This window comes from Solirubrobacter deserti, from assembly GCF_027587175.1.
GTDB lineage: Bacteria > Actinomycetota > Thermoleophilia > Solirubrobacterales > Solirubrobacteraceae > Solirubrobacter > Solirubrobacter deserti.
The window spans coordinates 1-109,558 of record NZ_JAPCID010000006.1 but is presented as its reverse complement, the minus strand read 5'-3'; the positions used below and the strand labels follow the sequence as shown (position 1 = coordinate 109,558).

117 protein-coding genes, 1 pseudogene and 2 riboswitches (1 of these 120 cut by a window edge) are annotated in these 109,558 nt (G+C 72.7%); of the genes and pseudogenes, 51 read left to right on the top strand and 67 right to left on the bottom strand.

Translation table 11 applies throughout. From position 1 onward, the window contains the following. Nucleotides 1-2,493, bottom strand: partial view of a LuxR C-terminal-related transcriptional regulator gene (locus OJ962_RS04860; protein WP_270006215.1) — the 5' portion only. The gene continues 81 nt to the left of window position 1, outside the view; only the first 2,493 of its 2,574 coding nucleotides appear in the window; it begins with the start codon at nucleotides 2,491-2,493; the stop codon falls past the left edge of the window. Between the two features lie 202 nt (nucleotides 2,494-2,695). After that, nucleotides 2,696-2,902, bottom strand: a complete 207-nt coding sequence (locus OJ962_RS04855) for a hypothetical protein (RefSeq protein ID WP_202953687.1) — start codon at nucleotides 2,900-2,902, stop codon at nucleotides 2,696-2,698. Nucleotides 2,903-3,229: 327 nt separating this feature from the next. Between OJ962_RS04855 and OJ962_RS04850 the strand changes: the two genes are divergently transcribed. The 3 genes from OJ962_RS04850 to OJ962_RS04840 are packed head-to-tail and all read left to right on the top strand — an operon-like array spanning nucleotide 3,230 to nucleotide 4,669. After that, nucleotides 3,230-4,093 carry a universal stress protein gene (locus OJ962_RS04850; RefSeq protein ID WP_202953685.1) on the top strand — a complete coding sequence of 288 codons (864 nt, stop codon included), beginning with the start codon at nucleotides 3,230-3,232 and terminating at the stop codon, nucleotides 4,091-4,093. 11 nt (nucleotides 4,094-4,104) lie between these two features. Continuing rightward, nucleotides 4,105-4,338 carry a DUF308 domain-containing protein gene (locus tag OJ962_RS04845; protein ID WP_202953684.1) on the top strand — a complete coding sequence of 78 codons (234 nt, stop codon included), beginning with the start codon at nucleotides 4,105-4,107 and terminating at the stop codon, nucleotides 4,336-4,338. Nucleotides 4,339-4,393: 55 nt separating this feature from the next. Then, the gene (locus tag OJ962_RS04840; protein ID WP_202953683.1) at nucleotides 4,394-4,669 is read left to right on the top strand and encodes a DUF308 domain-containing protein; all 276 of its coding nucleotides are present in this window, start codon (nucleotides 4,394-4,396) and stop codon (nucleotides 4,667-4,669) included. On the opposite strand, the gene OJ962_RS04835 is transcribed toward OJ962_RS04840, so the two are convergent. Further along, entirely contained in the window at nucleotides 4,666-4,857 is a 192-nt protein-coding gene (locus OJ962_RS04835) for a DUF6458 family protein (RefSeq protein ID WP_202953682.1), read from the bottom strand. The genes OJ962_RS04840 and OJ962_RS04835 overlap by 4 nt on opposite strands. After that, nucleotides 4,854-5,048 carry a hypothetical protein gene (locus OJ962_RS04830; protein ID WP_270006214.1) on the bottom strand — a complete coding sequence of 65 codons (195 nt, stop codon included), beginning with the start codon at nucleotides 5,046-5,048 and terminating at the stop codon, nucleotides 4,854-4,856. The genes OJ962_RS04835 and OJ962_RS04830 overlap by 4 nt, the downstream gene beginning before the upstream one ends. A gap of 190 nt (nucleotides 5,049-5,238) precedes the next feature. Here OJ962_RS04830 and OJ962_RS04825 point away from each other — a divergent pair, with 190 nt between their 5' ends. Beyond that, nucleotides 5,239-5,985: a hypothetical protein gene (locus OJ962_RS04825; RefSeq protein WP_202953680.1), complete on the top strand. Its 747-nt coding sequence runs from the start codon at nucleotides 5,239-5,241 to the stop codon at nucleotides 5,983-5,985. Nucleotides 5,986-6,022: 37 nt separating this feature from the next. Beyond that, a complete protein-coding gene (locus OJ962_RS04820; RefSeq protein ID WP_202953679.1) occupies nucleotides 6,023-6,751 on the top strand; it encodes an MBL fold metallo-hydrolase in 729 nt (242 codons plus the stop codon). Between the two features lie 209 nt (nucleotides 6,752-6,960). Here the strand turns inward: OJ962_RS04820 and xylA are convergent, their stop codons facing one another. Further along, nucleotides 6,961-8,148 (bottom strand): xylose isomerase, encoded by a 1,188-nt coding sequence (gene xylA / locus OJ962_RS04815; protein ID WP_238931339.1) that lies wholly within the window; start codon nucleotides 8,146-8,148, stop codon nucleotides 6,961-6,963. A gap of 46 nt (nucleotides 8,149-8,194) precedes the next feature. Then, nucleotides 8,195-9,673 carry a CoA-acylating methylmalonate-semialdehyde dehydrogenase gene (locus tag OJ962_RS04810; RefSeq protein WP_202954289.1) on the bottom strand — a complete coding sequence of 493 codons (1,479 nt, stop codon included), beginning with the start codon at nucleotides 9,671-9,673 and terminating at the stop codon, nucleotides 8,195-8,197. Nucleotides 9,674-9,763: 90 nt separating this feature from the next. On the opposite strand from OJ962_RS04810, the gene OJ962_RS04805 reads away from it, so the two are divergent. Continuing rightward, nucleotides 9,764-10,981: an aminotransferase-like domain-containing protein gene (locus tag OJ962_RS04805; protein ID WP_202953677.1), complete on the top strand. Its 1,218-nt coding sequence runs from the start codon at nucleotides 9,764-9,766 to the stop codon at nucleotides 10,979-10,981. On the opposite strand, the gene OJ962_RS04800 is transcribed toward OJ962_RS04805, so the two are convergent. Genes OJ962_RS04800 through OJ962_RS04785 form a run of 4 tightly spaced genes read right to left on the bottom strand, consistent with a single transcriptional unit; the run spans nucleotide 10,944 to nucleotide 13,396 of the window. Next, a complete protein-coding gene (locus tag OJ962_RS04800) occupies nucleotides 10,944-11,378 on the bottom strand; it encodes a hypothetical protein (RefSeq protein ID WP_202953676.1) in 435 nt (144 codons plus the stop codon). The two genes, OJ962_RS04805 and OJ962_RS04800, sit on opposite strands and share 38 nt — an antisense overlap. 29 nt (nucleotides 11,379-11,407) lie before the next feature. Next, on the bottom strand, nucleotides 11,408-12,178 hold the full coding sequence (locus tag OJ962_RS04795) for an AAA family ATPase (protein WP_202953675.1): 771 nt from the start codon (nucleotides 12,176-12,178) through the stop codon (nucleotides 11,408-11,410). Then, nucleotides 12,171-12,539, bottom strand: a complete 369-nt coding sequence (locus OJ962_RS04790; RefSeq protein WP_202953674.1) for a hypothetical protein — start codon at nucleotides 12,537-12,539, stop codon at nucleotides 12,171-12,173. Before OJ962_RS04790 ends, OJ962_RS04795 begins: the two co-directional genes overlap by 8 nt. After that, nucleotides 12,536-13,396: a LysR family transcriptional regulator gene (locus tag OJ962_RS04785; RefSeq protein ID WP_202953673.1), complete on the bottom strand. Its 861-nt coding sequence runs from the start codon at nucleotides 13,394-13,396 to the stop codon at nucleotides 12,536-12,538. Before OJ962_RS04785 ends, OJ962_RS04790 begins: the two co-directional genes overlap by 4 nt. A 74-nt stretch (nucleotides 13,397-13,470) precedes the next feature. On the opposite strand from OJ962_RS04785, the gene OJ962_RS04780 reads away from it, so the two are divergent. Together OJ962_RS04780 and OJ962_RS04775 are read left to right on the top strand one after the other, a co-directional pair. Then, a complete protein-coding gene (locus tag OJ962_RS04780; protein WP_202953672.1) occupies nucleotides 13,471-14,307 on the top strand; it encodes a DMT family transporter in 837 nt (278 codons plus the stop codon). A gap of 11 nt (nucleotides 14,308-14,318) precedes the next feature. Continuing rightward, a complete protein-coding gene (locus OJ962_RS04775; protein WP_202953671.1) occupies nucleotides 14,319-16,769 on the top strand; it encodes a helix-turn-helix transcriptional regulator in 2,451 nt (816 codons plus the stop codon). On the opposite strand, the gene OJ962_RS04770 is transcribed toward OJ962_RS04775, so the two are convergent. From OJ962_RS04770 to OJ962_RS04755, 4 genes are read right to left on the bottom strand one after another with little or no spacing between them, the layout of a single operon-like run. Further along, nucleotides 16,749-17,564 (bottom strand): class I SAM-dependent methyltransferase, encoded by an 816-nt coding sequence (locus tag OJ962_RS04770; protein ID WP_202953670.1) that lies wholly within the window; start codon nucleotides 17,562-17,564, stop codon nucleotides 16,749-16,751. The two genes, OJ962_RS04775 and OJ962_RS04770, sit on opposite strands and share 21 nt — an antisense overlap. Before the next feature lie 48 nt (nucleotides 17,565-17,612). Continuing rightward, nucleotides 17,613-18,263, bottom strand: a complete 651-nt coding sequence (locus OJ962_RS04765; RefSeq protein WP_202953669.1) for an alpha/beta hydrolase — start codon at nucleotides 18,261-18,263, stop codon at nucleotides 17,613-17,615. Then, complete coding sequence (locus tag OJ962_RS04760; RefSeq protein WP_202953668.1) at nucleotides 18,260-19,141, bottom strand: VOC family protein; 882 nt, start codon at nucleotides 19,139-19,141, stop codon at nucleotides 18,260-18,262. Before OJ962_RS04760 ends, OJ962_RS04765 begins: the two co-directional genes overlap by 4 nt. A 36-nt stretch (nucleotides 19,142-19,177) precedes the next feature. Continuing rightward, nucleotides 19,178-19,993, bottom strand: a complete 816-nt coding sequence (locus OJ962_RS04755) for a PhzF family phenazine biosynthesis protein (RefSeq protein WP_202953667.1) — start codon at nucleotides 19,991-19,993, stop codon at nucleotides 19,178-19,180. A 21-nt stretch (nucleotides 19,994-20,014) separates the two neighbouring features. Between OJ962_RS04755 and OJ962_RS04750 the strand changes: the two genes are divergently transcribed. After that, nucleotides 20,015-20,326 carry an STAS domain-containing protein gene (locus OJ962_RS04750; RefSeq protein WP_202953666.1) on the top strand — a complete coding sequence of 104 codons (312 nt, stop codon included), beginning with the start codon at nucleotides 20,015-20,017 and terminating at the stop codon, nucleotides 20,324-20,326. A 3-nt stretch (nucleotides 20,327-20,329) separates the two neighbouring features. Here OJ962_RS04750 and OJ962_RS04745 read toward each other — a convergent pair whose 3' ends face one another. Genes OJ962_RS04745 through OJ962_RS04725 form a run of 5 tightly spaced genes read right to left on the bottom strand, consistent with a single transcriptional unit; the run spans nucleotide 20,330 to nucleotide 28,047 of the window. Beyond that, a complete protein-coding gene (locus tag OJ962_RS04745; RefSeq protein ID WP_202953665.1) occupies nucleotides 20,330-23,713 on the bottom strand; it encodes a family 78 glycoside hydrolase catalytic domain in 3,384 nt (1,127 codons plus the stop codon). A gap of 15 nt (nucleotides 23,714-23,728) precedes the next feature. After that, complete coding sequence (locus OJ962_RS04740) at nucleotides 23,729-24,091, bottom strand: STAS domain-containing protein (protein ID WP_202953664.1); 363 nt, start codon at nucleotides 24,089-24,091, stop codon at nucleotides 23,729-23,731. A gap of 36 nt (nucleotides 24,092-24,127) precedes the next feature. Next, nucleotides 24,128-26,362, bottom strand: a complete 2,235-nt coding sequence (locus OJ962_RS04735; RefSeq protein WP_202953663.1) for a CocE/NonD family hydrolase — start codon at nucleotides 26,360-26,362, stop codon at nucleotides 24,128-24,130. Nucleotides 26,363-26,404: 42 nt separating this feature from the next. Then, nucleotides 26,405-27,142 (bottom strand): SDR family oxidoreductase, encoded by a 738-nt coding sequence (locus OJ962_RS04730; protein ID WP_202953662.1) that lies wholly within the window; start codon nucleotides 27,140-27,142, stop codon nucleotides 26,405-26,407. After that, nucleotides 27,139-28,047: a zinc-binding dehydrogenase gene (locus OJ962_RS04725; protein WP_202953661.1), complete on the bottom strand. Its 909-nt coding sequence runs from the start codon at nucleotides 28,045-28,047 to the stop codon at nucleotides 27,139-27,141. The genes OJ962_RS04730 and OJ962_RS04725 overlap by 4 nt, the downstream gene beginning before the upstream one ends. A 66-nt stretch (nucleotides 28,048-28,113) precedes the next feature. Between OJ962_RS04725 and OJ962_RS04720 the strand changes: the two genes are divergently transcribed. After that, nucleotides 28,114-28,707, top strand: a complete 594-nt coding sequence (locus OJ962_RS04720; protein WP_202953660.1) for a TetR/AcrR family transcriptional regulator — start codon at nucleotides 28,114-28,116, stop codon at nucleotides 28,705-28,707. On the opposite strand, the gene OJ962_RS04715 is transcribed toward OJ962_RS04720, so the two are convergent. Next, a complete protein-coding gene (locus tag OJ962_RS04715; RefSeq protein WP_202953659.1) occupies nucleotides 28,688-28,924 on the bottom strand; it encodes a DUF4180 domain-containing protein in 237 nt (78 codons plus the stop codon). The two genes, OJ962_RS04720 and OJ962_RS04715, sit on opposite strands and share 20 nt — an antisense overlap. Beyond that, nucleotides 28,921-29,940: a nicotinate-nucleotide--dimethylbenzimidazole phosphoribosyltransferase gene (gene cobT / locus OJ962_RS04710; protein WP_202953658.1), complete on the bottom strand. Its 1,020-nt coding sequence runs from the start codon at nucleotides 29,938-29,940 to the stop codon at nucleotides 28,921-28,923. Before cobT ends, OJ962_RS04715 begins: the two co-directional genes overlap by 4 nt. 40 nt (nucleotides 29,941-29,980) lie before the next feature. Beyond that, nucleotides 29,981-30,052: riboswitch (cobalamin riboswitch) on the top strand. 60 nt (nucleotides 30,053-30,112) lie between these two features. On the opposite strand from cobT, the gene OJ962_RS04705 reads away from it, so the two are divergent. The 22 genes and pseudogenes from OJ962_RS04705 (at nucleotide 30,113) to OJ962_RS04605 (ending at nucleotide 51,443) form a co-directional block, all read left to right on the top strand. Continuing rightward, on the top strand, nucleotides 30,113-30,739 hold the full coding sequence (locus OJ962_RS04705) for a histidine phosphatase family protein (RefSeq protein WP_202953657.1): 627 nt from the start codon (nucleotides 30,113-30,115) through the stop codon (nucleotides 30,737-30,739). Then, the gene (cbiB, locus tag OJ962_RS04700; protein ID WP_202953656.1) at nucleotides 30,736-31,614 is read left to right on the top strand and encodes an adenosylcobinamide-phosphate synthase CbiB; all 879 of its coding nucleotides are present in this window, start codon (nucleotides 30,736-30,738) and stop codon (nucleotides 31,612-31,614) included. The genes OJ962_RS04705 and cbiB overlap by 4 nt, the downstream gene beginning before the upstream one ends. Continuing rightward, a complete protein-coding gene (locus OJ962_RS04695) occupies nucleotides 31,611-33,068 on the top strand; it encodes a cobyric acid synthase (protein WP_202953655.1) in 1,458 nt (485 codons plus the stop codon). Before cbiB ends, OJ962_RS04695 begins: the two co-directional genes overlap by 4 nt. Continuing rightward, nucleotides 33,053-36,397, top strand: a complete 3,345-nt coding sequence (locus OJ962_RS04690; RefSeq protein ID WP_202953654.1) for a cobaltochelatase subunit CobN — start codon at nucleotides 33,053-33,055, stop codon at nucleotides 36,395-36,397. The genes OJ962_RS04695 and OJ962_RS04690 overlap by 16 nt, the downstream gene beginning before the upstream one ends. Further along, on the top strand, nucleotides 36,394-38,136 hold the full coding sequence (locus tag OJ962_RS04685; RefSeq protein ID WP_202953653.1) for a VWA domain-containing protein: 1,743 nt from the start codon (nucleotides 36,394-36,396) through the stop codon (nucleotides 38,134-38,136). The genes OJ962_RS04690 and OJ962_RS04685 overlap by 4 nt, the downstream gene beginning before the upstream one ends. Next, the gene (gene cobO, locus OJ962_RS04680; protein WP_202953652.1) at nucleotides 38,133-38,723 is read left to right on the top strand and encodes a cob(I)yrinic acid a,c-diamide adenosyltransferase; all 591 of its coding nucleotides are present in this window, start codon (nucleotides 38,133-38,135) and stop codon (nucleotides 38,721-38,723) included. Before OJ962_RS04685 ends, cobO begins: the two co-directional genes overlap by 4 nt. Continuing rightward, a complete protein-coding gene (locus OJ962_RS04675; RefSeq protein ID WP_238931337.1) occupies nucleotides 38,717-40,000 on the top strand; it encodes a cobyrinate a,c-diamide synthase in 1,284 nt (427 codons plus the stop codon). The genes cobO and OJ962_RS04675 overlap by 7 nt, the downstream gene beginning before the upstream one ends. After that, nucleotides 39,991-40,653, top strand: a complete 663-nt coding sequence (gene cobI / locus OJ962_RS04670) for a precorrin-2 C(20)-methyltransferase (protein WP_202953650.1) — start codon at nucleotides 39,991-39,993, stop codon at nucleotides 40,651-40,653. Before OJ962_RS04675 ends, cobI begins: the two co-directional genes overlap by 10 nt. Beyond that, nucleotides 40,650-41,375, top strand: coding sequence for an energy-coupling factor transporter transmembrane component T family protein (locus tag OJ962_RS04665; protein ID WP_202953649.1), 726 nt, complete (start codon nucleotides 40,650-40,652; stop codon nucleotides 41,373-41,375). The genes cobI and OJ962_RS04665 overlap by 4 nt, the downstream gene beginning before the upstream one ends. Before the next feature lie 26 nt (nucleotides 41,376-41,401). Continuing rightward, nucleotides 41,402-42,088, top strand: a pseudogene (locus OJ962_RS34315) (sirohydrochlorin chelatase); the annotation flags it as partial. 246 nt (nucleotides 42,089-42,334) lie between these two features. After that, nucleotides 42,335-43,054, top strand: a complete 720-nt coding sequence (locus OJ962_RS34310) for an energy-coupling factor ABC transporter ATP-binding protein (RefSeq protein ID WP_407697492.1) — start codon at nucleotides 42,335-42,337, stop codon at nucleotides 43,052-43,054. Beyond that, nucleotides 43,051-43,839, top strand: a complete 789-nt coding sequence (locus OJ962_RS04655) for a precorrin-3B C(17)-methyltransferase (RefSeq protein WP_202953647.1) — start codon at nucleotides 43,051-43,053, stop codon at nucleotides 43,837-43,839. Before OJ962_RS34310 ends, OJ962_RS04655 begins: the two co-directional genes overlap by 4 nt. Further along, nucleotides 43,836-44,558, top strand: a complete 723-nt coding sequence (gene cobA, locus OJ962_RS04650) for a uroporphyrinogen-III C-methyltransferase (protein ID WP_202953646.1) — start codon at nucleotides 43,836-43,838, stop codon at nucleotides 44,556-44,558. Before OJ962_RS04655 ends, cobA begins: the two co-directional genes overlap by 4 nt. Next, a complete protein-coding gene (locus OJ962_RS04645) occupies nucleotides 44,534-45,175 on the top strand; it encodes an energy-coupling factor ABC transporter permease (protein WP_202953645.1) in 642 nt (213 codons plus the stop codon). The genes cobA and OJ962_RS04645 overlap by 25 nt, the downstream gene beginning before the upstream one ends. Then, nucleotides 45,172-45,960: a precorrin-4 C(11)-methyltransferase gene (gene cobM, locus OJ962_RS04640; RefSeq protein ID WP_202953644.1), complete on the top strand. Its 789-nt coding sequence runs from the start codon at nucleotides 45,172-45,174 to the stop codon at nucleotides 45,958-45,960. Before OJ962_RS04645 ends, cobM begins: the two co-directional genes overlap by 4 nt. Then, entirely contained in the window at nucleotides 45,953-47,074 is a 1,122-nt protein-coding gene (gene cbiE, locus OJ962_RS04635) for a precorrin-6y C5,15-methyltransferase (decarboxylating) subunit CbiE (protein WP_202953643.1), read from the top strand. The genes cobM and cbiE overlap by 8 nt, the downstream gene beginning before the upstream one ends. Continuing rightward, nucleotides 47,071-47,436, top strand: a complete 366-nt coding sequence (locus tag OJ962_RS04630) for a cobalamin biosynthesis protein (RefSeq protein WP_202953642.1) — start codon at nucleotides 47,071-47,073, stop codon at nucleotides 47,434-47,436. Before cbiE ends, OJ962_RS04630 begins: the two co-directional genes overlap by 4 nt. After that, nucleotides 47,424-48,002, top strand: a complete 579-nt coding sequence (locus tag OJ962_RS04625) for a precorrin-8X methylmutase (protein WP_202953641.1) — start codon at nucleotides 47,424-47,426, stop codon at nucleotides 48,000-48,002. The genes OJ962_RS04630 and OJ962_RS04625 overlap by 13 nt, the downstream gene beginning before the upstream one ends. Continuing rightward, nucleotides 47,999-49,579 carry a bifunctional adenosylcobinamide kinase/adenosylcobinamide-phosphate guanylyltransferase gene (locus tag OJ962_RS04620; protein WP_202953640.1) on the top strand — a complete coding sequence of 527 codons (1,581 nt, stop codon included), beginning with the start codon at nucleotides 47,999-48,001 and terminating at the stop codon, nucleotides 49,577-49,579. The genes OJ962_RS04625 and OJ962_RS04620 overlap by 4 nt, the downstream gene beginning before the upstream one ends. After that, nucleotides 49,576-50,277, top strand: a complete 702-nt coding sequence (gene cobS, locus OJ962_RS04615) for an adenosylcobinamide-GDP ribazoletransferase (protein ID WP_202953639.1) — start codon at nucleotides 49,576-49,578, stop codon at nucleotides 50,275-50,277. The genes OJ962_RS04620 and cobS overlap by 4 nt, the downstream gene beginning before the upstream one ends. Further along, nucleotides 50,278-50,401, top strand: a riboswitch (cobalamin riboswitch). A 39-nt stretch (nucleotides 50,402-50,440) separates the two neighbouring features. Beyond that, nucleotides 50,441-50,659: a CbtB domain-containing protein gene (locus OJ962_RS04610; RefSeq protein ID WP_270006212.1), complete on the top strand. Its 219-nt coding sequence runs from the start codon at nucleotides 50,441-50,443 to the stop codon at nucleotides 50,657-50,659. A gap of 22 nt (nucleotides 50,660-50,681) precedes the next feature. Continuing rightward, a complete protein-coding gene (locus tag OJ962_RS04605; protein ID WP_407697491.1) occupies nucleotides 50,682-51,443 on the top strand; it encodes a CbtA family protein in 762 nt (253 codons plus the stop codon). Here OJ962_RS04605 and cobF read toward each other — a convergent pair. After that, on the bottom strand, nucleotides 51,370-52,089 hold the full coding sequence (gene cobF / locus OJ962_RS04600; RefSeq protein WP_202953637.1) for a precorrin-6A synthase (deacetylating): 720 nt from the start codon (nucleotides 52,087-52,089) through the stop codon (nucleotides 51,370-51,372). The genes OJ962_RS04605 and cobF overlap by 74 nt on opposite strands. Here cobF and OJ962_RS04595 point away from each other — a divergent pair. From OJ962_RS04595 to OJ962_RS04585, 3 genes are read left to right on the top strand one after another with little or no spacing between them, the layout of a single operon-like run. Further along, complete coding sequence (locus OJ962_RS04595; protein WP_270006211.1) at nucleotides 52,088-52,729, top strand: precorrin-6A/cobalt-precorrin-6A reductase; 642 nt, start codon at nucleotides 52,088-52,090, stop codon at nucleotides 52,727-52,729. The genes cobF and OJ962_RS04595 overlap by 2 nt on opposite strands. Then, nucleotides 52,710-53,423: a response regulator transcription factor gene (locus OJ962_RS04590; protein ID WP_202953635.1), complete on the top strand. Its 714-nt coding sequence runs from the start codon at nucleotides 52,710-52,712 to the stop codon at nucleotides 53,421-53,423. The genes OJ962_RS04595 and OJ962_RS04590 overlap by 20 nt, the downstream gene beginning before the upstream one ends. Further along, nucleotides 53,420-53,734 carry an Hpt domain-containing protein gene (locus OJ962_RS04585; protein WP_202953634.1) on the top strand — a complete coding sequence of 105 codons (315 nt, stop codon included), beginning with the start codon at nucleotides 53,420-53,422 and terminating at the stop codon, nucleotides 53,732-53,734. The genes OJ962_RS04590 and OJ962_RS04585 overlap by 4 nt, the downstream gene beginning before the upstream one ends. On the opposite strand, the gene OJ962_RS04580 is transcribed toward OJ962_RS04585, so the two are convergent. The 8 genes from OJ962_RS04580 to OJ962_RS04545 all read right to left on the bottom strand — a co-directional run bounded on the left by OJ962_RS04580 (nucleotide 53,688) and on the right by OJ962_RS04545 (nucleotide 61,199). Beyond that, the gene (locus OJ962_RS04580) at nucleotides 53,688-54,047 is read right to left on the bottom strand and encodes a response regulator (protein WP_202953633.1); all 360 of its coding nucleotides are present in this window, start codon (nucleotides 54,045-54,047) and stop codon (nucleotides 53,688-53,690) included. The genes OJ962_RS04585 and OJ962_RS04580 overlap by 47 nt on opposite strands. 1 nt (nucleotide 54,048) lies before the next feature. Beyond that, entirely contained in the window at nucleotides 54,049-54,561 is a 513-nt protein-coding gene (locus OJ962_RS04575) for a chemotaxis protein CheD (RefSeq protein WP_202953632.1), read from the bottom strand. Beyond that, nucleotides 54,561-55,151: a chemotaxis protein CheC gene (locus tag OJ962_RS04570; protein WP_202953631.1), complete on the bottom strand. Its 591-nt coding sequence runs from the start codon at nucleotides 55,149-55,151 to the stop codon at nucleotides 54,561-54,563. Before OJ962_RS04570 ends, OJ962_RS04575 begins: the two co-directional genes overlap by 1 nt. Further along, a complete protein-coding gene (locus OJ962_RS04565) occupies nucleotides 55,148-57,124 on the bottom strand; it encodes a chemotaxis protein CheA (RefSeq protein WP_202953630.1) in 1,977 nt (658 codons plus the stop codon). The genes OJ962_RS04570 and OJ962_RS04565 overlap by 4 nt, the downstream gene beginning before the upstream one ends. Nucleotides 57,125-57,182: 58 nt before the next feature. Then, a complete protein-coding gene (locus tag OJ962_RS04560) occupies nucleotides 57,183-57,851 on the bottom strand; it encodes a response regulator transcription factor (protein ID WP_202953629.1) in 669 nt (222 codons plus the stop codon). Nucleotides 57,852-58,077: 226 nt separating this feature from the next. After that, complete coding sequence (locus OJ962_RS04555; protein WP_202953628.1) at nucleotides 58,078-58,884, bottom strand: lytic transglycosylase domain-containing protein; 807 nt, start codon at nucleotides 58,882-58,884, stop codon at nucleotides 58,078-58,080. Between the two features lie 78 nt (nucleotides 58,885-58,962). After that, the gene (gene ligD / locus OJ962_RS04550) at nucleotides 58,963-59,862 is read right to left on the bottom strand and encodes a non-homologous end-joining DNA ligase (RefSeq protein WP_202953627.1); all 900 of its coding nucleotides are present in this window, start codon (nucleotides 59,860-59,862) and stop codon (nucleotides 58,963-58,965) included. Between the two features lie 161 nt (nucleotides 59,863-60,023). Further along, complete coding sequence (locus tag OJ962_RS04545) at nucleotides 60,024-61,199, bottom strand: glucose-1-phosphate adenylyltransferase family protein (RefSeq protein ID WP_202953626.1); 1,176 nt, start codon at nucleotides 61,197-61,199, stop codon at nucleotides 60,024-60,026. Between the two features lie 68 nt (nucleotides 61,200-61,267). On the opposite strand from OJ962_RS04545, the gene OJ962_RS04540 reads away from it, so the two are divergent. From OJ962_RS04540 to OJ962_RS04530, 3 genes are all read left to right on the top strand, one after another. Further along, on the top strand, nucleotides 61,268-61,828 hold the full coding sequence (locus tag OJ962_RS04540; protein WP_202953625.1) for a tetratricopeptide repeat protein: 561 nt from the start codon (nucleotides 61,268-61,270) through the stop codon (nucleotides 61,826-61,828). Nucleotides 61,829-61,838: 10 nt separating this feature from the next. Further along, nucleotides 61,839-63,017, top strand: coding sequence for a low temperature requirement protein A (locus OJ962_RS04535; RefSeq protein ID WP_202953624.1), 1,179 nt, complete (start codon nucleotides 61,839-61,841; stop codon nucleotides 63,015-63,017). An 87-nt stretch (nucleotides 63,018-63,104) separates the two neighbouring features. Continuing rightward, entirely contained in the window at nucleotides 63,105-63,260 is a 156-nt protein-coding gene (locus OJ962_RS04530) for a hypothetical protein (RefSeq protein WP_202953623.1), read from the top strand. Here OJ962_RS04530 and OJ962_RS04525 read toward each other — a convergent pair. Beyond that, nucleotides 63,255-63,461 carry a hypothetical protein gene (locus OJ962_RS04525; RefSeq protein ID WP_202953622.1) on the bottom strand — a complete coding sequence of 69 codons (207 nt, stop codon included), beginning with the start codon at nucleotides 63,459-63,461 and terminating at the stop codon, nucleotides 63,255-63,257. The two genes, OJ962_RS04530 and OJ962_RS04525, sit on opposite strands and share 6 nt — an antisense overlap. Nucleotides 63,462-63,500: 39 nt before the next feature. After that, nucleotides 63,501-64,445 (bottom strand): helix-turn-helix transcriptional regulator, encoded by a 945-nt coding sequence (locus OJ962_RS04520; RefSeq protein ID WP_270006210.1) that lies wholly within the window; start codon nucleotides 64,443-64,445, stop codon nucleotides 63,501-63,503. On the opposite strand from OJ962_RS04520, the gene OJ962_RS04515 reads away from it, so the two are divergent. After that, nucleotides 64,402-65,253, top strand: a complete 852-nt coding sequence (locus OJ962_RS04515; RefSeq protein WP_202953620.1) for a VOC family protein — start codon at nucleotides 64,402-64,404, stop codon at nucleotides 65,251-65,253. The genes OJ962_RS04520 and OJ962_RS04515 overlap by 44 nt on opposite strands. A gap of 307 nt (nucleotides 65,254-65,560) precedes the next feature. Here OJ962_RS04515 and OJ962_RS04510 read toward each other — a convergent pair whose 3' ends face one another. Continuing rightward, on the bottom strand, nucleotides 65,561-66,388 hold the full coding sequence (locus OJ962_RS04510) for a glycosyltransferase family 2 protein (protein WP_202953619.1): 828 nt from the start codon (nucleotides 66,386-66,388) through the stop codon (nucleotides 65,561-65,563). Beyond that, a complete protein-coding gene (ypfJ, locus tag OJ962_RS04505) occupies nucleotides 66,378-67,235 on the bottom strand; it encodes a KPN_02809 family neutral zinc metallopeptidase (RefSeq protein WP_202954287.1) in 858 nt (285 codons plus the stop codon). Before ypfJ ends, OJ962_RS04510 begins: the two co-directional genes overlap by 11 nt. Nucleotides 67,236-67,334: 99 nt before the next feature. Here ypfJ and OJ962_RS04500 point away from each other — a divergent pair, with 99 nt between their 5' ends. Then, complete coding sequence (locus tag OJ962_RS04500) at nucleotides 67,335-67,973, top strand: HemK2/MTQ2 family protein methyltransferase (RefSeq protein ID WP_202953618.1); 639 nt, start codon at nucleotides 67,335-67,337, stop codon at nucleotides 67,971-67,973. Then, a complete protein-coding gene (locus OJ962_RS04495; RefSeq protein ID WP_270006209.1) occupies nucleotides 67,970-68,188 on the top strand; it encodes a CDGSH iron-sulfur domain-containing protein in 219 nt (72 codons plus the stop codon). The genes OJ962_RS04500 and OJ962_RS04495 overlap by 4 nt, the downstream gene beginning before the upstream one ends. Here the strand turns inward: OJ962_RS04495 and OJ962_RS04490 are convergent. The 4 genes from OJ962_RS04490 to OJ962_RS04475 form a co-directional block, all read right to left on the bottom strand. Next, nucleotides 68,142-69,212 carry a carboxylate-amine ligase gene (locus OJ962_RS04490; RefSeq protein WP_202953617.1) on the bottom strand — a complete coding sequence of 357 codons (1,071 nt, stop codon included), beginning with the start codon at nucleotides 69,210-69,212 and terminating at the stop codon, nucleotides 68,142-68,144. The genes OJ962_RS04495 and OJ962_RS04490 overlap by 47 nt on opposite strands. Beyond that, the gene (locus tag OJ962_RS04485) at nucleotides 69,209-70,204 is read right to left on the bottom strand and encodes an iron-containing redox enzyme family protein (RefSeq protein ID WP_202953616.1); all 996 of its coding nucleotides are present in this window, start codon (nucleotides 70,202-70,204) and stop codon (nucleotides 69,209-69,211) included. Before OJ962_RS04485 ends, OJ962_RS04490 begins: the two co-directional genes overlap by 4 nt. Before the next feature lie 80 nt (nucleotides 70,205-70,284). Further along, a complete protein-coding gene (locus tag OJ962_RS04480) occupies nucleotides 70,285-70,785 on the bottom strand; it encodes a hypothetical protein (protein ID WP_202953615.1) in 501 nt (166 codons plus the stop codon). Between the two features lie 17 nt (nucleotides 70,786-70,802). Continuing rightward, a complete protein-coding gene (locus OJ962_RS04475) occupies nucleotides 70,803-71,822 on the bottom strand; it encodes an aldo/keto reductase (RefSeq protein WP_202953614.1) in 1,020 nt (339 codons plus the stop codon). A gap of 17 nt (nucleotides 71,823-71,839) precedes the next feature. On the opposite strand from OJ962_RS04475, the gene OJ962_RS04470 reads away from it, so the two are divergent. Further along, nucleotides 71,840-72,730 carry an SDR family oxidoreductase gene (locus tag OJ962_RS04470; RefSeq protein ID WP_202953613.1) on the top strand — a complete coding sequence of 297 codons (891 nt, stop codon included), beginning with the start codon at nucleotides 71,840-71,842 and terminating at the stop codon, nucleotides 72,728-72,730. An 82-nt stretch (nucleotides 72,731-72,812) separates the two neighbouring features. Next, nucleotides 72,813-73,289: a hypothetical protein gene (locus OJ962_RS04465; RefSeq protein WP_202953612.1), complete on the top strand. Its 477-nt coding sequence runs from the start codon at nucleotides 72,813-72,815 to the stop codon at nucleotides 73,287-73,289. 10 nt (nucleotides 73,290-73,299) lie between these two features. On the opposite strand, the gene OJ962_RS04460 is transcribed toward OJ962_RS04465, so the two are convergent. Then, on the bottom strand, nucleotides 73,300-73,473 hold the full coding sequence (locus OJ962_RS04460; protein ID WP_270006208.1) for a hypothetical protein: 174 nt from the start codon (nucleotides 73,471-73,473) through the stop codon (nucleotides 73,300-73,302). A 132-nt stretch (nucleotides 73,474-73,605) separates the two neighbouring features. On the opposite strand from OJ962_RS04460, the gene OJ962_RS04455 reads away from it, so the two are divergent. Further along, entirely contained in the window at nucleotides 73,606-74,163 is a 558-nt protein-coding gene (locus tag OJ962_RS04455; protein ID WP_202953611.1) for a putative glycolipid-binding domain-containing protein, read from the top strand. Here OJ962_RS04455 and OJ962_RS04450 read toward each other — a convergent pair. The 8 genes from OJ962_RS04450 to OJ962_RS04415 all read right to left on the bottom strand — a co-directional run bounded on the left by OJ962_RS04450 (nucleotide 74,147) and on the right by OJ962_RS04415 (nucleotide 81,191). Next, the gene (locus OJ962_RS04450) at nucleotides 74,147-75,142 is read right to left on the bottom strand and encodes an ABC transporter permease subunit (RefSeq protein ID WP_202953610.1); all 996 of its coding nucleotides are present in this window, start codon (nucleotides 75,140-75,142) and stop codon (nucleotides 74,147-74,149) included. The genes OJ962_RS04455 and OJ962_RS04450 overlap by 17 nt on opposite strands. After that, entirely contained in the window at nucleotides 75,139-76,005 is an 867-nt protein-coding gene (locus OJ962_RS04445) for an ABC transporter ATP-binding protein (protein WP_202953609.1), read from the bottom strand. Before OJ962_RS04445 ends, OJ962_RS04450 begins: the two co-directional genes overlap by 4 nt. Further along, nucleotides 76,002-76,391 carry a GntR family transcriptional regulator gene (locus OJ962_RS04440; protein ID WP_202953608.1) on the bottom strand — a complete coding sequence of 130 codons (390 nt, stop codon included), beginning with the start codon at nucleotides 76,389-76,391 and terminating at the stop codon, nucleotides 76,002-76,004. Before OJ962_RS04440 ends, OJ962_RS04445 begins: the two co-directional genes overlap by 4 nt. Nucleotides 76,392-76,484: 93 nt before the next feature. Further along, complete coding sequence (locus tag OJ962_RS04435) at nucleotides 76,485-76,835, bottom strand: hypothetical protein (protein ID WP_202953607.1); 351 nt, start codon at nucleotides 76,833-76,835, stop codon at nucleotides 76,485-76,487. Nucleotides 76,836-76,855: 20 nt separating this feature from the next. Further along, nucleotides 76,856-77,455, bottom strand: a complete 600-nt coding sequence (locus OJ962_RS04430) for an RNA polymerase sigma factor (RefSeq protein WP_202953606.1) — start codon at nucleotides 77,453-77,455, stop codon at nucleotides 76,856-76,858. Between the two features lie 60 nt (nucleotides 77,456-77,515). Next, complete coding sequence (locus tag OJ962_RS04425) at nucleotides 77,516-79,363, bottom strand: hypothetical protein (protein ID WP_202953605.1); 1,848 nt, start codon at nucleotides 79,361-79,363, stop codon at nucleotides 77,516-77,518. Continuing rightward, nucleotides 79,360-79,779 (bottom strand): hypothetical protein, encoded by a 420-nt coding sequence (locus tag OJ962_RS04420; protein WP_202953604.1) that lies wholly within the window; start codon nucleotides 79,777-79,779, stop codon nucleotides 79,360-79,362. The genes OJ962_RS04425 and OJ962_RS04420 overlap by 4 nt, the downstream gene beginning before the upstream one ends. Then, nucleotides 79,764-81,191 carry an MFS transporter gene (locus OJ962_RS04415; RefSeq protein ID WP_255525775.1) on the bottom strand — a complete coding sequence of 476 codons (1,428 nt, stop codon included), beginning with the start codon at nucleotides 81,189-81,191 and terminating at the stop codon, nucleotides 79,764-79,766. The genes OJ962_RS04420 and OJ962_RS04415 overlap by 16 nt, the downstream gene beginning before the upstream one ends. A gap of 21 nt (nucleotides 81,192-81,212) precedes the next feature. Between OJ962_RS04415 and OJ962_RS04410 the strand changes: the two genes are divergently transcribed. Further along, nucleotides 81,213-81,641: a winged helix-turn-helix transcriptional regulator gene (locus OJ962_RS04410; RefSeq protein ID WP_202953602.1), complete on the top strand. Its 429-nt coding sequence runs from the start codon at nucleotides 81,213-81,215 to the stop codon at nucleotides 81,639-81,641. Between the two features lie 41 nt (nucleotides 81,642-81,682). Here OJ962_RS04410 and OJ962_RS04405 read toward each other — a convergent pair whose 3' ends face one another. Genes OJ962_RS04405 through OJ962_RS04380 form a run of 6 tightly spaced genes read right to left on the bottom strand, consistent with a single transcriptional unit; the run spans nucleotide 81,683 to nucleotide 86,087 of the window. Then, the gene (locus OJ962_RS04405) at nucleotides 81,683-82,174 is read right to left on the bottom strand and encodes a hypothetical protein (protein WP_202953601.1); all 492 of its coding nucleotides are present in this window, start codon (nucleotides 82,172-82,174) and stop codon (nucleotides 81,683-81,685) included. Beyond that, nucleotides 82,171-82,710 (bottom strand): methylated-DNA--[protein]-cysteine S-methyltransferase, encoded by a 540-nt coding sequence (locus tag OJ962_RS04400; protein WP_202953600.1) that lies wholly within the window; start codon nucleotides 82,708-82,710, stop codon nucleotides 82,171-82,173. Before OJ962_RS04400 ends, OJ962_RS04405 begins: the two co-directional genes overlap by 4 nt. Before the next feature lie 13 nt (nucleotides 82,711-82,723). Continuing rightward, on the bottom strand, nucleotides 82,724-83,470 hold the full coding sequence (locus OJ962_RS04395; protein ID WP_202953599.1) for an MBL fold metallo-hydrolase: 747 nt from the start codon (nucleotides 83,468-83,470) through the stop codon (nucleotides 82,724-82,726). Then, nucleotides 83,467-84,636 (bottom strand): zinc-dependent alcohol dehydrogenase, encoded by a 1,170-nt coding sequence (locus tag OJ962_RS04390; protein ID WP_202953598.1) that lies wholly within the window; start codon nucleotides 84,634-84,636, stop codon nucleotides 83,467-83,469. Before OJ962_RS04390 ends, OJ962_RS04395 begins: the two co-directional genes overlap by 4 nt. Beyond that, nucleotides 84,633-84,989 carry a hypothetical protein gene (locus tag OJ962_RS04385; RefSeq protein WP_202953597.1) on the bottom strand — a complete coding sequence of 119 codons (357 nt, stop codon included), beginning with the start codon at nucleotides 84,987-84,989 and terminating at the stop codon, nucleotides 84,633-84,635. The genes OJ962_RS04390 and OJ962_RS04385 overlap by 4 nt, the downstream gene beginning before the upstream one ends. 9 nt (nucleotides 84,990-84,998) lie before the next feature. After that, nucleotides 84,999-86,087: a carboxylate-amine ligase gene (locus OJ962_RS04380; RefSeq protein WP_202953596.1), complete on the bottom strand. Its 1,089-nt coding sequence runs from the start codon at nucleotides 86,085-86,087 to the stop codon at nucleotides 84,999-85,001. Nucleotides 86,088-86,276: 189 nt separating this feature from the next. On the opposite strand from OJ962_RS04380, the gene OJ962_RS04375 reads away from it, so the two are divergent. Beyond that, nucleotides 86,277-86,567, top strand: coding sequence for a GlsB/YeaQ/YmgE family stress response membrane protein (locus tag OJ962_RS04375; protein ID WP_202953595.1), 291 nt, complete (start codon nucleotides 86,277-86,279; stop codon nucleotides 86,565-86,567). Between the two features lie 6 nt (nucleotides 86,568-86,573). After that, the gene (locus tag OJ962_RS04370) at nucleotides 86,574-87,713 is read left to right on the top strand and encodes an AI-2E family transporter (protein WP_202953594.1); all 1,140 of its coding nucleotides are present in this window, start codon (nucleotides 86,574-86,576) and stop codon (nucleotides 87,711-87,713) included. Here OJ962_RS04370 and OJ962_RS04365 read toward each other — a convergent pair. The 9 genes from OJ962_RS04365 to OJ962_RS04325 form a co-directional block, all read right to left on the bottom strand. Further along, on the bottom strand, nucleotides 87,599-88,774 hold the full coding sequence (locus tag OJ962_RS04365; protein WP_202953593.1) for an FAD-binding protein: 1,176 nt from the start codon (nucleotides 88,772-88,774) through the stop codon (nucleotides 87,599-87,601). The genes OJ962_RS04370 and OJ962_RS04365 overlap by 115 nt on opposite strands. Then, nucleotides 88,755-90,992 carry a glycoside hydrolase family 31 protein gene (locus tag OJ962_RS04360; RefSeq protein WP_202953592.1) on the bottom strand — a complete coding sequence of 746 codons (2,238 nt, stop codon included), beginning with the start codon at nucleotides 90,990-90,992 and terminating at the stop codon, nucleotides 88,755-88,757. The genes OJ962_RS04365 and OJ962_RS04360 overlap by 20 nt, the downstream gene beginning before the upstream one ends. Next, nucleotides 90,989-93,031: an NAD(+) synthase gene (locus tag OJ962_RS04355; protein ID WP_202953591.1), complete on the bottom strand. Its 2,043-nt coding sequence runs from the start codon at nucleotides 93,029-93,031 to the stop codon at nucleotides 90,989-90,991. Before OJ962_RS04355 ends, OJ962_RS04360 begins: the two co-directional genes overlap by 4 nt. 9 nt (nucleotides 93,032-93,040) lie before the next feature. Next, nucleotides 93,041-93,742, bottom strand: coding sequence for a haloacid dehalogenase type II (locus tag OJ962_RS04350; RefSeq protein WP_202953590.1), 702 nt, complete (start codon nucleotides 93,740-93,742; stop codon nucleotides 93,041-93,043). A gap of 55 nt (nucleotides 93,743-93,797) precedes the next feature. Continuing rightward, nucleotides 93,798-94,385: a class I SAM-dependent methyltransferase gene (locus OJ962_RS04345; protein ID WP_202953589.1), complete on the bottom strand. Its 588-nt coding sequence runs from the start codon at nucleotides 94,383-94,385 to the stop codon at nucleotides 93,798-93,800. Next, entirely contained in the window at nucleotides 94,382-95,260 is an 879-nt protein-coding gene (locus OJ962_RS04340) for a universal stress protein (RefSeq protein WP_202953588.1), read from the bottom strand. The genes OJ962_RS04345 and OJ962_RS04340 overlap by 4 nt, the downstream gene beginning before the upstream one ends. A 193-nt stretch (nucleotides 95,261-95,453) precedes the next feature. Further along, the gene (locus OJ962_RS04335; protein WP_202953587.1) at nucleotides 95,454-99,779 is read right to left on the bottom strand and encodes a ThuA domain-containing protein; all 4,326 of its coding nucleotides are present in this window, start codon (nucleotides 99,777-99,779) and stop codon (nucleotides 95,454-95,456) included. Nucleotides 99,780-99,942: 163 nt separating this feature from the next. Then, complete coding sequence (locus tag OJ962_RS04330; RefSeq protein ID WP_202953586.1) at nucleotides 99,943-103,659, bottom strand: SpoIIE family protein phosphatase; 3,717 nt, start codon at nucleotides 103,657-103,659, stop codon at nucleotides 99,943-99,945. Nucleotides 103,660-103,674: 15 nt separating this feature from the next. Then, nucleotides 103,675-104,022 (bottom strand): STAS domain-containing protein, encoded by a 348-nt coding sequence (locus tag OJ962_RS04325; RefSeq protein WP_202953585.1) that lies wholly within the window; start codon nucleotides 104,020-104,022, stop codon nucleotides 103,675-103,677. 88 nt (nucleotides 104,023-104,110) lie between these two features. On the opposite strand from OJ962_RS04325, the gene OJ962_RS04320 reads away from it, so the two are divergent. Continuing rightward, complete coding sequence (locus OJ962_RS04320) at nucleotides 104,111-104,716, top strand: type VI secretion system tube protein Hcp (RefSeq protein WP_202953584.1); 606 nt, start codon at nucleotides 104,111-104,113, stop codon at nucleotides 104,714-104,716. Nucleotides 104,717-104,719: 3 nt separating this feature from the next. On the opposite strand, the gene OJ962_RS04315 is transcribed toward OJ962_RS04320, so the two are convergent. Beyond that, a complete protein-coding gene (locus OJ962_RS04315) occupies nucleotides 104,720-105,556 on the bottom strand; it encodes an ornithine cyclodeaminase family protein (RefSeq protein WP_202953583.1) in 837 nt (278 codons plus the stop codon). 64 nt (nucleotides 105,557-105,620) lie between these two features. Here OJ962_RS04315 and OJ962_RS04310 point away from each other — a divergent pair, with 64 nt between their 5' ends. After that, complete coding sequence (locus OJ962_RS04310; protein WP_202953582.1) at nucleotides 105,621-105,869, top strand: hypothetical protein; 249 nt, start codon at nucleotides 105,621-105,623, stop codon at nucleotides 105,867-105,869. 4 nt (nucleotides 105,870-105,873) lie between these two features. On the opposite strand, the gene OJ962_RS04305 is transcribed toward OJ962_RS04310, so the two are convergent. Then, complete coding sequence (locus tag OJ962_RS04305; protein WP_202953581.1) at nucleotides 105,874-106,971, bottom strand: AI-2E family transporter; 1,098 nt, start codon at nucleotides 106,969-106,971, stop codon at nucleotides 105,874-105,876. Nucleotides 106,972-107,076: 105 nt separating this feature from the next. Here OJ962_RS04305 and OJ962_RS04300 point away from each other — a divergent pair, with 105 nt between their 5' ends. Beyond that, nucleotides 107,077-107,364: a PAAR domain-containing protein gene (locus OJ962_RS04300; RefSeq protein WP_202953580.1), complete on the top strand. Its 288-nt coding sequence runs from the start codon at nucleotides 107,077-107,079 to the stop codon at nucleotides 107,362-107,364. On the opposite strand, the gene OJ962_RS04295 is transcribed toward OJ962_RS04300, so the two are convergent. The 3 genes from OJ962_RS04295 to OJ962_RS04285 form a co-directional block, all read right to left on the bottom strand. Further along, the gene (locus tag OJ962_RS04295; RefSeq protein WP_202953579.1) at nucleotides 107,361-107,696 is read right to left on the bottom strand and encodes a J domain-containing protein; all 336 of its coding nucleotides are present in this window, start codon (nucleotides 107,694-107,696) and stop codon (nucleotides 107,361-107,363) included. The two genes, OJ962_RS04300 and OJ962_RS04295, sit on opposite strands and share 4 nt — an antisense overlap. 88 nt (nucleotides 107,697-107,784) lie before the next feature. Then, nucleotides 107,785-108,693, bottom strand: coding sequence for a DHH family phosphoesterase (locus tag OJ962_RS04290; RefSeq protein ID WP_202953578.1), 909 nt, complete (start codon nucleotides 108,691-108,693; stop codon nucleotides 107,785-107,787). 32 nt (nucleotides 108,694-108,725) lie between these two features. Further along, nucleotides 108,726-109,271, bottom strand: coding sequence for a dienelactone hydrolase family protein (locus OJ962_RS04285; RefSeq protein WP_202953577.1), 546 nt, complete (start codon nucleotides 109,269-109,271; stop codon nucleotides 108,726-108,728). A gap of 68 nt (nucleotides 109,272-109,339) precedes the next feature. On the opposite strand from OJ962_RS04285, the gene OJ962_RS04280 reads away from it, so the two are divergent. Further along, nucleotides 109,340-109,558 (top strand): hypothetical protein (locus OJ962_RS04280; RefSeq protein ID WP_270006207.1); only part of this gene is annotated, 219 nt, incomplete at its 3' end.

Genomic DNA, 109,558 nt, shown 5'->3' with positions numbered 1-109,558 from the left:
GATGCTGCGCAGGTGCGTCTTGACCGTGTTGGTGGTGACGAACAGCTCGGCTGCGATCTCACGGTTGGAGAGCGCGGTCGGCAGATACCGCAGGATCGCCTGCTCGCGCTCGGACAGCGGCTCCAGCAGCGGCGCGACGTGGCGCGCCACGGGCGCGCGGTCGGCGAACGTGTCCAGCAGTTCACCGACGATCGCGCGGTGCGCGGTACCTGCGCGGATCTGGCGTTTGAGCAGGTCCTCCATGCGCCGCCCGAGCTCGATGAACGGCCACCGATGGCGCGTGCGCTCGGCCAGCGCGAGTGCGTGCTCGAGCGCGCGCTGCGCCTTCTGCGGCTCGGCCGCCTCGTCGTGCGCGACCGCGAGCAGCGCGCCCGCCTCGACGCGGCTGACGGCGTGCGTCGCCGCGGCGTCGATGCTGCGCTCGAGCGCCTCGACGGCGTCCGCGCTCTCCCCGCGCGCGAGCGCCAGGCGCGCCGTGGCGGTGCCGACGACGACCCACGGCTCCTCCCGTACGGGCGCGAGCGTGGCGGTGGCGCCGTCAAGGTCGCCGGCCTGGATCTGCAGGCGCGCGCGCATCGCCGCGATCGACACCTGCTCGTGCGGGAGCGCGGCCCCGCGATGGCGGTGCAGCGCCTCGAAGTCCTCCAGCGTGCGGAGCCCTTCGCGCGGCACCCCCGCCGCGCCGCGCATACGCGCGTCGAGGTGGGCGATCACGAAGTCCAGCTGACGGCGGCGCAGCCGCGCGGCCGCGACGCGCGCGTGCTCGAGGTGGCGGGCGGCCTCGCACGGCTGCAGGTCGTAGAAGGCGATCAGCGCCAGGGCCGTGTGCGCGCACGCTGTCTGCGGGATGTCGGACCAGCCGCGGCGGGCCGCGAGCTCGATCGCCTCGGGGCCGTGGCCCTCCTCCTCGGCCGGGCCGTGCACCATCACGTCGAGCAGCGCGAGGTAGCTCAGCGCGGACACCGCGACGAAGTCGAGCCGGTGCGCGCGGGCGAGCGCGACAGCCTTGCGCAGTTCTTCGCCGGCGCGCTCCAGGTCGTGCGCCCACAGTGCCGTCTCCCCCAGCATCGCGCGCACGAGCGCCTCGCGGGTGCCGTCCTCGCCCGCGTGCGTGGCGGCTTCGGCCAGCAGCGCGTCGGCGGCCTGCAGCGCGGCCTCGAAGTCGCCCTTCAGCCGCGCCGTGCCCAGGTTCGCGAGCGCGAGCGTCTCCAGGTAGCGGCGCCGGCGCGCCTCGGGCGGGGGCGCGCTGTGTGCGTGCGCGAGGTGGAACTCGGCGGCGTCGGTGTCCCCCACGTCGAGCGCGGCGCACGCGAGCGCAGCGGCGAGCTCGGCGTCGCGCTCCAGCCGATCCGGCGGAAGCTTGCTCGCGAGCGCGCGCACGGCGGCGGCGTCGCCGCGGACGTAGAGCTCGAACCAGTGGCCTGCGACCACCTCGACGGCGAGATCCCACTCCTGGGCCTGAACCGCGTGCTCGAGCGCGTCGACCGCAGCCCCGCGCTCGGCGTACCAGCGGGCGGCGCGCGCGTGCAGCGCCGGCAACTCGCCGGCCAGCTCGCGCTCGGCACGCGTGCGCAGCAGCTTGGCGAACAGGCGGTGGTAGCGGAACCACTCGCGGTGGCCGTCCACGCCCAGCACGAACCCGTTGGTGCGCTCGAGGGTGGCGAGCGTGTCCGCGCCGTTACGTTCGCCGGTGAGCGCGTCGGCGAGGCCGCCGCACACGCGCTCGACGAGCGCGGTCCGCAGCAGGAACGCGCGCAGCCTCGGCGGCTGGCGGTCCAGCACCTCGGCGACGAGATAGTCGGCGATCACGCGGTCGTCACCGGCGAACTCGGCCACGAAGCGGTCCGGGTCCTCGCGGCCCTGCAGGCTGAGCGCCGCGAGCCGCAGGCCGGCGCCCCAGCCCTCGGTGCGCTGGTGCAAGGCTCGGACGAGCTCCGCGTCGAGCGTCAGGCCGTGGGCGGCGAGCAGCTCGCCGGCCTCGTTCTCGGTGAACGCCAGGTCGGTGGCGCGGACCTCGGCGAGCCGCCCGCGCACCCGCAGCACGTGCAGCGGCAGGGCGGGATCGCTGCGTGCGGTCAGCACCAGGCGCAGCGTGTCCGGCGCGTGCAGCAGCAGGAACGACAGCTGGCTCAGGCACTCGCGGCTGCGCAACACGTGCACGTCGTCGAGCACGAGCACGACGGGCTCGGGCAGCGTCGCGAGGGCGTTCACCAGGAGCGGCATGAAGCGGTCGCGGGACTCGCGGATCGGGGCGGCCAGCGCCGCGAGCGGGCTGTCGGCCGGGACGGCGCCGGCGAGGTCGAGCGCGGTCAGCACGGCGTCCCAGAAGGGGCCGGGCTCGTCGTCGGTCGGCTCCAGCGTGACCCACGCCGTGGTCAGCGGCGACCGCTGCACCTCGGCCGCCGTGAACGCGGTCTTCCCGCTGCCGGCGGGCGCGCACACGAGCGTGACGGGTTCCGCGAAGTGGAGCCGCAGCCGGTCCCGCTCGACCATCCCGAAAGGTGGCGGTGGCACTGCGAACTGCGTGACCAACGCGGGTGCGCGTCGGAGCGCGGACGACAACCGTAATCCCCCTGACCGTCGGACTTGCCCCCTGGCGGCTCGTCTCGGGGGACCCTACCGCCGCTGTGTGCGTTTTGTCGAGTCGACGATCGTCAACCAAAAAGGGGTCTTGAGCGCTCCGGTTGCCGGTCTTTCAGGGGCTTTGAGGAAGGCGCCGCACCTCGACCAGCTCGATCCCGAGCTCCTGCAGGCGGTCGAGGATGCCGTGCAGGTCCTCCTGGTCGGTCACCGGCCCGCGCAGGACGGTCTCGACCGGCTCCACCTCGGCGGCGAGGCCCAGCGCGTCGGCGAGGTGCTCACCGACCCGGCCCCGAACGCGGATCTCGTAGTTGAGGCTCATGCGCAGCGCCCGTCATGTTTCCGCCCGCGAGGGTGACGGCTCGTCGCTCCGCCGGGATGACTGCCGCCGCGGCGTGTCCGGCGCCGTCTCCTCCGTGGCCGAAGGCGCGCTCGCACGCCCGCGGCCGTCGATGACGGGAGGTCCGTGCGCGCGCGGGTGAGCCCGCCTCGCCCGGTCCGGGTGAACGCGCCGAGCGCACCCCACCAAGTGTTCGCTTGCCCACGCAGAGCGTGGGTATTCGAGCGCTCGCGTGGCGGTCGGTCCCGCGCAGCTTCATCCGCCCCGAACGACGGCGCTTCACCCACGCCGGCCATAGCTTCCAATCGTATGCAGCGAGTCGTGCTGGCGGCGTGCGACGAGGACCGGTCCCCGGTCGCGTTCGCGCGTTCGGTGGCGCCGCTGCTCGGCGCGCGGGTCGTGCCGGTCCGGGTGGGCTCCACAGGTGAGCTGGCCGGCGTCGAGCCGGACGCGGGCGGGCCCGCGATCGTCGGTGTGCGCGTGGAGCGCGCGGCGTCGGCGGCGGCGGGCCTGCAGCGGCTGATCGCCACGGACCGGCCGGTGCTCACCGTGCTGGGCTCCGCCCACGATGCGCCGCACGGGCGTGTGCGCGTGGGCGGGACGGTCGAGCGGGTGCTGCATGGCGCGTGCGGAGCGGTGGCGGTCGTCCCGCGCGGGTACGGCGAGCGTCCGCTGGCGGCGGTCGGCGTGGGCCTCCTCCCCACGACCGACTCGCGGCGGGCGCTGCGCGCAGCCAGCGCACTCGCTCGGGCGGCCGGCACGCCGCTGTCCGTCCTCACCGTGCTGCGGCGTTCTCCCGATCCCGCCGACGCCGCGCGGTTCGCCGCGTCGCTCGCTCCATTGAAGGCGCCATGGGAGCGTGGCGACGCGGCGAGCATCCTGCGCGCCGCGATCGAGGCCGCGGCACGGGAGGACGAGCCGGAGCTCGAGGTGGAGCCGCTCGTGCTCGTCGGGGACCCGACCGACACGCTGCTGCGGGCGTCGGCGCAGCTCGACGTGCTCGTGCTCGGCTCGCGCGCGTACGGGCCGCCCGGCGTGGTGCTTCCTGGCGGCGCGGCGCTCGGGACGCTGGCCGGCGCACGCTGCCCGGTGATGGTCGTGCCGCGCGCAGACGCCGGTGAGGACGTGCGTCATCCGCCCCGGATGAGGCGCCGTCATCCCGCCCGCGCCTAGCTTCGCGGGCCATGATCAGCGAAGTTCCCTCCGTCGCCCGCAACTGGTGGCTGTTCGTGGTGCTCGGCGCTGTCTGCGTCGCCACCGGCATCGCCACGATCGTGTGGCCGGGCATCACGCTCCTCGCTCTCGGCCTGCTGGCCGGGATCTACCTGCTGATGACGGCTTTCATGGAGATCCTCGACGCCATCACGGGCGACGCGAACAGCCGGGCCCTCAGCGCCATCATCGGCGTGACGCGCTGATCGCGGGCCTGATCTGCATCCGCCGCCCCGGCGAGAGCCTGCTCGGCTGGTCGTGGTGCTCGGCGTCTACCTGATCGCGGAGGGCGTCATCCGGATCATCCTCGCCATCGGCTCCGACGGGCGCCGCTGGTGGGGCGTCGCGCTCGGTGCGCTGGACGCCATCGTCGGCATCGTGATCATGGCCTGGCCGGAGATCGGGCTTGTCACGCTCGCCGTCTTCTTCGCGCTCACCATGCTGTTCCGCGGCGCCTTCGCCATCGTCACCGGCTTCAAGCTGCGGGGCCTTCGCAACGTCGAAGACGCCTCTGGGAAGCGCACCGCGTTCGCCTAGAGCGGGGGCGAGGCTCCACGGTCTCGCGCCTGGAAGTAGAGGAACATCGAGATCGCGAAGCCGATCACGCCGACGACGATGAGGATCGTGCCGACCACCTGCAGGTCGATGCCGGCCAGGTCGGCGGTGACGGCGAAGCGCAGGATCGCTCCGACCGCGACCAGGAACAGGGACGCGCCGAGGCTCATGACGGCAGCCTCCGCACCTCGAGCAGCTCCAGCCCGGCGGCCAGGATGCGCTCCAACGCGCCGTGCAGCGCCGGACGGTCGGCAACCGCCCCGCGCAGCACCGTCGCCACCGGCGCAATCTCGGCGCGCAGGCCGAGGCGCTCGACGTCTTCAAGTGCGACCGGCCCCCGCACGCGGATCTCGAGGATCACCGGTCCGCCCCGGCGCGCGCAGTGGTGACGATGCGGGTGCCCAGCCGCAACGAGGAGCGCGTGCGTGCGGCAGCGGGCGGTGGTTGGGTCTGAGTCGCCATGCGGGACACCCTCGCGCCCACCGGTGTGAACCAGCGTCATCCTGACGGGATGAGGCATCGTCGCTCCACCTGCGCGCACGATGCCCGCCGTGCTCCAGTTCTTGCGCGACTGGCTCCAGCGCTTCGTGGCCGTACAGGGGATCGACCGCGCGATGGCGATCGCCGCGCAGTCCTACTCGGCCTTCCTGCCGCTCGTGATCGTTTACTCCGCCACGCTGCCACGCGGCGAGAACCAGGAGTTCGCGGACGTGCTCGTCAACCGCTTCGAGCTCACCGGCACGACGGCGGCGAGCGTCCGGCAGGCGTTCGCCCCCTCCGGCGCCGTGGAGTCCAGCCTCACCGTGCTCGGGGTCGTGCTCCTGCTCGTGAGCACGCTCAGCTTCACGCGCGGCCTGCAGCGCATGTACGAGGGCGCGTTCGAGCTGCCGACGCTCGGCATGCGCAACACAGCGCGCGCGCTCGCCTGGCTGCTGGTGGTCGCTGTTGTGATCCCCCTGCGGCCGCTCGTGACCGCCCCGTTCGGCGGCTGGCCGTTGGTGGCGCTCACGCTCACGATCAGCACGCTGCTGTGGCTGATCACGCCCTACCTGCTGCTCGGGCGCCGGGTCCGTCCCGTCCGGCTGCTGCCGGCCGCCCTCCTGGCCGCGATCGGCATGGCCGGGATCGGGGTGTGGTCGGTGATCTTCATGCCGCAGGCGCTCGCGAGCTCCGCGGCGCAGTACGGCGTGATCGGGATCGGCTTCGCGATGCTGACGTGGTTCGTGGCGGTCGCCGCCGTGCTGGTCGTCGCGACCACCGGCGGCGCCACGTTCGCGGACCGCTGGATCAGGTCGTGAGCGCTCCGATGTCGACTCACACACCATGCGTGCGCGGGTGACGGAGCCTCATGCACGCCGGGTGACGTGGCTCGGCCACGCCACCGTCCTGATCGAGGTGGGTGCCACGCGCCTGCTCACCGACCCGGTGCTGCGCGACCGCGTGATGCACCTCACGCGCCGCGTCCCCACGCCCGCGCATCCCGGCCGGCTCGACGCGGTCCTCATCAGCCACGTCCACCGCGACCACCTCGACCAGCCGTCGCTGCGGGGGCTGAGCACGACCGCGGTGACGCCGGTCGGCGCCGGCAAGTACCTGGACGCGGGCTACCACGTGCACGAGCTGCGCGCGGGCGAGACGGTCGACGTGGGTGCGACCGTCGAAGCGGTCCCGGCCTGGCACGACGGACGCCGGCGCCCCGGGCCGGGCGCCGAGGTGCTCGACACGCTCGGCTACCTCGTCGACGGCGTCTACTTCGCCGGCGACACCGACTTCGGCCCGGAGATGGAGGCGCTGCACGGCCGCGTGGACTGCGCGCTGATCCCGATCTGGGGCTGGGGGCCTTCACTCGGCCCCGGGCACCTCGACCCCGCCGGGGCCGCGCGGGTGGTCGATCTGATCGCGCCGCGGATCGCCGTGCCCATTCACTGGGGCACCTTCCTTCCGTTCGGGCTCGGCGGCCGTCACCGGCGGCTGCTCGTCGACCCTCCGCGCGAGTTCGCGCGCGCCGTCACTGGCGACACCCGCGTCGACATCCTGGCGCCTGGCGGGTCCGTCGAGCTGTAGCCCAGCGCCGAAAGACGCGGTGGACGGCGTCGGCGCCGATCACCGGCTGCTCCGTCCGTTCCAGGTCGCCGGGCGAGCACGAACGGGTGCGCGCGACGCGCGCGGCGGCATTCGGCCCGTACGGGGCGAGCGGGTCTTCGGTGTTGCTGCACGACCGAGCGATACCGCGCCGCATCGCGCCGGAGGTCCCGGCGCGATGGGCGGAGCGATCAGCGCACGCCGAGGAGCACTTCGACCAGGATCTGGTCGAGCTTCTCGTTGTAGAAGCCGCGGGTGGCGAGCTGGTCGAGGTTCTCCCACGTCGCCTCGGCCTTGAGCGTGTCGGCGCTGTCGCCGCCGGCGCTGCTGACGGCCAGCTCGGGCTGGGACGCGCCCTCGAGCGCCTCCTGGACCTCGGGCAGCGAGTCGAAGTGCGCGGCCTTCTCGGCCAGGGCGCGGTAGGTCGCCATGCAGCCGGACGCGAAGTCCCACACGCCCTCGGCGTTCTCGTTGCGGTAGGAGTGCGCGTCGAAGTGCAGCGGGCCGCTGTAGCCCGCGCGCTCGAGCAGGCGCACGAGCAGGAACGTCTCCTTGAGGTCCTCGGCGCCGAAGCGGAAGTCCTGGTCGTAGCGGCCGATGCGCTGCGAGTTGAGGTCGATGTGGAAGAGCTTGTTCGCCCACAGCGCGTGGCCGATGGCGTGGTGGAAGCTCAGGCCGGCCATCGTCTCGTGCGCGAACTCCGGGTTCACGCCCACCATCTCCGGGTGGTCGAGTGTCTCGATGAAGTGCAGCGCGTGGCCGACGGTCGGCAGGAAGATGTCGCCGCGCGGCTCGTTGGGCTTGGGCTCCATCGCGAACCGCAGGTCGTAGCCCTGGTCCTTGACGTAGTGGCTGAGGAGGTTGATCGCCTCGCGGTAGCGCTCGAGCGCGTCGCGCGGGTCCTTGGCGACGCCGACCTCGGTGCCCTCGCGGCCGCCCCAGAAGACGTAGACCTCGGCGTTGAGCTGGGCGGCGACGTCGATGAAGCGCATCGCCTTGCCGATGGCGGCGCGGCGGATGCCGCGGTCGTTGGACGTGAACGCGCCGTCCTTGAACGCCGGGTGGCCGAACAGGTTCGTCGTGGCCATGCCGACGCCCATGCCGGTCTGATCGAGCGCGTCCTTGAAGCGCGCGACGATCTTCTCCTTCTCGGCGTCGGACGACCCCATCGGGATCAGGTCGTCGTCGTGCAGGGAGACGCCCCAGGCGCCGAGCTCCGCCAACTTGTGGACCGAGTCGACGGGGTCGACCTCGGCGCGCGTCGGGCCGCCGAACGGGTCGCGGCCGGGGTTCCCCACCGTCCACAGGCCGAACGTGAACCGGTGGCCGGTCTGGCCTTCCTGGACGTTGGCGCTGCGCGGCTCTTCGATGGTGGACAACCGGGGTTCCTCCTGCCTGGGCATTCGTCTGACGGCCGAACTAATATCAGGACGCGGTCGGGAAGTGAAGGTGCGTGGGGTCCGGCGCCTGGTCGGGCCAGCGCGTCGTGACCACCTTGCCACGCGTGTAGAAACGCACGCCCTCGGGCCCGTGGATGTGGTGGTCGCCGAACAGCGAGTCCTTCCACCCACCGAAGCTGTAGAACGCCATCGGCACCGGGATCGGCACGTTGACGCCGATCATCCCCACCTTGACGCGCCGCTGAAACTCACGCGCGGCTTGTCCGGACGATGTGAAGATCGCCACGCCGTTGGCGTAGTTGTTCTCGTTGATGAGCTCGATCGCCTCGTCGAGCGTGTCCACGCGCAGCACGGTGAGCACGGGGCCGAAGATCTCGTCGCGGTAGACGCTCATGTCCGTGGTGACGTTGTCGATCAGCGTCGGGCCGACGAAGAAGCCGTCGCCCTCGACCTTGAGCTCGCGCCCGTCGACGACCACTTGGCCCTCGCCGCGGCCGATGTAGTCCTTGACGCGGTCGCGCGCCTCCGGGGAGACGAGCGGGCCCATCTCGGAGGTCGGCTCCAGCCCGGGGCCGACGGTCACGTTGAGCGCCTTCTGGCGCAGCTTCTCCACCAGCTCGTCGGCCGCGTCGCCGACCGCGACCGTGACGGAGATCGCCATGCAGCGCTGGCCGGCGGAGCCGTAGCCCGCGGCGATCAGCTGGTCGGAGGCGAACTCGAGATCGGCGTCCGGCATCACGATCGCGTGATTTTTCGCACCGCCGAGCGCCTGCACGCGCTTGCCGTTCTTGGACGCCCGCTCGTGGATGTAGCGCGCGATCGGCGTGGAGCCGACGAACGAGACGCCGTCCACGTCCGGGTGGTCGAGCAGCGCGTCGACCGCGACCTTGTCGCCGTGCACGACGTTGAACACACCGTCCGGGAGGCCGGCCTCGGCGTACAGCTCGGCGACCCGGTTGGAGACGGACGGGTCGCGCTCGGACGGCTTGAGCACGAACGTGTTGCCCGTGGCGATCGCGATCGGGTGCATCCACAGCGGCACCATGATCGGGAAGTTGAACGGCGTGATCCCCGCGCACACGCCCAACGGCTGGCGGAAGGAATGCAGGTCGATCCCGGTCGACACCTGGTCGGAGAACTCGCCCTTGGTGAGCTGCGCGATCCCGCACGCGAACTCGACCACCTCCATCCCGCGCACGACCTCGCCCTTGGCGTCCTCGACCGTCTTGCCGTGCTCGGCCGCGATCATCCGTGCCAGCTCATCCGTGTGCTCGACGAGCAGCTCCCGGAACGCGAACATGACGCGCGCGCGGCGCACGACGGACGTGTCCGCCCAGCTCGCGAACGCGGCGCGCGCGGCGCCCACGGCGGCGTCCACGTCCTGCGGCTCGGCCAGCAGCACGTTGCGCTGCACCTGGCCCGTGGCCGGGTCGTAGACGGGGCTGGTGCGCGTGGACGCGCCGGCGGTCTGCGCACCGCCGATGACGTGGTTGATCGTCTCCAGTGCGGTGGTGCTCATCCGGACAGGGTGGCACGCTGGTTTGAGCGGGGAGGTCTCGGGGAGGGCGGCAGCCCTTCCCGGTACGTTTCCAGGATGGACGTGTCGCAGCTCTTCTCGCAGCGCGCGCGGGCGGGAGTCGATCCCGAGCTCGCGATCATCCTCGCCGGGCCGCCGCCCGGCACGCTCGGCATGACCGGCGGGTTCCCGAACGCGGATGCGTTCCCGCAAGAGGAGCTGACCGAGATCACGGCGCGGCTGGTGCGCGACGAACCCGGGCTCGCGTTGCAGTACACGGCCAGCGCGGGCATCCCGAGCTTCCGTGAGTACCTGGTCGAGCGCACCGCCCGCTTGCAGGGGCGCGAGCCGGCGTACGAGGAGCTGATGGTCACCAGCGGCGGCATGGAGTGCCTGGACCTGCTGTGCCGCTCGCTGCTCGACGGGGGCGATCCCGTGGCCGTCGAAGGCCCCACGTACCTCGGCGCGATCATGGCCTTCCGCGACTACGGCGCGCAGGTGCACGGCGTGCCGATGGACGGCGACGGGCTCGAGGTCGACTGGCTGCGTGAGCGGCTCGACCGCGGCTTCCGGCCCAAGTTCCTCTATACGATCCCGGAGTTCCAGAACCCGTCCGGGCGGACGTTGTCGCTGGAGCGCCGGCGTGCGTTGATCGAGCTGTGCCGCGCGTACGGCGTGCTGATCGTGGAGGACGTGGCCTACCGCGAGCTCTCCTTCGACGGCTCGTCGCTGCCGTCGCTGTGGTCGCTGGGCCCGGACGTGGTCGTGCAGGCGGGCACGTTCTCGAAGATCTTCTGCCCGGGCACGCGGCTCGGCTGGGCGATCGGGCCGGCCCCGCTGATCGCGCAGTTGAGCTCCGCCAAGGGCGGCACGGACCAGTGCGCGGGCGCGCTGGGGCAGCGCATGGTCGAGGAGTACGGGCGCGCCGGGCTGTTCGGCAAGCGGCTCCCCCACGCCCGCGCGCTGTATGAGTCGCACTGGGTGGCGCTGTCCGCGGCGCTTTGCCGTCACATGCCCGAGGGGGTCGCGTGGAGCGAGCCGACGGGCGGCATGTTCACCTGGCTGCGGATGCCGGAAGGGCTGGACGCGCGCTCGCTGCGGCCGGCAGCCACGGAGGCTGGCGTGGCGTACGTGCCCGGCGCGCCGTTCTACGTCGACGGCGGCGGCGCGAACGAGATGCGGCTGTCCTTCAGCTCGCTGGACGAGCGGTCACTCGCGGTCGCGGCGGAGCGGCTCGCGGGCGTGATCGAGGAGGCGCTCAGCTCGTCAGCGACAGCAGCGACAGCGCCGCGATAGGCGCCAGCATCGCGGAGAGCACGGCGAGCGCCAGCCACAAGCGGCGGTGCCAGCGCTGGTCCGGGTTCATCCACGGCAGCAGCGCGGCCCACAGGAGCAGGGCCGCAGCGGGCGCGTAGACGATGCCGCCGATGAAGAACGCGAGGACGCTCCAGAGCGCGTAGAGCAGCCCGAGCCCGCCCGCGAGTGAGCGGAACGCAAGCGGGTGCCGGCGCAGGGCGAGCAGGACCACGGGCGGGCAGCCGAGCACCAGCACGTACGCGAGGTCGCCGGCCGTCGCGCCCTCGGCGGCGACCAGCACGACCAGCGCAGCGTTGAGGGTCAGCGCCCCGATCGCGAGCGCGCGATTCGCGGGGCCGAGTTCGAGCCGGGCGCGGCAGGCGTGCGCGAGTCCCACGTTCGTGAGCGTACCCGCAGCGCTTCGCGCTATTCGCCGAGCGCGGCGCGCAGGTAACGCTCGGGCGCGTCGAGGAAGCCGCGCATCAGCCGCACGGCGTCGAGGTCGTCGTACTCGGTCTCGGCGAACTGATGGTCCTCGGAGAGCTCGTAGATCTTCGCGCCGGGCACGGCGAGCAGGATCGGCGAGTGCGTCGCGATGACGAACTGCGCGCCCGCGCGGGCCGCGTTCGCGATCACCGTGACGAGGGCGAGCGCGCCCGTGACCGACAGCGCCGCTTCCGGCTCGTCGAGAATGAATAGCCCCTCGCCGCCGAAGCGGTTGGACGCCAGCGCGAGGAACGACTGGCCGTGCGACTGCTGGTGCAGCGGGACGTCGCCGTACAGCGACAGGTCGGGCGAGTACTGGCCCTCGCGATCCACGAACTCGGCGACGTTGAAGAAGCTCTCGGCGCGCAGGAAGTACCCGATCCGCGGGCGTGACCAGCGATCCACGACCGGCTCGATGAACCCCTTGTAGATCGCGCTCGGCACGGCGGGCAGCTCCCCGAGCCGCTCGAGCTCGCCGCCCTGCTCGTCGAAGCCCATCGCGGCCGCGCACGCCTCGATCACCGTCGACTTGCCGCTGCCGTTGTCGCCCGCGAGCAGCGTGACGGGCTGCTCGAACGACATCTGGTCGACGTGCGCGAGCACCGTGTAGAGGTGCTCGTACTGCTCATAGCGCGGCTCGTTCGTCGTCTTGAGCGCGTGCAGGTACGGACCGGGCCCGAAACGCCGGATGTCGCGCCGCCTCCTAGTCATCGGTGTCGCGGCACTCGGAGGCCGCGACACGCGTGCCCTCGGGCTCGAGCGCGAACAGGACGAGCACCCAGACGCCGAACGCGAGCAGGCCGTAGCCGAGCCATTGCCAGCGGGTCCCGGTGTCCTGGCGGCCCTGCGCGGCGGTCGCCATCCCGCTCACCGCGGCCTTGCCCGAGATGTACAGACCGGGAAGTGCGACCAGCGCCTGCCCGCCGGCCCACAGCGGGCGGGCGGCGTAACACAGGCCGTCGGACTCGTACGGCTGCAGGCCGAACAGCAACAGCAGGAACGCGGCGGCCGACCACGGCAGCAGGCCGAAGAGCAGCAGCAACGAGAAGAGACCGAGCGCGGCGCGGTTCATGAGGCTGGAAGTTGATCACGAACGGCGGCGAGCAGGGCCCGGGTGCTCGGCCGGCGCTCGTCGGTGGTGCGGATGACGGCGTAGATCGTGCGGCTGAACGGGACGGGCGTGGCGGGCGTTCCCGGCGGCAGCACGAGGCGCGGGAGGAGCGTGACGGCGAGGCCGCGGGCGGCGAGCGCGAGCGCGACGTTGGCGTCGTTGGAGCGGTGGCGGATGTCGGGGTCGAAGCCGCCGTGCTCGCGGCAGACGCGGCGCAGGCTCTCCTCCCACGACATGCCCGGGTGACCCGCGGCCCAGTGCGCGTCGTAGAGCTCCTCGAGCGGGCGGTCGCTGCCGACCAGCATGAGCGGGTCGCGCAGCAGCGGATGGCGGGTGAGATTGTCCTGCAGGCGCCACGGGTGGTGGTCCCACTCGTCGCCGAGCACGACGTCGAGGTCGCCGAGGGCGAGCATCGGCAGCGCGTGCTCGGGCTCGGCCTCGATCAGCTCGCAGCGCAGACGGGGAGCGGTGGTGCGCAGCTCGGCGATCGCGGGCAGCGCGAGCTTGAAGGCGGCCGACTGGAAGGCGGCGATCCGGCCGCGACCGGCGATCTCGTTCGCGGCGGCCGCGAGGTCGGCCTCGGCGAGCGCGGCGCGTTCGAGCAGCGCGTCGGCGTGCTCGGCCAGCACGAGGCCAGGGTCGGTGAGCCGGACGCCGCGGCCCGCCTTCTCGATCAGCTTCACGCCCGCCTCGCGCTCGAGCATCGCCAGCTGCTGGGAGACCGCGGACGGCGTGAACTGCAGCGCGTCGGCGACGGCGGCGATCGTCCCGCGCTCGTGCAGCTCGCGCAGGAGGCGGAGGCGGCGCAGCTCCAGCATTCGGTAGCGACTCTACCGGTTCCCGTGAAGGAATCGGAGTCGATCCTTGCCGGTATGCGCGGGAGAGTGCAGCCATGTTCTTCTGCCTCGCTTCCGGCGCCACGTTCGGCGCGATGGCCGTGTTCGGCAAGCTCGCCTACGCCGAGGGCGCGACCGTGGGCACGCTGCTCGCGCTGCGCTTCCTGTTCGCGTCCGGCCTGTTCTGGGCGGGCGGCGCGGGCCGGTCGCTGCCCGCGCGACGGGACGTGCTGATCGCGCTCGGCCTGGGCGCCGGCGGCTACGCGCTCCAGGCCGGGCTGTACTTCACGGCGCTGCCGCGGATCGACGCGGGCGTGCTCTCGCTGCTCGTGTTCACGTTCCCGATCATCGTCGCGGTGGCGGCGGTCGCGCTGGGGCGCGAGCGGCTGACGCGACGGCGCGCGCTCGCGCTCGGCGCCTCCTCCGCCGGGTTGGTGCTCGTGGTGGGCGGCGCGGGCGCGCTGGATCCGGTCGGCGTGGCGCTCGGGCTCGGCGCGGCCGTTGTCTACAGCGGCTACATCCTCGTCAGCGAGAGCGTGGCGAAGCGCATGTCGCCGCTGACGCTCGCCGCGCTCGTGTGCACGGGCGCGGCGGGCGCGCTGACCGTCGGCACCGTGCTCGTCGGCCAGTTCCAGCCCGGCGAGTTGACGGTGGCGGGCTGGTGGTGGCTGCTGTGCCTGGCGGGCGTGTCGACGGTCGCCGCGATCGCGCTGTTCTTCGCCGGGCTGGCGCGCGTCGGCCCGACCCGCTCGGCGATCCTCGCGACGGTCGAGCCGCTGGTGACGGTGATCCTCGCCTTCGTCGTGTTCGGCGAGACGATCGGGCTCGCGGGCGTGCTCGGCGGCGGGCTCGTGCTGGCCGCGGTCTTGCTGGTGCAGACCGGCGACCGTTAGGCTCGCGCTCGTTGGAGCTGCTTGAGCGAGACGACGAGCGGGCGACGTTGGAGGCGGCGATCGCGTCCGGCGGCGTCGTCGTCGTGCTCGGCGAGGCGGGCATCGGCAAGACCGCGCTGGTCGCGTCCGTCGCCCACGGCCGCCACGCGCTGTGGGGCGCCTGCGACCCGCTCATCACCCCGCGCCCGCTCGGCCCGCTGCGTGACGTCGCCGGCCAGGTCGGCGGCGCGTTCGCGACCGCGGTCGCCGAGGGCTCGCGCGAGGACGTGCTCGCCGCCGCCCGCGCCGCCCTTGAGGACGCCGCGCTGCTGGTGATCGAGGACCTGCACTGGGCCGACGACGCCACGCTGGACGTGATCGCGCTGCTCGGCCGCCGCCTCACGCCCGGTGGCGCCGGGTGCCTCGTCCTCACCGCGCGGCCCGACGCCCGGCGCGAGGTCCGGCGCGTGTTGTCCTCGCTGCCCGCCGCCCGCATCGAGCCGCGCGCCCTCTCCCCCGCCGCCGTCGCGCGCCTCGCCGGCCGCGACGCGCCCGACCTGCACGCGGTCACCGGCGGCAACCCGTTCTTCGTCACCGAGGCGCTCGCGGCGGGCGGGGACGGCGTGCCCGCGAGCGTGCGGGACGCGGTCGAGCTGCGGGTCGGCGCGCTGTCGGACCGTGCGCGGGCGGTGGTCGAGCTGTGCGCGGTGGTGCCGGGCGCGACCGAGCTGTGGCTGATCGCCGAGCCGGCGGCCGCGATCGACGAGTGCATCGCCGCCGGCCTGCTGCAGATGCAGGGCGACGCGCTCGCGTTCCGGCACGACCTCGCGCGGCGGGCGGTCGAGGACAGCCTGCCGCCGATGGAGCGGCGCGTGCTCGACCGGCGCGTGCTGGCGGCGCTCGAGTTCGCCGGCCACGACGATCCCGCGCAGCTCGCGCACCACGCGCGGCGCACAGGCGACGCCGAGGCGATCCTGCGCCTCGCCCCGCCGGCCGCGCGGGCGGCGGGCGCGGCGCACCGGCAGGCGCTGGAGCAGTGGGAGGCGGCGGTCGCGGCGGGCGCGGGCGAGGAGGCGCTGGAGGGCGTCGCGGTCGAGGCGTACCTGAGCGGCTGGCCGGAGCGCGGGATCGAGGCGCGCCGGCGCCTGATCGAGCTCCACGCCGGAGATCCGTGCCGGCACGGCGACGACCTGCGCTGGCTCTCGCGCCTGCTGTGGTGGTCGGGGCGCGGCGAGGAGGCGGTCGCGGCGGGCGACGAGGCGATCGCGATCCTCGAGCCGCTCGGCGCCACGCGCGAGCTGGCGATGGCGCTCAGCGCGCAGTCGCAACTGGCGATGCTGCACGACGACCTCGAGCGCTCGATCGTCCTCGGCGAGCGCGCCGCCGCGATGGCGCGCGAGCTGGGTGACGTCGAGACGGTCGTGCACGCGCTCACCAACGTCGGAACGGCGTTGATCGGTGGGCCGGAGACCGAACGCGGCCGCGCGCTGCTCGCGGAGGCGATCGAGCTCACCCGCGACGACGACAACCGCTGCCGCGCGCTGATCAACCGCGCGACCGCGACGCTCTCCCGCCGCCGCGGGGATCCGCGCCTGATCGCCGACCTCGACGCCGCGCTCGCGTTCGCGCAGGAGCGCGAGCTCGACGGCTACGCGCAGTACGCGCTCGGCGTGCGCGCGGTGGTGCGGCTGTTCCTCGGCGACCCGCCCGCGGCCGAGGCGGACGCCCGCGCTTCGCTCGCGCTGGGCGAGCAACGCGGCGTGAGCCTCTGCCCCGCGCTGATCACGCTCGGCCGCATCCGCGCGCGCCGCGGCGATCCGGACGCCGGCACCACGCTCGAGGAGGCCTGGCGCGTCGCGACCGCGGCCGGCGAGCTGCAGCGCATCGCCCCGACGGTCGCCGCGCTCGCCGAGCACGCGTGGCTCGACGGCGCGCTGGAGGACCGCGTGCCGATGCTCGAGACCACGTACGCGCTCGCCGACGCGCGCGACCACCACTGGAGCCGCGCCGAGCTCGCCCACTGGCTGCGGCGCGCCGGGCGCGACATCCCGCCGCACCCGGACGACCCCGCGCCGTACGCGCTCGCGGCCGCCGGCGACTGGCGCGCGGCGGCCGCGGCGTGGGAGGAGATCGGGTACGTCTTCGACGCCGCCAACGCACTCGCCGAGGCGGGCGACGTCGAGGCGCTCGCGACCTACGACCGGCTCGGTGCCACGCGCGTCGCCGCGCACTTCCGGCGGGAGCTCCGAGCGCGCGGGGTGAAGAAGATCCCGCGCGGTCCGCGCGCGGCCGCCCGCGAGCACGCCGACGGGCTCACCCCGCGCGAGACCGAGGTGCTCGCGCAACTGCGTACCGGAGCGACGAACGCCGAGATCGCCGAAGCGCTCGTGATCTCGCCCAAGACCGTCGACCATCACGTGTCGTCCGTGCTCGGCAAGCTCGGCGTGTCGTCGCGCAGAGAGCTAGCCGCGCGTCCCGGTTGACAGCAGGTAGGCCATCTCGAAGCGGGCGGGCTCGCCGGGCTCGGCGAGGTTCCACTCGTCGCAGAAGGCGTCCAGCGCGGCGTCGAACTCGGCCTCGCGGCCCTCGCGGACGGCGTTGGCGCGGATCGAGATCGTCGGGCCGTAGCGGGCCTTGAACAGCGCGCCGTAGTCGCGCGCCTGCTCGAAGCAGGTGATCTCGAGCACCTCGCGGCGCATCGTCTTCCACTCGACGCGGTCGCCGAACAGCTTGCGCAGATGCCCTTCTCCACCCCACAGCGGCGGAGCGGAGGCGCCGGGCGGGGGCGGCGGCGCGTACGGGGCCATGGTGCGGAACAGCGCGCCGAGCATGCCGTCGGGCGCCCAGCTCAGCAGGCCGACGGTTCCGCCGACGCGCGTCACGCGCACGAGCTCGTCCGCGGCGTCCTGGTGGTGCGGCGCGAACATGACGCCGATCGCGGACATGACGACGTCGAAGGACTCGTCCTCGAACGGGAGCGCCTCGGCGTCGGCGGTCACCCACTCGATCGGCAGGTCCGTGCGGGCGGCGCCCGCGGCCAGCAGCTCCGGCGTGAGGTCGGAAGCGGTCACGTGCGCGCCGCGCTCGGCGGCCGGGATCGAGGCGTTGCCCGTGCCGGCGGCGACGTCCAGCACGCGGGCGCCGGGCTGAATGGCGATGGCGTCGACGAGCCGCGGGCCGAGCGGCGTCAGGAAGGTCTCGACCATCCCGGGGTAGTCGCCGCTGGCCCACATGGCGGCGTGCTTGGCCTTGAGCCCAGAGGAAGGAATCGTGGTCATGCCGCGAAGCTACGGCCGGAAGCTTCGCGGCACATCGGGAGCTGCTCCCTATCTTGCGTTCGAGGTCCCTACGAGGGTCCGTCCGACGAAGTCGACCGCGGCCGGGACGTGCGCCGGATCGATGTGGTGGGCGGCGTCGGACTCGTGGTACTCGACGTCCAGCCCGCCCGCGACCAGCAACTCGTTCGCCCGCCGCGCGAAGCCGACCTCCATCACCGGGTCCTGCCGCCCGTGCGCGATGAAGACGTGCGGCCGCTTGGCCAGGTCCGGCTGCCAGTCGTCGACGACCGGGATGAAGCCCGAGAAGGCCAGGATGCCGGCCGGCGCCGGGCGGTCGGCGCCCAGGCCGAGCGAGTACGACATCACCGAGCCCATCGAGAACCCGCCGAAGATCGTGCGCTCGGGCGCGATCCCGGTCCGCCTCCACAGCTCGTCGTGGAACTGCGACAGCTCCCGGTAGGCGTTGTGGAACGTGTCGTGGTCGGGGTAGCCGACCCGCGGCACCACGTACCAGTGGTAGCCCGGCCAGCCGCCCAGCGTCAGCGGCGCGCGCGGGGTGACCACGTGCAGCCGCCGCTCCGGGTCCAGCGTGTCGCCGAGGGAGAGCAGGTCGTGCTCGTCGGCACCGCGGCCGTGGTGGAGGATCAGCAGGCCCTCGGCCTCGCCGGCAGAAGGCCGCTCGTCATACAAAAGGCTCACACCAGCTCCTTCGAACGCGGGTTGACGACCGGGCGCAGGACCTTCTCCAGCTGCGGGCGCAGGTGCTCGTGCTGGGAGGGCAGCCGCAGCGCCTCACCCAGCGACTCGGGCGCTTCGTCGACCGCGAAGCCCGGCGAGAGGGTCGCGATCTCGAACAGGATGCCGCGCGGCTCGCCGAAGTAGATCGACTGGAAGTAGTCGCGGTCGCGGACGTCGCTCACGCCCAGGCCGGCCTCGGCCACCCTCGCCTGCCACGCCAGGTGGTCCTCGTCGCGCGAGGCCCACGCGATGTGGTGCACGGTGCCGGCGCCCATCAGCGCGCGCTCGGCCGGCGGCGCGTCGTAGGCCCACCGGAACCCCGGCAGGGTGAAGTCGTCGCCGTCGGTGCCGAAGCCCAGCAGCTCGGTGAGCACCGGGTGCGGCCCGGTCTGCCCGTAGGCTCGCGCGCCCACGATCCCCGTGATGGCGAACGCCTCGGGGATCTCCGGATGCACCGCGCGCCGCGGCTCGGCGTCGCTGATCACCAGCTCGAACCGCAGCGCGTCGTAGTCCTCGAAGCGCACCACATCGCCGGAGCGTTCCCCACCGAGCCGCGCGGCCCAGAACTCCAGCGCCTCACCGGAAGCCACACCCAGCTGGATCGTGTGGATCTGCCCGGCGCCCGCGCGGCCGCGGCGCGCGCCCGCGAACTCGAACCAGGTGAGGATCGTGCCGGGCGTCCCGGCCTCGTCGCCGAAGTACAGGTGGTAGGCGTCCGGCGCGTCGAAGTTGACCGTCTTCTTCACGAGCCGCAGCCCGAGCGTGTCGGCGTAGAAGTCGACGTTCTTCTGGGCGTCGCCGGTGATCATCGTGATGTGGTGCAGGCCCTGGAGTTCCATGCTCGCGTCCCCGTTCTCAAGTAGTTGCACGAACAACTATAGCGCCACCTCGCCAGAAATCAACGTCACCGCGCCGCCGCCGACCCACACGACACCCTCGTCGTCTCGGGACACGTGAATCCGCCCCGCGCGGCCGAGCGCGGTGCCCTGGCACGCGACGTAGGGCGCGCTTGCGCGGCCCGTCGCCAGCAGCCATTCCGCCACGGAGGCGTTGAGCGACCCCGTCACCGGGTCCTCGACCGTTGCGCCGTTGAGCGGGAAGAACGCGCGCAGCTCCCAGTCCTCCGCTCCGCCCGGGCCGACCACGCCCAGGTCGAAGTCGACGAACCCCGGCTCGAGCGCCAGCACCGCTTCGGCACTCGAGAGCAGCACCGCCATCCACCCCGGCCCGTTGTCGGCCCACTGCGCGTCCACGATGTCCTCCCGCGCGATCCGCAGCACGTCGGCCGCGTGCCGCACGTCCGCCTCCTCGACCGGGCCCGAGCGGATCAGCGGCGGCGCCGCGAACGCCAGGCGGCCTTCGTCGCGCCGCACCCGGACGAGCCCGGCCCCGCACTCCTGCAGCACGTCCTCACCCGCCGGCACGCCGCCCGCCTCCAACCACGCGTGGCAGGTGCCGAGCGTCGGATGGCCGGCGAACGGGAGCTCCTGCGTGGGCGTGAAGATCCGCACCCGGTAGTCGCCGCCCTCGGTCGGTGGGAGCACGAACGTCGTCTCGGAGAGGTTCGTCCACTGCGCGAAGCGCTGCATCGCCTCGGTGGACACGCCGTCGGCGTCGAGCACGACGGCGACCGGATTCCCGTAGTACGGCCGGGTGGTGAAGACATCCACTTGCTTGAACGCGCGAGCCATACCGGTAGCGTGCCGGGTCGTATGCCGCCGGGGCTTGACGTGCGCACGACGCACGAGGACAGGACCACCACGGTGGTGGTGGTCGGAGAGGTCGATCTGCTCACCTCGGTGCGGCTCAACCGCGAGCTCCAGATCGCGTTCGAGGCCGAGCCCGAGTGGCTGCGGATCGACCTCTCGGAGGTCGCCTTCATGGACACCACGGGCGTCGCGGTGCTGCTCAAGGCGCGCCGGCAGGCGCTGGAGGCGGGCTGCCGCTTCACGGTCAAAGCGGCTTCCCCCACCATCCAGCGCCTGCTCGAGATCACCGGGCTGGCGACGCTCCTCGGCGAGTAGCGCTCACGGCGTCGTCGTCGAGAGCGTGAACGTCAGCGTGCGGCTGTAGCGGCCGGTGCGCAGCGGCTCGCTCGCGCCGATCGCCTGCTTGAACGTCACGTCGATGTCTTCCTTGCCGACCGGCCCGGTCCACGCCGCCTTCCCGAGCTCCACGCGCAGCGGCTCGCGCAGCGCGTACGCACCGTTGGCCAGATGGCCGGGCTCGGAGACCGAGAGCGCGGCGTCACCCGCGGTGGAGGTGACCGTCGCGGTCGTGTTCGCCGTGTACTCGGCCGCCACGCCTGGGACGAACGGGGCGAAGGTCGCCGACCCGACCGCGAGCGACAGCACGGCCGGCACCTCGCCGCCTACGCCGACGTCGACCGGCGGCGCCTCGAACACGCAGCCCTGAGCCGTCGCCCACTCGCGCACGCTCTCGGCGGTCACGCCGCCGCGCGTGGACAGCAGGTGGCAGCCCGCGCCGACCTCGACCGGGAACCGGCCCGGCAGCGTGACCACCGCCGTGCTGTTGGCCGGCACCTTCACGGCGAGGTCGAGGCCGGACGGCAGCTGCTCGAACGCGGCGCCGACCTCGCCTCGCACCGTCGGCGTCGTGCCCGCCGCGCGCGTGAGCCCGCCCGGCTGTGGCTTGACGCTGAAACGCTTGTAGCCCGGCTCGAGCGCCTCGATCCCGAGCGCGCCGCGGTACACCAGGTACGCGGGCGAAGCCGACCACGGGTGCGAGAACGTCGTGTTGGACTTCAGCGCCGGGTCCCACGCCTCCATCGGCGAGCCCGCGCCCTGCTCGATGATGTGCAGCCACGAGCGCTGGCCGGTGCTGGTCATCAGGCGCACGGCGTCCTCGGCGCGGCCGCCGTCGTAGAGCGCGTCGATCAGGAAGTTCGCGCAGAAGACGCTGCACGCGATGCCGCGCTCGGCGATGTACTGCGTCGCCGGGCCGAGCTGCTCGGGACCGGCGACGCCCATCGCCACCGCGAACACGCTCGCGTGCACGGAGGCGTGGCTCGCGGTGAGCCCGTCCTTGTAGCGGCCGTTCTCGAACAGGTGCGTGTTGATGGCGGCCTTGAGCCGCGTCGCGGCCGCCGACCACGTCGCGGCGTCCTCGGTCTTGTCCAGCGCGGCGGCGATCTGCGCCATGTCCGCCAGCGCCTTGTACGACCAGGCGTTGATGACCGTGTTGACGTTGGAGAACACGTAGCCGTCGCGTTCGCCCTGCGGCCAGTCGACGAGGTCGCCGTTGGCCTGCGAGCTGTTGCCCGGCTCCTTCTGCACGAGGCCGTCGCTCGCGCGGATCCAGCGCATCGGCACGAACCCCTTCAGGTCCTCGTAGTAGTCGGCGACGGCCTTCAGATCGCCCGTGTTGCGCCAGTACTCGTGGGCGGAGAGGATGCTGGCCAGCCGCCATTCCGTCGGCCAGGTCTCATTCACGGCGAGCCACTGCAGCGTGTGCTTGGAGAGCGTCCAGTCGCCGTCGGTGTAGCCCTGGATGAGCATGTGGATGAGGTTGTCGCCCTCGTACGGGGCGCGCTCGCGGGACGGCGAGTCCAGGTGCAGGTCGAGGTTGAGCTCGCGCACGCCCTCGCGGTTGAAGTCGACGACCTTGTCCAGGTCGGCGTTGGATGACGACCACGACGACGCGTTCGGGTCGAACGGGTACACGAGCGACGCGGCCTGGATGTCCTCCGGCTCGGCCCCGATGATCTCGGCGTAGCGGAACACGCGGTAGCCCCACGGGCTGAGGGTCTGCGTGCCGGGGCGCAGCGTCCAGACGTCGCGGTAGGTGTTGCCGGTCCGCATCGTGTGGTCGACGGTGGTCGCGTCGGTGAGCTCCTCGCCGTAGCGCAGCTCGACCGTCCCGGGCCCGCTCAGCCTCAGCTGCATCCCGCCCACGACGGTCCGGCCGAAGTCCACGAAGTAGTGCTTGTCGGCCTTCTTGACCACGCGCACGGGCGCGCGCAGCCGCTGTTCGACGTTCGCCGCGGGCGTGCCCGTCAACCCTTGGATGGCGGTCTTCGCGGTAGCGTCGGCCCACGCCGCGTCGTCGAAGGCGGGCGTGTCGAACCCGCTCGGATAGGCGCGCGCGTCGATGTTCTCCACCGGCGCGGCGTAGTAGCTGGTGCCGACCGAGCCGGCCTGCGGGAGTGCGACCTCGCCCGAGAGCGCCTTCCAGCTCGTGTCCGAGTTGACCACCTCGCGCGTGCCGTCCGCGTAGGCGATCACGAGCTGGGCGATGAACTTCTTGTCGGTCGTCGTGTAGGCGAGCGCGCCGAGCGCGTTGTCGCCGGGCTGCAGGAACGGCGTGACGTCGTAGGCGTTGTACATCGTCTGCGTCGCGTTGTTGATCGCGCGCGTGGGCCCGACGCCGACCACCTTGCCGTTGAGCGAGAGCTTGAAGACGTACTGGCGGGCGGGCTCGGTCGAGCGCCCGGAGACGTACGCCGTGGCCCACGCGATCGGCTTGTCGGCGACGCGGAACGCCTTGCGCAGGAAGGCCCAGTTGTCGGTGACGCCGTAGGCGCAGTCGCGCGCGGTGCCGACCACGAGCTCGCCGTTGCTGACCGAGCCGCACGCGAAGTCCGTGCCGGCCGAGGTGAAGTCGTTGCTGTAGAGCACGCGGTCGCCGGTGACCTTGACGTTGTCGAAGCGCGCGGACTCGGTCATGCCGTGCCGGAAGCCGATCGACCCGGCCGGGTTGCGCGCGTCCACCGTCGTGTCCACGAGCACGTCGTCGATGTAGGTGCGGATGGTCGAGCCGGCGGCGTTGATGCGCAGCTTGTGCTTGGTGTTGAGCCCGATCGTCATCGGCAGCTTGACGGCCTTCAGCTGCGAGTAGGTGCCGTTGACCTGCACGTGGGGGCGCAGCTCGTTGGAGGCGTCGCCGCGGATCTGCCACATGAAGGCGTTGGGGCCGTTGACGCGGAACTTGACGCCGGCGGCGACGGTGGTGACGGTGAAGTCGAGCTCGACGTCGTAGTCGGAGCCGAGGACCGGCGCGGAGGACCAGATGGGCGTCGCGGTCCAGCTCGACTTGACCGCGGTCCCGAAGCTCGCCGGCGGCGCGTAGGCGGAGGCGCGGTCGCCGTCGAACGTGCGGACGGTCCAGTACAGGCGCGTGGCGGCGGGCAGCGGCGGGCCGCCGTAGGGCACGTTCACGGACTCGCTCGAGGTCACCTTCCCCGAGTCCCAGACGTCCCCCAGCCTCTGCGGGCTCGTGCCGACCTTGACCTGGTACGCGTCACCGGCGCCGTGCCATCCGAGCAGCGGCGCCGCGGCTTCAACCGCCAGCGGTTGTGTCTGGTGCTCGACCGTCAGGCCGGCCGGTGTCGCAGCCATCGCGCCGGCCGGGCAGGCCAAAACGATCACCGCAGCGATCAGAACTCTCCTCATTGAGGAGCTATTCGATCAGGAAAGACGCTTAAGCGCCAGGTCTCGCGAGGGCGCGACGCGCAGGAACTCCCCGAGCCCGCTCAGGTCGAGCAGCCGGGCGAGCTTGCCACCCGGCGGCGCGACGAGCGCGGCTCTGCCGCCGTTGATCTCGACCTCCCGCACCGCGCCGACGAGGGCCCGCAGCCCGGTCGAGTCGCAGAACGCCAGCTCCGACAGGTCCAGCACGACGCGCATGCGGCGCCGCACGCCGGCGACGGCTCCCACCGTCCGGCACAGACGTCCCGCGGTCGACAGGTCGAGCTCACCGCGAACCCGGATGACGGGCACGGGCCCGTCGAGGATCTCCGCGGTCAGCGGCGGGGTGGTTGGGGCGGCCACAGAGGTCTAGTACCCCGTCTGCGGCCGCCCGCATCGTCACGGGTTCGTCGTCGCGAGCGCGAAGGTGAGCGTCTGGGCGTAGGTGCCGGTGCGCAGCGGCTCGGTGCGGCCGATGCGCTGGCGGAACGTGACGTCGACGGCCTCGTTGCTCGTCGGCGCGGTCCAGCTCGTCTTGGCCAGCTCCACCCGCAGCGGGTCGGTGAGCGAGAACGCGCCGTTGGTCAGGTGGCCGGGATCGGAGACGCTGAGCGTCGCGTCGCCGGCGCTCGACGTGACGATGGCGGTCGTGGTCGCCGTGTAGTCCTGCTCGACGCCCGGCGTGAAGGCCGGGAACGCCGCACCGCCGACGCTGAGCGCGAGCGTGGCGGGGACGCTCCCGCCGACGGTCCCGGTCGCCGTGACGGGCGCGATCGCCCCGGCGCGGACCGCTGCCGCATGCCCGCCGACGATCGGCAGGTCGATCTTGCTCAGCTTCGTGTTGAGCGTGACCGTCGTGCCGGTGGTGCCGTTGCGCTGCAGCGCGTTGAGGTTGGCGATGATGACGACGCCGATCCGGTGGCCCTTCGGGAACGTGTAGTCCACCGGCATGATCGGGAAGCGGAAGCGGTACTCCGTGCCCGGCGTGTTGGTGACGTCGTAGTACAGCGACTCGCGGTTGGACGAGTCCAGGATGCCGCGCGAGACGCGCCAGCCCTGGGTCTCGGAGACCGTCACGGTGGGCTTGATCGGCTGCTGGTAGCAGGAGTCCCAGTCCATCACCTGGCCGTCCGGGCCGGTGCGCGTGGAGCTCGGGCCCCAGCAGTCGCTCGGCGCGTTCGCGGGCGTGGAGATGCCGTCACCCGAGCGTGTGATCTGGGTGGACGCGCCGTAGTCGACGAGCAGCGCGGTGAGGTTGGACTGCGGCTTGTCGAGGGAGGCGCGCAGGTCGATCACCGGCGAGCCGGAGACGCGCACGTCCTCGGTGAGCGGGCCGGACACGAACACGCGGCGGTTGGTCTGCGTGGTGCCGGCCGCGAGGTTCATCGCGTTGGCCTCGTTCATGTTCGCCAGGTCGGTGAACTGGAGCGTGTCCGTCTTGCCGCCGGTCTGGCCGCCGAGCGTGCCGGCGGACGACGCCGTGTCGCCCTGCAGGTAGATCGGGGTGCTCACGCTGCCGGGGAGCGGCCAGTCGGCGTACTTGCCCCAGGTGTCCTTGGTGTCCTCGATGTCGACCCGTGGCTCCTCCATGATCCCGTTCTGGACGCCGTAGAGCCAGTGGTCGAACCAGGCGTGCAGCTGGCGCATCCACTCGGCGCGGTTGGTCATGAACGGGTCGATGTGGCCCTCGCGGCACAGCCACAGCTTGCGCGGGACGTTGTGCTGCGCGAGCGCGTGCCACCACTCGGTGGTCTGGTCCGGGTCGACGTTGTCGTCCTGCAGGCAGTGCGTGGCGAACACGGACGCCTTGACCTTGGAGGCGTCCGGGCGGTAGTTGCGCTCGTCCCAGAACGCGTTCATGTTGCCGTCGGCGTCGCCGTCGAGCAGGGACATGTCGTCGCGGACCGCGGCGCACAGCGCGCGGCGGGGCTCGTCCGTGACGAAGTTGGCCAGCCACGCCGGGTAGTGGGCGGTGCCACCGATGATCCCGCCCATGCGGCTGTAGTCGTACCAGGAGCTGATCGCGGCGATCGGGACGATCGTGGTCAGGCCCTCGACGCCGGTCGCCGCCACCGCGTTGGGCAGCGTGCCGTTGTAGGAGCGGCCGATCATCGCCGCCTTCTTGCTGTGCCAGGTGGCCGTGACGGGCGCGCCGGCCTTGTCGTAGCCCGGGATGCGGCCGTTGAGCCAGTCGATCACGACCTTGGTGGACTGCACGTCCTCCTTGCCGCCGTTGGTCGCGCAGCCGGTGGAGTTCGCCGTGCCGCCCATCTCGGCCAGGATCACGGCGTACCCGCGCGGCACGAAGAAGTTGTCGTACCACAGCGGCCAGCGGTCGTTGATGCCGTCGCCGTCCAGGTCGCCGATGCACTCACCGACGAACTGGCCGCACGCGCTCGTGTAGTACGGGCTCGGCGCGATGATCGCCGGCACGTCCTTCGCCAGCTCTTTCGGCCGCATGATCTCGATCGCGGTGCGGTCCTCCGTGCCGTCGCGGTCGGCGTCCAGGCCGTTCGGGATGTACACCCGCTCGCGGATGGCTCCGTCGTAGTCGTACTGCGGCGTCGTCTGCGCCTGCGCCGTCGACGCGCACGCCGCCATCGCGAGCAGCAACGCACCCACCAGTCGCTTCATGTGTCCCCCCGGGAGTTGTGGCCTCCTCCGGCGCGGACTGTCTCAGAAGGCGTCCGCGTTGTCGCGCGCCCAGGCACGAAATGAGCCGGCCGGGCGACCCGTGACGGTCAGCACGGTGTCGGTGACGGTCTCCGGCTGCGCGATGAAGCGCTCCCACGTGTCCAGCGCGGCGTCGGTGGCGTCGCCGAAGACGGGCACCAGGGCGTCACGGGCAGCGTCGCGCGGCTGCTCCTCCCAGCGCACGGGCATGCCGATGGCCTCGCCGATGAGGCGGACCTGCTCCGCCTGCCTGACGGCTTCCGGGCCGGTGATGACGTGCGTCGCGCCGGCGTGGCGCTCGGTGAGCGCGCGGGCGGCGACGGCGGCGAGGTCGCGCTCGTCGATCAGCGAGCGGGCGGCCTGGCCGAACGGCCACCGCACGACGCCGGAACGGATCTGGTCGGCCCAGATCAACGTGTTCTTGGCGAAGCCGGTCGGGCGCAGGAACGTCCACTCCAGGCGCGTGGCCCGGATGCGTGCCTCGATCTCGCCCCACACCGATGCGGGGGTCGCCGACTCGGACGAGAGGTAGACGACGTGGCCGGTGCGGGTCGCGAGCGCGTCGATCACCGCGTCGGCGCCGTCGGGCGTGAAGAACGGCCACAGCAGGAAGACGGCGTCGGCGGAGACGAACTCGGCGTCCCGGATGTCGCCCTGGAAGCGGACGACGTCGTGCTCGTGCAGCAGCGGGACCAGCGCGCGACCGACCGTGCCGCCGGAGCCGACGACGAGGATCTTCATCGGACCTCCAGCAGCGTCTTGCCGAGCACGCTGCGGTCGGCGATCGCGGCGTGGGCCGCGGCCGCGTCCTCGAGTGGGACGGACTGGCCGATCACGGGCTCGACCTCACGCTCGGCGAGCGCGTGCAGCGCGCGCGTGGTGGCCGCACGCCAGTCGACCGGCGTCTCGATGCCGAAGAACTCGACGTCGTCCCGGCGGGCGGGAAAGTCGCCGCTGGCCGCGCCATAGGCGTGGAAGCGCCCGCCCGAGGCGGTGATCGCGAGCGCGGCGGTGCCGGGGTCGCCGCCCGCGCCGTCGAAGACGATGTCCAGCTCGCCGAGCCCGTCCGTCCAGCCGGGCTCCGAGTAGTCGACGGTCGTGTGGGCACCGCGGGACCGAGCCAGCTCGAGCTTCTCGGCACCGCGGGCGGCGGCGATCACGGTGGCGCCGGCGGCGCGCAGCAGCGGCACGAGCCAGACGCCGATCCCGCCGGCCGCCGCGGTCACGAGCGCGCGGTCGCCCGGCCGGACCGGCGTGTGTCCGAGACGGCTGAAGGCCATCATGCCGTCGTGCAGGGCGGCGAGCGCGTCGGCGCTCCTGACCCCGGCGGGGACGTCGAACACCATGTCGGCGGGCGCGGCGGCGAGCTCCGCGTACCCACCGCCGCTGTACGCGCCGGAGCGCGAGGTGCCGGCGATCACGCGGCGGCCGTCGATGGTTCCCGCCACGCCGACACCCGGCACGAACGGCGGCTCGACCGCGAAGAAGTCCCGTCCCCAACCGGCGCGGAGCTGCGTGTCCAGGAACAGCACCTCGGCCAGTTCGACCTCGATCAGGACCTCGCCCTCGGTTGGCGTCGGCTCGGGCCGCTGCCTGGGCTCCAGGACCTCGGGCGGTCCGAAGCGGGTGACCTCGATGGCGCGCATGGCTCAGCTCCTAACGGACTCGATTTGTCCGTTCACCGTAGCTGATCGGACTAGGATTGTCCGTTCATGCGAGGTCGTGAGGCTGAAGCGCGGCGCAACGACGAGCGCGTGCTGCAGGCGGCGCTGGAGGTCTACGCGCGCGATCCGGCGGCGCCGATGTCGGCCGTGGCGCGGCGCGCGGGCGTCGGGCAGGCGACGCTCTACCGCCGCTACCGGTCCAAGGAGGAGCTGCTCGCCCGAGTCTGCGAGGACGGCATGGAGCGCATCCGCGACGCCGCGCTGGCCGCCGCCGGCGCCGCCGACCCGTTCGAGGCGATCGCCGGGTTCCTGCGCTGGTATCGGAGCTCGGGCACGACCCAGCTGTCGAGCCTGCTCGGGATGTTCGAGCCGGTCGAGGCACAGTTCGTGCTCGCGCGCGAAGGCAACGAGGCGGTGCAGGCGCTCGTGGACCGGGCGGTCGCGGCGGGCACGATGCGCGCGGACGTCAGCGGCGCCGACCTCAGCCTGCTCGTCGCAGGGCTGGCCGGGATGGACGAGCGCTACCTGGAGCTCGTGCTGCAGGCGCTGGCGCTGGTCGACGCGCCGCCGTTGCCGGGCCGCCCGCTGGCGCCGGCGGACATCGAGCGGCCGTGGCGCGACGCTATGCCGGACGGAACGTGAGCTGTGGGACCTCGCGGGCGAAGTCGGCGAAGTGGGTGCTGTGCGGTGGCAGCTCGCCGACGATCGTCGCGGTCAGCCGGTAGTTCGCCAATGCCTGGACGATCTCGCCGGCGACGCCGCTGGAGAGGTCGAAGAACGCGGGGTCCAGCTCGCTCACCGGGATCGTGTCGCCGGACGCGTAGATGCGCTCGATGATGTCGGCTGAAGTGCTGATCATCCCGTGGAGACTCCGGCTTCGGCGAACGTGTGCATGCCGTCGTGGGCGGCGGCGGCGAGCTTGAGGATGGCGAGCGCGGCCGCGGCGCCGCTGGCCTCGCCGAGGCGCATCTGCAGGTCGAGGATCGGGTTCAAATCCAGATGGGCGAGCAGCTTCGTGTGCGCCGGCTCGGGCGAGCGGTGGCCGGCCACCAGGCGCGGCTTGAGGTCGGGCGCGATCGCGGCGGCGACCGCCGCGGCGGCGGTGGCGATCACGCCGTCGCACACGTAGCCGAGCCCGTAGCGGCCCGCGCCGAGCGCGAGCCCGGTGAGCAGGGCGATCTCGCCGCCGCCCAGGGAGGCGAGGGCAGCGAGGGCGGTCCTGGACTCGTCGCGGGCGAGCGCGCGCCGCACCACCTCGGCCTTGCGCTGCACGCCCTCGGGGTCCAGGCCCGTGCCGGGCCCGGTCAGCTCGGCCGGATCGCCCCCGGTCAGCCAGCAGGCGAGGGCGGTCGCGGGCGTCGTGTTGCCGATGCCCATCTCGCCGCCGGCGAGGATCGTGAGGCCGTCGTTGTGCGCGGTGGCGGCGAGCTTCATGCCGACCTTGATGGCGTGGCGGACGTCGTCCTGGCTGAGCGCGGGCTCATTGGCGAGGTTCGCGCTCGGCTTCAGGCCGGTGTGGACGACGTCGAGGTGGGTCGTGCTCGCGTTCACCCCGGCGTCGACGCAGACCAGATCCGCTTGCGTCTCGCGGGCCAGCGTGGACACGGCGCCGCCGCCGGAGAGGAACGTCGCGAGCATCTGGGCGGTGACCTCGGGCGGGAACGCGCTGACGCCCTCGGCCGCGACGCCGTGGTCGGCCGCCGCGACGACGATCCGCGCACGCACCTTGGGCCGCTCCTCACCGGTGACGCCGGCGAGCCAGAGCGCGAGCTCCTCCAGCCGGCCCAGGCTGCCGGGCGGTTTGACGAGCTGGGACTGACGCTCGCGGGCGGCGGCGATCGCGGTTTCGCTGACGGGTTGGATCTCGACGTTCACGGCTGCGCAGTATGCTCGGGCCGTCAGCCGCGAGGGTGCGGGGAAGCCGGTGAGAGTCCGGCGCGGTCGCGCCACTGTGACCGGGAAGCCAATTCCCGGGAGCCAGAACGCCGTCCCTTTCGCGGGTCCCCCACCGACGGGACGCGTCATCCCGAGGAGGTCTGTTGGTCATATGCGGCGGCTGCTGCTCGTGCGTCACGCTTCGACTGCCGCGGTGCGTGCCGCCGCGTTCGGCGCGGACGAGGACCTGGATGCCGCAGGGGTGGATGCCGCTTCGCGCTTGGCCGCACGGCTGCCGCGCGGCGAGGTGATCGTGTCGCCCGCCCGGCGCGCCGCCCAGACCGCGGCGGGGCTGACCGTGAGCGCCGTGGAGCCCGCGCTGGCCGAGTGCGACTTCGGCGCCTGGGCGGGCCGCCCGCTGGCCGAAATTGCCGCGGAGGCGCCGGACGACGTGCGGGCGTGGATGACGGACCCGGACGCCGCGCCGCACGGCGGCGAGTCGCTGAGCGCGCTGCTCGCCCGGGTGCGGGCGTGGCTAGCGGCGCAGGCCGAGTTGGACGGCACCGCGATCGCGATCACCCACGGCGGCGTCGTGAAGGCCGCGGTCGTCGTCGCGTTGGACGCCCCGCCGAGCGCGTTCTGGCGGATCGACGTCTCCCCGCTGGCCATCACCGAGCTGCACGCGCACGACGGCCGCTGGACCGTGACCCGCGTCAACGACCGCGAGGACACGCGAGCGTTCAGCAACCCGGCGAAACCCCGAGTCAGTGAACGCTCGCGTGGCGAGGTGGGCGTATGAGCGTGGCCGGGATCGCGCTGGGCGTGGCCGCTGACGCCGCGTTCGGCGACCCGCGCCGCTGGCATCCCGTCGCCGGCTTCGGGCAGGCCGCCGCGGCGTTCGAGCGCGTCGTGTACCGGCCGACCCGCGCGGCGGGAGTGATGTACGCCGGCGTGCTCGTCGGCGGCGCGGCGCTGGTCGGCGCGGCGCTCGAGCGGGTGCTGCCGCGTTCGCTCGCGCGTGGGCTCGCGCTCTACGTCGCGCTGGGCGGTCGCTCGCTGGCGCGGGAGGCCGCGGCGGTGGCCGACCTGGTCGAGCGCGGCGAGATCGAGTCCGCGCGCGTGCGCATCCGGTCGCTGGTCGGCCGCGACCCTGAGCAGCTCGACGCGTCGGAGCTGTGCGCGGCCGCCATCGAGTCGGTCGCCGAGAACACCGTCGACGCGGTGATCGCGCCGCTGCTGTGGTGCGCCGCCGCGGGCGCGCCGGGCGTGCTCGCGTACCGCGCGGTGAACACGCTCGACGCGATGGTGGGCCGCCGCAACGAGCGCTACGCCCGCTTCGGGACCGCCGCGGCGCGCGCCGACGACGTCGCGAACTGGCCCGCCGCGCGGCTCGCGGGCGCGCTGACCGTGGTGTTCGGCGACCGTGAGGCCCGAACGGTGTGGAAGGAGAGGGCCGCGCTCCATCCCTCGCCCAACGCGGGCGTGATCGAGGCCGCGTTCGCCGGCGCGCTCGGGCTCACGCTCGGCGGGACGCTGGCGTACGCGGGGCACGTCGAGCACCGGCCGCGGCTCGGCGACGGGCGCGCGCCCGGGCCGGCCGACGTCGGGCGGGCGATCCGGCTCGCGCGGATCATCTCGCTCGCCGCGGCCGTCCTGGCGATGGTGCGGCGATGAAGGGCGCGATCCTGATCACGGGCACGGCGTCCGACGCGGGCAAGTCGGTCGTGGTGGCGGCGCTGTGCCGCTGGCTCACCCGTCAGGGCGTGCGCGTCGCGCCGTTCAAGGCGCAGAACATGTCGCTCAACAGCACCGTCACCCGCAGCGGCGCGGAGATCGGCCGGGCGCAGGCGATGCAGGCCGCGGCGTGCGGGATCGAGCCCGAGGCCGCGATGAACCCGGTGCTGATCAAGCCGTCCGGGAACCGCAAGTCGCAGGTGCTCGTCATGGGCAAGCCGTACGCGGACGCCACGGCGCGCTCCTACCAGGAGCTCAAGCACGAGCTCAAGCAACCCGTGATCGAGGCGCTCAACGAGCTGCGCTCCCGGTTCGACGTCGTCGTCTGCGAGGGAGCCGGCTCGCCCGCCGAGATCAACCTGCGCGAAGGCGACCTCGCCAACATGGGCCTCGCCCGCGCCGCCGACCTCCCCGTCCTGGTGATCGGCGACATCGACCGCGGCGGTGTGTTCCCGTCCCTCTACGGGACGCTCGCGCTGCTCGAGCCCGAGGACCAGGCGCTGATCGCGGGCTTCCTGATCAACAAGTTCCGCGGCGACCCGAGCATCCTCGCGCCTGGCCTGGACATGCTCAAGAACCTCACGGGACGGGACACGCTCGGCGTCCTGCCCTGGCTCGACGGCCCGTTCATCGATGCCGAGGACTCGCTCGCGCTGCGGCAGGACCACACCACGCCCGGGACGCTCGACGTCGCCGTCATCCGGCTGCGCTGGATGAGCAACTTTACCGACGTCGACGCGCTCGCGGCCGAGCCGGGCGTCAGCGTCCGCTACACGCGCTCGCCCGCCGACGTCGAGCGCGCCGACCTCGTGGTCCTGCCCGGGACGAAGGCCACCGTCGAGGACCTCAAGCGCCTGCGCGCCGACGGGCTGGACCAGGCGCTGCTCCGGCGCCGTGGCCCGATCCTCGGCATCTGCGGCGGCTACCAGATGCTTGGCGACCGGATCGAGGACGGCGTCGAGAGCGACGAGAGCGCGACCGGCCTGCGGCTGCTGGACGTGAACACGACGTTCGCGCCCGAGAAGCTGCTGCGGCAGGTGAGCGGCACCGTCCTGGGCGTCCCCGCCACCGGCTACGAGATCCGCCACGGCCGCGTCGACCGCGCCGAGCCGCTCATCCAACGCGAAGACGTGCTCGGCACCGCCTGGCACGGCCTGCTCGAAGGCGACGAGGTCCGCCGCAAGCTGCTCAGCTGGGTGGCGGACCGGACGGGCCGCGACTGGACCCCGGGCACGCGCGCGTTCAAGGACGTCCGCGAGGCCCACCTCGACCGTCTCGCCGACTGGTTCGGCGCGAACGTCGACCCCGCCGCACTCACCGACCTGATCCAGCGAGGCGCCCCGGAAGGGCTCCCCACCATCCCGCCAGGAGGCGCCGCGTGCTCCGTCTTTTGACCACGGCCGACACCGAGATCCTCGCCGCCGCGCACGCGCTGCGGCAGCTCGATGACGACTTCCCCGAGGTCCGCTGCGCGAACCCGAGCACGCTCGAGGACGTCGAGTCGTTCGCAGCCGGCGCCCGCGTTGTGGTCGTGCGGCTGCTCGGCGGCCGCCGCGCGTGGCCGGAGGGCGTGGCCGCCCTGCGCGAGACGGCCGAGCGCAACGGCATCGCGCTGATCCTGCTGGGCGGCGAGGCCGAGCCGGACGCGGAGCTGGCCGAGCTCAGCCTCGCGCCCGCGGGCGCCGTCGCGCAGGCGTTCGAGTACTTGCGGCACGGCGGCGTCGACAACACGCGCGAGCTGCTCACCTTCCTGGCCGACACGTTCGCGCTCACGGGCTACGGGTTCGAGGACCCGCAGCCGCTCGAGGACGTCGGCTTCTACCCGTCCAAGCCGGCCCGCGACGGCCGCCCGCGCGTCGGCGTCGTCTTCTACCGCAGCCACTTCGCCACCGGCAACACGGCGTTCGTCGACGCGCTGGCCCGCGCGATCGAGGACGCCGGCGGCCAGCCCGTCCCGGTGTGGACGTACAGCCTGCGTGGCGACTCGCCCGCGCTGAAGCTGCTGGACGGCGAGATCGACGCGCTGATCACCACCGTGCTCGCTTCCGGTGGCTCACACGCGGGCGACGAGTGGCACGCGGAGGCGCTCGAAGCGCTCGACGTCCCGGTCATCCAGGCGCTGTGCGCCACGACCACCCGCCAGCGCTGGGCGGAGTCGGACGGCGGCCTCACCCCGCTGGACGCCGCGATGCAGGTCGCGATCCCCGAGTTCGACGGGCGGATCATCGGCGTCCCGATCTCCTTCAAGGAGCCGATCCCGGACGCGCCGTTCGAGGCCTTGCACTACGCCCCCGACCTGGAGCGCTGCGGCCGCCTTGCGCGCTTGGCGGTCAACCACGCGCGGCTGCGCGCCCTGGACCGCGCCCAGCAGCGCACCGGCATCGTGCTCAGCTCGTTCCCGACCAAGCACGCGCGGATCGGCAACGCGGTCGGCCTGGACACGCCCGCCAGCGCGATGGTCCTGCTGGAGGCGCTGCGCGACGCCGGCCACACCGTCGAGCACGACTACGAGGACAGCGACGCGCTCATCCACGCGCTGATCGCGACCGGCGGCCACGACCAGGAGTTCCTGTCGGACCACCAGCTCGCCCAGGCCACGGCGCGCCTCCCCGTCGCCGAGTACGCCGAGTGGTTCAACACGCTGCCGGACGAGCTCACGCAGCCGATCCTCGACACCTGGGGCCCGCCGCCCGGCGAGCACTACACCGACGGCGACGACTTCGTGATCGCGGTGCTGGAGCTCGGCAACGTGATCCTCGCCATCCAACCGCCGCGCGGCTACGGCGAGAATCCGGTCGCGATCTACCACGACCCCGCGCTCGCGCCCGCCCACCACTACCTCGCGACCTACCGCTGGCTCACGCAGCGCGTCGACGCGATCGTCCACCTCGGCAAGCACGGCACGCTCGAATGGCTGCCGGGCAAGGCGCTCGGCCTGTCCGAAGCCTGCGCACCCGACGCCTGTCTCGGCGACACGCCGCTCTTCTACCCGTTCGTCGTGAACGACCCCGGTGAGGGGATGCAGGCCAAGCGCCGCGCGCACGCGGTCGTGATCGACCACCTCGTGCCGCCGATGATGCGCGCCGAGACCTACGACGAGCTCGCCCGCCTGGAGCAGCTGCTCGACGACTACGCGCGCGCGGAGGCGCTCGACCCCGCCAAGCTGCCCACATTGGCGAACCGGATCTGGTCGCTCCTGCACGAGGCCGAGCTGCACCGCGACCTCGAGATCGAGGGCGAGCAGCCGGAGCTCGACGACTTCGGCGACCTGATCGAGCACGTCGACGGCTACCTGTGCGAGATCAAGGACCTGCAGGTGCGCGACGGCCTGCACGTGCTCGGCGTGCCGCCCGAGGGCGAGCAGCTCGAGGGCCTGGTCAACGCGATCCTGCGCCTCTCGCCCGACGCCCGCGAGGAGGCCACGGAGAAGATCCTCGCCTCCACGCGTGAGATCGACGCGCTGATCGGCGGCCTGCACGGGCGCCACGTGATTGCCGGCCCGTCCGGCTCCCCCACCCGCGGCCGGCTCGACGTGCTGCCCACCGGCCGCAACATGTACAGCGTCGATCCGCGCGCGCTGCCTTCGGATCTCGCCTACGAGACCGGCACCAAGCTCGCGGACGCGCTGCTCGCGTCCCACGACGAGCTCCCCGAGACGGTCGGGATCGTGGTCTGGGGCACAGCTGCGATGCGCACCGCCGGCGACGACGCGGGCGAGATCCTCGCGCTGCTCGGCGTGCGCCCGCGCTGGCACGAGGAGACGCGCCGGATCATCGGCCTCGACGTGATCCCGCTGGAGGAGCTGGGCCGCCCGCGGATCGACGTCACCGTGCGCATCAGCGGCTTCTTCCGCGACGCCTTCCCGCACCTGGTCGACGTGCTCGACGACGCGGTCACGCTCGTGGCCGGGCTGGACGAGCCGGTCGAGATGAACTTCGTGCGCAAGCACGTGCTGGCCGACGTCGAGGAGCTCGCGGGCGACTGGAAGGCCGCCACCGCGCGCATCTTCGGCGGCCGTCCGGGCACCTACGGCACCGGCATCCTGCAGCTCGTGGACGTCAAGAACTGGCGCGATGACGCCGACCTCGCCGAGGTCTACGAGGCCTGGGGCGGCCACGCGTACGGGCGCGGCCGTGGGGGCGCGGAGGCGCGGTCGGCGATGCGGCGCCAGTTCGCGCGCATCGACGTCGCGGTCAAGAACATCGACACGCGCGAGCACGACCTGCTCGACAGCTCGGACTACTTCGCCGAGCACGGCGGGATGATCGCCTACGTGCGGCACCTCGCCGGCGCCGACCCGCGCGCGGTGATCGGGGATTCGAGCAACCCCGCCGAGCCCGCCTCCCGCACCCTGGCCGAGGAGGCGCGGCGCGTGTTCCGCAGCCGCGTCGCCAACCCGCGCTGGATCGGGTCGATGATGCGCCACGGCTACAAGGGCGCGTTCGAGCTGTCCGCCACGGTGGATTACCTGTTCGGCTACGACGCCACGACCGGCGTCGTCGAGGACTGGATGTACGAGCAGGTCACCGAGAAGTACGTCGGCGCGGAGGAGGTCCGCGACTTCCTCGTGCGCTCGAACCCGTGGGCGCTGCGCGCGATCGCCGAGCGGCTACTGGAGGCCGCCGACCGCGGCCTGTGGGAAGCGCCGTCGGCGGACGCGCTGGACACGCTGCGCGAGGCCTACCTCGACGTCGAAGGCGACCTCGAAGAGGCATCCGCATGACGGTGTTCCCGTTCACCGCGATCGTCGGCCAGGAGGACCTGACCGAGGCGCTGCTCGTGTGCGCCGTCGACCCGGCGATCTCCGGCGTGCTCGTGCGCGGCGAGCGCGGCACGGCCAAGACGACCGCCGTGCGCGGCCTGGCGCCGCTGATCGACGGTGCGCTGGTGGAGCTGCCGATCGGCGCGACCGCCGACCGGGTGCTGGGCACGCTCGACCTCGACCGCGCCCTCGGCGAGGGCCGCGCGGCGTTCAAGCCCGGGCTGCTGGCCAACGCGCACGACGGCCTGCTCTATGTGGACGAGGTCAACCTGCTGCCGGACCACCTCGTCGACGTGCTGCTGGACGCGGCCGCGCTGGGCCGCGTCCACATCGAGCGCGACGGGCTCTCGACCGCCTACGACGCCCGCTTCCTCCTCGTTGGCACGATGAATCCGGAGGAGGGCGATCTGCGGCCGCAGCTGCTCGACCGCTTCGGGTTGAGCGTCGAGGTGGCGGGTTCGAGCGACCCCGAGGTGCGCGTGGAGATCGTGCGCCGGCGGTTGGCGTTCGACCGCGACCCGGACGCGTTCGCGGCGCGCTTCGCCGAGGACGAGCGCGCGCTGGCGCAGCGGATCGCCGCGGCGCGGGAGCGGCTCGCCGCCGTGCGCCTGCCCGATCGCATCCTGCTGTTGATCGCGGGCACGTGCGCGCGCCTGGGCGTCGACGGCCACCGCGCCGACATCGTCACCGCCCGCACCGCCACCGCGCTCGCCGCCCTGGACGGAGCCGACGAGGTCACCACCGACCACGTCAAGCGCGCCGCGAAGCTCGCGCTCGCCCACCGCCGCCGCCGCGGCCCGCTCCAGCAGCCGGGCCTCGACGACACCGAGCTGGACGCCGCGATGAACGAGTCCGAGCCCGACGACGACCCGCCGCCCCCGTCCGGTCGCGACAACGCGCCTCCGCCGTCCTCATCGGAGAACGGCGCTGCGCCCCAGGAAGATCGCCCGTACCGTGAGGGCGCGCCGTCCCGTGAGCGAATGGACGCGCCCAATACCCCGGGCAAGGCGCCGATCCTGACGTTGAAGGGGAAGGGGCGTGGCGCGGCCGGGCGGCGCTCGCGCACGACGACCGGCGAGCCCGTGGACGCCAAGCCCGCCGAGGGCACCGTCACGGATCTCGCGCTCGCGGCTTCGCTGCGGGCCGCCGCCCTGCGCGGCGGCGAGTTCGTCCCGTACGAACACATCCGCTCCGGCCGTGAAGGGAACCTGGTCGTGTTCTGCGTGGACGCGTCCGGGTCGATGGGCGCGCGCAAGCGGATGGCCCAGGTCAAGGCCGCCGTGCTCGGGCTGCTCACGGACGCCTACCAGCGGCGCGACAAGGTCGCGCTCGTCACGTTCCGCGGCGACGACGCGGTCGTGCAGCTGCCGCCGACCTCCAGCGTCGAACGCGCTGCCGAGGCCCTGCGCACGCTCCCGACCGGCGGCCGGACCCCGCTCGCGCGCGGGCTCGAGGAGACCGAGCTGGTCATCCGCACCGAGCAGCGCCGGGACCCGTCACGGCGGGCGCTGGCGATCGTCGTCACCGACGGCCGCGCGCGCGACCCGGAGGCCGCCACGCACGCCATCCAGTCTTTGGCGCAGGCCGCCGCGGGCGTCGTCGTCCTCGACGGAGAGCAGGGTCCCGTCCGCCTGGGGCTCGCCGCGCAGCTCGCGCGCGCGGCGGGTGCGCAGGTTCTTCCGCTGGAGGCCGCCGCATGAGCGACATCGACGTCCCGCACACGCCCGACGACCAGGGCAGCGCCGAACCCAAGCGCCGCAAGCCGCGGGACAAGCCGCTGCTGATCGTCGTCACCGGCCACGGGAAGGGCAAGTCGACGTCCGCGTTCGGGATGCTCCTGCGCGCGTGGGCACGGGACTACCGGTGCGGCGTGTTCCAGTTCGTCAAGTCCGGCAAGTGGAAGGTCGGCGAGGCGAAGGCCGCGCAGGCGCTCGGCGGCATCGACTGGGAGAAGATGGGCGACGGCTGGACGTGGATCAGCCGCGACCTCGAGGAGTCCGCGGACAAGGCGCGCGAGGGCTGGGCGGAGGTCAAGCGCCGGATCGAGGCCGAGCTTTACGAGTTCCTGCTGCTCGACGAGCTCACGTACGCGATCAAGTACGGCTGGATCGAGGAGGCCGAGATCGTCGACACGCTCAAGCACCGGCCAGGCTTCCAGCACATCGTCGTCACCGGCCGCGACGCCTCCCCCGGGCTGATCGAGGCCGCGGACCTGGTCAGCGAAGTCGTCAAGATCAAGCACCCGATGGATCAGGGCATCCGAGCGCAGCAGGGGATCGAATGGTGATCCCGCGGGTCGTCATCGCGGGCACGTCCTCAGGCGCGGGCAAGACGACGGTCGCGACCGGCATCATGGCCGCGCTCTCGAACGTCGCCGCGTTCAAGGTCGGCCCCGACTTCATCGACCCCAGCTACCACGCGCTCGCCACCGGCCGGCCCGGCCGCAACCTGGACGCGTTCCTGTCCTCGCCCGAGCTGATCGCGCCGCTCGTCCGGCACGGCGCGGCCGGGGCCGACATCGCCGTGATCGAAGGCGTCATGGGCCTCTATGACGGCGCGTCCGGCCGCGGCGAGCTGGCGAGCACCGCGCACGTTGCGAAGCTGCTCCAGGCCCCCGTGGTCCTCGTCGTCAACTGCGAGGCGATGGCGCGCTCGGTCGCCGCGATCGTGCACGGCTACCGCACGTTCGATCCGGACGTGAACGTCGCGGGTGTGATCCTCAACAAGGTGGGCTCCTCCTTCCACGCCGACATCCTGCACGAGGCGCTGCCGGACATCCCCGTCCTCGGTGCGCTGCACCGCAACGCCGCGCTGGAGGTGCCCGAGCGCCATCTCGGCCTCGTGCCGGTGGCCGAACGCGCGCCGCGGGCCCGCGCGGTGATCGAGCACCTGGGTGCGGCAATCAAGGAGTTCTGCGACCTGGAGGCGATCGTCGCGCTCGCGCGCACCGCCCCGGAGCGGCCCGGCGAGGCGTGGGCGCCGCGCGCCGAGACCGCGCGGGTCCGGGTCGCGATCGCGCGCGGACCCGCGTTCTCCTTCCACTATCAGGAGAACCTCGAGCTGCTGCGCGGTGCGGGCGCCGAGCTGGCCGAGTTCGACCCGCTGACCGATGAGGCGCTGCCGGACGCCGACGCGCTGATCCTCGCCGGAGGCTTCCCGGAGGTGTTCGGGGAAGAGCTGTCCGCGAACGAGCCGCTGCGCCGCGAGATCGCCGCCTTCGACGGCCCGATCCTGGCCGAGTGCGGCGGCCTGTTGTACCTCGCCGAGACGCTCGACGAGCGCCCGATGTGCGGCGTGCTGCCCGTGGAGGCGCACATGACGCAGCGGCTCACGCTCGGGTACCGCGAGGCGACGTCGCTGTCCGATCACCCCGTGTGGCCGAAGGGCACGACCACGCGCGGCCACGAGTTCCACTACTCGACCGTGTCCGCGGCCGGCAACGCGTGGGAGCACCAGCGCGGCCGCGAGGGCCACGTCGCCGGGAACGTGCACGCGTCCTACCTGCACACGCACTGGGCGGCGACGCCCGAGGTGGCGGATCGGCTGGTGACGGCGTGCGGCTGATCGGCGTCGGCGTGGGCCCCGGGGACCCCGAGCACCTCACGTTGAAGGCGCTGCGGGCGCTGAAGGAGGCCGACCGGGTGTTCGTGCCCGCGGGCGGCCGCGCGGCGGAGATCGTGAGCGCGCACGTCGAGTGCACCCCGCTCGACTTCGCCATGTCCGACGCCGCCTCCCGCGACGCGCACTGGGACCGCGCCGGCCGCCTGATCGCCGAGGTCGCCGGCACGGCCGCGTTCGCCACGATCGGCGACCCGAACCTCTACTCGACCTTCACCTACATCGCCCACACCGTCCGCGCGCTCGTGCCCGACGTGGTCATCGAGACCGTCCCCGGCATCACCGCCATGCAGGACCTCGCCTCGCGCACCGGCACCGTGCTCGCGGAAGGCGAGGAGCGGCTCGCGCTCGTCCCGTACACCGCCGGGGATGCGTCGCTCCGGGATGCGCTCGCCGACTTCGACACCGTGATCGTCTACAAGGGCGGCCGCCACCTTCCGGACGTGCTCGCCGCCGTGCGCGACGCCGACCGCGAGCCCGTCTACGGCGAGGAGCTCGGCCGCCCCGGCCAGACGCTGACCGCACCTGACGGCCGCGCGCCCTACTTCTCCACCGTGATCGCGCCCGCGAGGCGCGAAGGCCGCGGGAGCCGCCTGTGAGCCAGGCGCATCAGCAGGAGCTCGACACCACCGTCGAGACGCCGCTGCACCGCGCGCCCGCCGAGTGCAAGGTCGCGGCGACGATCGTGTTCGTGGTGGCGGTCGCGCTCGTGCCGCGCGGGGATCTCGTGTGGCCGTACGCGGTGGACGCCGCGATCCTTTTGGCGGTCGCCGCCTTCGCTCGCGTCGACCCGCGGATGCTCGGCGCGCGGCTGCTGTTCGAGCTGCCGTTCGTGCTGTTCGTGCTCGTGCTGCCGTTCGTGGCCGAGGACGGCTGGTGGCTGGCGTTCGGGATCGTGGCCAAGGCGACGCTGGCCGTGCTCGCGACCGGCGTGCTCGCCTGGACGACCCCGCCCGCCGAGATCCTGCGCGGGGCCGAGCGGCTCGGGCTGCCCCGGCAGCTGGTCGCGATCGCGGGCTTCGCGATCCGCTACCTCCAGGTCATCGGCGACGAGCTGCGCCGGATGCGGCTCGCGCGCGTCCAGCGCGGGGACACGGCGCGCTGGCTGTGGCAGTCGAGCGCGGCGACGCGCGGGTTCGGCGCGCTCGCGGTCCGCACGCTCGAGCGCGGCGAGCGCGTGCACACGGCGATGCTCGCGCGCGGCTACGGCGGGCGGATGCCGGCGCTCCAGCTGGCCCCGTCGGCGTCCCCGCTGGCGTGGATGGTCGCGGCGATCCTCCCGGCGGCGGCGATCGCCGTGTTGGTGGTGGCGCGGCTGTGAGCACGGTCGTCGCCACGGCATCCCTGATGGTGGTGGGCCACGGCACCCGCGACGCGGACGGGCTCGAGGAGTTCTGGACGCTCGCGGGCCACGTGCGCGAGGCGGCCGGCGAACTGCCGGTTGGCTTCGGGTTCATCGAGCTGGCCGAGCCGCTCGTGGACGCCGGGATCGACGAGCTCGTCGCGCGCGGGACGCGGGAGGTGGTGTCCGTGCCGCTCGTGCTGCTCGCGGCCGGGCACCTGAAGAACGACGGGCCCGCGGCGCTGACGCGCGCGCGTTCCCGGCACCCCGGCGTCGCGTTCCGGATGGGCCGCGACCTCGGCATCGAGCCCGTGATCCTCGACATCACCGAGGAGCGCGCGCGGGCGGTGCTCGGCGACACCACGGAGGAGACGGCGGTCGTGCTCGTCGGGCGTGGCTCGTCCGATCCCGACGCGACGTCCGACCTGTACAAGGTCGCCCGGCTGCTGTCCGACAACCGCGGGCTGGGGATGGTCGAGCCGGCGTTCGCGGGCGTGGCGAAGCCGACGGTGGCCGAGGCGCTCGAGCGCTGCCGGCGGCTGGGTGCGACGCGGATCGCGATCGTGCCGTTCTTCCTGTTCACCGGGATCCTCGTGCCGCGCATCTACGCGCAGGCGGAGGAGTACGCGGCGCAGCATCCCGGCCTGACCGTGGTCGCCGGCGCGCACATCGGGCCGGACCGGCGGCTCGCCCGGCTCGTGCTCGAGCGCTACCGCGAGGCGCTGCACGGCGACGTGCGCATGAACTGCGACCTGTGCACGTACCGCGTCCGGTTGCCGGGCTACGAGGACAAGGTCGGGACGCCGATCTCGTTGACCCCGCACGGTGACGGGCCCGCGCGCGGGAGTCGACGCTCCCGGCGGGCGACGCGGGCGCCGCTGAAGCTCCCCGCCCTGCGACCCGCGGCGCCGGTGGAGCCCGGCCCGACGATCCTCGCGATGAACGATCTGCGCTACGCCTACCCGGACGGCACCGACGCGCTGGCCGGCGTGAACCTGGAGGTGCGGGAAGGCGAGCGGGTCGCGATCCTCGGCCCCAACGGCGCGGGCAAGACGACGCTCGCGCTCGCCGCGTGCGGCGCGCTCGAGGATCTCGGCGGGACGCTGTCGGTCGCGGGCGTCGGGCTGTCGGACAAGACCCGCACCGAGATCCGCCGCCGCGCCGGGATCGTCTTCCAGGACACCGACGACCAGCTGTTCATGCCGACCGTCGAGGAGGACGTCGCGTTCGGCCCGGCCAACCAAGGGCTGACCGGCGAGGCGCTGCGCGAGCGGGTGGACGAGGCGCTGCAGGCGGTGCGCATCCATGAGCTCGCGACGCGTCCGCCGCACTCGTTGAGCGCGGGTGAGCGGCGCCGCGCGGCGATCGCCGGCGTGCTCGCGTGCAAGCCCGACGTGCTGATCCTGGACGAGCCGACGGCCGCGCTCGATCCGGCTGCCCGTCGCGAGCTGCTGGACGTCCTGCGCTCGCTGCGGCTGACGACGCTGCTCGTCACGCACGACCTCCCGTACGCGCTGGAGCTGTGCGAGCGCGCGGTCGTGCTGGACACGGGCCAGGTCGTCGCCGACGGCCCGACGCGCGAGGTGCTGGCCGACGAGGGGTTCATGCGCGCGCACCGGCTCGAGCTGCCCGCCGGCTTCAACCCGTTGGTGTCATGAGCGGCCTGTGGATCGTCGGCCTCGGCCCGGGCGGCCCGGAGCACCGCACCGCGGCGGCCGAGCGGGCCGTGCGCGAGGCCGAGGTGGTCGTCGGGTACGGCCCGTACATCGACCAGTGCGCCGATCTGCTGGACGAGCAGGAGGTCGTGCGCGGCCGCATGGGTGAGGAGCTCGAACGCGCGCGTGAGGCCGTGGAGCGCGCACGGTCGGCGCGGGTGGCGCTGGTGTCCAGCGGCGACGCGGGCGTGCACGGCATGGCCGCGCGGACGCTGGCCATGGCCGAGGGGATCGACGTGATCGTGGTGCCGGGCGTGACCGCCGCGCTCGCCACCGCCGCGCGGGTGGGCGCGCCGCTCGCCGACGACTGGGCGACGCTCTCGCTCTCGGATCTGCACCTGCCGCTGGAGACCGTCGAGCGTCGCCTCACCGGGCTGGCCGTCTCCGGCATCGCGCTTGCGCTGTACAACCCGCGCTCGAAGACCCGCACGGAGCCGCTGGACCGCGCGCTCGCGATCCTGCGGGACCACCGCTTGCCTGACACGCCCGTGATCGTCGCGACCGACGTCGCCCGCGCGGGCGAGACGCTCGAGCACACGACGCTCGCCACGCTCGACCCGGCGACGGTCACGATGCGCTCGCTCGTGCTGGTCGCCGGCGAAAGCGCGACGTGGACGGGCGACTGGCTCGTCGCGTTGCGCGAGGCCGCGCCCGCCGCCGCCACGCCGCCCGCCGCCGCCACGCCGCCCGCCGCCTCCGGCGGCGCTCCGCCGGAGGCGACCGCGTGACCGTCCATCTCGTCGGCGCCGGCCCCGGTGACCCCTCGCTGCTCACGGTCGCGGCCGCGGAGCTCATCCGGCAGGCCCGCGTGCTCGTGTACGACCGTCCTTCGATGGACGCGATCGCGGCGCTCGCGCCCGCCGACGCCGAGACGCACGTCGTCGGCCTCCGGCGCGGGCACCGCGCGCTTTCCCAGCCCGAGGTCAACGACCTGCTCGTCGAACTCGGCCGTCGGGGCGACGTCGTGCGCCTGAAGTCCGGCGACCCGTTCGTCGCGTCGCGCGGCGGCGAGGAGGCGGTCGCGCTGCAGAACGCGGGAATCGCGGTCAACGTCATCCCCGGGGTCTCCGCCGCGCTGGCGGCGCCCGCCGCGGCCGGGATCCCGCTGATGCTGCGCCAGAACAGCGTCACCGCGACCTTCGTCGACGGCAACGACGACGACGAGCACGCCGAGCCGCCCGACTGGCACGCGCTGGCGCGGCTCGGCGGGACCCTCGTGATCCTCACCGGGCGCGGGCGCATCCGGCGGATCGCGGCCAAGCTGATCGAGGGCGGCCGCGCGCCCGACACGCCGATCGCCGCCATCAGCGCCGCCAGCCGCGCCTCGCAGCAGGTCCTGCGCGGCACCCTGTCCACCCTTCCGGCCCCGTTGCCGCCGCCCGTCACGTTCGTGGTCGGGGAGGCGGCCGCCCTGGAGCTCACGTGCACATCCCCGAAGGCTTCCTGACCGGCGAGGCGGCCGCCGTCGGCGCCGTCACGGCCGCGCTCGGCGTCGGGATCTGCCTGCGGGGCGCGCGCCGCCACGCGCGCGAGCGCGACCTGCCGATCGCCGGGCTGGCGGCCGCGTTCTTCGTCGTCGGCGAGGCGCCGTTCATCCCGGTCACGATCGGGACGAACGCGCACCTGCTCGGCGGCGCGCTCGCGGTCGCGCTGCTCGGCCCGTACCTCGGCGCGCTGACGATCACGACCGTGTGCCTGATCCAGGCGCTCGTGTTCGGCTCGGGCGGGATCACGACGCTGGGCGCCACGATCACGGTGCTCGCGCTCGTGCCCGCGTTCGTCGGCTACCCGGCGCTCCTGGCCCTGCGCAAACCGCTCCCGCTGCCGGTCGCCGGCGGCATCACGGCCGGGTTGTGCGTGCTGCTGTCGGCGGCGGTGTTCGTCGCGTTCATGACGCTCGGCGCCGACAGCGGCATCGACCGCGGCACGTTCGCCGGCGTGACGTTCGGCGCCTACGCCGTCGTCGCCCTGATCGAGGGCGTCATCACCGCGCTGCTGCTGCGCGCCCTGCTGTCGCTGCGGCCCGACCTCGTGCGGGCCCGAAGAAGGCCGGTGCCCGCATGAGCACGGTGTTCTTCGTCGGCGCCGGCCCGGGCGCGCCGGACCTGCTCACGCTGCGCGCCGCGCGCATCCTGGGCGAGGTCGACGTCGTGATCTGGGCGCGCTCGCTCGTCGACCCCGAGATCCTCACGCATGCCCCGCAGGCGGAACAGATCCCGTCCGACGACAAGACGTTCGACGACGTGCTGGCGGTCTACAAGCGGGCGGCCGAGCAGGGTCTCGACGTCGCGCGCGTGCACTCCGGCGACCCGACGCTGTACGGGACGCTGCACGAGCAGCTCGGCGCCTGCCGCGCGCTCGGCCTGGACACCGTGATCGTCCCGGGCGTGTCGAGCCTGTCGGCCGCTGCGGCCAGCCTCGGGCAGGAGCTGACGATCCCCGACGTGAGCCAGTCGCTGATCCTCACCCGGCGCGCGCAGCGCACGTCGATGCCGCCGAACGAGCAGCTCACCGCCATGGCCGCGCACGGCACGACGATGGCGCTGTTCCTGTCGGTCCGGCGCCCGCGCGAGCTCCAGCAGGACCTGCTCGACGGCGGCTACCCCCCGGACACGCCCGCCGCCGTCGTGTACAAGGCGAGCTGGCCGGACGAGATCGTGTTCCGCTGCCGGCTGGACCAGCTCGGCGCGCGCATCCGCGAGGAGAAGATCACGACCCAGGCGCTCGTGCTCGTCGGCCCCGCGCTCGGCGACGCGTCGAACGCCGGCCAGTCGCACGTGTACGACCCGCACTACGGGCACCGCTACCGCCGCCTCGGCGCCCCCGACCGCTACAAGAAGCGTGCTTGACGTCCTCGGCGTGAGCGGCGGCCGCGTCCCGCCCGGCACGGAGCCGCTGCTCGAGCGCGCAACGGTCGTCGCCGGCGGCCGCGCCGTGCTGGAGCAGCTGGCACCCGGCAAGGAGCATGTCGTCCTGGGCAAGGACCTCGACCCGACGCTGCGCGAGCTGGTCGAGCGCGACGCCGTCGTCCTGGCCTCGGGCGACCCGGGCTTCTTCGGCATCGTGCGGGCGCTCGCGGCGCTGGATGCGGAGATGGCGGTCCACCCCGCGCCGTCCTCGGTCGCGCTCGCCTTCGCGCGCCTCGGCGTGCCCTGGGACGACGCGCTCGTCGTCTCCGCCCACGGCCGCGACCCGCACGCCGCGATCAACGCCGCGCTCCGCCACCCGAAGGTCGCGATCCTCACCCAGCCCGGCAACACCGAGGCGATCGTCGACGCGCTGCGCGAGCGCGACCCGGTCGTGGCCGAGGCGCTCGGCACGCCGCACGAGCGGCTCGCCACCGAACCGCCGTTCAGCGACCCGAACGTCGTCATCGTGCACGCGCCGACCGGCGAGCGCGCGACGGTCTGGCCGCCCCGCACGCCCACCCGCTGGGCGCTCGACGAGGACGCGTTCGAGCACCGCCGCGGGCTGATCACCAAGGCCGAGGTCCGCGCGCTCGCTCTCTCCGCGCTCGGCCCGGGCACCGGCGACCACGTCTGGGACGTCGGCTGCGGCAGCGGCAGCGTCGGGATCGAGTGCGCCCGCCTCGGCGCGGCGGTGACCGCGATCGACACCGACCCCGACGCGATCGAGCTGACCACCCGCAACGCGGCCGCCCACGGCGTGCCGGTGACGACCGTCCACGGGCGCGCGCCGGACGCGCTGCGGGACCTGCGCGACCCTGACGCCGTGTTCGTCGGCGGCGGCGGCCCCGTGGTCCTCGACGGGGCGATGCGAGCACGCCGCGCGGTGGTCGTCGCGCTCGCGCTGATCGACCGCGTCGCGCCGACGATCGAGCGCCTGTCGCACGGGTTCGAGGTGACCGCGACCACGCTGCAGGCGAGCCGCGTGAAGCCGATCGCGGACGGCCACCGGCTCGCGGCCGAGAACCCGGTGACCGTCGTGGTGGGCCGCCGATGAGCGCGGCGGCGCGGCTCGTCGCGGGCGTCGGGTGCAGCCTCGGGTGCCCGCCCGAGGAGCTGCGCGCGCTCATCGATGCGACGCTGCCCGCGGGCGAGCTCGTCGCGCTCGCGACCGTCGACCGGCGCGCGGACGAGCCCGCGATGGTCGCCGCGGCGGAGCACTTCGGCGTGCCACTGCGCACCTTCCCCGCCACGGCCCTCGCCGCCGTCGACGTCCCCACGCCGAGCGCTGTCGTCGCGCGCCACGTCGGCACGCCGAGCGTCGCCGAGGCCGCGGCCCTCCTGTCCGGCACGCGACTGCTCGTGCCCAAGACCCGTTCCGAACACGCAACCTGCGCGGTGGCCGAATGCCCAGAGTGATCCATCCGATCGAGGTCGAGAGCTATCGCATCCTGCGGTCGCGGATCGACCTCAGCCACCTGCCGCCGCTCTCGCGTGCGGTCGCCGAGCGCGTGATCCACGCGTCCGCCGACCTGTCGTTCGGCGAGAGCCTGATCCTGCGCGAGCAAGCGCTGGAACGCGGCCGCGAGGCGTTGCTCGCCGGCGCTCCGGTGTACTGCGACGCGCGCATGGCCGCCGCCGGCATCACCTCCCGCACGCCGATCGTCCCGCTCGACGACAAGCGCGCCGTCGCGGGCGAGGGCAGCACGCGCAGTGCCGCCGCGATGCGGCTCGCAACGAGCGAAGCGCCGTCCGGCGCGATCTGGGTGATCGGCAACGCGCCCACCGCGCTCACCGAGCTGCTCGCGCACCCGCCGAAGGACCCCGCGCTGATCGTCGGCCTGCCCGTCGGCTTCGTCGGCGCGGCCGAGGCCAAGGAGGCGTTGGCACAGTCGGACCTCCCGTTCGTCACCAACCGCGGCGAGCGCGGCGGATCGGCCGTCGCCGTCGCCGCCGTCAACGCGCTCATCTACCACGAAGCATGAGCCTGATCCTCGTCATCGGCGGCCGTCGCAGCGGCAAGAGCGCGTACGCGGAGTCGCTCATCCCCGGCGGCACCTATCTCGCGACGGGCGCGGCGACCGACGCCGAGATGCGCGAGCGGATCGCCGCCCATCAGGCCCGCCGCGGCCCCGAGTGGCGCACGATCGAGGTCGAGGACGACCTGCCCGGCGCGCTCGCGCAGGCCACCGGCCCGGTGCTGCTCGACGGGCTCGGCGCCTGGATCGCGGGCGTGATGCACCGCCACGGCGCCTTCCACTCCGGGGACCTCACGTCGCTCATCCACGCGAGCGGAGGCCCGATCGAGCCCGTCCTGCGCGCCGGTGTCGCCGCCCTCGCCGCCCCGCGCGCGCACGACGTGATCGTCGTCGCCGAGGAGGCCGGGCTCGGCCCGACCCCCGCCGAGGCCGCGACCCGCCGCTGGCTGGACCTCACCGGCGACGCGACGCAGACCCTGTCCGCCGCCGCCGACCGCGTGGTCCTCGTCGTCGCCGGCCGCCCGCTCGAGCTCCCCGAACAGAACCTAAAGCCAATCGAACACCACCTTTCGGGGTCTGACCCCTTTAGGTTGCGTTCGGTCGGTGCGAACACGCCCGGGCGGGTGATCCACGGGGACAAGCTCGTGCGGCCCGGGGACGCCGACTTCGCGGTCAACGTGGTCGAGGGCCCGCCGCCCCAGTGGCTCACCGAAGCCGTGCAGCAGGCCTGGGAGCGCATCGGCCCGTACCCGGACGAGACGCCGGCCCGCAGTGCGATCGCGGCCAAGCACGGTGTGCAGCCCGAGCAGGTGCTGCTGCTCAACGGCGCCGCCGAGGGGTTCTGGCTCCTCGCCGCCGCCACGCCGCCCACCACCCGCAGCGCGATCATCACACCCGCGTTCGGGGAGCCGGCCGCGGCGCTGAAGGCCAATGGCCACGAACCACAGCGCATCCAGCGGACCCCGCCGTTCGCCGTCCCGCACGTACCCGACGACATCGACCTGCTGTTCGTCACCAACCCGTGCAACCCGACGGGCACGCTGCACACCGCGGACGCGATCGAGCGCCTCACCCGCCCCGGCCGCACGCTGCTCGTCGACGAGAGCTTCATGGACTTCGTGCAGCACCCGCAGCCGAGCGTCGCGGGCCGGCACGGCACGGCCGTGCTCCGCAGCCTGACGAAGGCGTACTCGATCGCCGGCCTGCGCGCGGGCTACCTGATCGCCGACCCCGAGCTCGTCGCGCGCCTCGACGCCCGCCGCCAGGCGTGGCCGGTGAACGCGCTCGCGCTCGCGGCGATGACGGCCTGGGCGCAGCAGCCGGCCGACGACGCCGTCATAGACCGCACCACGGCGCACCGCGAAGCGCTCACGGACCGCCTCGAGCAGGCCGGCCTGCACGTCTACCCCGGCGCCGCGAACTTCGTCCTGGTCCGCGTCCCGCCCGGCACCACCGAGCGCCTGCGCGAGCAGGGCGTCGCGGTCCGCCCCACCGAGGACCTGGGCCTCGACGGCGAGCACGTCCGGATCGCCGTGCGCGAGGACGCCGACCAGCTGATCGCCGCGCTCGCCGCCCTCCCGTGAGGACCGCGCTCGCCTTCCTGACGCGCCTGCCGGTCCCGCCGCCGCCTGACCCGGACCTCAGCCGCGCCGCGTGGTCGTTCCCGCTCGTCGGGTTGCTCGTCGGCGCGGCCGCGGCCGGGACGCGAGCTGCCGCCGACCAGGTTCTGCCGCCGCTCCCGGCGACGATCCTCGCGATCGCCGTCGCCGTGCTGCTCACGGGCGCGCTGCACGAGGACGGCCTCGCCGACGTCGCCGACGCGACCGGTGCGCACGTCGACCGAGCCCGCCGCCTCGAGATCCTCAAGGACCCGCGCGTCGGCGCGTTCGGCGCGACCGCGCTGATCCTCGCGCTCGCGCTCACCGCCACGTCGCTCGCCGCGCTCGACACCACCGAAGCCGTGAAAGCGCTGATCGTCGCCCACGTCCTCTCGCGCTGGGCGATCCTGCCCGTCGGCCTGCTCCAACCGGCCAAGCCCGGCGGCGCCGGCGGGCTGCTCCGGGTCGGCAGGCCGGGGCTCGCGGTCGCGACGCTCCTGGCCGCCGCGGCTGCTGTCCTGGCAGGCGCCGCGGTCGCCCTCGCCGCCGCCGCCCTGACCGCCGCGGCGGCCGCGCTGTTCCTCCACAGGACGCTCGGCGGCATCACCGGCGACGGCTACGGAGCGACCGCGAAGCTCACCGAAGTCGTCGTCTGCGTGACCCTCGTCGCATTCTGGGGGTGACGTGCACTACGATCCGGCGGTCAGCGCGAGGTGCGAGGAAGCCGGTGGGACTCCGGCGCGGTCGCGCCACTGTGACCGGCACGTTGCCGGAAGCCAGGAACTTCACCGTCGCGAACTTCACCCCCGCACCCGGGACGCTCGATCCCAGGGAGGAACTCACACCGTGTCGGACACCACACTCACCCCGGAAGTCGAAGCGCCCAGCGTCCCGCTGATGCCGCTCGGCGACCTGATCCCGTACGCGCTGCTCACGGCGCTGCTGGCGATCATGCTCCTCTACTTCGTCGGCGCCGAGGAGGGCGCGACCTCGGTCTTCCCGGGGATGACCCTCCACGAGTTCGTCCACGACGCCCGGCACCTGCTCGGCTTCCCCTGCCACTAGGGCAGCAGTGGACAGCCAGAAGCTGGTCCGCGGGCTGCTGATCCGCGGCATGCTCGCCGGCCTCGTGGCCGGCGTGCTGATGTGGGCCTTCGGCCTCGCGATCGGCGAGCCGCAGATCCGCTCGGCGATCGCGTTCGAGGAGTCGGTCAGCCCGCCGTCGGACGAGGCGCCGCTCGTCAGCCGCTCGATGCAGGAGACGCTCGGCCTGCTGACCGGCACGATCGTGTACGCGGTCGCGATCGGCGGCATCTTCGCGCTCGTGTTCGCGGGCGTCTACGGCCGCATCGGCCGCGCCCGTCCGCGGGTCACGGCGGCCACGCTCGGGCTCGCGGCGTTCGTCGTGATCGCGTTCGTGCCGTTCCTGAAGTACCCGAGCAACCCGCCGGCCGTCGGCCTCGACGAGACGATCGCCTTCCGCACCCGGGTCTACTTCGTAATGCTGCTGCTGTCGGTCGTCGCCGCGATCGCCGCGGTACGCCTCGGCCGCGACGCCGTCAAGCGCCTCGGTGCGTGGAACGGCGCGCTCGTGGGCGTCGGCGGCTACCTCGCGCTGGTGGTCATCGCCTCACTGCTGATGCCGGCCGTCAAGGAGATGCCGGAGGGCTTCAGCCCGGACGTGCTGTGGCACTTCCGGCTCGCCACGCTCGGCACCCACGCCGTGCTGTACGCCACGCTCGGGCTCGCCTTCGGCGCGCTCGCCGAGCGCTGGATCACGCAGGCCCAGGGCGGCGCAGCAGGTAGGTATCGAACATCCAGCCCTTCCGCCGGCGCGCTTCGCTCCTGACGCGCTCGATCTCGGGCCCGACCTCGGCCACCACGCCGGACAGCAGCAGCTCGTCCGGCGTGCCGAGGTAGGCGCCCCAGAAGATCTCGGCCTCCGGGAAGCGCCGGAACGTGAGCTCGGTGTCGAGCATCACGACCACGTCCCCCACTTCGGCCGGCCAGCCGGACGCCGCCAGCCGTCGTCCGCTCGTGAGCAGCACCGAGCCGCCGACCCGGTTCAAGGTCACCCCGAACCGCGCCGCCAGCGCCGAAACCGCGCTCACGCCCGGCAGCACCCGCACGCCGAAGCCGGCCTCGCGCACCACGTCGATCAGCCCGTCGTAGAGCGTCGGGTCGCCCCAGGCGAGGAACCCGCCGCGCCCGGGCTCGCGCGCGAGCGCCTCGCGCACCAACCGCACCCGCTCCGCACGCCACGCCGCGACCGCCTCGGCCCCGCGCCCGCGCGGCGGATCCTCGATCGCCACCTCCCGGACGCCGGCCGGCAGCAGCGCGCGCCGCGCACCCGCCAGTTCGTCGTCCGCGCCCTTGACGAACACGAACGCGACGTCCAGCGCCTCCAGCGCCCGCACCGCCTCCAGCGTCAGCCACGCCGGATCTCCGGCACCGACGCCGATCACGTCCACGAGCCTGTCAGGATCGCCGTCCATGGCGGTGCTGATCTTAGGCGGGACGCAGGAGGCGCGCGAGCTCAAGGAGCGGCTCGGCGACCGCGCCATCCTCGCGCTCGCCCGCACCACCGCCTTCGGCGGCGCGGACGGCTTGGCCCACTACGTCGCCGAACACGGCGTCACGACCATCGTCGACGCCACCCACCCGTTCGCCACCCGCATCTCGGCCAACGCCCGGCAGGTCGGCGTTCCCGTCATCCGGCTCGAGCGCCCCGGCTTCCAGCGCCGGCCCGGCGACGACTGGACCTACGTCGACCACCTGCACGAGGCGCCCATTCCCGCCGACGCGCGCGTCTTTCTCACCACCGGCCACCACGAGATCGAGGCGGTGCGGGCCCACCCCGCGTTCTTCCTCGTGCGCGCATTGACCGCGCCATCCGTCCTGCCGATTCATCACACTCTCATCTTGGCCAAGGGTCCGTTCCGCCTCGAGGAAGAGCTGGAGCTGATCCACGCACACGCCCTGACCCACTTGATCACGAAGGACAGCGGGGGGCCCGACGCGAAGATGACAGCTGCACGACAAGCTGGGCTGCCCGTGATCCTGCTGCGTAGACCGGGTATCGAAGGCCCCGTGGTCCACTCACCGGAGGAAGCGCTTGTCCTCCTATCGACCTAATCGCCGCGCGCTCGTCGTCGAGGACACGCCCTCGGCGGCCATGCTCGTGTCCGCCCTGCTCAGGCAGCAGGGGTTCACGGTCGAGTGCGCCGAGGACGGCGAGAGCGGCCTGGACGTCGCCCGCGCGCAGGACCCTGAGCTGATCGTGCTCGACGTCGGCCTGCCCGGCACGGACGGCTTCACGACGTGCCGTGAGCTGCGCTCGTTCAGCGACGCCTACGTGCTGATGCTCACCGCCCAGGACACCGAGCTCGACAAGGTGATCGGGTTCGAGGCCGGCGCCGACGACTACATCACCAAGCCGTTCTCCACGCCCGAGTTCATCGCGCGCGTCCAGGCGCTGCTGCGCCGCCCGCGCCGCACCACGGTCGAGCCGGCGCCCGCGCCCGAGGTGCGGCGCTTCGGCGCGCTCACGATCGACCCCGGCGCCCGCGAGGCGACGCTGGACGGCGCGCCGCTCAACCTCACGCGCCGCGAGTTCGACCTGCTCGACGTGCTGTCGGGCTCGCCGCGCGTCGCGTTCACGCGCTCGCAGCTGGTCGAGCGCGTGTGGGGCGAGAACTGGTTCGGCGACGACCACCTGGTCGGCGTGCACATCTCCAACCTGCGGCGCAAGCTGGGCGACGACGGCCGCAACCCGCGCTTCGTGCTGACCGTGCGCGGCATCGGCTTCCGGATGGGTCCGGGCCGGTGAACTTCGCCGAGCTGGAGGCGGCGCTCGGCGCCGACACGGTGGCCCAGCTCGTCTGCACCTACCGCACCGATCTCGCCACCCGGCTCGAGCAGCTACGCGCCGCGACCGAGCCGGAGGAGATCCGCCGCCACGCGCACGGCCTGCGCTCCGGCGCCGCGACCTTCGGCGCCACCGCCCTGGCCGAAGCCGCCCGCGTGCTGGAGGAAGGCGGCGGCGACCTGGCGGCGGTGGAGCGCGCGGCGCGCGCGGTGGACGCAGCGCTCGCTACGCGAGCGCCTTCGCCACGGCCTCCTGGACGCGATCGGCCTTGAACGGCTTGACGACGAAGTCACGGGCGCCGAGCTTGATCGACTCCATGACCTTGGACTCCTGACCCAGCGCCGAGCACATGATGACGCGCGCGTTGGGGTCGAGCGACATGATCTCGCCGAGCGCGGTCAGGCCGTCCTTCTCCGGCATGGTGATGTCGAGCGTCGCCAGATCAGGCTTGAGCGCCTGGAACTGGTCGACGGCCTCCTGGCCGTTGGTCGCTTCGGCGATCACTTCGTGACCGGCCTTGGTGAGAGCGTCGGACACCATCTTGCGCATGAACGCGGCATCGTCGACGACGAGAACGCGGGCCATCTCAGGCCACCTCCTGGAGTACACGGGTTGCGGGGTAGAGCTGTTCGTCCTTGGCTCCTGCCTTGCGGACGGTGACGACGCCGGTGACCGGGTCGACGCGAACGGTGCGGCCCTTCGTGCCGCCGGTGTCTTCCGCGTGGATGCGGATGCGCTCTTTGACGAGCTCGGCCTTCACCGCGGCCGCGTTGCGGGCGCCGACCTCGAGCGTGGAGCCCGCGCCGGCGAACATGCTCGCGCCGCCGACGAGGACGGCTTCGAGCATCGGCTTGCGGCCGCCGCGCGCGACGACCTGCTTGACCAGCTCCGGGACCGCCCTGTCGGCGAACTTGAGCGGGTTGAGCTCCTTGGCATGACCGTCGGCGGCGGGCAGCACGATGTGCGCCAGGCCGGCGACGCCCTTGCGGCGGTCGAGCAGCACGACGCCGATGCACGACCCCAGCCCGAGCGCGACGAGCGAGTCCCCGGGAGTCCCCGAGGCGCACAGCTCGCCCATGCGTGCCATCAAGTCGGCCATCACGCGACGCCGATGCGCTCGAGCAGTTCCTCCGCGCCCCCGTGGTCGGGAACGAGCAAGAACACGATCGAACAGTCCTCGCCTTCGATGACGAGGCTCGAGTCCAGCAGCAGCGTGCGGTCGCTGGCCGCGGCGCGCACGGCCAGGATCGACTCGACGATCGCACCGAGGAAGTCGGTGACGGTCGCGGGCGGCGTCGGCTCGATCGCGAGCCCGGTCATCCCGGCCAGCGCGTTCAGGTAGGACGTGCCGACGACGTTGCCGATCTCTCCCAGCGCGGACGGGACGAGGTCGGAGCCGGCCTCCAGGCCGAGCATGACGCAGACCTTGTCCGCATTCTCGGGCGTGAGCAGCATCAGCACGGTCGCGGGCAGCTCGCCCTCGACGCCGAGCATGATGCCGGTGATCTCCTGCTCGGGCGGGCCGAGCTGCTCGACGGCGTCGGCCATCGGGAGCACGCGCGCGTCGGGCACCGCGAGGTCGATCGAGCGCCCGAGCATCTCGGACAGGGCGGTCGAGGCGGTCCCGGCCCCGATGTTGGCCAGCTCGCGCAGCGCGTCGAGCTGGGTCTCGTTGTATGAAGCGCTCACGCGACTCCCTCTGCGACGGCGTCGCAATCGACGATCAGGGCGATCTGCCCGTCTGACAGGACGGCAGCGCCCGAGAGGGCCGAGCCGTCGGCAACTTCCGGCGGGAGCGGGCGCGTGACCAGCTCGCGCTGCCCGTCCATGGCCGACACGGCGAACGCGATGCGCTGGCCGTTGCCACGGATCAGCACGCCGAAGGCGGCGTTCTCGGTGCGGCTACCGCCGTACTGCTCGGACGCGCACACGAGCGGCATCACGCCGTCCGGCATGACGAGCATGCGGCGGCCGGCGACGGAGCGGACGGTCTGGTCGGCGAGGCGGACGGTGCGCTCGATGCGGTCGAGCGGGATCGCGAACGCGCGCCCGTCGGCCTGCACGAGCAGGGCGGCCATGATCGCGAGCGTCAGCGGCAGGCGGATCTCGGACGTGGTGCCCTCGCCCTGGACCGACGTCATAGTGACCTCGCCGCCGAGGCCGCGGATCGCGACGCGCACGGCGTCCATGCCGACGCCGCGGCCGGAGATGTCGGAGGTGACGTCGGCCGTCGAGAAGCCGGGGTGGAAGAGCAGCTCGGTGGCGCGGGCCATGTCGATGGCCTCCGCCGCCTCGGGCGTGATCAGTCCGCGTTCGACGGCCTTCTTGGCGACGCGGGCGGGGTCGATGCCGCGGCCGTCGTCGGAGACGGAGATGACCACGTTGCCGCCCGCGTGGCGGGCCGAGATCTCGAGCCGGCCCGTCTCGGGCTTGCCGGCGGCGCGGCGCTCCTCCGGCGTCTCGAGGCCGTGGTCGAGCGAATTGCGGATCAGGTGCACGAGCGGGTCGCCGAGCGAGTCGACGACGCTGCGGTCGAGCTCGGTGTCCTTGCCGATGAGCTCGAGCTCGACCTGCTTGGAGAGCTTGACCGACAGGTCGCGGACCAGGCGCGGGAAGCGCAGCAGGACGGCCTCGACCGGGATCATCCGGACCTGCATGACCATGGCCTGCAGCGCGTGGGAGGTGCGGGTGAGCGCCTGCAGCGCCTGCGGGAGGCCGGGGACGTCGGCGTGGGCGGCGAGGCCCTCGACGTGCGTGCGGTGCAGGACGAGCTCGCCCATCGCGTGCATCAGCTGGTCCAGGCGCTCGGCGTCGACGCGGACGGTCGACGAGCCGTGGTTGGCCGAGCGCGGCGCGGCGGCCTTGCTGGGCTCCGCGGCGGCGGGAGCGGTCGCCTCGGGGAGCGTCTCGCCCGCGTCGATCGCCGCGTCGGCGACAGCCTCCGACGTCTGCGCGTCCTCCACCTCGGCGACCGAGGCGGCGGCCTCGGCGAGCTCGGCGTCGGTGCGGTCGCTCACGAGCCAGGCGACGATGTCGGACCCGGTGAAGGTCTCGACCTCTTCCGGCCCGGGCCGGCAGGCCAGCGTCTCGCCCAGGCCGGCGAGGGTGGAGAGGATCATGTAAGCGCGCACGGACGGGATCGACGCGTCGGCGACCAGGGTCGCGTGGACCTGGACGACGCGCCGGCCCTGCGCGAGCTCACTGAGGTCGGCGGGCGGCTCGAAGAGCACGCCTGCCGAGGTGCTCTCCTCGGCACTGGCAGCGGGCGCCGCTTCCTCGTCATCGCGGACGAGCGTGCGCAGGCGGGCGATCAGGGGATCGGGGGTGATCGCCTCGGCGCCGCTGCTCTCGATCGCGTCGACGGCGGCCTCGAGCGCGTCCAGGCACTCGAGCAGCACGTCGACCGCGGAGCGCTCGAGCCCACCCTTGCGCTGGCGCAGGAGCTCGAACACGTCTTCCATCTCGTGCGTGAGCGCCGCCATCCCGGCGAAGCCCATGGTCGCGCTCATGCCCTTCAGGCTGTGCGCGATCCGGAAGATCTCGTCGACGGTCGCCTGATCGTCAGGCGTCTCCTCGATGCGCACCACGGCAAGGTTGAGCTCCTGCAGGTGCTCCCGGCCCTCGGCCAGGAACATCGGGAGATATTCGGCGGTCTCGTCCACGACCTCTGTGGTCGGACAATCTCGCGCGTTCTTTCATCCGCTTATGGCAAAAGTTCTCTCAAGAACTCTCAAACCTCAGCCCCACGCCCCGCACCGTGACCAGGTGAGTTGGCGCGCGCGCGTCATCCCCGAGCTTGCGCCGAAGCGCGACGACGTTCATGTCGAGCGTCTTGTTGGAGCCCTGCCACTCGCCCTCCCAGACCGTGTTCATCACCTCTTCGCGCGTGACGGTCCGGCCGGCGTTCGCCACCAGGAACGTGAGCAGGTCGAACTCGCGCGGGCTCAGCTGCAGCTCCTGCGCCCCGTGCCAGGCGCGCCGCGCGAGCTTGTCGATCCGGACGTCGCCGGCGCTCAGCAGGTCGGGCGCCGAGCGCCGCACGTTCGCGCGCACCCGTGCGAGCAGCTCCTGCAGCCGGAACGGCTTGGCCACGTAGTCGTCGGCGCCCGCGTCGAACCCGTTGACGGCGTCGGCCTCGTCCCCACGGCCGGTGAGCATCATGATCGGCACCGTCGGCCGCACCGCCCGGATGCGCCGGCACACCTCGAGCCCGTCCAGCCCGGGCATCTCGACGTCCAAGATCACCAGCGCGTGGTCACCCCCGACGCCCAGGCGCTCGGCCTCCAGCCCGTCGCGCGCCTCGTCCACCTCGTAGCCCTCACGACGGAGCACGTGCGTGAGCGACAACCGCGTCGTGTCCTCGTCCTCCGCCACCAGCAAGCGGGCCATCGCTGCGCATGCTAGGCGGCTCGCCACGACTTTGCCGCGGCTACGCGAGTCTCGTGAGATTTGACCAACGATCATCACTATTGAGATGGAGCCCGGTTGCCGTCGAGCAGCGGAGTGGACGTTTGCCTGGTGGACGTCAAGACCGGTCGCGCCGAGCGTCGGGACGAACCGGTCGGGCTCTCACGGACGTGACGCCGGTGAGGCGTCCGGCCCGATCGCAGTGTGATCAGCGACCCGGACCGGTCATGCGGCGTGTGCCTCCTGAGCTGGTCAGCACGTACACCTGCCAGGCGTAGTAGGTGCGGAACGTGCGCTCGTCGGCGCGCATGCGGGCGGCGTAGCGGCGGATCGCTCTGACGTAGGACGTCGAGTGGTTGTAGGCGTACAGCGCGCGGTCGTAGTCGGCCGGCGCGCCGGAGGCCTTCAGGTAGCGGGCGGCGGCGAGGATCGCGTCGTGCGGGTCGTTGATGTCGCCGCCGTTGCCGAAGGCGCGCCAGGTCGCGGGCATGAACTGCATCGGGCCCTTCGCGCCGGACTCGCTCGCGCTGCGCACGCGGCCGAAGGCGGACTCGACGAAGTTGATGGACGCGAGGATCGACCAGTGGATGCCGAAGCGGCGCTGGGCGTCGGCGTAGTGCGCGCGCAGCTCATTCGCGGGTGCGGCCTTCGCCACGCGGACCTTCGGGATGGTGGTGCTGGGCCCGCGCGGGATGGCGGCGATGTGGCGGCGGGCCTGGACGGTGTCGCGGGCCTCGCCCTTGACGTCCGGCGGGAGCTGGGCGAGCGTGCGATCGCCGAGCCGGCGCTCGGTCGCCAGCTCGCGCAGGATGCGCTGGTGGTGCAGTGCGAGGTAGGTGACGTCGCGCGGGATCTCGCCCGTGCCGTCCCAACCCGTCGCGCGCAGGCGGCGCGTGGTGTCCGTGAAGGCGGCGGCGAGCTGCGCGGGCTCACGCGGGAGCGGCGCGTCGGCGGCCGGCAGCGGGGCCTGCTGCGGCGTCGCGACCGCGAGGATGAGGGCGAGGAGGCCGCGCAACGCCCGGCATCCTAGTCGTGCCCTCGCCGCGCGAGTGGTCGTTTGGTCAACCCCTGGTTGACAAAACGAGCGTTCGGTTCAGGGAAGGCGCTGCTGAAGGGTCAGGACGGGTGCGAAGACGTCACCGCGCGCCGCGACGCGTTCCAGCGCCGCCGCCGGGCTGAGCAGCAGCGCGTCCTCGTCGCCGGACGCCACCGCCTCGGCGAGCTCGTCCCACTCCAGCGGCGCGGACACGGTCGGCCACGCGCGCTTGGCGCGCAGCGAGTAGGCGGCGACCGTGGACTTGTGGCGGTCGTTCTGGCCCCAGTCGACGAGCACCTTGCCGCGCCGCAGCGCCTTGTCCGCGCGGGCGACGACCCGGTCGGGCAGCCGGGCGGCCAGCAGCTCCGCGACGCGGCGGGCAAACGCCTTGGTCTCGGCGAAGCTCACGGACGTGTTCAGCGGCACGTACACCTGCACGCCGACGCCGCCGCTGGCCTTCACCCAGCTCTCCAGCCCGACGCCGGCGAGCATGTCGCGCAGCACGAGCGCGATCCGCGCGGCGTCCAGCGGCCCCGCGGGCACGCCCGGGTCCAGGTCGAACACGAGCGTGGTCGGCGTCTCGTGGTCGGGCGCGACCGACAGCAGCGGGTGCATCTCGAGGTTCCCGCGGTTCACCGACCACAGCACGGACGCGGTGTCTTCGAGCTTGCAGAACTTGATGTCCGCGCCCTGGCGCTCGCTCCAGACGGGCGCGACGTCGACCCACGGCGGCGCGCCCGTGCAGTGCTTGTCGTAGAAGTGCGGCCCGTTCACGCCCTCCGGATAGCGCTTGAGGGTCATCGGCCGCCCATGCAGGTACGGGAGCAGCACGGGCGCGATGCGCGCGTAGTAGTCGAGCGCGTGCGCCTTCGTGAAGCCGGCCTCGGGGTAGAGCACCCGCTCGAGGCTGCTGAGCCGCACGCGCCGGCCGTCGACGTCGACCTCGGTGGCCGCCATGAGGAGCGGCCTACCCGGTCAGGCGCGAAGGCCTAGCGGCCCGGCTTGATCTCTTTGACCTGCGGAAGCTTGTACTGGTGGGCCATGACCAAAACCTTCCCAGGTGCAGGGCCTTGCGGCATCACCCGGAGGTAGGAAGTTCTCCGCCCCGTTTTCGACGATCAGTCGTCTTCCACCTGCGGGAAGCGCGCGCCGGCGGGCAAGCTTTCGTCAACTGTCGCGTGCAGGCCCACGAGCGCGATCTCGCCGCCGGCCTCGCCGACGTCCGCGCGCACGTCCACATGGTCGTCGATGATCGCCCGCGTGACCGTCGCTCCCGCCCGCACCACGGCGCCCGGCATCAGCACGGAGTCGCGCACGGTCGCGCCCTTCTCGACCACGACGCCGCGCCCGAGCACGCTCCCGCTCACGTCGCCGTCCACCTTCGCGCCCGGCGCGATCAGCGAGGACTGCACCGTCGCCGAGGAGCCCACCTGCGCCGAGGCGCGGTTCGCGATCGCCCGCGTGAGGATCGGCCACGCCGGATCGTCGAGGTCGATCGGCGGCTCGTCGCCGACAAGCTCCATGTGGCAGGCGTGGAACGCGTCGATCTTGCCGACGTCGCGCCAGTAGTCGCCGAAGCGGTGCGACCGCGCCTCCCCCGCGTCCACCAGCCGGGGCAGCAGGTAGTGGCCGATGTCCTCGAGGTCGTCCTGCCCGCGTTCGCGCACGAGCTCGTCGAGGGCGTCCAGCACGGGCTCGGGCGTGAAGACGAAGACCTCGTTGCTGACCAGGTTGCCCTTGGCCCCGTCGGGCTTGTAGACGTACTCGGTCACCCGGTCCCCGTCGACCTGCACGACGCCGTAGCGGTCCGCGTCGTCGGGCTCGACCTCGGTCGTGACCATCGTGACCGCCTTGCCCGCCTCGCAGTGCTCTTCCGCGAGCATGCGGTAGTCGAGCTTGTAGACGGCGTCCGCGGAGAGCACGACCAGCGCCGACGGGTTGAACTCGCGGATCAGCTCGGCCTGGCTCCAGAGCGCCTCGCCCGTGCCCTCCTGGAAGCCCTCGCCGCCCTCGTTGCCCTGCCGCGGGTGCAGGACGAGCAGCCCGCCGGACGTACGGTCCAGGTCCCACGGGCGCCCGTTGGCGAGGTGGTCGGTCAGCGAGACCGGGTTGAACTGCTGCGAGATCCAGACGTCGTCGATGTTCGAGTTCAGGCAGTTGCTGAGCGGGAAATCGATCAGCCGGTGAGTGCCCGCGAACGGTACGGCGGGCTTGGCACGCGTGTGCGTGAGCAGTTCCAGACGGCCGCCGGCACCGCCGGCGAGGATCAGCACGAGGATCTTGATACGGGGCACCCTCGCTCTCTACCCCGTGAGCGCGTGATGAGAGCGTCGCCGCCGAGGACCCCTTAGGTTTCCGCGGCATGGACGCGGAGCTCGAGCGGGCGCTGACGGTGCACGCCGAAGGGCGGGACGAGGAAGCGCTGGCGTTGTTGCAGGCGCTGGTCGCGCAGCACCCGGACGCGGCGGAGGCGCACCTGGCGCTGGCCCCGGTGCTGGTCGGGGCGGGGCGCTTCGAGGAGGCGGCGGCGCACGCGCGGCTCGGCGCCGAGCGCGCGTGGAACGACCCGTATCTGCTCGTGCGGGCCGCGACTGCGGCGTGGCACGGCGACCCGACCGCGGCCAAGGTCTACCTCGGGCGCATCGACGAGCTCACGGGCTGGGCGCCGAGCTTCGCCCTGCAGGCGCAGGTGTGGCACCTGAAAGGGCTGCTGGCCTGGAGCGTGGACGAGCGCGAGACGGCGGTGGAGCTGCTCGCGCGCGCGTTCGCCGAGGACCCCGCCGGGCTCGGCACGGGCGCCGACCTCGCGATCGCCCTCGCCGAGCTCGGACGCGGCGCGCAAGCCGCCGCAGTCCTCGACCGCGCGCTCGAGGCCAGGCCCGGCGACCGCCGCCTCGCCGGGCTCAGGTCCGAGCTTCCGTAGGCTCCCGCTTGTGACCGCCACCCAGGAGCCGCGCCGCCTCGTGCGCGCCGACCCGCACGAGGCGCGGGTCTCGCCCCTCGAGCTGTTCTTCGACCTCGTGTTCGTGTTCGCGCTCACGCAGGTGACCGCGTTCCTGGCCGCCGACCCGACGTTCTCCCAGCTCGGGCGCGGGCTCGTGCTGCTGGGGATCATCTGGTGGGCCTGGTCGGCCTACGCGTGGTTGACGAGCACGATCGACCCGGAGCTGCTGCTGCCGCGGCTGGTGATGTTCGGCGCGATGGCGGCGATGCTGGTGATGACGCTGGCGACGCCGGGCGCGTTCGGCGACGACGGCGTCGCCTGGGGGCTCGGGTACCTCGCCGTGCGGCTGCTGCACGCGGCGCTGTTCGCGCTCGCGGCGCGCGGGGACGCGGCGCTCGCGCGCGCCGTCCTCTCGCTCGTGGTCTCGCTGATCCCCGGCGCGGGCCTGCTCATCCTCGCCAGCGCGGCGTTCGACGGCACGACGCGCGACCTGCTGTGGATCGCGGCTCTGATCCTCGACTACGGGATCGTGCTGAGCCGCGGCGTGGAGGGCTGGCACGTGCACGCGGGCCACTTCGCGGAGCGGTTCGGGCTGGTGCTGATCATCGCGCTCGGCGAGTCGATCGTGGCCATCGGCGTCGGGGCCGAGGACGTCGAGCTGACGCGTGAGGTGATTCTGGCCGGCGTGCTCGCCGTCGGCATCGTGTGCGTGCTGTGGTGGCTGTACTTCGACGTCGTGGCGGTCGTCGCCGAGCATCGGTTCCTGGAGGCGACCGGCCTTGAGCAGCTCAAGCTCGCGCGCGACTCGTACGCGCTGCTGCACCTGCCGATGATCGCCGGGATCGTGCTGTTCGCACTCGGCGTCAAGAAGGTGGTCGAGCACACGAGCCACCCGCTCAAGGACATGCCGGCGGTCGCGCTGTGCGGCGGGCTCGCGCTGTACCTGCTCGCGCACATCGCGTTCCGGCTGCGCAACGTGCGCTCGGTCAACGTGCCGCGCGTCGTGACGGCGGCGGTGTGCCTCGCGCTGATCCCGATGGCGACGAACGTCGCGGGCGTCGCGACGCTCGCCATCTTGCTGGCCGTGCTCGTCGCGTTGACAACCTATGAAGTGGTGCGTTACGGCGAGGCGCGGCAGCGCATCCGGGCGGCGCGCGTCGGGCACTGATCCCGCATAGCGCGGACGCCGTACGGGAATGACTGGTCGGTCCGCCAGTTCACTCCGTCGTCGCGCCCGCCTAGGATCGCCTGAATCTTGTTCGAACGCCGCATCTCTCCACCCCGTCTGAGCGTCCTCGAGCCGGGGCGTCAGGCCACGCGCCGCCGACGGCGCCTACCGCTGGTCGTCCTGCCCCTGGCCCTGGCCATCACCGCGGCGGGCGCCGCGATCGTGCTGCTCGCTGCGCTATGAGCGCGCCGAGACGGCGATCTCGCGCGTGCGCCGGTAGCGATCGTGCATCAGCACGCTGGTCGCGCTGAAGCGCCGCGCGGCCTGGAACGCGGCGCGCTCGGCCTCCGTCGCCGTCATGTGCTCGGAGACGCGCTCGGCATCGTGGCGCACGAGCCAGGCCCCGCGGTTGTCGGGCTCGACGTGGATGGTGGTTTGGCTCATCTGGACAAATTCTCCGCTGCGTGGTCTACGTCCACGGTGTCAGGCGTTCGAGGGATGACGGTGAAGATCGCGATATGGCGTCGGTGCATCACCGTAGCGCCGCTTGAACGCGCGAGAGAAGTAGAGCTGATCCTCGAATCCGGTGCGATGGGCGATCTCCCCGACCGTGAGGTCGCTGAACCGCAGCAAACGAGCCGCTTCCAGCATCACCCGATCACCGATCAGCTGCTTGGTTGTCCGGCCGGTGACGTCCCCCAACGCACGTGCAAGTGCGCTTGCCGGAACCCCCAGCGCGTCGGCATACCACGCCGCGTCGTGATGGTGGGAGAACTCCTGCTCGAGCGTCTCGACGAAGCGGCGGTACAGGCCCGCTTCGTCGGGGCGCTCGGTGCGCGCCGCGTCATACCAGCGCTCCACCCACAGCAGCAGCGCTGAGAGCAGGTGACGGACGATCGGCCCGCTGCGCGCGTCCGCGGGTCGGTCGGCCTCGGCGTGCAGCGACGCGATCGTCGCCTCCAGCGCCGCGGTCTCCGACGGCGGCACCTCGACGGTGATCGCGCCCTGGCCGCCGACGAGCCACGCCGGCGCGTCCAGGATCAGCTCGGGCTCGAAGCGCACGACCGCCCCGTGCAGCCCGACCGCCCGCTCGAACACGTGCACGCGGCCGCGTCCGATCACGGTCACCGTGTGCGGCTCCACCGGAAGCCGCTCCCCGTCGACCGAGTGCCAGCCGCTGCCGCGGCTCGTCCACAACAGCTCGTGATAGTCGTGCCGGTGCGGCGGGCGGGCGCCGCGCTCAACCGCGTCTCCGAACGCGGCGCCGGCGAGCGTCACCACCTGCAGCGAAGCGGGAAGGCGGTCGACGGCGAGCTCGCGAAAGTCCATGGATCGGCGCGGGAGTGCCATGGGAAACGGGCCCGCGTCGCGCGATGCTAACGCCATGACCGCGACTCCCCAGACCCCGACGCTCCCCGCCACGCTCACGCTCGGCGCGGTCCACCTGACCGTCTCGGACCTCGACCGCTCCGTCGCCTGGTACCAGCGCTCCCTCGGCCTGCGCGTCCATGCTCAGGACGTCGGCCGGGCTTCACTCGGCGACGGCGAGGTGCCGGTGATCGAGCTCTACGAGGACCCGGCCGCGCGTCCCGCCGGACGCCACGCCGGCCTCTACCACTACGCGCTGCTGTACCCCTCCCGCGAGGAGCTCGCCCGCGCCGCCGTGCGCCTGTCTTTGACCGAGACGCCGATCGAGGGCGCCTCCGACCACCGCACGCACGAGGCGATCTACCTGCCCGACCCGGACGGCAACGGCATCGAGCTCGCGGCGGACCGCGAGAAGACCGAGTGGCCGAAGGACCTCGGGTACTCGCGCGGGCCGGCGCCGCTCGACTTTCGCGCGTTGCTCTCGACCATCGAGGGCGAGGCGCCGGCGTCATTCGTCGGTCCGGGCCTGCGCATGGGCCATCTGCACCTGCACGTCGGCGACGTCGACCAGGGGTTGGCGTTCTACCGGGACGTGCTCGGATTCGAGGGGCAGGCGAACCTGGGGTCCGCCGCGTTCGTGAGCGCGGGCGGGTACCACCACCACCTCGGATTCAACGTCTGGCGCGGGCGTGGCGTGGGGCCCGCTCCGGAGCACACCGTCGGGTTGCGGTGGTGGACGGTGGAGTTGCCGGCCGACGAGTTGGACGCGGTGCGTGCGCGTGTGGACGTCGCCTCGGAGCTGGACGGCGGGTTTCTGGTGCGCGATCCGTGGGGGACCGCGGTCGCGTTCGTCGCACAGGCCGCGTGAACGGCGCCACCGAGGGGGAAATGACTGGCGTTTCCGCCGCGCGCCCGCGCCACCATCTCCGCCCACGTCTTGCGGATCTCGTGGAAGCGATCACGCGCTGGCTTGGGTGGGCCGGAGCGCGATTGAGACTGCATGTGATCGTTTCGGACTCCGACCGGGACGAAACGACCACTTCGCCCACGTGGTCTCCGTAGCCCGTAACTTGACGGTACGCAGCACGGCGATGTACGCGCCGCGCGGGGCTCGGAGGCGCTGAGCCCGGGCGCGCGGCGGAAACGCCGCTCCCTTCCCCCCTCGGTGAGCCGTACTACGCGGCCTCGTCCAACAACCGCCGCATCGCCTCTACCCGCGCGGGTGAAACGCGCCGCTCCCGCAGGACCCAGGGCACGCCGGCAAGAGCACGGGCCGCTGCGCGCACGGTGGCCGGCTCGCGCGGCGCGCCCGCCAACGTGGCGGCGGTGCGAACCGCCGCGATCCGTGCCGGGCGGCGCAGCCAATGCATCCACAGCGCGTTCCGCAACACCACTTCGCGCCGCTCCGGTCGGTCCCGCGAGGTCTCCGGAGGGCAGTGATGCGCGACGACCGAAGGCACGTAGGACAGCTGCCACCCGGCCGCGACCAGGTCGCCCGCGAGCAGCGCCTCCTCCCCGCCGACGTGGAGCCGCTCGGAGAAGCCGCCCACCGACAGGAACGCGTCCCGCCGCACGACCACGGCGCACGCCACGAACCCCAGGATCGCGTGTCCCGGCTGGTCCGGCTCCCCGCGCAGGGGCGAGCGAGCCATCTCCGCGCACGTCGGGTCCAGTCGCTCGTCCGGCCCCACGAGCACGCGCGCCTGAACGAGCGCCAGCCGCGGATGCGCGTCGAGCACGGCGACCGCGCGCTCCAGCGCCCCGTGGGCCCACCACGCGTCGTCGTCCGTCAGGGCGACGTACGGCGTCGAAGCGGCCTCCACCCCCACGTTGCGCCCCGCGCCGCCCAGGTTGCGCTCGAGCCGGATCGCGTCCGGGATCGGCTCGCGCGAGGCGTTGTCCACCACGATCGCGGGCACGGAGTGCCGCGCGAGGCTGTCGCGCAGGACGTCGTGCCGGTCGCGCGTGGCGACGACGATCGTCACTCGCGGGTCAGAGGTCATTCGTGGCGAAGGTGTCGCACCGGCGGGGATCGCCGGCACGGTAGCCGGTGTTGAACCACTTCTGGCGGGAGGCGGCGGAGCCGTGGGTCCAGGACTCGCGGTCGACGCGGCCGGTGGAGCGCTGCTGGATGCGGTCGTCGCCGACGGCGGCCGCCGCGTCCAGGCCGTCCGCGATGTCCTGCTGCGTGAGCTCCTCGATGAAGCCGGTCTCGACGGCGTTGGCCGCCCACACGCCCGCGTAGCAGTCGGCCTGCAGCTCCAGCCGGACCGAGCCGGACGTCTCGCCCTCACGGTCGTTCCCGACGCGCTCGTCCGCCCCCAGCAGGTGCTGGACGTGATGCCCGTACTCGTGGGCGATCACGTACGCCTCCGCGAACGGCCCGCCGCGCGCGCCGAACCTCGAACGGAGGTCGTCGTAGAAGCTCAGGTCGATGTAGATCTGCTGGTCGGCCGGGCAGTAGAACGGGCCGACCGCTGACGTCGCGCCGCCACACCCGGTCTGGGTGGACCCGGAGAAGAAGTTCGTCGGCGCCTGGCGGTAGCCGCCGAGGTTGTCGGTCCAGTACGCCTGCACCGAGTTGACGACGCCGACGATGCGGCAGTCCTCGTTCTGGTTGGCGTCCGCGCCGGTGCGGCAGCTCGCCGACAGCTGCTCGTTGCTGCCGCTGTCGAGCGGCAGCGAGTCGGTGCCACCGACGACGGGGACGTTGACGCCGAGCAGCGCCATCACGACGACCACGAGGATCGTCCCGACGCCGCCGCCGACCGCGACGCCGCGCCCGCCGCCCATGCCGCGGCGATCCTGCACCTGGCCGGCGTCGAGCTTCGCTCCGGGACGGAACCGCATCGCCGCCGTGCTGCCCAGCGGGCGCGCTCCGCGCACGTCGTGGTTAGACGCATGACGCCCCGTCATTCGAGCGCCACGATCCGGGTAGGCGGCGAGCCGATGCTCATCAGGCACCAGCCCGCGCGCGGGATCGCGCTTCCGGGCGTGTTCAAGCCGCGCTCGGACACCTGGCTTCTGGCCCGCACGGCCGCCCGCGAGCCCGTCCGGCTGCACGCGCGGATCCTCGAGCTGTGCGCCGGCCCGGCGCTCGCGGGGATCGTCGCCGCCCGCACGCACGGCGCCCACCTCACGACCGTCGACGTCTCGCGCCGCGCCGTCTTCTGCGCGCGCGTGAACGCGCGCCTGAACGGCGTGCCGATCACCGCCCACCGCGGCGACCTGTTCGCGGCGGTCGGGGACGAGCGCTTCGACCTGATCATCGCCAACCCGCCCTACGTGCCGGGCGGAGCGCCGCCCAGCCGGGGTGCGGCGCGCGCCTGGCAGGCCGGCCCGGACGGCCGCGTCGTGCTCGACCGCATCATCTCCGAGGCGCCCCGCCACCTGGCGCCGGGCGGCACACTGCTGCTCGTGCACTCCGAGATCTGCGGCACGCCCACGACGCTGCGCGCCTACGCCGCCGGTGGCCTGCAGGCGGACATCGCCGCCAGCGAGCGCGGCCCGCTCGGCCCGCTCATGCAGGCCGTGAGCGACCAGCAGGACGAGGAGATCGTCGTCGCCCGAGGAAAGGCCAGCGCGTGAGTGACCCTTCGATCACCGTCTACCGCGACGGCCCGCTGATGCTGCGCGGGGACGTCCAGATCGTCGATCAGGACGGCAACGTCATCGACCCGGGCCGCGAGAAGACGATCGCGCTCTGCCGCTGCGGCAAGTCACGGATGCGGCCGTTCTGCGATGGCACGCACAACGTCATCCGGTTCCGAGCGCCGGGCGCGCTGGAGAACGGACGGGAGTGAGGAAGCGCTCCGCGAGCCAGCTCGCGGCGCCCTCCACCCCGACCTCGCGCTGACGCAGCGCGCCGTTGCGCACCACCAGGCGCGGCGCCAGCGCCAGCTCGTCGGCGCAGCCGAGCCGCTCGGCCACCGGGGCGAGCGTCTCCACGCGCTCGAGCAGGATGTCGCGCACCGGGCGCTCCTCCCCGGTCCGCAGGTCCGTGAACGTCGCCTCGACGCCGTGCCGCAGCGCCGCCCAGCGGTTCTCGGCGATCTTCCACGACGTCACCGTCTCCAGGTCGTCGCGCTCAGCGAGCCATCCGACCAGCGCGTGCGCGTAGGCGGCGACGGCGGCCGCCTCCTCGAGCGTCGTCTGCGCGTCGCACACGCGGATCTCGAGCGTCCCGAACTTCGGATGCGGACGCAGCTCCCACCACCACGAGCCGGGGTCCTTGACCCACCGCAGCGCCTCCTCGTACTCGTCCCAGGAGGCGAACGCGGGCGGGACGTTCTGGCGCGGGAGCAGCCCGCCGATCAGCGGGCGCACCGACGCGAAGCCGGTGTCCCGGCCGGCGAGGAACGGCGCGTTCGCGGCCAGCGCCGCCAGCTCCGGCAGGTGCGAGCGCAGTGCGTTGTAGACCTCCAGCGACCGCTCGGCCGACCCGATCGCGACGTGCACCTGCAGCGCGCTCACCAGCTGGGTGCGCGCGACGTCCCCGTAGCGGGCGAGGATGGCGTCGTAGCGCTCGCCCGCGTTGAGCTCGCCGAGCGGCGCCGTGAACGGGTGCACCGCGGCGACGGCCGGGCGGGCGAGATCGCCGCACGCTGCGGCCAGCTCCCGCCGGCCCTCGGCGAGCGCCGCGATCGCCTCCCCCACCGTGGCGGCGGGCGGCGTGTCGAGCTCCACCTGCGCCGCGGGCAGCTCCAGCTTCGCGCTCGGGATCCGCGTGCCGATCGGTGCGAGGTCGAACGTGACCGGGTCGAGGAGCATGACCTCCTCCTCGAGCCCGACCGTCAGCGGCTCAACCGAATCGAAGAGCTCTCTCACTGTGCCGCGAGCACGCCGCCGTCATACAGAGACGACTCCCCAGCCTCCCAGCGCTCCATCATGTGCCGCGCCCAGCGCCCGTCGACCGCCATCAGCGCCCGCGCGCCCCACAGCACGTCGGCGCCCAGCCGGCGGTCCTGGCGCGCGAGTCCGCCCGCGAGGTCGACGGCCGCGATGCTCTCGTGCACGGCGTCGGCGACCACGTGGACATCGAAGAACGCGACCGCGTCCTCGCTGTCCCAGCCGAGCCGGCGCAGGCCCGAGCCGTAGCGGCGGTTGGGCACCGAGGACGTCATCTCGAACAGCGCGAGGTGCCCGACGATTCCGCCGCGGCGGCGCCGGTGCAGGCCCATCCAGGACATCAGGTTCACGGTGGCGAGCGTCACCCCGGGGATCTTGTCGAGGTAGGCGCCGTACGTCGAGTCGAGCTCCAGCGCCTCCATCGAGCGCGCGAACAGCTGCGCGTGCACCTGATCGGGCCGGCCCTCGCCGTACTCGTCGGCCTGGATCTCCACCAGCGCCGCCTTCGGCACGCCGTGCAGGCGCGGGATCGCCCACGAGTGCGGGTCGGCCTCCTTGAGCTGGTAGGCCGAGCGGTGGATCAGGAACTCGAGCACGTGCTCGCGCGTGGCCTCGCGCTCGATGAAGGTCGAGACCGACGGGGCGTCGTCGGACTGCATCAGCTCGCGGATCTCGACGTCGATGCGGTCGGGCTCCGGCGGCTCACCGGGCGTGCCGGCGAGCTCGTGCACGTCGGCCTCGAACTCGCGTTCGAGCACGGCGCGGAACGCGAGCAGGCCGGGGTCCCACTCCCACGCGTCGTCGACACCCTCGAAGCCGCGATAGTGCAGCTCGTAACAGCAGTAGAGCGCGAGCTGCAGGTCCTCGAACGCGAACGGCGCTTCGGGCAGCGCGAGCGGGGTGGGCGACTGGCGGAGCGCTGCGAACAGCGCCTCGCTGACGGGTCCGCGGGGCTGGGGAAGGCTGGCCATGCCCCCGCCCTACCCAGCCTGCACGATTTCCTACGGGCGCGCGGCCGCGAGCGGACCGTCGAGGTCCTCGGCGCAGCGGGTCAAGCTCGGCCCTTGAGCCGCGCGCCAAGTGCCCGCCGCCGCGCCGAGCTACCGGGCGCGGGCGCGATCAGCCGGTCCGTGATCGCGCCCGTCGTGAACGAGAAGACCGCCTTGTGCGCCACGTCGATCACCAGCTCGTCGCGCGGCCACGTCCACGGCGGCGCGCCCACGCCGGTCGCGTTCTCGAGCATCTGGTCGATGCTCAGCCGCAGGTGGGTGTGCATCGCCGACGCCCACGGCCCGCGCAGGTTCGCGGCGCTCATCGTCCCGCGCAGCACACCCGCGAGCGCGCCCGTCCCGAAGTGCATCGCCAGATTGCGTGCGATCCGCTCGTCGTCAGGCTTGGACAGCCGCAGCAGGTGCGCGAGCGTCTTGGCCGGCACGAACGACGACGGGCGGTGCGTGAAGAGCTGTTCGAGGCGTGCGGTGAGCGCCATGGCCGCGGCTCCGGCGAGCCCGGCCGCGGCGCCGCCGGCGATGGTCCTGGCGACGGGAGGCATGCGCGGGCGCTACCCACTCACAGGGTCCGCGTACGCTGCTCGACGCCCGGGCCGCCGTAGGGGTAGTCGGCGGGCGCGGGGTCGCTGGCGGCGTTCAAGCGCTCGGTCTCCTCGGCCGTCAGGTGCAGTCCGGCGGCGCCGAGGTTGTCCTCGAGCTGCTCGATCGTGCGCGCGCCGAGGATCACGGACGTGACCCGCGGGCGGTCGACGAGCCAGGCGAGCGCGACCTGGGCCATCGAGGCACCGCGCTCGCCGGCGATCCGCTGGACCGCGTCGATCACGTCCCACGTGCGCTGCTGGGTGCTGCGGCGGTCGTAGGCCTCGACACCGCGGTTCGGGTCCTCCCCCAGCCGCGTCGCGCCGCTCGGCCGCTCTTCGCGCGTGTACTTGCCGGTCAGCCAGCCGCCGCCGAGCGGCGACCACGGCAGCAACCCGAGCCCGTTCTCCGCACATGCGGGGATGATCTCCCACTCGATCTCGCGGACGAGGAGGTTGTACTGCGGCTGCAGCGTGACCGGGCGGGCGAGGCCACGGAACGCCGCCAGGTCCGCGACCTTCTGTACCTGCCAGCCCGCGTAGTTGGACAGCCCGAGGTAGCGGACCCGGCCCGCGCGCACGGCGTCGTCGAGGAAGCTCCACGTCTCCTCCAGGGGCGTGAGCGGGTCCCAGGCGTGCACCTGGTAGAGATCCACCGCGTCGACCTGCAGGCGCTGGAGCGAAGCGTCGAGCGCACGGCTCAGGTGGCGGCGCGAGAGGCCGACGTCGTTGGCGTCTTCGCCCATCGGGAAGCGGCCCTTGGTCGCCAGCACGACGCGGTCGCGCGCTTCGGGGCGGCTCGCGAGCCAGCGGCCGATGATCTCCTCCGACGCGCCGCGCGTGTAGACGTCCGCGGTGTCGATCAAGTTGCCGCCGGCCGCGACGAACGCGTCGAGCTGCGCGTGCGCGCCCGCCTCGTCGGTCTCGTGGCCGAAGGTCATCGTGCCCAGCGTCAGCGTCGAGACGACGCAGCCGCTGATTCCCAGGGTGCGGTGCTCCATGGGGGCAGCCTCCCCACATGGCCCAGGATCAGACCACCAAGCAGGACCCCACCACGCAGTTCCCGCAGCCCGAGCAGCCCGAGCAGCAGCTCGAGCATCCGGGCCTGGAGTCCGACATGACGCCGAAGCCCGACTACGGCGAGGACAGCTACCGCGGCAGCGGCCGGCTGGAGGGACGCAAGGCGCTGATCACGGGCGGCGACTCGGGCATCGGCCGGGCGGTGGCGCTCGCGTTCGCGCGTGAGGGCGCGGACGTCGTCATCACGCACCTGCCTGAGGAGGAGTCCGACGCGACGCAGACGCTCGCCGTCGTCAAGGACGCGGGCCGCAAGGGCCTGGCCCTGGCGGGGGACCTCACCGACGCGAGCTTTTGCACGGAGATCGTCGAGCGCACCGTGGCCGAGCTCGGTGGCATCGACATCCTGGTCAACAACGTGGCGTTCCAGATGTCGCACGAGGGCCTCGACGACCTCAGCGACGAGGAGATCGTCCGCACGTTCAACACGAACATCATCTCGTTCTTCCGCACCACCAAGGCCGCGCTCAAGCACATGGAGCCCGGCTCGGCGATCATCAACACCGCCTCCGAGCAGGCGTTCCAGCCCTCGCCGAACCTGCTGGCCTACGCCGCCACCAAGGGTGCGATCGTCAACTTCACCAAGAACCTCGGCCAGCTGTTGATCGAGCAGGGCATCCGCGTCAACGGCGTCGCGCCCGGCCCGGTGTGGACCCCGCTGATCCCGGCGACGATGCCGCCGGACAAGGTCGCCTCCTTCGGCGAGCAGGCCCCGATCAAGCGTGCGGCGCAGCCCGTCGAGCTCTCCCCCGCCTACGTGTTCCTCGCCTCGCAGGAGTCCAGCTACATCGCCGGCGAGACGATCAAGGTCCTCGGCGGCACGCCCGCGTAGCTCGGACGTCCGCGCGCAGACGTTGCCGCGCCGACGGCGCGGCTGGAAGGGTCGCCCGGCGGCGGCGACCCTGGGCGCCCTGATGTCCACCGCCGCACGGATCCTCACCGAGCTGCAGCGCGCGCTCACCGCTTCGGACCCGCTCGACGCCCTGAACGCGCTCACCCACCTGCGCGCCGCACTCGACACCTACGAGCACGAGCAGGTCCGCCGCGCCCTCGACCAGGGCGAGAGCTTCGCCGCGATCGCGCGCGAGGTCGGCATCTCCCGGCAGGCCGCGCACCGGCGCTACCGCGGGTTGACGATCGAGCCGCCGACCTACACGCCGCGGATGCTGCGCGTGCTGGCGCTGGCGCGCTCGGAGGCCGCGCGCGAGGGCGCGGACAGCGTCGAGGTCGAGCACGTCATGCGCGTGCTCGCCGGGCAGGCGAGGACGCCGGTCGCCTCGGACGGCCCGACGCGGATCGGTCCACGGCTGCGGCGGCTGCTGCGCGAGCAGGCCCGCCCGATCGACGTCGAGGACGTCGAGCGCGCGATCGCCGCGGCGCCCGTGGGATGATCCGGAAGCGTCAAATGCGCTTGGCGACGCCCCCGCGATCCGGGCAGGCGAGCAGCGACATGGCGACCAGCTCACGCTGCGTGAGCGGCCGGCGCGGCTCGGCTTCCGGCTTGGCGGGAGGCGCGACTTCGCGCACCTGCGGTACCGAATACTGATGAGGCGAGGTGGACAGCCCGGCGTTCATGGTGGGCCGAAACTAGCCGGACCTGAGCAACCGGTCAAGCTGAAGTTGGCCGACTTGCGTACGACAATCGTCCAAAAGGTGTCCAGCCAGCGCCATCCGTAACGGATGTGGCGTTTCCGAGACCATCCCTCCATGACGTTCACCGACCCGCCCCGCCAGGTCGCCTGGCGCCACAAGGACCTGCGCGAAGGCTTCGAGGTGGTGTTCATCGAGCCGCGCTGGACGGTCGAGGGCGCGACCGCGGCGATCGAGGACGGCGACGGGTTCGCCGTCCAGTACGCGATCGACCTCTCCCCCGAATGGGTGACCCGCAGCGCGCGCGTGGCGAGCTTCGGCCGTGAGTTGCACCTGCTCGCCGACGGCGACGGCGCCTGGCACATCGACGGCGGTCCCGCGCCGCACCTGGACGGCATCTTCGACGTCGACCTGGAGTCCTCGGCGTTCACCAACGCGTTCCCGGTGCACCGGCTCGCGCTCGCCGTCGGGGAGTCGGCCGAAGCGCCCGCGGCCTGGGTGCGGTTCTCGTCGCTCACCGTCGAGCGGCTCGAGCAGCGCTACACGCGCCTGCCCGACGACGCGGCCGGGCGCGCGCGCTTCGACTACTGGTCGCCGGACCTGCAGTGCGAGCTCGTCTACGACGCGTGCGGGCTCGTGCTCGACTACCCGGGCATCGCTACACGCGCCGCCTGACCCAGAAGGCGGTGAGGCCGAAAAGGCCGGCGGCGAGCGCGGTGAACCCGGCCAGCTCGATCGCCTGCAGCGTCCAATACCGCGAGGCGGGCTGGAACACCACGCGCTGGCGGTACCCGAGGTCGGCGAGCCGCTGGAAGCAGGCGGGATCGGCGATCGGCTTCATCCGCTTCGCGTCCGGACGCACGCAGGAGGTCAGGAACGACGGGAAGCCGGCCTGGCCGGGGGGCGCGACGGTCTCGTTGGCGATCATCCACGCGCCGGGCTCGGTCGTGCGGACCCGCATCTCCACGACCGGGCCGCCCTTGCCGGCGATCAAGAACCCGCCGAGGTTCTCGGGGGTGACGGTGACGGTCCGGGTCGTCGGGCCCAGGTGGGCGCGGACGAACGGCGGGACCGCGAACTGCACGAGCGCGAAGACGGCCGCGGTGACCGCCATCGCCGGCACGGTGCGGCGGATGAGCGTCCCGGCGGTGACGCCGAGGGCGAAGGCGAACAGCGCGTAGCCGATCGGGACGATCCCGCGCGAGGCGAACATGATCGGCTCCATCCGCAGCGCGCCCGCGATGCCCTGCGCCTCCTGGCCGGACACCTGCGCCGCGTGGACGGCTTCGGCCCACCACGTGAGCAGCAGGCCGAGGGCGCCGGCGACCAGCGCGGCCGCGCCGCCGATCAGCGCCAGCTTGGTGGCCAGCCAGCGGCTGCGGCTGACGCTCTGGTTCCACACCAGCCGGTGCGTGCCGGCCTCCAGCTCGCGCGCCACGAGCGGCGCGCCCCAGAACATGCCGATGACCGCCGGAAGCAGCAACATCGCGAGCGTGGCGATCGTGTAGACCTGGATGTGCGTGCGCTCGGCCTCGAACAGGTTCAGCGCCTCGTCGGGCAGCCCGACCGCGAGCAGCGCGAGCGCCAGCAGCCCCGCGGCCGTCACGATCACCGACGCGGGAAAGCGGAACTGGCGCCAGCTGAGCCAGATCATCGGACCGACTCCAGCTCCCGCACCGCGGGCTCGCGGCGCTGCTCCATGTACGCCAGCACGATGTCCTCGAGGCTGAGGTGGCCGACGTTCCAGGTCGGGTCGGCGATCGGCCCGTCGTAGCGGACGACGTAGGTCGACTGCACGTCGGTGTGGCTCGCGGTGACGAGCTCGCCCGGGTGCCCGGCGTCGCGCGGCCCCGACACGCGGACGTGCCCGGACACGATGTCGTCGAGATCGCCCGCGAGCCGCACGCGGCTCGCCACCAGCACGATCAGGTGGTCGCACACGCGCTCGAGGTCGGACACGAGGTGCGAGGACAGGATCACGCTGAGCTCCTGCTCGGCCACCGCCTCCATCAGGTCCTGCAGGAACTCCCGCCGCGCGAGCGGGTCCAGCGAAGCGACCGGCTCGTCGAGGATCAGCAGCTCAGGCCGCTTGGCGATCCCGAGCGTGAGCGCGAGCTGCGCGCGCTGGCCGCCCGAGAGCTTGCGGGCGCGCTGGCGCGGATCGAGGCCCAGGCGCTCGATCCGGCGCCGCGCGAGGTCGGCGTCCCACGCCGGGTTCAGGTGCTCGCCGAGCGCGAGATGATCGGCGACCGTCAGGTGCGCGTAGGTCGGCGTGTCCTGTGCGACGTAGCCGACCTTGGCCAGGTGCTCCGGAGGCGTGCCGCCGAGCACCTCGATCGTGCCGCTCGTGGGCGCGAGCATCCCGACCGCAAGGTTGAGCAGCGTCGACTTGCCCGCGCCGTTCGGCCCGACGAGGCCGACCACGCGGCCCGCGGGGATGTCCAGCGTGCAGTCGTCGAGCGCGGCGCGGCGCCCGTACGTCTTGCCCAGACCGACGGCCCGGAGGACGGTGCTCATGCGACCTCCCTCATCTCACTTCGAAACGTGGTCTGGAACAGCGCCTCGATGCTCTCGTCGTCGAGGCCGGCGTTGCGGGCCTTGCCCAACCAACGGCGCAGCTCCTGACGCAGCGGGCCGTGGGCCGCGAGCGTCGTGTCGGCCAGCGTGCGGGTGACGAACGTGCCGACGCCGGGGCGCGCGGCGACCAGGCCCTCGTGCTCGAGCTCCCGATAGGCCTTGAGCACCGTGTTGGGGTTGATGGCCAGCGCGGCCACGACGTCCTTGACCGTCGGGAGCTGGTCCCCCTCGCTCAGCAGGCCCAGGCGCAACGCGTGCCGGACCTGCCGGACGATCTGCTGGTACGGCGAGAGGCCGGAGCCGCCGTCGAGGTGGAACTCAATCATTGTGCTATGAACCTAGCACAATAGATGCCTGGTCTGACGCGCGAGGTACGGCACGCCGACGCGCGGCGTGTCGGAGCTCCGCGGGCGGGCGACTCAGCGGCGCGCGGCGCCCGGCGTGGCCGGTCGGCGCGCGATCAGCTGGTGCACTCCGACGCCGATCGCCATCGCGAGCGCGAACACCACGGCGGCGATCGCGCCCACCGTCGCGTAGCTCGCGAAGTTCCAGTCGTCACTGCCGTCGGGCGCGAGCGTGCCGGCGATCGTCCAGACGACGGCGAGGGCGACCGGCGCCAGCAGCGCCCACCAGCGCCCGACCAGCGCCCCGACGACGACCGTACCGACCAGCAGCGAGAGCCATGCGCCCGCGGACTGCAGCTCCAGGAGGACGACCCACACGGCCGCGACCCAGGCGGCGAGGACGAGGATCCGCAGCGCAAGTCCCATTGCTCACGATGTACCCACTTTCAGGCAAAGCGCAGCGCGAGCCGGCAATTCAGGCATTCGACGAGATGCGCTTCGGCGTAGGTGCGGGAGCGGCGCACCGGCCGGCAACGGGCCGTCGGTTCGTCGCTGGCGACGAGGTGCAGGAGGGCGCCCCACGCGAGCGCGTGGCGCTTCTCGTACTGGTGCAGCGAGAGGTTCAGCGCCGTGGCGATCTCCCGCCGCGACGCGCCGTGCAGGTGGCGACGGCGGATGAGCGTGCCGTACTCGGCGGGCAGCCGCCGCAGCGCGCGGTGGACGGTGCGGTGCGCGAGCGCGCGGTCGAAGCCGTCGTCCTCGGGTGTCGCGGCGAGCTGCTCGTCGAGCTCCACGAACGCGCGCGGCGAGCGGCGGCCGTCGCGCGCGCGGCGGAAGTCCTCCGCGCGGTTGAGCACGACGCGCGCGAACCACGCGCGCCCCGCGCCCGGCGGGACCTTTCCGGCCACCGCGAGGAGCGCGTCGGACACGATGTCCTCGGCGTCCTCGCGGCTGAGCGTCCCGCCGAAGCGGGTCACGACGAGCTGTTCGTAGCGGCCGCGCTCAGCGGCCAGGCGGGCGAGGGCGGAGCGATGCTGGGGAGGCATGCCCCTGACGATCCGCCACGCGCGCCCGCCTGACCTCAGTGACGACCCTGATCCGCCCCCTTACCCGGCGACGCGGAACGTCGTGCGGGCCGTCGTGCGCCCGCCGGCGACCACCGTCACGCGGTAGCGGCCGGCGCGGAGCTTGAAGCGGCTGAGGCTGATGCGCACGGTGCCGCGCTGCACCGCGGGCAGGTCGAGGACGCCCGGCCGCAGACGCCACCCGTTGCCGGTCTGGCGCTCGATCGTGACCCGCAGCCGCGCGGGCGCGGACAGGTTCAGCTCGAGCTTCTCGCGCACGCGCAGCCGCGTGATCTCGGGCGCGTCCGGCACGGACGCGCGGGGCGTCACCGGCGGCACCGGCGCGCCGGCGGGCGCCTGGGCGCCACCCACGAGCCCACCGGCCGTCCGGCCCTCGTCGGCGCCGCCGCTGATCCCAGGCGACTCGACCGGCGGCTGCCCCCCTCCACCGGCCGGGGCCGGGCCGCCCGGAGCGGTCGGCGCGCCGTCGCCGGGCACGGGGTTGCCGGGCGTGGTCGGCGCCGGACCGCCGGACGTCGGCGCGCCGGGGTCGGCCGGCGTCGTCGGCACGCCGCCGCCCGGCGCGTCACCGGTCGGCGGTGCGATCACCGGCGGCAGTGCGTAGCGGCGGGCCTGGAGCGTCACGTTCGAGCCGGACGGCCGGTGCCACACCACGAACGCGTGACCGCTGGGGGCGACGCCGAGCTCAGGCTCCTGCGCGGTCGTGGTCTCGGACAGCACGACCGGGCCAGGCTCCCACGTCGTGCCGTCGAACCGGCGGCTCTCGACCGTGGTCGGTTGGCCGGGCTTGCGCCAGACGACGATCGCGCGACCGGACGCGTCCGCGCCGAGCTGGTGCGAGAGCGCGTTGGCCCCCGGCGTCGACAGGTTCGTCGGTGCGTCCCAGCGGCTGCCGTCGAAGGTGCGCGCGCGGACGACGAACTTGCCGTCGCCCTGGGCGAACCACGCGACGGTCGCCCGGCCGTCCGGCGTGACCGCCAGCTGCGGCGCGTGGGCGATCCCGTTGCGCGGGGTCAGCGGGGTCGGCGCGCCCCACGTGCCGCCCTCGAACCGGCGTGACTGCACGAACGTCCCGCCCGCCTCGGACGCGCCCCAGGTCGCCTGCACGCGCCCGGCGGCGTCGACGCCCAGCGCCACGCCGGACGAGGACTCGCCCGGGACCGAGAGACGCGTGGGCGTGGCCGGCCAGCGGTCCTTGGCGGCGTCGTAGCGCTTGACCTCGATTCCGTCCGGGGCCTGCCAGGCCACGGTGGCGTTCCCGCTGTCGTCGACGACCGCGGCGGGCTGGTAGGCGTCGCCCGCATCCGAGGACAGCGCGGTGGACGCGGACTCCCAGGCGCCGGCGACGGCGTCGTAGCGGCGGGAGCGGACCACGCCGCTCGCAGTCCAGACGGCGAGCGCGTCACCATCGGCCTCGAACGTGAGCGCCGGCTGCGTGGCGTTCTCGTCCGCGCTCGAGAGCGTCGCGCTCGCGGTCTCCCACGTGCCGGTCGAGCGGTCGAACCGGCGCGCCTTGAGCACGCGCTGGCCGTTGACCGCCTGCGCCCACAGCGCGAGCGCGTTGCCGGCGCGGTCCATGCCGACGAGCGGGCTCATGTTGTTCGAGCTCGCGACCGACAGCTCGCGCACGGTCGTCTCCCACACACCGGCCGCGGCGTCGTAGCGGCGCACGCGGATGGCGGTTCGCCCGGTGAGGGGCGCCTCCCACACCGTGAGGGCGTTGCCCGCGTCGTCGACGGCGACGTCGTGGACGGGGTCCATCGCGGCCACGGTCTGCAGGTCCGTGACCCCGGGCGTCCAGTCGGCCTGCGCGGGCGCGGCGGCGGCGAGCGTCACGCCCGCGGCCGCGATCAGCAGAACGCGCCTCACGACTGCACCGTCACGAAGAACTGGTGGTAGTACGGGTAGGAGCCGTCGACGGAGTTGAGCGTGATCCGGACCTGCTTGCCGGCGCACGGCCCGCTCGCCGGCCGGATCCAGACGGTCGGGTTGCGCGCCCAGTCGCCGGGCGTCACCTGCACGTTGCGCGGCTCGTGCTGGAGCCCGTCGAGGCAGATCGTGTTGTCGGACCAGACCAGCACGTTGGCCTTCTCGATGCCGGAGGCGCGGTTGACCTCGACGTAGGGCGCGCCGTGACGCAGCGCGAAGATCTGGGCGTACGCCGTCGTCGCGGCGTTCGTGGGCGGCGGCGGCGCGACGACCGTGTTGGCGGCGTAGGACGTGCCGCCGAGTGAGAGGAACAGCGCCAGCAACGCGATCGGATGCTGCTTCAGGTACTTGAGCATGCTCCTATGACGGACGCTCGCCGGGACTCCGGAAGCGCGGTGGCCGTCACCGCCAGGGCGAGCAGCACGGCGGCCACCGGCACGAACAGCGCGGCCTGGTAGCCGTCGAGCCGCGCGGCCTCCGAGGTCCCGTCGGTCGCGGCGACGTTGACCGCCGCCACCACGGCCAACCCGACGGCGGCGCCGAACTGCAGCGACACGTACTGCAGTCCGCTCGCGAGGCCCTGCTCGTGCTCGGCGATGCCGTCCGTCGCGACGATCATCAGCGTCCCGAACGCCAGCGCGAAGGCGACGCCCACGAGCACGATCGTCGGCAGCATCTGCAGGTACGTCCAGTCCGGCCCGAGCGGCAGGAAGAGCCCGTAGCCGACCGCGGCGAGGACCATCCCCGCGCCGATCACGGGCAGTTTGCCGAAGCGCTCGACCAGCCGAGGCGTGAGCGTGGGCGCGAGGATGGCGTCGATGCCGAGCACCATCAGCGCGAGCCCGGTCTCCACCGGCGACCAGTCACGCAGCTCCTGCAAGTAGAGCACGGCGACGAACTGGAACGCGACGAAGGCGCCGATGAACAGCATCGTGCCCACGTTGGCCCGCACCAGCGACGCGCTGCGCAGGATGCCGAGCCGCACCAGCGGCGCGGCGGCGCGCCGCTCGACGGCGACGAACGCCGCCAGCAGCGCGGCGCTGCCCACCAGCCCGACGACGGTCAGCGCGACGTCCACGTCGGGCGCGCGCACGACGGTGAACACGAGCAGGATCATGGCCGCGGTGAGGCTGAGCGCGCCGCTGAGGTCGAACGCACCCGCCGCCCGCTCCGCGTCGCGCGGCACCACCCGCATGGCCGCGAGCATCAGCAGCGACGCCATCGCGACCGGCGCGAAGAACACCCAGCGCCAGCCGATCGCGGTCAGCAGCCCGCCGACGACCATGCCGAGCGAGAAGCCCGCGGCGGCCACGCCCGCGTAGATCAGCAGGGCACGGTTGCGCTCGGAGCCCTCCGCGAAACTCGACGTGATGATCGACAGCCCGGCCGGCGCCATGAAGCCCGCGGCCACGCCGGTGACGAACCGCGCGAGGATCAGCAGCCAGCCGCTGTCGGCGATCCCGCCCAGGGCGGAGAACACGATGAACACCGCCATCCAGGACAGGAACATCCGCCGCCGGCCGAGCAGGTCCGCCGCGCGTCCGCCGAGCAGCACGAACCCGCCGTAGCCGAGCACGTACGCGCTCACGATCCACTGCAGCTCGCTCGTGGCGAGCCCGAGCTCTTCGCGGATCGACGGCAGCGCGACGCCCATCATCGAGACGTCGACGCCCTCGAGGAAGATCGCCCCCGACAGCACTAGCAGCAACAGCGTTCGGGATCTGGTCACGGTGCCTCCTTGACGGTTACTTCTAGTAAGTAGCCGCATGATGCGTCACCATCCGCAGCAATGGAAGAAGGCACTTCAGAGTCACTCGGTTCCTGCTGCGACACCTCCCGCAACGACGCTCACCAGTGGGACACCCGGGAGGACTGCGAGGTCCGCCAGATCCTGGACCGGATCGCGGACAAGTGGTCGCTGCTGGCGATCGCGCTGCTCGAGGGCCGGACGCTGCGCTTCAACGAGCTGCGCCGGGAGATCGACGGGATCTCGCAGCGGATGCTCACGGTCACGCTGCGCCAGCTCGAGCGCGACGGACTCGTCACCCGCACGGTCTACCCGGTCGTGCCGCCGCGCGTGGAGTACGGGCTGACGCCGCTCGGCGAGAGCCTGCACTCCACGGTCCAGGCGCTCGTCACGTGGACCGAGTCCCACCAGGACCAGGTCGCCGCCGCCCGCGCCGCGTACGACGCGCGCGCGGCCGAGCCGGTCGCGTAGCGACCGGTCGCCTGGGGCGGCGACCGACGCGGCGGGACCGCCTAGATGCGCCAGGTCATCTCGAGCGTCCCGCCCTCGCGCACCTGGTCCCAGCGCGCAGCGGAGTTGCGCAGCTGGGAGCCCATCAGCTCCAGCTGCTCGCGCGTTACGGGCACGGCCCAGCGCTCACCCGTCCGGACGGAGCCGCCGTCGCTGATCGCGTCCGCGACGGCGCGCACCATCACCTCCGACTGACGCAGCGTCTCCCCCGCGGCGTCCGTGATCGCCCACGCCTTCTTCTCCGAGTGCGGCGGCCTTTTGCCCCCGATGAACTCGAGGTTGGCGACCAGGCCGCCGACCGCGATCGTCCCCCACAGCCCGCCGCGCAGCTCGAGCGTCTGCTCGACGATCAGGTGCGCGATGTCGTGCGGCACGCGCACGCCGCCGCCGAGCTGGTTGTAGGAGCCGCCCCGGAGCTTCATGACCGCGCCGTCCGGGCGCGTGAAGGTCGAGTGGTAGCGGCCGCGAGCTTCTCGGTGGAACGTGATCTTCAAGCGAACAGGGATTGCTGGGTGAAACCGGGCGCACGCTCGATCTCCAGCATCCGCCGCTTGGTGACGATCCCGCCGGGCGCCGAGAAGCCGTGCAGCGCGCCCGTCGATGAGAGCACACGGTGACAGGGGACCACGATCGGGAACGGGTTCGAACCCAGCGCCCGCCCGACGGCCTGCGCGGCGCCGGGTGATCCGACCGCCCGCGCAAGGTCCCCGTACGTGCAGACCTCGCCCGGCCCGACCGCGCGCGTGGCGGCGTAGACCGCGGCCGCGAAGGCCTCGACGCCGGTGAGGTCGAGCGGCACCTCGCGCAGGTCGCGCGGCTCGCCGGCGAAGAGCGCAGCGATGCCGTCGGCCGCCGCAAGGACGAACGCGGGCGGCGAGACCGCGGTGGCGGGCGGCGAGCCGCTGGTGGCGGCGCCGCCCGTGCGCGGGCGTTCGTCGAGCGGGAACGACCGCGGTAGGTACGCGTGCGTCAGCCCGTCGTCGCTCCACTCCAGCGCGCACTCGCCGATCGCCGTCTCGAACCGCAGCACACGGCCAGCGTACCTACGCCACCGGCGTCGCCTTCGCCGCCTCCGCCGCCTGATCGACCCCGTTGCGCCACGGCTCGCCGTGGCCCGTCAACGCGATGCGCGCGCCGGTCGCTGCGAGCGCGTCGAGGCTGCGCTTGGCCTGCTCGGAGTCCGCCGTCGCCGCGCGCGCGACCACCCGCGGCCCGCGCTTGCCCGTGTACGGATCGAGCGTCACGAACGCGTCGCCGACGAGGATCGCGTCGCGGTCGGGCAGATGCATCGCGCAGTGCCCGTACGTGTGGCCCGGGCAGAACACCACGCGCGGACGGCCGGGGACGTCGAGCACGTCGCCGTCCTCGTACGGGGTCACGTCGCCGACCGGGTTCGGCGTCCACGCGCGATTCAGCGTGAGCGCCGCCACGATCGGCAGCGCCCGCGGCTGCGTGAGCAGGTACTTCGAGCGCGGCCGCTCGTGGTCGTAGCGGGTCGGGTGGCGCGTGAGCCCGACCTCCCGCCGGTGCGCGTAGACCGGGATGTCCAGCCGCTGGCGCGCCTTCTCCGCGAAGCCGACGTGGTCGAAGTGCGCGTGCGTGAGCACGAGCGCGCGGATGTCGTCCAGCGAGTGCCCGAGCTCCTTGACCGCCTTCAACAGCGAGTCCCACGACGTCGGCACGCCGGCGTCGACCACGGTCAAGGACCCGTCGTACTCGATCAGGTACCAGTTCGTGTAGGCGTCCTCGATGCGGTGGACGCCGGGCGCGACGTCGCGGGTGAGGCTCACGGCTTGAACACCGCCCGCATGCAGTTGTCCTCTTTGTCCTTGAACAGCTGGTAGCCCTTCGGCGAGTCCTCCAGGGACATCCGGTGCGTGACCAGGAAGGACGGGTCGAGCTCGCCCTTCTGCACGTGCTCGAGCATGGCCGGCATGTAGCGCTGGCCGGGCTGCTGGGACGTGCGGATCGTGATCCCCTTGTTCATCAGGATCCCGAGCGGGAACTTGTCCATGAGCCCGTAGACGCCGACGATCGACAGCGTGCCGCCCTTGCGCACGGCCATGATCGCCTCGCGCAACGCGCTGCCGCGGTCGGTCTCCAGGTGCAGCGCCTGCTTGACGCGGTCGTAGGCATACTGCGGCCCGGTGCCGTGCGCCTCCATCCCGACGGCCTCGATGCACGAGTCCGGGCCGATGCCGTGCGTGAACTCCCGCAGCTCCTCGAGGACGCTGTCGGACTCCTCGTAGTTGATCGTCTCCGAGCCGATGATGTCGCGCGCCATCGCGAGCCGCTCGGGGATGCGGTCGATCGCGATCACGCGACCGGCGCCCATGATCATCGCGCTCTTCTGCGCCATCAGCCCGACGCCGCCGCAGCCCCACACGGCGACGGTGTCGCCCGGCTTGATGTCGGCGAAGTCGGCGCCCATGTACCCAGTGGGCACGGCGTCGGACAGGAACAGCGCCTGCTCGTCCGTCACGCCTTCCGGCACCGTGAACGCGTTGACGTCACCGAACGGGACGCGGATGAACTCGGCGTGCGAGCCGGCGTAGCCGCCGAACGCGTGCGAGTAGCCCGGGATGCCGCCGGTCGGGTAGCCCAGCACGGGCTCGGCCAGCTCGGGCTTCGGGTGCGTGTTGTCGCACAGCGAGTACTCGTCGTGGTCGCAGTACCAGCACTTCCCGCAGCCGAGGAACGACGGCACGACGACACGGTCGCCCACGCGCAGCTTGGACACCTCGCGCCCGACCTCGACGACCTCGCCCATGTACTCGTGGCCGATGACGTCGCCTTCGCGCATCGTCGGGACGTAGCCGCCGAGCAGGTGCAGATCCGAGCCGCAGGTCGTCGTGAGGCCGACCTTGAGCACGACGTCGTGCGGGTTGACGATCGTGGGATCCGGGACGGTGTTGACCTGCAGGTCGTTGACGCCCATCCAGCACAGGGCCCTCATGCCGCGTCCTCCCGCGCCGACGGGTTGTTCTCGGTGGTCGGGACCTCGCCCGTCTCCACCAGCGCCTTCAGCCGGCGCACCGCCTTGCCGGCCAGCGTGTTGGCCGCCATGTCCGGCACCGCCTCCTTCAGTCGCAGGTGCACGGTCACCGCGAGCCCCCAGTCGCGCACGGTCTGGCCGTACTGCGTCGTGGCGCTCTCCATCGGGATCCCGTCGAAGATCGTGGTAGTGCGGCTCGTCCACACCTGCTCGATCTCGTCCTTGGAGGCCCGGATCGGCAGGGTCCGACTCGCCTCCAGCGGTCCGGATCGGACCTTGCTCAGCGCGTCCTTCGCCTTATCGGCAACACTCATCCACGGGCGCTACCCCGCGGTCGCGACCGCCTCGGGCGCGCTCGTCACGGCCCTGACGCTCCGCCACCGGGCGGTCTCGTCGACCAACCGGCGCAGCATCAGCTCCACGCCGCCTTCGGCCGCGTTCGTGCGCTGGCGCACGGCGCCGTTGCCGCGCTCGAGCAGGCGGTGGACCAGCATCAGCTCGTCCCAGCAGCCGAGGTCGGCGGCGTACGCGCTGGCGACCGCGACGGCGTGCAGCGCGACCTCGCGCACCGGCCGCAGCGTGCCCTCCGACAGCAGGCGCGCTTCCAGGCCGTCGCGCGTGGCGCGGAAGCTCAGCTCGCGCAGCGCCTCGGGCCCCGGCAGGCGGCGGCGCTTGACGGTGCTCGCCTCGTGCACGGCCAGGCAGTGCGTGAGCGCGACGAGCGCGACCAGGTCCTCCAGCGAGGACTGCGCGTCCAGCGCGCGGATCTCGAGCGTGCCGAGCCGCGGGTGCGGACGCAGGTCCCACCACAGGTAGCTGTCGTCCGGGCACTCGCCGAGCGCGCGCAGCTCCTCGACCGTCGTCGCGTAGTCGGCGTAGTCCTCGAACGCGCGCGGGATGCCCGAGCGCGGGAACGAGTTGCAGATGACCGAGCGCGTGCTGGCCAGCCCGGAGTCCTGCCCGTACCAGTACGGCGAGTTCGCGCCCAGCGCCTGCAGCAGCGGGATCCAGCCGCGCATGCCGTTCGCGGCACGCACCGCGGTCTCGCCGTCCGGCATGCCGACGTGCACGTGCACGCCGCAGTGCGGCGTCTGCCGCATGATCGCCCGCATGCTGCGGTCGATCAGCTCGTAGCGCTCGCCGCCGCGCAGAACCACTTCGCCGAAGCGCGCCAGCGGGTGCACGCCCGCACCCACGAGCGGCGTGACCTCGCCGAGCTCCGCGCGCAGCGCGCCCAGGATGGCGACGGCCTCACCGGCGTCGTCGCACACGGGCGTGCGGAGCTCGAGCACGCCGTCCGTCACCTCGCCCGTGACGTGCTCGGGCGAGAGCCCGGCGCGCTCCAGCAGGTCCTCGGTGCCGCCGCACGGCAGCAACGTGCCCGGGTGGACCGCGATCAGCTCCTCCTCCACCCCAAGGCTGAATCGGTCTGATCCCTTGAAGCTCAATGGCGAAGAGGTGAGAGAAGTAATCGGCATGGGCGGCCGGGCTCTACCCGCGGCGCGGGTTTTCCACGCCCGGCCGCCGTCGCCGCGCGATGACGCCCGTCACGGCAGTGACGAGCCGGTATTTTCCCTGCTCGCAAGGGGTAGATCTGGCCCATGATCGGAGAACTCATCGCCGCCGTCGTCATCGGCATCATCGCCGGGTACATCGGCCGCGCACTTCTGCCCGGGAAGGACTCCATGGGCTTCGTCGGAACGGTGCTCGTGGGCATCGTCGGCGCACTCGTCGGCTGGGCGCTCTTCACTTACGCGCTCGGCATCGGCGACAACGACAAATTCGACCTCGGCGGCATCATCGGCGCCATCGTTGGCACGATGCTCGTCCTGCTCGTGCTCCGCGCCGTTCGCGGCCGCAGCGGCACGCCCGCGCGCACCGCGCGCCACTAGGAACGCGTGAGGCACGGCGACGACGCGCTGCCGGGTTGGTATCGCACCGCGGCCGCGGCGAGTTGGCGATTTCTCGTCATCGTCGCGGCCGCGGGGGCGCTGCTGTGGGCCCTGGTCCACCTGCGCGTCGTCGTCCTGCCGATCATCGTCGCGCTGCTGATCAGCACGCTGCTGCTGCCGGTGGTGCGCTGGCTGAAGGCGCGCGGAGCGCCTGACGCCCTCGCCGCGGCGGGCGCGATGCTCGGCGCGTTCCTGCTGATCGCCGCGATCGGGACGGCGGTCGCGCCGTCGATCGGCGACCAGTTCGGCGAGCTCCGCCCGCGCGCCGAGGATGGCCTGCGGGAAGCCGGCGACGTGCTCGCCGAGCCGCCGTTCAACCTCAGCGAGACGGAGATCCAGGACCAGATCGACGACGGCATCGCCCGGCTGCGCGAGAACAGCGGGCCGCTGGCGCGCGGCGTCACGAGCGGCGCCGTGATCCTCGGCGAGGTCCTGACCGGGCTGCTCGTCGCGCTGCTGCTCACGTTCTTCTTCCTCAAGGACGGCGAGCGCATGTGGGGCTACCTGCTGCGCTTCACCGGCCGTGGTCGCGAGCACGCGAACGAGCTCGGCACGCGCGTGTACGCGGCGCTCTCGGGCTACGTGCGCGGCATCGCGCTCGTCGGCCTGGTCGACGCGCTGCTGATCGGGTTGGCGCTGGTGATCATCGGGGTCCCGCTCGTGGTCCCGATCATGGTGATCACGTTCTTCGCGGCGTTCGTGCCGCTGATCGGCGCGTTCCTGGCCGGCCTCGTCGCCGTGCTGATCGCGCTCGTCTCCGGCGGCGTGCTGGACGCGGCGCTCGTGCTCGGCGCCATCATTCTCGTCCAGCAGGTCGAGGGCCACCTGCTCTACCCGATCCTGATGGGCCGGACCGTGCACCTGCACCCGGCGGCGATCGTGGTCGCGCTCGCCGCCGGCGGCATCCTGGGCGGGATCGTCGGCGTCTTCCTCGCCGTGCCGGTCGCCGGCGTCGTCTCCGTCGTGCTCGACTACGTGAAGGCCGAGCCGCCGCCCGAGTCGCCGCTCGTCGACGAGGACGAGGCGAACGCCCCGCGCGAGTCCAGCCGCTCGGCGAGCGCCGAGAACTCCGCAGAGCGGTCGTAGCGGCCGGGCTCGAGGTAGAGCTTGCCAGGGTGCGCTCGCGGCTGCAGCGGCGCGAGCGCGGTTTCGATCGCGTCGAGCGGGACCGGCCCCGGCTCGAACGTGAAGTGCACGGCGAACGTGTCGCGGCCGTACATCGGGCTCATCCACAACTCGTCGGCGGCGACGGTGCGCAGCTCGCACACGAGCAGCCCCGGCAGCGTGAGTGCCCGCAGCGCGTCGATGGCGGCCGCCGCGTGCTCGCGGGGCAGCAGATACTCGGCCTGCAGCTCATCGCCCTTGCTCGGGGTGAAGCCCATCCGGAAGTGCGGCAGCCGGTCCCACCACGGACCGGGCACGCCGAGCTGGCGCGTGCAGTTCACGGGGTCGAGCTCCATGATCGGGTGACGCTCGACCGTGGCGGCAGTGGCGTCGAAGAGCGTGTCGGGCGGCGTGCCGCGTGCCTTCAGCCAGACCATGTCCACGCCTTTCAGGCGCGTGAAGACACTGACGCTGTAGGCGGCGTCGAAGACGTCCGGGACGTGCTCCCAGCTGAGCCCTTCGAAGACCCGCTGCGTGACCTCGTAGTGCGGCTCGGTGTCGAGCGTGACGCGGGTCACGACGCCGAGCCGGCCGAGGTGGACGACCATGCCGTCGAAGTCGGGCTCGCCGCGGCGGGCTTCCACCACGTCGCCGGTGCTCGTCACGAGCTGCAGCGCCCGCACCGCCGTCGCCAGGTTGCCGGTACCCGATCCGTGCGTGCCGGTCGCGATCGCCCCGCCGACCGAGATGTGCGGGAGCGACGCGAGGTTGTGCAGCGCCGCGCGCCCGTCGAGGTGCTGCGCGAGCTCGCCGTAGGTGAGACCCGCGTTGCAGGTGACGCAGTGGTCCTCGAGCACGACGTCGGCGGGCAGGCCGCGCACCGACACGAGCTCGTCGGCGTCGGCCAGGTGGTTGAACGTGTGGCGCGAGCCGAGCGCGCGCAGGTTGGCGGCCTTCGCCACGATCGCGCGCAGCTCGTCGTGCGTCGCCGGCTCGTGCACGCGCCGCGCGCGGTAGGTGACGTTACCGGCCCAGTTGCGCATCGAACGCCTCGCCGGCGTTCTCCACCACGCGCCGCTCGCCCTCGCAAAGGAGCACGAACCGCTGCCGCGCGAACTCGGGGTAGCCGTCGCCCTCGACGGTCGCGCTCAGCTCGCGCCCGCGCAGCGTGAAGGTCGTGCGATAGAAGCCGCCGTCGACCGTGAGGCCGTCGTCCTCGTGCAGGATCGACTCGCCGTCGCCGGGGAACACGCGCAGCTCGATCTCGGTCGGATGGTGCCCGGCGGTGGACGGCGGCGCCTGCGGCCACATCGGGATCACGGTCCCGGCGCGGGCGAAGATCGGGATGCGGTCCATCGGCGTGGGCGCGACGATCCAGCGCCCACCGGTGTGCCGTTCGCCCGAGTGCCAGTCGTACCACTCGCCGCGCGGGAGATAGACCTGGCGGGCGGTCATGCCGGGCTCGGTGACGGGCGCGACGAGCAGGTCGCGGCCGAGCAGGTACTGGTCGTCGATGTCGCGGACGGTCGCGTCGTCCTGGTGGTCGAACACGAGTGGGCGCTGCACGGGCTCACCCGTCTCGCACGCGCGCACGAACGCCGCGTACAGGTACGGCAGCAGCCGGTAGCGCAGCTCCAGCGCCGCTCGGGCGAGAGTGAGCACCGCCTCGCCCCAGGCCCACGCGTACTGGTCGACGTTGCCGATCATCGAGTGGTTGCGGCAGAACGGCGTCAGCGCGCCGTACTGCATCCAGCGCACGAACAGCTCGCCGTTGGAGTCGCCCTGGAAGCCGCCGATGTCGGCGCCGACGAACGGCTGTCCGGACACGCCGAACCCGTTCGCCATGGGGATGCTCACCCATAGGTGGTCCCAGCGGGCCTGGTTGTCCCCCATCCAATTGGCCGCGTAGCGCTGGATGCCGGCGAAGCCCGCGCGGCTGAGCACGAACGTGCGCTGCTCCGGCATCGCCTGCTTGAGCCCGTCGACGGTGCCCATCGCCATCAGCAGCGCGTACTGGTTGTGGTAGCGCTCGTGGCTCTCGGTGCCGCGGTTGAAGCGCATCCGCTCGGGCGGCACCGAGCCGGTCGCGGGCTCGTTCATGTCGTTCCAGATGCCGGCCAGACCGGATTGCACGTGCTGCGCGTTGAGCTCGCCCCACCACGCGCGGCCCTCCTCGGTGGCGAAGTCCGGGAACGCGGTGTCGCCGGGCCAGACCTCGCCGATGTACACGTCGCCGCCCTCGGTGCGGCACAGCACGTCCCGCTCGACCGCCTCGTCGAAGACGGCGTACCCGGGCTCGTACTTGACGCCCGGGTCGATGATCGTGATCACCTTGAAGCCCTGCTCGTCCAGGCGCTGCAGCATCCCGGGCGCGTCGGGGAAGCGCTCGGTGTTCCAGGTGAAGACGCGGTAGCCGTCCATGTACTCGATGTCCAGCCACAGCGCGTCGCACGGCAGGCCGTGGTCACGGTGCTGCGCGCCGAGCTGCTCCACCGCGTCCTGCGTGTAGTCGAACCAGCGGCACTGGTGGTAGCCGAGCGCCCACAGCGGCGGCTTGGCCGCGCGGCCGGTGAGCCATGTGTAGGCCTCGAGGATGTCCGGCATCCGCGGGCCCGCTAACACGTACTCCGTGTACTGGCCGCCCTCGAAGCGGATGCGGATCTCGTCGCGGAAGTCGTAGCTCGCGCGGTAGCCGTTGTCCACGAACGAGCCGCTCATGTGCCCGTCCTTGGTGTGGTGGTAGAAGAACGGGATCGAGACGTAGTACGGGTCGAACTCGACGTCGTCCCCGTTGCCGCCGAACTCGGCCGCGGCCGTGGGATTGAGGATGTCGGTGTTCCAGAGCGTGTAGCCCCGGTTGCGCCGGTTCCCGGAACCGCCCTTCTCCCCCAGGCCGTAGATCGCGTCGCCGAGCTGCACGTGGCGGCGCAACTCGAACGCGTCGTTGAGCGTCGCGTACGCGCTCGTGGTGTCGAGCACGGTGCTTCCGTCCACGCGCTGGATGAGGATCCCGAACGGGTCCTCGCGCAGCGTCACCGTCAGGGCGCTCGTGCGCAGCGTCGTGCCCTCGACCGTGAAGTCGGCCGTCCCGTCCGCGATCACGGCGAACGTGGGCGCCTCGTCGAAGACGCCGCCGCGGCTGAGCTTGATCCGCACGACGTCCTCGCGCACGGGCTCGATCCGCAGCCGCTCGCCGTGCAGCGTCGCCTCGAGGCCGCGCTCGGTCGCGGTGACGCTGTCGACGGTCGTGAACTCGATCACGGCACGTTCCGGCGCAGCTCGTCGAGCCAGACGGCGCCCGTGGAGTCGCTCGGTGCGCGCCAGTCGCCGCGCGGGCTCAGCGAGCCGCCCGAGCCGACCTTGGGCGAGTTCGGGATCGCGGTGCGCTTGAACTGGCTGATGCGGAAGAAGCGGTCCAGGAAGACCTCGAGCCAGTGCTTGATGTCCGCGCGGGTGTACTCGTTGCGCTTGTGCTCGGGGATGAGGTCCAGCCACGGGCCGCGCTCCCTGTCGCCCCAGGCGTGCTCGGCCATGAACGCGACCTTGCTCGGGCGGTAGCCGAAGCGCAGCGTGTAGAACAGGTGGAAGTCCTGCAGCTCGTACGGGCCGATCTTGCTCTCGGTGTCCGAGGTGGGCTTGTCGCCCTCGCCCGGGATCAGCTCGGGCGAGATCTCCGTGTCCAGCACGGACTGCAGCACCTCGTTGACCTCGGGCTCGAACTGCTCGGTGTCGATGACCCAGCGCAGCATGAAGCTGATCAGCGTCTTCGGGACGCTCGCGTTGACGGCGTAGTGGGACATCTGGTCGCCGACGCCGTAGGTGGCCCAGCCCAGGGCCAGCTCGGACAGGTCGCCCGTGCCGATCACGAGGCCGCCCTGGTAGTTCGCGAGCCGGAACAGGTGCGAGGTGCGCTCGCCGGCCTGGACGTTCTCGAACGTGATGTCATAGACCTTCTCGCCCTGGCTGTACGGGTGCTCGAGATCCGCGAGCATCTGCTTGGAGGAGGGCGTGATGTCGATCTCGCGCGCGCTCACGCCGAGCGCCTCCATCAGCTTCCACGAGTTGCCCTTGGTGTGCTCGGACGTCGCGAAGCCCGGCATCGTGTAGGCGAGGATGTTCTCGCGCGGGAGCCCGAGCCGGTCCATCGCGCGCGCGAGGACGATCAGCGCGTGCGTGGAGTCCAGGCCGCCGCTGACCCCGATCACGGCCTTCTCGATCCCGGTCGCGCGCATGCGGGTCTCGATGCCGCGGACCTGGATGTTGTAGACCTCGTAGCAGCGCTGGTCGCGCGTGACGGGGTTCGCGGGCACGTACGGGAAGCGCTCGATCCGGCGCCGCAGCGGCGTCTCGGTGTCCCCCGGGCCGACCTCGAACCCGATCCGCCGGAAGGACTCCAGGCGGTCCTTGTGGTCGTGGATGGAGTCGCCGAAGGAGTTCGTGCTCGACCGGTCCGAGAGCATGCGATCCAGGTCGATGTCCGCGAACAGCAGCTGCTCGTCGTCGGAGAAGCGCTCGGCCTCCTCGACCAGGTCGCCGTTCTCGTAGATCATCGCCTGGCCGTCCCAGGCGAGGTCGGTCGTGGACTCGCCGCGGCCGGCCGCGGTGTAGATGTAGGTCGCGATGCAGCGGGCGGACTGCCCGCCGACGAGCGTGTGGCGGAAGTCGGCCTTGCCGACCGTGATGTTGCTCGCGCTCAGGTTGGCGAGGATCGTCGCGCCGGCGAGCGCGCCGTAGGTGGACGGCGGCAGCGGCACCCACAGGTCCTCGCACACCTCGACGTGGATGGAGAGCCCGCGCACGTCGGAGGCCTCGAAGATCAGGTCGTTGCCGCACGGGACGGTCTCGCCGAGGATGTCGACCTCGTAGCCGAGGAACTCGCGCGCGGCGCGGAACTGGCGCTCCTCGTAGTACTCGCGGTACTCGGGCAGGTAGGACTTCGGGACGACGCCGAGGATGCGGCCGCGGTGGATGACGAACCCGCAGTTGAACAGCCCGCCCTGAGCGCGCAGCGGGCCGCCCACGATCAGCATCGGCAGCAGGTCCCGGCTGGCCTCGACGATCTGCTCCAGCGCCCGCTCGACGCCGTCGTTGAGCGCGGCCTGGTGCAGCAGGTCGTCGATCGCGTAGGCCGAGAGGCCGAGCTCCGGGAACACGGCCAGGGCGGCGCGCTCGTCGGACGCGCGTTGGGCGAGCGCGAGCGTGCGCTCGACGTTGAACGCGGGATCGGCCGGCTTGAGGTGCGGGACCGCCGCCGCCACGCGCGCGAACCCGTGGGTGTAGAGGGACTCGTAGGTGGCCACGGGCTTGTCTTACGCGGTCGCCCGGTCCGCGAAACTCGCGAGGTCGTTGAACGTCATGTCGGGCACGGCCGCCGCGGGCGGCGTCGCGCCCCCGCCGTCACGCCCGGCGCGGCGGTCGATCCACACCGTCGTCATCCCGAGCGCCTTCGCGGGCACGTGATCGTGGAACAGGCTCTGCGCGACATGCAGGATGCGCTCGCGCGGTGTGTCGATACGGGCGAACGCGTAGTCGAAGTTCTCGATCCGCGGCTTGTAGCCTTCGGCCTGCTGGGCGGTGATGACCCAGTCGAACTCGACCTGCAGCTTCTCGTTGGAGGCCGCGAACAGGTCGTCGTCGCAGTTGGTGATGACGCCGAGCCTGAAGCGCTGCTTGAGGCGCTGCAGCGCGGCGGCGCTGTCTTCGAAGGCGGGCCAGTCGACGACCGAGCCGCCGAAGGTCTCCTGCTCCTCGGTGGTTGGCTCGAAGCTCAAGTCGGTGCCGATCCCGCGCAGGGCACCGGCGAGGATCTCGCGGTAGCGCTGGTAAGGGCCCGCCTCCAGCGCCGCCTCGTGGTGCGCGAAGAACTCGAGCAGCGTCTCGTCCTCGCGGCTCGCGCCGTGGTGGTCAAGCACCGGCCGGAGCGCGTTCAGGATCCCGGTCTCCCAGTCGATCAGGGTTCCGTAGCAGTCGAAGGTGAGTGCGTCGAAGGCACCGAAGTCGATATCGCCCACGCGGGCATCCAATCACGGGAGCCGCCGTCCGCACCGAGTTGCCGGACGGCTGGGCTCAGGTTCGGTCGAGCGTCGCCAGCCAGGCCGGGAGGCCTTCCGGTGCGAAGCGGGTGACGAGCACGTCGCGTTCGAGCGCCGCGAAGCGCCAGCCGTCGGCGAAGGCGGCGCGCAACTCGGCCTCGCTGACCGGGTGCGGGACGTCGGTGTGCTCGTCGCTGAAGCAGAGGACGAAGAGCCGGCCGCGCGTCACCGCGGCGAGCGACGCGACGTACGCGCGGCGCTCGGCGGCGTCGAAGGTGTGCAGCAGCCCGCAGTCGAGCACGGTGTCGAACGTGCCGCGGAGCCGGAGCGCGTCGCCGACCTTGAAGGTCACGTCGAGGTTGCGCGCCTGCGCCTTGCTGCGAGCGAACGCGATCGCGGTCGGCGCGACGTCGACGCCGACCACGGTCAGCCCGAGCGATGCCGCGAGCAGCGCGTGCTCGCCCGTCCCGCAGCCGACGTCGAGCACGGCTCCCGTGAACGCGCCCGCCTCGGCCAGGCGTGCGAACGCCGGCTGCGGGCGGCCGATGTCCCACGGCGCCGGCTCCTCACGCGTGTACGACGCGTCCCAGCTCGCCCCCGCGCGCTGCTCGTGGCTCGTCACGTGCCGGGGACCACGAGCACGGGCAGCGCCGCGGCGTGGACGAGCCCCGAGGCGACCGAGCCGAGCACGGTGGAGGCGACCGCGCCACGGCCGCGCGAGCCCACGAGGACCGCCGCCGCGCCGTGCTCCTGCGCGCTCGCGAGCAGCGTCCGCCACGGGCCGCGGGCGGCCACCGGCGACCCGGCGCGAGCGTCCAGGCCGAGCTCGCGTGCGAACGCGGCGCCCTCCTCGGCGACGGCGTCGTCGGGAACGGTCGTGCGGGCGTCGATCGCGTGGACGACGAGCAACGGCGCGTCCCGCACGTGCTCGCCGGCGAAGCGCAGCGCCGCGCGGGCGCCGTCCGAGCCGTCGTAGCCCGCGACCACGGGCGGGGTCCCGCCGGTGTCCGCGGACGTGGGCGCTGTCCCGCCGTCGCCCGCACCGGCCGGGACGACGAGCAGCGGACGCTCGGCGTGGTGAACCAGGCTCGACGCGGTGCTGCCGAGCATCGCCCGCTCGAGCGCGCCCTCGCCATCGGTGCCGCACACGATTGCGTCCGCCCCGATCTCCGCCGCGATCGTCCGCAACTCCCGCCACGGCGTGAGCGCGAACCGCAGTTGCGGCTCCGCCTCGAGGCCCGCCGCACGCGCGAGCTCGACGCCCGCTTCGGTGGTCGCGCGCGCCTCCGTCTCGGCCTGCTCGCGCAGGTTGTCGATCCCCTCCGCAACCATCGTCTCCGGCAGCGCGACGCGCGCCAGCCCGGCGCTGGCCATCGATGGCGCCGGCGGGTGCACGTGCGCGACGACAGCCTCACACGGCCCGAACAGCGCCCGCGCGGCGCGGATCGCCGCACGCGCGGGCTCGGAGTCGTCGAAGCCGATCAGCAAGCGGGTCATGACTGCTCCACGAGGTCGAAGGCACTGCCGGGCGGGACCTGCCCCCCGCGCCGGAGAGCACGGACCGTACCGGTCCGCGGCCGCGCGAGCCAGCGACGCGCGGATCGGCGTGGCGGCGGAGAACGCCCGCAGCCGTTAAACGGCGAAGCCGCCGCGATCCCAAAGGGACCGCGGCGGCCTCAGAGACGCACCGTTACGGAGTCGTGGTCGACAGTGTGAAGGTGAGCGTCTTGCTGTAGTTGCCCGTGCGCAGCGGATCGGTGCGACCGATCTCCTGCGAGAACTGCAGCTTCGGCTGGTCGTTGGTGACCGGGCCGTTGTAGGTGAGCACGGACGTCGCCGCCGCGCCCAGCGCCGTCAGCGCCGTGCCGGTGCCGGCGGTGCTGGTGGCACCGACCTTCAGCGGCTTGGGCAGGACGAACGCGCCGTTGACGAGGTGACCCGGGTTCGGGCCCGCGTCGGAGACGCTGAGCCGCGCGTCACCGGCCGTCGAGATCACGTTCGCGCCGACCTCGGTCGAGTACGTCTGGTCGACGCCGGGCGTGAAGACGCCCAGCGACGGCGTACCCGACAGGGACAGCGCCAGCGTCGCCGGGACCGAGCCGCCGACCGTGCCGTCGACCGGCGGAGCCGTGATGCGGCTGACGCCTGGGCCGTCGAACTTGACCCAGTTGAGCGCCGTGGTGTTGCTGTTGGTGACCGTGAGGAACAGCTCGTTCAGGCCGTCCAGCTTGGGCAGCGGGAACGACTGGGTCCGCCACACGTCCGGCGTGCCGACGGCCGTGAGGTTGAACGAGGCGACGATCGGACCGTTCTGGGAGCCCGTGTGCAAGCGGACCGTGTTGAGGACGGAGCCGGCGGCGCGAGCGCCCTGATCGGCATAGCGGAACGAGATGCCGTTGACGTCCCTGAGGTTGAACGGGCCGTTCAGCCTCAGCCACTCCGGGTTGTTGCCCGCGTTGGCGCCGATGCTGGCGACATGCAGACCGCCGCCCTCATCGTTGGTCGCGGTCGGGACCCAGAAGCTCTGCGTGGCGTGCTCGAGCTCCTGCTGCGCCTGGCGGATCTTCACCTGCTTGTTGACGGTGATGCCCGGAACGGTGCCGTTGCCCTTGTCGGTGTAGGTCGCGCTGATGACGCCGAACACGTTGCCGCCGTGCGAGACGTCCTCGGCCAGCGTGGTCAGGAAGCCGGAGCAACCGAGCTTCTCCTCCTCGCCGTGACCGTGCTCGTCGTGACCGAGGATGAACTCGACCTCGACGTCGTTGCAGTCGATGCGCTCGTCCTCGGGGTCGGTGACCTCGACGACGTACGGGATCCTGTCGCCGAAGGTGAACACGCCACCCTCGTACGGGGACTTGATCGTGATCGTCGCCGCGGTGTTGCCGGCGGTGATGATCGTGCTGGTCGACGCGGTCTTGCCCGTCGAGTCGGTGACCTTCAGGACGACCGTGTACTGGCCGGCCTTGGTGAAGGTGTGGGTCGGGTTGGCCTCCTCGGAGATCGGGGAGTCGTCACCGAAGTCCCACTCGTAGCGGACCGAGTCGCCCGCGTCCGGGTCACCGGAGCCGGCGCTCGAGAAGTTGACCGTCAGCGGCACGCCGCCGTCGGTCTTGTCGGCGGAGAGCACGGCCTTCGGCGCGCGGGCGCCCTTGACGTACTCCCACTTGTACATGCCGGCGTCGAAGTTGGCCGAGAAGAAGCCGTTGCCGTACGTCAGCAGGTAGAACGCGCCGTCCTTGCCCCACGCCAGGTCCATCGGCGCGTCGCACTCGAACATCGGCGGGTTCGCGGGGTTGACGGCGCCGCAGTCCAGGAAGGGGTTGATCTTCTGGATGTGGTTCTCGCCGTCGAGCTTGACCTCGCGCATCGTGTTACGGCCGAACTCGGCGATGATCACCGAGTCGTCGTAGTACGGCGGGAACTTGACCGCGCTCGGGTTGTCGGCGTTGTACTCGTACTTCGCCATGCCGTGCGGGGCCACGCCGCCGTCGAACAGCTCCGGGAACAGCCGCGGGCACTCGGTGGTCGAGAGCGGCGCGTTCGGGCCCGGGGTGAGCTGCGTGCCGGCCTGGCACGGCGTACCCGCGCCCACCGGGCGGGGGTTGGTGCCGGCGAGGTTCGGGTTGTCCTGGTAGGAGTACCAGATGTCCGGGTCGGTGACCGGCGGGACGTCCACCAGACCGGGCTCGACGGACGGACCGCCGTTGAGGTTCATGTAGGCGTCGTTCTTCTGCGTCGGGCCGCCGCACTCGATCTCCTTGGCGCCCGTGAGCGGGATGCGGCCGGCGGACGTGGTTCCCTCCGTGAACTCGCTGAACTCCCACTCCCAGTAGCCGAGCTTGCTCGAGTAGCACGTCGGCCAGCCGTAGTTGGACGGCTTGCGGACGATCTCGTAGCGACCGACGCCGGCCGGGCCACGGCCGCGGCGCGCCGTCTGCGAATCCGGCGAGTAGTCGGTGGTGTAGATGACGCCGTCCGAGTCCACGTCGACGCGGAACGGGTTGCGGAAGCCCATCGAGTGGACCTCCGGGCGGGTCTTGGCCTGCGGCGCGCCCCCGACGAGCGGGAACAGGTTGCCCTCCGGGATCGTGTACGCGCCCGCGCCGGAGCCGTAATCGGCCTTGTTGAAGTCGGCCGCCGGGATGGCGGTCTCCTTGACCTTGATCCGCAGGATCTTGCCGCGGAGGTCGTTCGTGTTGAGCGCCGTACGACGGGCGTCGGAGGTCGGCGGGAAGAAGTAGCCGCCCTCATGCGTCGTGACGAGCGACGGAGCCGCGCTGCCGCCCTGGATGTTCGACGTGTTCAGCGTCATCTGCGGCTGGTTCTTCTGCGCGCGGGCGCGGCGGAAGAACACGTTGACCGCCGGGTTCGGGTTGGTCTGCGCGTTGAACACGAGGCTGCCGCTCGCCTGCACCTCGTCCGGCGCCAGCACCTCGAGCGCCTCGAGCGCGGCGTCGACCTGGTCGTTGGTCGCGTTGAACGGGATCGGCGCGGTCGTCTGACCCTCGAAGGTGAGGGTGAACGTGCCGCCCGTCGCGCCCGGGATGCGGATCGTCTGCTGCTCGTCGGCGAGCTGGTCGTTGTACGGGCCGAAGCCGCCGCCGTTGACGCCGCCGGCCTCGTTGTCGTCGCCCGTACCGGTGATCAGCACGTTGTTCTTGTCGAACACGATGTCGCCGCCGACGTGGCAGCACTGGCCGCGGTTCTGCGGCACGCGCATGATCTGCTCTTCGGAGTTGAAGTCCATCGTCAGGTTGCCCTGGGCATCCTCGACGAGCTTGAAGCGCGAGAGCTGGAAGTAGCCGACCCACGGGTCCCAGGCCGCCAGCGACGGCTGCGGCTGGTTGGCGTTCGGCGCATTCGCGATCGGGGTCGTCTGCGTCACGACCTGGCCGGTCGACAGCTTGACGTTCTCGACCGTCAGCGGCGAGTAGTACAGGTACAGGTACTTGTTCTGCGCGAAGTTGTTGTCCACGGCCGGGCCGTACAGGCCGTCCTCGGACACCGTGTACAGGCGGAACTTCGACGGCGTCGACGCGGCCTGGAAGTCGGCGACGACCTTGGTCGTGCCCGCCTCCGGGTCATGCACGCGGACCTGGCCCGAGCGCAGGGTCTGGATGATGCGGCCGTCGTCGAGACGGTGGAAGCCGATCGGCTCGCCGACGTTCGGCGGAGCGGCGATCTTCGTCTGCTGGTAGTTCGTCAGCACCGTGGCGCCGCAGTCGCTGTACTCGGGGTCGCTCTGACCCGCGGCCCACGCGATCGCGCCCTTGAGGTGCTTGCCCAGGTTCTCGTCGAACGCGGCCGCGTTCGTGCCCAGGCCCGTGTAGAAGGAGCGGCCGTTCTGGAAGTCCTTGCACCACGAGATCGGGTGGTCGGCGCCCATGGCGTTGGCGCCGAAGTCGACGCCGTTGAGGACCTTGCCCTGCGGCTGCGGCCCGAACGGGTCCTCCACGACGGACGCGAGCACGTGCGACTTGCCGCGCACGTTGGCCGTGAAGCTGTACCAGCCGCCCTCGGAGCGGTCCCAGTACTGCGGCAGGGCCTTGGTCGCGTCATGGACGCGGTCGATGACCTTGACGGTCGCGGCCTGGCCCTCGGCGCGGCCCTTGGCGCGCGTGCCGAGCGCGTCGGTCAGGAACTGCCAGGACTCGTCGGTCTCGATGGCCGAGCCGATGGCGACGAGACCGCCGCCGTCCTTGTAGTAGTTCTCGAAGTTCGTACGCTGCGCGGCGCTGAGCGGGCTCGCCTGGCCCGTGTTCAGGAACACGACCGCGCGGTAGGCGTCCAGGCCCTCAGGCGTGAACTTGGCCCCGACCTCGGCCGGAGCGGGTGCTTCGACGACGCCGTCGGTCCCGACGGCGCTCGTGATGGCGTTGATGCCGGCGGTGCTCGTCGCGTCCGACGTGCTCGTCACCACGAGCACCTTGTACGGCTCGACTTCCTTGGCGGAAGCCGTCGCCGGCAAGGCCAGAGCCAGGCTCGCGAACGCGAGACCCCAGCTTCTCCTCCCCATCTACTCCTCCTCTACGTGTGGGCGACCCTACTCCGCGCGCGACCTGCCCTCCCTAGGCGTGCGGCGCGCGGCCCATCTCTCTTGGATCATCTGCCTTTTGTCAGACAAAAGTTACACGATCCAGCAGCGAATCTAGACGGGATACCCGACCGGAGTCAAGGGCTTATTTCGCGGAGGTCACCCGAAGTGGGCCGTAGCGGGACAGCGTCAGCTCGCACCACACCGATTTTCCGTCTCTGAGAGGACGAGTTCCCCAGCGGTGCGCGACGGCGGCGGTCAGCTGGAGGCCGCGGCCGTGGTCGTCGGCCGGCGTCGGGCGCAGCTTGCGCGGGATCCCCGCGGCGCCGTCATCGACCTCGATCCGCAGATGGTCCGGGTTGCGCCGCAGCCGCAGCTCCACGGGCGGGCGGCCGTGCAGGATCGCGTTGGTCACCAGCTCACCGGCGATCAGCAGCGCGTCATCGCGCAGACGTTCAGAGAAGCCCCAGTCGACCAGCGCCTCGGTGGTGAACGTGCGAGCGCGGCGGATCTCGCTCAGGTCGCTGTCGAGCGCGAGGGTCGCCGACGTCTGCGGCGGCGCCTCCAGCACGCGCGCCACGAGCAGCGCGACGTCGTCGTCGGAGCCCTCGGGCACGAGCGCGTGCACGAGCGCGTCGGGCAGCTCCCCGATCTCGCCCTCCAGCGCGGCCAACGTCGTCCCGAGCTGGTCGATCCCCGCGTCGATCACCCGGTCGCGCCGCTCGACCAGCCCGTCGGTGTAGAGCGCGAGCAGCGTCGCCGCGCCGAGCACCGCGGTCGCCTCGGTGAACACGGGCGCGCCGGTGCCGAGCGGCGGGCCGGCCGACTCGTCCAGGCGCTGCGGTGGCGCGCCCGGCGAGGCCAGCAGCGGCGGTAGGTGCCCGGCGTTGGCGTAGGTCAGCGTGCAGTCGCGCGGGTCGAAGATTGCGACCAGACAGGTGACGATCTGCTCCGCGCCGAGCTGGCCGACGACGTGGTCGAGCATCTCCAGCACGTCCGCGGGCGACAGCTCGAGCTGTGCGTAGGCGCGCACGGCGGCGCGCAGCTGACCCATCACCGCCGCGGCGCGTACGCCACGGCCGATCACGTCGCCGAGCACGAGCGCCGTCCGGCCGGCGCCGAGGTCGATCACGTCGTACCAGTCGCCGCCGACCTGCGTGCCCGCGACGCCCGCGCGGTAGTAGGCGCCGATCTCCAGCTGCTCGGCGTCGAACGAGCGCTGCGGCATCAGGCTGCGCTGGAGCTCGTCCGCGATCCGCCGCTCACGCGCTGCCGCCTCCCGCTCGGCGTGCGCGGCGGCCAGCGCCTGCTCGGCCGCGCGCTGGTCGGTGACGTCCTGCAGGCTGCCGCGCATGCGGACCGGCACGCCGTCGGCGTCGCATTCGAGCTCGCCCAGCGCGTAGACGGTGCGCGTGCCGCTCTCCGCCGTGAGAAGCCGGAACTCGACCTCGAGGCGCCCGCTCTCGAGCGCCGACGTGATCGAAGCGGACGCGCGCTCCAGGTCGTCGGGGTGCACGCTCTCGAAGGCCCGTGCCAGCCCGCCCTCCTGCAGCTCCTCGGCGGTCAGCCCGACCTGGCGCAGGTACTCCGCGGACGCCGTCACGTCGTTGGTGAGCAGGTCCACTTCCCACGAGCCGACGCGGGCGAGCCGCTGCGCCTGGTCGAGCAGGTCGCCGCTGCGGCGCAGTGCGTCCCGCGTGCGGCGGGCGCGGTCGAGCTCGATGTTCGCGTGCACGCGCGCGAGCAGCTCGCGCGCCGTGAACGGCTTGATCAGGTAGTCGTCGGCGCCCGCCTCCAGGCCTTCGATCGTGCCCTCCTCGCCCGCGCGCGCGGAGACCATGATCACGGGGATGTCGGTCGTCGCGGGGTCGGCCTGCAGGCCCGCGAGCAGCCCGAAGCCGTCGAGGTTGGGCATCATCACGTCGGTGACGACGAGCTCCGGTGGGTCGCGGCGCGCGAGCTCGAGCGCGACCTCGCCGTCGGGCGCGGTCTGGACCGCGTACCGGCTGTCGAGCAGCGAGGCGATGTAGGACCGCATGTCCGCGTTGTCGTCGACCACGAGCACGCGTGGGCGCTCGCCGGCGTGGACCGGCTCGCCGTCCTCGCTCTCGGCCGGGTCCAGCCAGCGCATCGCCTCGGCCACGAAGCCCTCGGCGTAGCGGCCGGCGTCCGTGGGCGCCGCGGGGTCGGAGACGACCTGGTCCGCGGGCAGGTGGCCGGCGCCGAACGGGATCGTGACCGTGAAGGTGGAGCCTTCGCCGGGCGTGGAGTCCACAGCGACCGTGCCGCCGTGCAGCTCTGCGAGCTCCGCGACGAGCGCGAGCCCGACGCCCGTGCCCTCGTGGCTGCGCGAGCGCGCGCCGACGACGCGGTGGAAGCGCTCGAACAACCGCTCCCGGTCGGCGGGGTCGATGCCGATGCCGGTGTCCGTGACGGTCAGCTCGACGTGGCGCTCGGTCGCGTACAGGCGTACCGTGATCCCGCCCGTGAACGTGAACTTGAGCGCGTTGGAGACGAGGTTCATCACGATCTTGGCCCACATCTCGGCGTCCACGTAGACGGGGTCCGGGAGCGGCGGCGTGTCGATCGTGAGCGTCAGCCCGGCGCGGTCGGTGGCCGACTCGAACATGCTCACGAGCTCGGCGGTGTAGCGGGCCAGGTCGGTGGGCGTGTAGGCGGCGTTGACGCGCCCGGACTGCAGGCGGCTGAAGTCCAGCAGCGTGTTGACGAGCTTGAGCAGGCGCTGCGCGTTGCGGTGGATGCGCTCGACGCGGACGCGCTGTTCGGCCTCCAGCGGGTCCTCGGCGTCGGCGAGCGCGTCCTCGGCCGGGCCGAGCAGGAGCGTGAGCGGTGTGCGCAGCTCGTGACTGACGTTCGTGAAGAACGCGGTCTTGGCTTCGTCGAGCGCGAGCAGGCGCTCGTTGCGCAGCCGCTCCTCCTCGTACGCGCGCGCATTGCTGAGCCCGGCGGTGATCTGGCCGGCGACGAGCTCGATGAAGCCGCGGTAGCCCTCGTCGAGCGCGCGGTAGCGGTTGAGCCCGGCGACGAGGAAGCCGAGCCCGCCGAGCGGGACGGTGAGCGCCGCGACGGGCGGCTGATCCCAGGCGCCCTTCGGCGGGTTCAGCGTGTCGATCTCGTCCACGACGATCGCGTGCTCGGCCTCCGGCCAGATGTCCTCCGGCGGCGACCACCCCTCCCCGCTGTGGGCGGCCGGCTGGGCCTCGCCGGCCTCGTCGTAGAGGTACACGAGCGTGAACGGGAGCGTGCGGCGGTCGCCGTCGAGCGCACGGCCGGTGGCGGCCAGCACCTCCGGCTCGTCGCGGGCGGCCGAGAGCGCCGCGCCGAGGTCGCGCAGCGTCGCGAGCTGACGCTCGCTCAACACGCGCTCGGTGTCCTCGCTGACGACGCACAGCATGCCCGCGACGCGGCCGTCGTCGCCGGCCAGCGGACTGTAGGAGAACGTGTGGTAGGTCTCCTCGACGAAGCCGCTGCGCTCGAGGAACAGCAGCAGCGCCTGGTCCCACGTGGCCTGGCCGGTCGTGAGCACGCCCTCGATGCGCGGGCCGATGTCGGGCCAGATCTCGGCCCACACCTCGCGCGCGGGGCGCCCCAGCGCCCACGGGTACTTCTTGTCGAGCGTGTCGCGCCGGTAGGCGTCGTTGCAGAAGAACGTCAGCTCCGGCCCCCACGCCATCCACATCGAGAAGCGGCTCGTGAGCAGCACCTGGACGATGCTCGCCAGCGCGCGCGGCCACTGCTCGGGCGGGCCGAGCGGCGTCGCCTCCCAGTCGACGGCCAGCAGGTCCTGCCCCACGGGCCCACCGGCGGTCAGGGCGGCGCGCGCGTTGCCGGTTTCGGCCATCGCTGTCGCGGCGGCCTACGCGGCCAGGCGCTCTTGCGGGTCGGACACGATGTCCAGCACCTTCGCGAGCCCCGACAGCTCGAGGATCCGCTGGACCGCTGCCGCCCCGCCGACGGCCACGGAGAACTGCTCGCGGCGCTCCTGCGCCCGCTTCTGCTGCCCGACGATCACGCCCAGCCCGCTGGAGTCGATGAACGTGACCTCACGCAGATCGAGCACGACCGAGGCCGAGCTCACGTCGGGAGCCAGCAGCGCCTCGCGCAGCTGCGGAGAGGTGGCGAGATCGATCTCGCCGCTGGCGACGACGACAACGCCGTCCCCGCGCCGCTCGTGGCGAACCTGGAACAAAGGATTGACAGACACCGCGCGCGAGGATACCGGTGAGGTAGCTGACCGGCTCCGTCAGCGGACCGTCTGAAGACCGTCAGCGCGCCGTGGTGGATTGCGGCCCATGCTCAAGACCAAGCTCCTGACCGCCGCCCTCGCCACCGTCGTCGCCGGCCTCGCCGCGGCCTCCTCCGCGCAGGCCGCCACGGACTACTTCATGAAGGTCGAGAGCACGACGCCCGCCGACGCCATCAAGGGCGAGAGCGTCGACCGCGAGTTCCCGCAGCTGATCGAGCTCGAGTCCGTGAGCTTCGGCGCGCAGAACGAGCTGTCGATCGGTTCCGCCACGGGCGGGGCCGGCGCCGGCCGCGCGCGGTTCAACGCGCTGACGGTCGAGAAGGCGGTCGACTCCACGACGCCGCGCTTCTTCCGGATGCTGGGCATGGGTGGGCACTTCGCCAGCGTCGAGATCATCGCGCGCGAGTCGAGCCCCACGGGCACGACCGTGGTGCCGATCCGCACGCTGTTCACGATGGTGGCCGTCACCGGGCAGGAGCAGAGCGGCGCCCGCGGTGAGGACATGCGCGAGAAGCTGACGTTCGCCTACGGCGGGCTGGCGCAGGCCGCCGTCTCCCCCTCGAGCCCGCTCAAGCCGAACGTCTTCTCGAGCTGGAGCGTCGTCACCAACTCCGGCATCCGCGAGGCGCTGCCCGCCCCCTACCGCGCGTAGCGGTCAGGCGAGGGCGCCGGCGATCACGGCGTCCTCCCACGACATCCCCGAGCTCTTGAACAGGCGCGGCCGGTCGGCATCAACCGGCCGCTCGCCGTTGACGAGCTCGGAGAGCGTGACGATGCGGTCCTCGGTCAGCGCGCCGGACCGCAGCGGCGCAACCACGTCGCCGGCCTCGCGCAGCGCGTTCGTGCGCGATTCCACGACGACGGTCGCCCGGGCGGCGAGCGCGTCGTCGGTCTCGCGCCGCTCAGGGTCGTGGCTACCGATCGCCACGACGGTGGCGTGGGGCTGGACGAGCGCACCGTCGAACAGCGGCGTCGGCGAGGTCGAGCAGCAGCAGATGATGTCGGCGCGCGCTACCAGCTCGGAGCTGTCGCCGTGGTCGCGGCCGAGGACGTCGACGTGCGCGATCGGCCGGATCGCCTTCATGGCCTCGATGTGCGCCTGCGACTGCGGGCCGCGGCCGAACACCAGCACCCGGGAGGCGTTCTCTGGCGCCAGGTGGCGGACGGCCAGCGCGGAGACGGCCGACGTACGCAGGTTGGTGAGCGCGATCCCGTCGATCAGCGCAGTCGGGGCGAGCGTCTCGGCGTCGAAGACGATCATGACGCCCTGGATGCGCGGGTCCCCGCCGACCGTCAGCACCTTCACGGCGACCGTGCCCCGCACCTCGCTCGGCATCAGCAGCAGCTCGCCGTTGCGCAGCGTGGCGAACGTGCGCGGCGTGTCGTCCTCGGGATCGAGCCCGCCGCGCAGCGCGGCCTCCAGCGCGTCGACGGCAGCGCTCGGCGTGAGCTGCCGCACGACGTCCGCGGCGTTCAGGGTTCGCAGGTCCACGGCGTGTGACGTTCGCACATTTCCGTGAACCGTCGGCGGCCCCTGCGACGTAGTGTTCTGGACCGTGCCCGACGAACTGACCAGCCTGCTCCGTGCGCTCGTCGCGACCCAGGAGGAGATCGTCGACGCGCTCGCCGAGGTGTCCGACGACGTGCGCGCGCTCGAACGCCGCCTCGACCTGCTGGAGACCGCCGCGGGCATGCGCGGCGAAGCGCAGCAGACCCAGGTTAAGACGCGCCGCCTGGTGACCCAGGCGCGAGAGATCCACCTGCGGTCGACCGAGCTGCGCGACGCGGCGCTCGACGGGCGCTGAGCCGTCAGGTCGTGCCGTTGCCCACCATGACGCCATGGCGGGGAGGCAGCGCTGCGGCCAGCTCGCGCTGGGCCCGGCGTTCGCGGGTGTAGCCGGCCAGAGCGCTGAGCGCCGTAGCGACGGGGACGGCGAGGAACGCGCCCGGAATCCCGGCCAGCGTCCCGCCCGCGGCGACCGACACGAGCACCACGACCGGGTGCAGCTTCAGCCGCGGACCGACCACGACCGGATAGAGCACGTTGCCCTCGACCTGCTGCACGACGACGATCGCGCCGAGGACGACCAGCGCGTCGGTCGCTCCACCGCTCACGAGCGCGACGAGCACGGCCGCCGCGCCCGCGACGATCGCGCCGATGATCGGGAAGAACGCCGCGACCCACGTCAGCACGATCAGCGGCATGGCCAGCGGAATGCCCATGATCAGCAGGACGGCGCCGATCAGGAGCGCGTCGACCGTCGCGACGAACACGACCCCGCGCGTGTACGCCGTGAGGTTGCTCCACATGCGCTCGCCCACCTCGTTGACCGCGTCGCGGCGCTCGCGCGGCAGCGACCCGAGCGCCCACCCCCACATCCGGCGCCCGTCCTTGACCAGGAAGAACGCGAGGAAGAAGACGAGCACCATGCTCGCCAGCCCGCCGGCCAGCGACGTGGTCGCGGCCATCGCGGTACCGCCGAGCCGCTCCCGGCCGCGGTCGGCGGCCGACTCGAGCTGGCGGTCGACGGCCGCGCGGTCCATGCCGGCCACGCTCTCGCCGAGCGAGTAGGCCACGCGCTTGACGCCCTCCTCCAGGCTCGACCCGAGGTCGGCGAGCTTGGCGATGAACGGCGGCAGGATCAGCGCGATCAGCCCGCACAGCAGGAGCACGGCCAGCAGCACGGAGATCGTCGCCGCGATCGAGGGCTTGACCCGCCGCTGCTCGAGCTTGGTCGCGATCGGCCGCAACAGCGTCGCCAGCAGCACGGCGACCGCGATCGGCAGCACGACGGCCATCAGCTTGCCGATCGCCCAACCGGCGAGCAGGACGAGCAGCGCGACGCCGAGCGCCGACCACGCGATGGAGCCGGCGCGGTTGAGGCCTCCGCGTCGTTCGTCGGTCACACGGCGCAGGTACCCGCGCGGCGACGCTTTTCAGTCCCTCCGTCACCCAATAGAGACATCGGCCACAGTTGCGCGGAGCGCCCCGAGCCGGGACAATCGTCCGCGATGCCACCAGCCGCTCGTGTCACCGACATGCACACGTGCCCGATGTTCGACGGGCCGAAGCCGCACGTCGGCGGCCCGATCCTTCCTCCGGGCGCCCCGATGGTGCTGATCGGCGGGTTGCCCGCCGCCCGCATGGGTGACATGTGCACCTGCGTCGGCCCGCCCGACACGATCATCATGGGCTCTCCCACCGTGATGATCGGCGGCAAGCCGGCCGCGCGCATGGGCGACATGACGGCACACGGCGGCGTGATCGTCGCGGGCTACCCCGGCGTGATGATCAACTAGAGCTTGTCGAGGCTCGTCGCGAGGTCGTCGAGCCCGTCAATGAGCGTGGTGACGCGGGTGACGGACGGGTCCGGCCCGCGTTCGCGGCGTTGCGGGCCGCCGAGCTCCTGCTCGAGCTTGGCCAGGCGCTCGTCGATCGATCCCTCGGGCGCGGGCCGCGCGCGCAGCTCCTCGAACGCGAGCTGGATCTCCTGGAAGCGCGCGGTCGACTCCGCCGAGCCGCCGTTGCGGTCCGGGTGGTGCACCTTGACCAGCTCCCGGTAGCGGTCGAGCACGAGCGCGGGCGACGCGCCGTGTGGGAGGCCGAGCACGCGATACGGGTCTCTGCGCACGCGGACAACGTATCGTCCGCGCCGTGGAGGCTGCCGGTCGGCGAGTAACGTCGCGGCGCCGATCGCAATGAGACGAGCGGCGCGGCCGCTACTTCAACGCGTCGAGCAGGCGCTCGAACTCGTCGGGCGCGATCGAGCCGCCCGTCGCGCGCGGGTGGCCGTGGGCGAACTCGCCCTGCTGGTCGGGCAGCGCCGTGCGGAGCAGCTCGCGCAGGTCGCCCTCGCCACCGCGGATCGAGAAGTGCACGCGGCCGTCCACGTAACCGTCGTTGGCCGCCAGTACCGGGCGCGGCGCGAGCCGCTTGGCCCACATCTGGGCCGTGAGGCCGTGCAGCTGGTAGGACGAGCTGAAGCGCACGACGGCGACGCGCTCGCCCACCGCGGGCGCGGTGCGGCGGACGCGCTCCCAGTCCGCGCGCCAGGCGTCGCGGGCGGCCTCGAGCTCCGCGATGCGCGGGTCGGCGAGCGCTGCCTTGGGGTCGTCGTGCTCGACCAGCAGCGCGAGCGCGGTGCGGACGCCGTCGAGGCCTGGGCCGCGGCGCGGCGCGTTGACCAGCGGGACGAGCTTGCGGACGGCGGTCTTCGGCGCGCCCGCGCACTCCGGCAGCGCGAAGCCCTTGTCGCCCAGGTCGCCGACCGCGCCCACGGCGGCGAGCCACGCCGGCTGGTCGGGCAGCACGCGCCGCATCAGCGCCGAGGTCGACGTGTCCTCGCCGAACCCGCTCAGCAGCACCTGCTCGGCGGTCGGCTCGGCCTCGGGCGCGTGGTGGTCGACGATCACCGCCGGCCCGGCGAACGCGCGCACACCCCAGTCCAGGAGCGCGGGCATGCCCGCGGGCGGCGTCGTCCACGGGTTCTCCCCGCGCCCGAACAGCGCGGCGGCCGCCGCCTGTTCACCTCGTGCGCGCAGGGCGAGGGCGCCCGCGGCGAGCCCGTCAGCGTCCGTGTGCGGGACGACGACGTCGGCTTCGAGCAGTGCGGCACGGACCCGTTCCATCGCCACGGGTCCGGCTGTGCGCGCCTACGGGATCACCGCAGGAACGCGAGCACGCGCTCGGTGAACACCGTCATGGTCTCCGCGTCGAAGAAGTGGTCGGTGCCCGGGTACAGGAACAGCTCGGCCGCGCCGGAGGCGGCGAGCGCGCGAGCGGCTTCGAGATCCGTGTTCGGCGGCAGCGCCAGCGGGTCGTGCTCGGTCAGGTGCAGCTGGAGCGGGATCTCGGCCGGCCACTCGCCGCCGAACTTTGCGGGTGGGACGCACGAGTGCGCGAGGACCGCGGCGCTGGCGCCCGGGCGGGTCTGCGCCAGCAGCTGCGCCGGGAGGGCGCCGAGCGAGAAGCCGATGTAGACGAGGTCGGCGGCGAGCGCGTCGGCCGCGCGGCGGCCGCGTTCGAGCAGGGTCGGGAACCCGATCGCCTCGGCGTGGGCCAGCCCTTCGTCAAGCGTGGTGAACGTCGCGCCGTCGTAGAGGTCGGGCGTGTGGGCCTCGTGGCCCGCGCTGCGCAACGCCGCGGCGAAGGCCAGCACGTCCGGCGTGAGGCCCCGCGCGTGGTGGAAGACGACGACCTCCGACATCGGCCGCAGCTTACGGGTCCGACCAGCGGGTACTGTCCCGCCACGGACCATCTGACGGGAGGACGGTGATGAGACGCACTCTGTTGCCGACGATCGCCTTGGCGATCGCGGTCTCGGGAGCGACCGCGGCTGCGGCCGGCGCGGTTGATCGCGATCGCGACAGGCCGGGGCAGGAGCAGGGCAAGCCGGGCGGCGGCCAGCAAGGCGGCGAGCGCGGCGGCCGCGACAGCGGCGGGGGCCAGGGCGGCCGGCCCGGCGGCGGCCGCGACAGCGGCGGCGGCCAGGGC

Coding starts and splice junctions, on each gene's coding strand:
- OJ962_RS04855 (WP_202953687.1), bottom strand. CDS start 2,902: ATGAGCCTCAACTACGAGATCCGCGTTCGGGGCCGGGTCGGTGAGCAC.
- OJ962_RS04850 (WP_202953685.1), top strand. CDS start 3,230: ATGCAGCGAGTCGTGCTGGCGGCGTGCGACGAGGACCGGTCCCCGGTC.
- OJ962_RS04845 (WP_202953684.1), top strand. CDS start 4,105: ATGATCAGCGAAGTTCCCTCCGTCGCCCGCAACTGGTGGCTGTTCGTG.
- OJ962_RS04835 (WP_202953682.1), bottom strand. CDS start 4,857: ATGAGCCTCGGCGCGTCCCTGTTCCTGGTCGCGGTCGGAGCGATCCTG.
- OJ962_RS04805 (WP_202953677.1), top strand. CDS start 9,764: ATGGACGTGTCGCAGCTCTTCTCGCAGCGCGCGCGGGCGGGAGTCGAT.
- OJ962_RS04795 (WP_202953675.1), bottom strand. CDS start 12,178: ATGACTAGGAGGCGGCGCGACATCCGGCGTTTCGGGCCCGGTCCGTAC.
- OJ962_RS04790 (WP_202953674.1), bottom strand. CDS start 12,539: ATGAACCGCGCCGCGCTCGGTCTCTTCTCGTTGCTGCTGCTCTTCGGC.
- OJ962_RS04785 (WP_202953673.1), bottom strand. CDS start 13,396: ATGCTGGAGCTGCGCCGCCTCCGCCTCCTGCGCGAGCTGCACGAGCGC.
- OJ962_RS04780 (WP_202953672.1), top strand. CDS start 13,471: ATGTTCTTCTGCCTCGCTTCCGGCGCCACGTTCGGCGCGATGGCCGTG.
- OJ962_RS04770 (WP_202953670.1), bottom strand. CDS start 17,564: ATGACCACGATTCCTTCCTCTGGGCTCAAGGCCAAGCACGCCGCCATG.
- OJ962_RS04760 (WP_202953668.1), bottom strand. CDS start 19,141: ATGGAACTCCAGGGCCTGCACCACATCACGATGATCACCGGCGACGCC.
- OJ962_RS04755 (WP_202953667.1), bottom strand. CDS start 19,993: ATGGCTCGCGCGTTCAAGCAAGTGGATGTCTTCACCACCCGGCCGTAC.
- OJ962_RS04750 (WP_202953666.1), top strand. CDS start 20,015: ATGCCGCCGGGGCTTGACGTGCGCACGACGCACGAGGACAGGACCACC.
- OJ962_RS04745 (WP_202953665.1), bottom strand. CDS start 23,713: ATGAGGAGAGTTCTGATCGCTGCGGTGATCGTTTTGGCCTGCCCGGCC.
- OJ962_RS04735 (WP_202953663.1), bottom strand. CDS start 26,362: ATGAAGCGACTGGTGGGTGCGTTGCTGCTCGCGATGGCGGCGTGCGCG.
- OJ962_RS04730 (WP_202953662.1), bottom strand. CDS start 27,142: ATGAAGATCCTCGTCGTCGGCTCCGGCGGCACGGTCGGTCGCGCGCTG.
- OJ962_RS04725 (WP_202953661.1), bottom strand. CDS start 28,047: ATGCGCGCCATCGAGGTCACCCGCTTCGGACCGCCCGAGGTCCTGGAG.
- OJ962_RS04720 (WP_202953660.1), top strand. CDS start 28,114: ATGCGAGGTCGTGAGGCTGAAGCGCGGCGCAACGACGAGCGCGTGCTG.
- OJ962_RS04715 (WP_202953659.1), bottom strand. CDS start 28,924: ATGATCAGCACTTCAGCCGACATCATCGAGCGCATCTACGCGTCCGGC.
- OJ962_RS04705 (WP_202953657.1), top strand. CDS start 30,113: ATGCGGCGGCTGCTGCTCGTGCGTCACGCTTCGACTGCCGCGGTGCGT.
- cbiB (WP_202953656.1), top strand. CDS start 30,736: ATGAGCGTGGCCGGGATCGCGCTGGGCGTGGCCGCTGACGCCGCGTTC.
- OJ962_RS04695 (WP_202953655.1), top strand. CDS start 31,611: ATGAAGGGCGCGATCCTGATCACGGGCACGGCGTCCGACGCGGGCAAG.
- OJ962_RS04685 (WP_202953653.1), top strand. CDS start 36,394: ATGACGGTGTTCCCGTTCACCGCGATCGTCGGCCAGGAGGACCTGACC.
- cobO (WP_202953652.1), top strand. CDS start 38,133: ATGAGCGACATCGACGTCCCGCACACGCCCGACGACCAGGGCAGCGCC.
- OJ962_RS04675 (WP_238931337.1), top strand. CDS start 38,717: ATGGTGATCCCGCGGGTCGTCATCGCGGGCACGTCCTCAGGCGCGGGC.
- OJ962_RS34310 (WP_407697492.1), top strand. CDS start 42,335: ATGAACGATCTGCGCTACGCCTACCCGGACGGCACCGACGCGCTGGCC.
- OJ962_RS04655 (WP_202953647.1), top strand. CDS start 43,051: ATGAGCGGCCTGTGGATCGTCGGCCTCGGCCCGGGCGGCCCGGAGCAC.
- cobM (WP_202953644.1), top strand. CDS start 45,172: ATGAGCACGGTGTTCTTCGTCGGCGCCGGCCCGGGCGCGCCGGACCTG.
- OJ962_RS04630 (WP_202953642.1), top strand. CDS start 47,071: ATGAGCGCGGCGGCGCGGCTCGTCGCGGGCGTCGGGTGCAGCCTCGGG.
- OJ962_RS04625 (WP_202953641.1), top strand. CDS start 47,424: ATGCCCAGAGTGATCCATCCGATCGAGGTCGAGAGCTATCGCATCCTG.
- OJ962_RS04620 (WP_202953640.1), top strand. CDS start 47,999: ATGAGCCTGATCCTCGTCATCGGCGGCCGTCGCAGCGGCAAGAGCGCG.
- OJ962_RS04595 (WP_270006211.1), top strand. CDS start 52,088: ATGGCGGTGCTGATCTTAGGCGGGACGCAGGAGGCGCGCGAGCTCAAG.
- cobF (WP_202953637.1), bottom strand. CDS start 52,089: ATGGACGGCGATCCTGACAGGCTCGTGGACGTGATCGGCGTCGGTGCC.
- OJ962_RS04580 (WP_202953633.1), bottom strand. CDS start 54,047: ATGGCCCGCGTTCTCGTCGTCGACGATGCCGCGTTCATGCGCAAGATG.
- OJ962_RS04575 (WP_202953632.1), bottom strand. CDS start 54,561: ATGGCCGACTTGATGGCACGCATGGGCGAGCTGTGCGCCTCGGGGACT.
- OJ962_RS04560 (WP_202953629.1), bottom strand. CDS start 57,851: ATGGCCCGCTTGCTGGTGGCGGAGGACGAGGACACGACGCGGTTGTCG.
- ligD (WP_202953627.1), bottom strand. CDS start 59,862: ATGGCGGCCACCGAGGTCGACGTCGACGGCCGGCGCGTGCGGCTCAGC.
- OJ962_RS04540 (WP_202953625.1), top strand. CDS start 61,268: ATGGACGCGGAGCTCGAGCGGGCGCTGACGGTGCACGCCGAAGGGCGG.
- OJ962_RS04525 (WP_202953622.1), bottom strand. CDS start 63,461: ATGAGCCAAACCACCATCCACGTCGAGCCCGACAACCGCGGGGCCTGG.
- OJ962_RS04515 (WP_202953620.1), top strand. CDS start 64,402: ATGACCGCGACTCCCCAGACCCCGACGCTCCCCGCCACGCTCACGCTC.
- OJ962_RS04510 (WP_202953619.1), bottom strand. CDS start 66,388: ATGACCTCTGACCCGCGAGTGACGATCGTCGTCGCCACGCGCGACCGG.
- ypfJ (WP_202954287.1), bottom strand. CDS start 67,235: ATGCGGTTCCGTCCCGGAGCGAAGCTCGACGCCGGCCAGGTGCAGGAT.
- OJ962_RS04500 (WP_202953618.1), top strand. CDS start 67,335: ATGCTCATCAGGCACCAGCCCGCGCGCGGGATCGCGCTTCCGGGCGTG.
- OJ962_RS04485 (WP_202953616.1), bottom strand. CDS start 70,204: ATGGCCAGCCTTCCCCAGCCCCGCGGACCCGTCAGCGAGGCGCTGTTC.
- OJ962_RS04480 (WP_202953615.1), bottom strand. CDS start 70,785: ATGCCTCCCGTCGCCAGGACCATCGCCGGCGGCGCCGCGGCCGGGCTC.
- OJ962_RS04475 (WP_202953614.1), bottom strand. CDS start 71,822: ATGGAGCACCGCACCCTGGGAATCAGCGGCTGCGTCGTCTCGACGCTG.
- OJ962_RS04470 (WP_202953613.1), top strand. CDS start 71,840: ATGGCCCAGGATCAGACCACCAAGCAGGACCCCACCACGCAGTTCCCG.
- OJ962_RS04465 (WP_202953612.1), top strand. CDS start 72,813: ATGTCCACCGCCGCACGGATCCTCACCGAGCTGCAGCGCGCGCTCACC.
- OJ962_RS04460 (WP_270006208.1), bottom strand. CDS start 73,473: ATGAACGCCGGGCTGTCCACCTCGCCTCATCAGTATTCGGTACCGCAG.
- OJ962_RS04455 (WP_202953611.1), top strand. CDS start 73,606: ATGACGTTCACCGACCCGCCCCGCCAGGTCGCCTGGCGCCACAAGGAC.
- OJ962_RS04450 (WP_202953610.1), bottom strand. CDS start 75,142: ATGATCTGGCTCAGCTGGCGCCAGTTCCGCTTTCCCGCGTCGGTGATC.
- OJ962_RS04445 (WP_202953609.1), bottom strand. CDS start 76,005: ATGAGCACCGTCCTCCGGGCCGTCGGTCTGGGCAAGACGTACGGGCGC.
- OJ962_RS04440 (WP_202953608.1), bottom strand. CDS start 76,391: ATGATTGAGTTCCACCTCGACGGCGGCTCCGGCCTCTCGCCGTACCAG.
- OJ962_RS04435 (WP_202953607.1), bottom strand. CDS start 76,835: ATGGGACTTGCGCTGCGGATCCTCGTCCTCGCCGCCTGGGTCGCGGCC.
- OJ962_RS04430 (WP_202953606.1), bottom strand. CDS start 77,455: ATGCCTCCCCAGCATCGCTCCGCCCTCGCCCGCCTGGCCGCTGAGCGC.
- OJ962_RS04420 (WP_202953604.1), bottom strand. CDS start 79,779: ATGCTCAAGTACCTGAAGCAGCATCCGATCGCGTTGCTGGCGCTGTTC.
- OJ962_RS04415 (WP_255525775.1), bottom strand. CDS start 81,191: ATGCGGCTACTTACTAGAAGTAACCGTCAAGGAGGCACCGTGACCAGA.
- OJ962_RS04410 (WP_202953602.1), top strand. CDS start 81,213: ATGGAAGAAGGCACTTCAGAGTCACTCGGTTCCTGCTGCGACACCTCC.
- OJ962_RS04390 (WP_202953598.1), bottom strand. CDS start 84,636: ATGAGGGCCCTGTGCTGGATGGGCGTCAACGACCTGCAGGTCAACACC.
- OJ962_RS04385 (WP_202953597.1), bottom strand. CDS start 84,989: ATGAGTGTTGCCGATAAGGCGAAGGACGCGCTGAGCAAGGTCCGATCC.
- OJ962_RS04375 (WP_202953595.1), top strand. CDS start 86,277: ATGATCGGAGAACTCATCGCCGCCGTCGTCATCGGCATCATCGCCGGG.
- OJ962_RS04365 (WP_202953593.1), bottom strand. CDS start 88,774: ATGCGCAACTGGGCCGGTAACGTCACCTACCGCGCGCGGCGCGTGCAC.
- OJ962_RS04340 (WP_202953588.1), bottom strand. CDS start 95,260: ATGACCCGCTTGCTGATCGGCTTCGACGACTCCGAGCCCGCGCGTGCG.
- OJ962_RS04335 (WP_202953587.1), bottom strand. CDS start 99,779: ATGGGGAGGAGAAGCTGGGGTCTCGCGTTCGCGAGCCTGGCTCTGGCC.
- OJ962_RS04330 (WP_202953586.1), bottom strand. CDS start 103,659: ATGGCCGAAACCGGCAACGCGCGCGCCGCCCTGACCGCCGGTGGGCCC.
- OJ962_RS04320 (WP_202953584.1), top strand. CDS start 104,111: ATGCTCAAGACCAAGCTCCTGACCGCCGCCCTCGCCACCGTCGTCGCC.
- OJ962_RS04300 (WP_202953580.1), top strand. CDS start 107,077: ATGCCACCAGCCGCTCGTGTCACCGACATGCACACGTGCCCGATGTTC.
- OJ962_RS04290 (WP_202953578.1), bottom strand. CDS start 108,693: ATGGAACGGGTCCGTGCCGCACTGCTCGAAGCCGACGTCGTCGTCCCG.
- OJ962_RS04285 (WP_202953577.1), bottom strand. CDS start 109,271: ATGTCGGAGGTCGTCGTCTTCCACCACGCGCGGGGCCTCACGCCGGAC.